General features: G+C 73.1%; 89 protein-coding genes, 1 tRNA gene and 2 pseudogenes. 57 read left to right on the top strand and 35 right to left on the bottom strand.

The window, feature by feature from the left end:
• Positions 1 to 434 precede the first annotated feature (434 nt).
• Positions 435 to 1,358, top strand: a complete 924-nt coding sequence (locus tag AB0469_RS04700) for a Yip1 family protein (protein ID WP_366449857.1) — start codon at positions 435 to 437, stop codon at positions 1,356 to 1,358.
• A gap of 96 nt (positions 1,359 to 1,454) precedes the next feature.
• On the opposite strand, the gene AB0469_RS04705 is transcribed toward AB0469_RS04700, so the two are convergent.
• On the bottom strand, positions 1,455 to 1,952 hold the full coding sequence (locus AB0469_RS04705) for a phosphoribosyltransferase (RefSeq protein WP_362144003.1): 498 nt from the start codon (positions 1,950 to 1,952) through the stop codon (positions 1,455 to 1,457).
• Positions 1,949 to 2,536, bottom strand: coding sequence for a dCTP deaminase (gene dcd / locus AB0469_RS04710; RefSeq protein ID WP_007265045.1), 588 nt, complete (start codon positions 2,534 to 2,536; stop codon positions 1,949 to 1,951). Before dcd ends, AB0469_RS04705 begins: the two co-directional genes overlap by 4 nt.
• Before the next feature lie 470 nt (positions 2,537 to 3,006).
• Between dcd and AB0469_RS04715 the strand changes: the two genes are divergently transcribed.
• Positions 3,007 to 3,080, top strand: a tRNA-Gly gene (locus tag AB0469_RS04715).
• 125 nt (positions 3,081 to 3,205) lie between these two features.
• Here the strand turns inward: AB0469_RS04715 and AB0469_RS04720 are convergent.
• The 3 genes from AB0469_RS04720 to AB0469_RS04730 form a co-directional block, all read right to left on the bottom strand.
• Positions 3,206 to 4,414, bottom strand: a complete 1,209-nt coding sequence (locus AB0469_RS04720; protein WP_366449859.1) for a site-specific integrase — start codon at positions 4,412 to 4,414, stop codon at positions 3,206 to 3,208.
• Positions 4,415 to 4,633 carry an excisionase family DNA-binding protein gene (locus tag AB0469_RS04725; protein WP_366449946.1) on the bottom strand — a complete coding sequence of 73 codons (219 nt, stop codon included), beginning with the start codon at positions 4,631 to 4,633 and terminating at the stop codon, positions 4,415 to 4,417.
• Positions 4,634 to 4,849: 216 nt separating this feature from the next.
• Positions 4,850 to 5,134, bottom strand: coding sequence for a helix-turn-helix transcriptional regulator (locus AB0469_RS04730; RefSeq protein ID WP_366449861.1), 285 nt, complete (start codon positions 5,132 to 5,134; stop codon positions 4,850 to 4,852).
• A gap of 276 nt (positions 5,135 to 5,410) precedes the next feature.
• Between AB0469_RS04730 and AB0469_RS04735 the strand changes: the two genes are divergently transcribed.
• Positions 5,411 to 6,673, top strand: coding sequence for a DUF3631 domain-containing protein (locus AB0469_RS04735; RefSeq protein WP_366449862.1), 1,263 nt, complete (start codon positions 5,411 to 5,413; stop codon positions 6,671 to 6,673).
• Positions 6,674 to 7,070: 397 nt separating this feature from the next.
• Positions 7,071 to 7,799, top strand: a complete 729-nt coding sequence (locus AB0469_RS04740) for a DUF2637 domain-containing protein (protein ID WP_366449947.1) — start codon at positions 7,071 to 7,073, stop codon at positions 7,797 to 7,799.
• 452 nt (positions 7,800 to 8,251) lie between these two features.
• Here the strand turns inward: AB0469_RS04740 and AB0469_RS04745 are convergent, their stop codons facing one another.
• The 3 genes from AB0469_RS04745 to AB0469_RS04755 all read right to left on the bottom strand — a co-directional run bounded on the left by AB0469_RS04745 (position 8,252) and on the right by AB0469_RS04755 (position 11,169).
• Positions 8,252 to 8,665 (bottom strand): NUDIX hydrolase, encoded by a 414-nt coding sequence (locus AB0469_RS04745; RefSeq protein WP_366449863.1) that lies wholly within the window; start codon positions 8,663 to 8,665, stop codon positions 8,252 to 8,254.
• A gap of 441 nt (positions 8,666 to 9,106) precedes the next feature.
• On the bottom strand, positions 9,107 to 9,727 hold the full coding sequence (locus AB0469_RS04750; protein ID WP_366449864.1) for a GNAT family protein: 621 nt from the start codon (positions 9,725 to 9,727) through the stop codon (positions 9,107 to 9,109).
• Positions 9,728 to 9,750: 23 nt separating this feature from the next.
• The gene (locus AB0469_RS04755) at positions 9,751 to 11,169 is read right to left on the bottom strand and encodes a hypothetical protein (protein WP_366449865.1); all 1,419 of its coding nucleotides are present in this window, start codon (positions 11,167 to 11,169) and stop codon (positions 9,751 to 9,753) included.
• Between the two features lie 352 nt (positions 11,170 to 11,521).
• On the opposite strand from AB0469_RS04755, the gene AB0469_RS04760 reads away from it, so the two are divergent.
• From AB0469_RS04760 to alaS, 6 genes are all read left to right on the top strand, one after another.
• Positions 11,522 to 12,352 carry an aspartyl/asparaginyl beta-hydroxylase domain-containing protein gene (locus AB0469_RS04760; RefSeq protein ID WP_366449867.1) on the top strand — a complete coding sequence of 277 codons (831 nt, stop codon included), beginning with the start codon at positions 11,522 to 11,524 and terminating at the stop codon, positions 12,350 to 12,352.
• A 44-nt stretch (positions 12,353 to 12,396) separates the two neighbouring features.
• On the top strand, positions 12,397 to 13,269 hold the full coding sequence (locus tag AB0469_RS04765; RefSeq protein ID WP_366449868.1) for a hypothetical protein: 873 nt from the start codon (positions 12,397 to 12,399) through the stop codon (positions 13,267 to 13,269).
• Entirely contained in the window at positions 13,266 to 13,865 is a 600-nt protein-coding gene (locus AB0469_RS04770) for an LOG family protein (RefSeq protein WP_366449869.1), read from the top strand. Before AB0469_RS04765 ends, AB0469_RS04770 begins: the two co-directional genes overlap by 4 nt.
• Complete coding sequence (locus AB0469_RS04775) at positions 13,862 to 14,413, top strand: phosphoribosyltransferase family protein (protein ID WP_366449870.1); 552 nt, start codon at positions 13,862 to 13,864, stop codon at positions 14,411 to 14,413. The genes AB0469_RS04770 and AB0469_RS04775 overlap by 4 nt, the downstream gene beginning before the upstream one ends.
• On the top strand, positions 14,410 to 15,081 hold the full coding sequence (locus tag AB0469_RS04780) for an HAD family hydrolase (protein ID WP_366449871.1): 672 nt from the start codon (positions 14,410 to 14,412) through the stop codon (positions 15,079 to 15,081). The genes AB0469_RS04775 and AB0469_RS04780 overlap by 4 nt, the downstream gene beginning before the upstream one ends.
• A gap of 230 nt (positions 15,082 to 15,311) precedes the next feature.
• On the top strand, positions 15,312 to 17,966 hold the full coding sequence (gene alaS, locus AB0469_RS04785; protein WP_366449872.1) for an alanine--tRNA ligase: 2,655 nt from the start codon (positions 15,312 to 15,314) through the stop codon (positions 17,964 to 17,966).
• Between the two features lie 63 nt (positions 17,967 to 18,029).
• On the opposite strand, the gene AB0469_RS04790 is transcribed toward alaS, so the two are convergent.
• Positions 18,030 to 18,563, bottom strand: a complete 534-nt coding sequence (locus AB0469_RS04790) for a GNAT family N-acetyltransferase (protein ID WP_366449873.1) — start codon at positions 18,561 to 18,563, stop codon at positions 18,030 to 18,032.
• A 381-nt stretch (positions 18,564 to 18,944) separates the two neighbouring features.
• Between AB0469_RS04790 and AB0469_RS04795 the strand changes: the two genes are divergently transcribed.
• The 3 genes from AB0469_RS04795 to AB0469_RS04805 all read left to right on the top strand — a co-directional run bounded on the left by AB0469_RS04795 (position 18,945) and on the right by AB0469_RS04805 (position 21,875).
• On the top strand, positions 18,945 to 20,654 hold the full coding sequence (locus AB0469_RS04795) for a hypothetical protein (protein ID WP_366449874.1): 1,710 nt from the start codon (positions 18,945 to 18,947) through the stop codon (positions 20,652 to 20,654).
• A 141-nt stretch (positions 20,655 to 20,795) separates the two neighbouring features.
• Positions 20,796 to 21,398, top strand: coding sequence for a hypothetical protein (locus AB0469_RS04800; protein ID WP_366449875.1), 603 nt, complete (start codon positions 20,796 to 20,798; stop codon positions 21,396 to 21,398).
• A gap of 123 nt (positions 21,399 to 21,521) precedes the next feature.
• Complete coding sequence (locus tag AB0469_RS04805) at positions 21,522 to 21,875, top strand: hypothetical protein (RefSeq protein WP_366449876.1); 354 nt, start codon at positions 21,522 to 21,524, stop codon at positions 21,873 to 21,875.
• A 31-nt stretch (positions 21,876 to 21,906) separates the two neighbouring features.
• On the opposite strand, the pseudogene AB0469_RS04810 reads toward AB0469_RS04805, so the two are convergent.
• A pseudogene (locus tag AB0469_RS04810) lies at positions 21,907 to 22,056 on the bottom strand (flavoprotein); the annotation flags it as partial.
• Between AB0469_RS04810 and AB0469_RS04815 the strand changes: the two are divergent.
• Both AB0469_RS04815 and AB0469_RS04820 read left to right on the top strand, forming a co-directional pair.
• Positions 22,055 to 22,144, top strand: a pseudogene (locus AB0469_RS04815) (N-acetyltransferase); the annotation flags it as partial. The pseudogenes AB0469_RS04810 and AB0469_RS04815 overlap by 2 nt on opposite strands.
• A 672-nt stretch (positions 22,145 to 22,816) precedes the next feature.
• Positions 22,817 to 23,020 carry a cold-shock protein gene (locus AB0469_RS04820; RefSeq protein ID WP_030747648.1) on the top strand — a complete coding sequence of 68 codons (204 nt, stop codon included), beginning with the start codon at positions 22,817 to 22,819 and terminating at the stop codon, positions 23,018 to 23,020.
• Between the two features lie 273 nt (positions 23,021 to 23,293).
• Here AB0469_RS04820 and AB0469_RS04825 read toward each other — a convergent pair whose 3' ends face one another.
• Positions 23,294 to 23,653: a hypothetical protein gene (locus tag AB0469_RS04825; RefSeq protein WP_366449877.1), complete on the bottom strand. Its 360-nt coding sequence runs from the start codon at positions 23,651 to 23,653 to the stop codon at positions 23,294 to 23,296.
• Positions 23,654 to 23,847: 194 nt separating this feature from the next.
• Between AB0469_RS04825 and AB0469_RS04830 the strand changes: the two genes are divergently transcribed.
• A complete protein-coding gene (locus tag AB0469_RS04830) occupies positions 23,848 to 24,186 on the top strand; it encodes a MerR family transcriptional regulator (RefSeq protein ID WP_366449878.1) in 339 nt (112 codons plus the stop codon).
• A 115-nt stretch (positions 24,187 to 24,301) separates the two neighbouring features.
• On the opposite strand, the gene AB0469_RS04835 is transcribed toward AB0469_RS04830, so the two are convergent.
• Positions 24,302 to 25,273, bottom strand: a complete 972-nt coding sequence (locus tag AB0469_RS04835; protein ID WP_366449879.1) for a helix-turn-helix transcriptional regulator — start codon at positions 25,271 to 25,273, stop codon at positions 24,302 to 24,304.
• Positions 25,274 to 25,421: 148 nt separating this feature from the next.
• Here AB0469_RS04835 and AB0469_RS04840 point away from each other — a divergent pair, with 148 nt between their 5' ends.
• From AB0469_RS04840 to AB0469_RS04910, 15 genes are all read left to right on the top strand, one after another.
• Complete coding sequence (locus AB0469_RS04840) at positions 25,422 to 25,784, top strand: hypothetical protein (RefSeq protein WP_366449880.1); 363 nt, start codon at positions 25,422 to 25,424, stop codon at positions 25,782 to 25,784.
• A 135-nt stretch (positions 25,785 to 25,919) separates the two neighbouring features.
• Positions 25,920 to 26,111, top strand: coding sequence for a hypothetical protein (locus AB0469_RS04845; RefSeq protein WP_366449881.1), 192 nt, complete (start codon positions 25,920 to 25,922; stop codon positions 26,109 to 26,111).
• Between the two features lie 248 nt (positions 26,112 to 26,359).
• Positions 26,360 to 26,503 carry a hypothetical protein gene (locus AB0469_RS04850; protein ID WP_366449882.1) on the top strand — a complete coding sequence of 48 codons (144 nt, stop codon included), beginning with the start codon at positions 26,360 to 26,362 and terminating at the stop codon, positions 26,501 to 26,503.
• 42 nt (positions 26,504 to 26,545) lie between these two features.
• Complete coding sequence (locus tag AB0469_RS04855; RefSeq protein ID WP_366449883.1) at positions 26,546 to 26,692, top strand: hypothetical protein; 147 nt, start codon at positions 26,546 to 26,548, stop codon at positions 26,690 to 26,692.
• Between the two features lie 48 nt (positions 26,693 to 26,740).
• Positions 26,741 to 26,872 carry a thiocillin family RiPP gene (locus AB0469_RS04860; RefSeq protein ID WP_366449884.1) on the top strand — a complete coding sequence of 44 codons (132 nt, stop codon included), beginning with the start codon at positions 26,741 to 26,743 and terminating at the stop codon, positions 26,870 to 26,872.
• Entirely contained in the window at positions 26,872 to 27,006 is a 135-nt protein-coding gene (locus tag AB0469_RS04865; RefSeq protein WP_366449885.1) for a hypothetical protein, read from the top strand. Before AB0469_RS04860 ends, AB0469_RS04865 begins: the two co-directional genes overlap by 1 nt.
• Before the next feature lie 3 nt (positions 27,007 to 27,009).
• The gene (locus AB0469_RS04870; protein WP_366449886.1) at positions 27,010 to 27,150 is read left to right on the top strand and encodes a hypothetical protein; all 141 of its coding nucleotides are present in this window, start codon (positions 27,010 to 27,012) and stop codon (positions 27,148 to 27,150) included.
• 80 nt (positions 27,151 to 27,230) lie between these two features.
• Positions 27,231 to 27,362, top strand: a complete 132-nt coding sequence (locus AB0469_RS04875) for a hypothetical protein (RefSeq protein WP_366449887.1) — start codon at positions 27,231 to 27,233, stop codon at positions 27,360 to 27,362.
• A 189-nt stretch (positions 27,363 to 27,551) separates the two neighbouring features.
• Positions 27,552 to 27,683, top strand: coding sequence for a hypothetical protein (locus AB0469_RS04880; RefSeq protein WP_366449888.1), 132 nt, complete (start codon positions 27,552 to 27,554; stop codon positions 27,681 to 27,683).
• A 356-nt stretch (positions 27,684 to 28,039) separates the two neighbouring features.
• Positions 28,040 to 30,289 carry a TOMM precursor leader peptide-binding protein gene (locus AB0469_RS04885; protein ID WP_366449889.1) on the top strand — a complete coding sequence of 750 codons (2,250 nt, stop codon included), beginning with the start codon at positions 28,040 to 28,042 and terminating at the stop codon, positions 30,287 to 30,289.
• 17 nt (positions 30,290 to 30,306) lie between these two features.
• On the top strand, positions 30,307 to 31,839 hold the full coding sequence (locus tag AB0469_RS04890; protein WP_366449890.1) for a SagB family peptide dehydrogenase: 1,533 nt from the start codon (positions 30,307 to 30,309) through the stop codon (positions 31,837 to 31,839).
• Entirely contained in the window at positions 31,836 to 34,448 is a 2,613-nt protein-coding gene (locus tag AB0469_RS04895) for a lantibiotic dehydratase (protein ID WP_366449891.1), read from the top strand. Before AB0469_RS04890 ends, AB0469_RS04895 begins: the two co-directional genes overlap by 4 nt.
• On the top strand, positions 34,445 to 35,320 hold the full coding sequence (locus AB0469_RS04900; RefSeq protein WP_366449892.1) for a thiopeptide-type bacteriocin biosynthesis protein: 876 nt from the start codon (positions 34,445 to 34,447) through the stop codon (positions 35,318 to 35,320). The genes AB0469_RS04895 and AB0469_RS04900 overlap by 4 nt, the downstream gene beginning before the upstream one ends.
• 23 nt (positions 35,321 to 35,343) lie before the next feature.
• A complete protein-coding gene (locus tag AB0469_RS04905; protein ID WP_366449893.1) occupies positions 35,344 to 36,654 on the top strand; it encodes a pitrilysin family protein in 1,311 nt (436 codons plus the stop codon).
• Positions 36,651 to 38,078, top strand: a complete 1,428-nt coding sequence (locus tag AB0469_RS04910; RefSeq protein WP_366449894.1) for a pitrilysin family protein — start codon at positions 36,651 to 36,653, stop codon at positions 38,076 to 38,078. The genes AB0469_RS04905 and AB0469_RS04910 overlap by 4 nt, the downstream gene beginning before the upstream one ends.
• Before the next feature lie 178 nt (positions 38,079 to 38,256).
• On the opposite strand, the gene AB0469_RS04915 is transcribed toward AB0469_RS04910, so the two are convergent.
• The 12 genes from AB0469_RS04915 to AB0469_RS04970 form a co-directional block, all read right to left on the bottom strand.
• Positions 38,257 to 38,445, bottom strand: a complete 189-nt coding sequence (locus AB0469_RS04915; RefSeq protein WP_366449895.1) for a hypothetical protein — start codon at positions 38,443 to 38,445, stop codon at positions 38,257 to 38,259.
• Between the two features lie 89 nt (positions 38,446 to 38,534).
• Positions 38,535 to 39,749, bottom strand: coding sequence for a cupin domain-containing protein (locus AB0469_RS04920; RefSeq protein WP_366449896.1), 1,215 nt, complete (start codon positions 39,747 to 39,749; stop codon positions 38,535 to 38,537).
• Positions 39,746 to 40,729, bottom strand: coding sequence for a thiopeptide-type bacteriocin biosynthesis protein (locus tag AB0469_RS04925; protein ID WP_366449897.1), 984 nt, complete (start codon positions 40,727 to 40,729; stop codon positions 39,746 to 39,748). The genes AB0469_RS04920 and AB0469_RS04925 overlap by 4 nt, the downstream gene beginning before the upstream one ends.
• Position 40,730: 1 nt before the next feature.
• Positions 40,731 to 42,206, bottom strand: coding sequence for a hypothetical protein (locus AB0469_RS04930; protein WP_366449898.1), 1,476 nt, complete (start codon positions 42,204 to 42,206; stop codon positions 40,731 to 40,733).
• A 13-nt stretch (positions 42,207 to 42,219) separates the two neighbouring features.
• Positions 42,220 to 44,193: a TOMM precursor leader peptide-binding protein gene (locus AB0469_RS04935; protein ID WP_366449899.1), complete on the bottom strand. Its 1,974-nt coding sequence runs from the start codon at positions 44,191 to 44,193 to the stop codon at positions 42,220 to 42,222.
• The gene (locus AB0469_RS04940; protein WP_366449900.1) at positions 44,190 to 45,911 is read right to left on the bottom strand and encodes a hypothetical protein; all 1,722 of its coding nucleotides are present in this window, start codon (positions 45,909 to 45,911) and stop codon (positions 44,190 to 44,192) included. The genes AB0469_RS04935 and AB0469_RS04940 overlap by 4 nt, the downstream gene beginning before the upstream one ends.
• On the bottom strand, positions 45,902 to 48,592 hold the full coding sequence (locus AB0469_RS04945) for a hypothetical protein (protein ID WP_366449901.1): 2,691 nt from the start codon (positions 48,590 to 48,592) through the stop codon (positions 45,902 to 45,904). Before AB0469_RS04945 ends, AB0469_RS04940 begins: the two co-directional genes overlap by 10 nt.
• Entirely contained in the window at positions 48,589 to 49,497 is a 909-nt protein-coding gene (locus AB0469_RS04950; RefSeq protein WP_366449902.1) for an ABC transporter permease, read from the bottom strand. The genes AB0469_RS04945 and AB0469_RS04950 overlap by 4 nt, the downstream gene beginning before the upstream one ends.
• Entirely contained in the window at positions 49,494 to 50,435 is a 942-nt protein-coding gene (locus AB0469_RS04955) for an ABC transporter ATP-binding protein (protein ID WP_366449903.1), read from the bottom strand. Before AB0469_RS04955 ends, AB0469_RS04950 begins: the two co-directional genes overlap by 4 nt.
• Complete coding sequence (locus AB0469_RS04960; protein WP_366449905.1) at positions 50,432 to 51,451, bottom strand: hypothetical protein; 1,020 nt, start codon at positions 51,449 to 51,451, stop codon at positions 50,432 to 50,434. Before AB0469_RS04960 ends, AB0469_RS04955 begins: the two co-directional genes overlap by 4 nt.
• A 141-nt stretch (positions 51,452 to 51,592) precedes the next feature.
• Positions 51,593 to 51,745 (bottom strand): thiazolylpeptide-type bacteriocin, encoded by a 153-nt coding sequence (locus tag AB0469_RS04965; protein WP_362054226.1) that lies wholly within the window; start codon positions 51,743 to 51,745, stop codon positions 51,593 to 51,595.
• Between the two features lie 118 nt (positions 51,746 to 51,863).
• Positions 51,864 to 52,019 (bottom strand): thiazolylpeptide-type bacteriocin, encoded by a 156-nt coding sequence (locus tag AB0469_RS04970; RefSeq protein WP_358891363.1) that lies wholly within the window; start codon positions 52,017 to 52,019, stop codon positions 51,864 to 51,866.
• Between the two features lie 314 nt (positions 52,020 to 52,333).
• Between AB0469_RS04970 and AB0469_RS04975 the strand changes: the two genes are divergently transcribed.
• The 4 genes from AB0469_RS04975 (at position 52,334) to AB0469_RS04990 (ending at position 57,509) form a co-directional block, all read left to right on the top strand.
• Positions 52,334 to 53,881 carry an AMP-binding protein gene (locus tag AB0469_RS04975; protein ID WP_366449906.1) on the top strand — a complete coding sequence of 516 codons (1,548 nt, stop codon included), beginning with the start codon at positions 52,334 to 52,336 and terminating at the stop codon, positions 53,879 to 53,881.
• A gap of 69 nt (positions 53,882 to 53,950) precedes the next feature.
• The gene (hemA, locus tag AB0469_RS04980; protein WP_366449948.1) at positions 53,951 to 55,159 is read left to right on the top strand and encodes a 5-aminolevulinate synthase; all 1,209 of its coding nucleotides are present in this window, start codon (positions 53,951 to 53,953) and stop codon (positions 55,157 to 55,159) included.
• Entirely contained in the window at positions 55,156 to 56,823 is a 1,668-nt protein-coding gene (locus AB0469_RS04985; protein ID WP_366449907.1) for an AMP-binding protein, read from the top strand. The genes hemA and AB0469_RS04985 overlap by 4 nt, the downstream gene beginning before the upstream one ends.
• An 83-nt stretch (positions 56,824 to 56,906) precedes the next feature.
• Positions 56,907 to 57,509, top strand: coding sequence for a hypothetical protein (locus AB0469_RS04990; RefSeq protein WP_366449908.1), 603 nt, complete (start codon positions 56,907 to 56,909; stop codon positions 57,507 to 57,509).
• A gap of 88 nt (positions 57,510 to 57,597) precedes the next feature.
• On the opposite strand, the gene AB0469_RS04995 is transcribed toward AB0469_RS04990, so the two are convergent.
• Together AB0469_RS04995 and AB0469_RS05000 are read right to left on the bottom strand one after the other, a co-directional pair.
• Positions 57,598 to 58,224, bottom strand: a complete 627-nt coding sequence (locus AB0469_RS04995) for a response regulator transcription factor (protein WP_366449909.1) — start codon at positions 58,222 to 58,224, stop codon at positions 57,598 to 57,600.
• 319 nt (positions 58,225 to 58,543) lie between these two features.
• The gene (locus AB0469_RS05000) at positions 58,544 to 58,762 is read right to left on the bottom strand and encodes a hypothetical protein (protein WP_366449910.1); all 219 of its coding nucleotides are present in this window, start codon (positions 58,760 to 58,762) and stop codon (positions 58,544 to 58,546) included.
• A gap of 268 nt (positions 58,763 to 59,030) precedes the next feature.
• On the opposite strand from AB0469_RS05000, the gene AB0469_RS05005 reads away from it, so the two are divergent.
• Positions 59,031 to 60,011 carry a LuxR C-terminal-related transcriptional regulator gene (locus tag AB0469_RS05005; RefSeq protein ID WP_366449911.1) on the top strand — a complete coding sequence of 327 codons (981 nt, stop codon included), beginning with the start codon at positions 59,031 to 59,033 and terminating at the stop codon, positions 60,009 to 60,011.
• 115 nt (positions 60,012 to 60,126) lie between these two features.
• Here AB0469_RS05005 and AB0469_RS05010 read toward each other — a convergent pair whose 3' ends face one another.
• Positions 60,127 to 60,543, bottom strand: a complete 417-nt coding sequence (locus AB0469_RS05010) for an ATP-binding protein (protein WP_366449912.1) — start codon at positions 60,541 to 60,543, stop codon at positions 60,127 to 60,129.
• Positions 60,544 to 60,972: 429 nt separating this feature from the next.
• Here AB0469_RS05010 and AB0469_RS05015 point away from each other — a divergent pair, with 429 nt between their 5' ends.
• Both AB0469_RS05015 and pucL read left to right on the top strand, forming a co-directional pair.
• Positions 60,973 to 62,328: an aspartate aminotransferase family protein gene (locus tag AB0469_RS05015; RefSeq protein ID WP_366449913.1), complete on the top strand. Its 1,356-nt coding sequence runs from the start codon at positions 60,973 to 60,975 to the stop codon at positions 62,326 to 62,328.
• Positions 62,329 to 62,623: 295 nt separating this feature from the next.
• Entirely contained in the window at positions 62,624 to 63,541 is a 918-nt protein-coding gene (gene pucL, locus AB0469_RS05020) for a factor-independent urate hydroxylase (RefSeq protein WP_366449914.1), read from the top strand.
• A 54-nt stretch (positions 63,542 to 63,595) separates the two neighbouring features.
• Here the strand turns inward: pucL and AB0469_RS05025 are convergent, their stop codons facing one another.
• Positions 63,596 to 64,057: a histidine phosphatase family protein gene (locus tag AB0469_RS05025; RefSeq protein ID WP_366449915.1), complete on the bottom strand. Its 462-nt coding sequence runs from the start codon at positions 64,055 to 64,057 to the stop codon at positions 63,596 to 63,598.
• 241 nt (positions 64,058 to 64,298) lie between these two features.
• Here AB0469_RS05025 and AB0469_RS05030 point away from each other — a divergent pair, with 241 nt between their 5' ends.
• The 7 genes from AB0469_RS05030 to AB0469_RS05060 all read left to right on the top strand — a co-directional run bounded on the left by AB0469_RS05030 (position 64,299) and on the right by AB0469_RS05060 (position 68,296).
• On the top strand, positions 64,299 to 64,514 hold the full coding sequence (locus AB0469_RS05030) for a CbtB-domain containing protein (protein ID WP_045945631.1): 216 nt from the start codon (positions 64,299 to 64,301) through the stop codon (positions 64,512 to 64,514).
• 41 nt (positions 64,515 to 64,555) lie between these two features.
• A complete protein-coding gene (locus AB0469_RS05035; protein ID WP_366449916.1) occupies positions 64,556 to 65,308 on the top strand; it encodes a CbtA family protein in 753 nt (250 codons plus the stop codon).
• A gap of 52 nt (positions 65,309 to 65,360) precedes the next feature.
• Entirely contained in the window at positions 65,361 to 65,606 is a 246-nt protein-coding gene (locus tag AB0469_RS05040; RefSeq protein ID WP_366449917.1) for a hypothetical protein, read from the top strand.
• Between the two features lie 171 nt (positions 65,607 to 65,777).
• A complete protein-coding gene (locus AB0469_RS05045; RefSeq protein ID WP_366449949.1) occupies positions 65,778 to 66,785 on the top strand; it encodes a helix-turn-helix domain-containing protein in 1,008 nt (335 codons plus the stop codon).
• Between the two features lie 219 nt (positions 66,786 to 67,004).
• The gene (locus AB0469_RS05050) at positions 67,005 to 67,592 is read left to right on the top strand and encodes a class F sortase (RefSeq protein ID WP_366449918.1); all 588 of its coding nucleotides are present in this window, start codon (positions 67,005 to 67,007) and stop codon (positions 67,590 to 67,592) included.
• Positions 67,593 to 67,705: 113 nt separating this feature from the next.
• Entirely contained in the window at positions 67,706 to 68,062 is a 357-nt protein-coding gene (locus AB0469_RS05055; protein ID WP_366449919.1) for a hypothetical protein, read from the top strand.
• Between the two features lie 57 nt (positions 68,063 to 68,119).
• Entirely contained in the window at positions 68,120 to 68,296 is a 177-nt protein-coding gene (locus tag AB0469_RS05060) for a hypothetical protein (RefSeq protein ID WP_366449920.1), read from the top strand.
• 87 nt (positions 68,297 to 68,383) lie between these two features.
• On the opposite strand, the gene AB0469_RS05065 is transcribed toward AB0469_RS05060, so the two are convergent.
• Complete coding sequence (locus AB0469_RS05065) at positions 68,384 to 68,791, bottom strand: hypothetical protein (protein WP_366449921.1); 408 nt, start codon at positions 68,789 to 68,791, stop codon at positions 68,384 to 68,386.
• Between the two features lie 149 nt (positions 68,792 to 68,940).
• On the opposite strand from AB0469_RS05065, the gene AB0469_RS05070 reads away from it, so the two are divergent.
• The 5 genes from AB0469_RS05070 (at position 68,941) to AB0469_RS05090 (ending at position 76,096) form a co-directional block, all read left to right on the top strand.
• Positions 68,941 to 69,768 carry a hypothetical protein gene (locus AB0469_RS05070; RefSeq protein WP_366449922.1) on the top strand — a complete coding sequence of 276 codons (828 nt, stop codon included), beginning with the start codon at positions 68,941 to 68,943 and terminating at the stop codon, positions 69,766 to 69,768.
• 71 nt (positions 69,769 to 69,839) lie between these two features.
• Positions 69,840 to 71,837, top strand: coding sequence for an FUSC family protein (locus AB0469_RS05075; protein WP_366449923.1), 1,998 nt, complete (start codon positions 69,840 to 69,842; stop codon positions 71,835 to 71,837).
• A gap of 38 nt (positions 71,838 to 71,875) precedes the next feature.
• On the top strand, positions 71,876 to 72,604 hold the full coding sequence (locus AB0469_RS05080; protein WP_366449924.1) for a hypothetical protein: 729 nt from the start codon (positions 71,876 to 71,878) through the stop codon (positions 72,602 to 72,604).
• Complete coding sequence (locus AB0469_RS05085) at positions 72,592 to 73,851, top strand: HAMP domain-containing sensor histidine kinase (RefSeq protein ID WP_366449925.1); 1,260 nt, start codon at positions 72,592 to 72,594, stop codon at positions 73,849 to 73,851. Before AB0469_RS05080 ends, AB0469_RS05085 begins: the two co-directional genes overlap by 13 nt.
• Before the next feature lie 439 nt (positions 73,852 to 74,290).
• Entirely contained in the window at positions 74,291 to 76,096 is a 1,806-nt protein-coding gene (locus AB0469_RS05090; protein ID WP_366449926.1) for a VWA domain-containing protein, read from the top strand.
• Positions 76,097 to 76,181: 85 nt separating this feature from the next.
• Here the strand turns inward: AB0469_RS05090 and aspS are convergent, their stop codons facing one another.
• Positions 76,182 to 77,999, bottom strand: coding sequence for an aspartate--tRNA ligase (gene aspS, locus AB0469_RS05095; protein WP_366449927.1), 1,818 nt, complete (start codon positions 77,997 to 77,999; stop codon positions 76,182 to 76,184).
• Positions 78,000 to 78,147: 148 nt separating this feature from the next.
• Between aspS and AB0469_RS05100 the strand changes: the two genes are divergently transcribed.
• Together AB0469_RS05100 and AB0469_RS05105 are read left to right on the top strand one after the other, a co-directional pair.
• Positions 78,148 to 80,385, top strand: coding sequence for a SpoIIE family protein phosphatase (locus tag AB0469_RS05100; RefSeq protein ID WP_366449928.1), 2,238 nt, complete (start codon positions 78,148 to 78,150; stop codon positions 80,383 to 80,385).
• Positions 80,386 to 80,436: 51 nt separating this feature from the next.
• Positions 80,437 to 81,507, top strand: a complete 1,071-nt coding sequence (locus AB0469_RS05105) for an AI-2E family transporter (RefSeq protein ID WP_366449929.1) — start codon at positions 80,437 to 80,439, stop codon at positions 81,505 to 81,507.
• A 37-nt stretch (positions 81,508 to 81,544) separates the two neighbouring features.
• Here AB0469_RS05105 and AB0469_RS05110 read toward each other — a convergent pair whose 3' ends face one another.
• Positions 81,545 to 82,552 (bottom strand): pirin family protein, encoded by a 1,008-nt coding sequence (locus tag AB0469_RS05110; RefSeq protein WP_366449930.1) that lies wholly within the window; start codon positions 82,550 to 82,552, stop codon positions 81,545 to 81,547.
• Positions 82,553 to 82,672: 120 nt separating this feature from the next.
• Positions 82,673 to 83,134, bottom strand: a complete 462-nt coding sequence (locus tag AB0469_RS05115) for an SseB family protein (protein ID WP_042815576.1) — start codon at positions 83,132 to 83,134, stop codon at positions 82,673 to 82,675.
• Between the two features lie 176 nt (positions 83,135 to 83,310).
• Between AB0469_RS05115 and AB0469_RS05120 the strand changes: the two genes are divergently transcribed.
• The 3 genes from AB0469_RS05120 (at position 83,311) to AB0469_RS05130 (ending at position 87,413) form a co-directional block, all read left to right on the top strand.
• Complete coding sequence (locus AB0469_RS05120; protein ID WP_366449950.1) at positions 83,311 to 85,137, top strand: acyl-CoA dehydrogenase; 1,827 nt, start codon at positions 83,311 to 83,313, stop codon at positions 85,135 to 85,137.
• Between the two features lie 142 nt (positions 85,138 to 85,279).
• Positions 85,280 to 86,017 (top strand): hypothetical protein, encoded by a 738-nt coding sequence (locus tag AB0469_RS05125; RefSeq protein WP_366449931.1) that lies wholly within the window; start codon positions 85,280 to 85,282, stop codon positions 86,015 to 86,017.
• Positions 86,018 to 86,120: 103 nt separating this feature from the next.
• A complete protein-coding gene (locus AB0469_RS05130) occupies positions 86,121 to 87,413 on the top strand; it encodes a M18 family aminopeptidase (RefSeq protein ID WP_366449932.1) in 1,293 nt (430 codons plus the stop codon).
• Between the two features lie 35 nt (positions 87,414 to 87,448).
• Here the strand turns inward: AB0469_RS05130 and AB0469_RS05135 are convergent, their stop codons facing one another.
• Entirely contained in the window at positions 87,449 to 89,284 is a 1,836-nt protein-coding gene (locus AB0469_RS05135; protein ID WP_366449933.1) for an NHL domain-containing thioredoxin family protein, read from the bottom strand.
• A 59-nt stretch (positions 89,285 to 89,343) separates the two neighbouring features.
• A complete protein-coding gene (locus AB0469_RS05140; RefSeq protein ID WP_366449934.1) occupies positions 89,344 to 90,153 on the bottom strand; it encodes a hypothetical protein in 810 nt (269 codons plus the stop codon).
• A gap of 31 nt (positions 90,154 to 90,184) precedes the next feature.
• On the opposite strand from AB0469_RS05140, the gene AB0469_RS05145 reads away from it, so the two are divergent.
• Entirely contained in the window at positions 90,185 to 90,697 is a 513-nt protein-coding gene (locus AB0469_RS05145) for an LURP-one-related family protein (RefSeq protein WP_366449935.1), read from the top strand.
• Positions 90,698 to 90,756: 59 nt separating this feature from the next.
• Here AB0469_RS05145 and AB0469_RS05150 read toward each other — a convergent pair whose 3' ends face one another.
• Positions 90,757 to 91,554 carry a carbon-nitrogen family hydrolase gene (locus AB0469_RS05150; protein WP_366449936.1) on the bottom strand — a complete coding sequence of 266 codons (798 nt, stop codon included), beginning with the start codon at positions 91,552 to 91,554 and terminating at the stop codon, positions 90,757 to 90,759.
• A 139-nt stretch (positions 91,555 to 91,693) separates the two neighbouring features.
• On the opposite strand from AB0469_RS05150, the gene AB0469_RS05155 reads away from it, so the two are divergent.
• Positions 91,694 to 92,521 (top strand): maleylpyruvate isomerase family mycothiol-dependent enzyme, encoded by an 828-nt coding sequence (locus AB0469_RS05155; RefSeq protein WP_366449937.1) that lies wholly within the window; start codon positions 91,694 to 91,696, stop codon positions 92,519 to 92,521.
• Positions 92,522 to 92,613 lie beyond the last annotated feature (92 nt).

Here is a 92,613-nt window from a genome sequence, read left to right on the forward strand (position 1 = left end):
GCGGACGCGAAGGCCGACGCCGAGGCCGACGCCGAGACGGAGGCTGCTCCGGAGGCCGGGGCGAAGGCCGAAGCCAAGGCCGACACCGGCACCGACGCCAAGGCCGACAGCGAGGCGGACGCCGACGGGGCTTCCGCCGAGGCGGAGTCCGAGGTGAAGTCCGAGGGCGCCAAGTAGCGCCACAGCGCGACCGACAGGAACGGCCGGTCCCCGTGGAGGGGGACCGGCCGTTCCTGCATGCCGGGACGGGTCCGCCGCCCGAGCCGGTCCCGTCGGCATTCCGCCGGCAAGGCAACGTATGACGACAAACCGCCATACACCCTGGCGAAACCCCCACCCCCACGCCCCCTAGGGGATGTCACAGCTCAGCCGCAAAGGCCCCGTTTCCACCGGCCCGGCCACCACCGCCCGCCGGAGCAGGTACTTTCGATCACGTGGCTGGATTCAGGATCGGACGGGGCCGGGACGACAACCGCCCCCCGCAACAACCCCCGCACGCCCCGCGGCAGCAGCCGTACGGTCAGCAGCAGGCGCCCCAGGCGCAGGCGCAGGCGCCGTACGGCCATCAGCCGTACCCGCCCGCCGGCGGCCCGCCGCCCCAGCAGCACTGGCCCCAGCCGGGTGGCGGCGGCCACGGGGAGCCCGAGTACTTCGACCCGTACGGCAGCGGCCACCACCAGCAGCCGCACCACGCGGCCCCGCACGAGCCCGCGTACGCGGACAACCCGGGCCACACCCAGGCCTTCTCCCTCGGCGAGGACCCGTACGGCCAGGCCGCGACCTACCACGCCGGGGCGGCCGCGGCCGCCCCGGCCGGGCCGCGCCTGCACTGGAAGGACCTGCTGCGCGGCATCGTGCTGAGGCCCGGGCCGACGTTCCTCCAGATGCGCGACTACGCCGTCTGGGGTCCGGCGCTCACCGTGACCTTCATCTACGGCATGCTCGCCGTCTTCGGGTTCGACAAGGCCCGCGAGGACGCGATCAAGGCGACCCTCACCCAGGCGATCCCGATCGTCCTGAGCACCGGCGCGGCCTTCGTCGTCTGCGGCCTCATCCTGGGCGCGGTCACCCACACCCTGGCCCGCCAGCTGGGCGGCGACGGGGCCTGGCAGCCGACCGTCGGCCTGTCGATGCTGGTCATGTCCGTCACGGACGCCCCGCGCCTGCTGGTGGCGGTGTTCCTGAGCGGCGACAACATGGTCGTGCAGGTCCTGGGTTGGGCGACCTGGCTGGCGGCCGCGGCGCTGTTCACCTCGATGGTCAGCAAGTCGCACGACCTGCCCTGGCAGAAGGCGCTGGGCGCGTCCGCGATCCAGCTGGTCGCCCTGCTGTCGATGATCAAGCTGGGCATGCTCTGAGCCCTGACCTCATGGCCGGACAGCCGGCCCCCGGGACACGGGAAGGGGCCCGTCGCGCAGTGTGCGCGACGGGCCCCTTCCCGTGGGTCCCGGGCGTCAGGCGTCGAGGATCTGGCCCTCGCGCTTGACCACCGGCGGCTCCGTGGACCACGGGAACTCGATCCAGTCGTCCGTCTTCTTCCACACGTACTCGCACTTCACGAGCGAGTGCGACTTCTCGTAGATCACGGCCGAGCGCACCTCGGCGACGTGGCCGAGGCAGAAGTCGTGGACGAGCTTGAGCGTCTTCCCGGTGTCGGCCACGTCATCGGCGATGAGGACCTTCTTGTCGGTGAAGTCGATCGCCTCGGGCACCGGTGCCAGCATGACCGGCATCTCCAGGGTGGTGCCCACGCCGGTGTAGAACTCCACGTTCACGAGGTGGATGTTCTTGCAGTCCAGCGCGTAGGCCAGACCGCCGGCGACGAACACCCCGCCCCGGGCGATGCTGAGGATGATGTCCGGCTCGTAACCGTCGGCGGCGATGGTCTGCGCCAGCTCTCGGACGGCGCTGCCGAACGCCTCGTAGGTCAGCGTCTCGCGTACTTCGCTCATGCCTCGTGCCTCACCTGGGTGCGGTGGAAGTTCTGGAAGGAGCGCGAGGCGGTCGGCCCGCGCTGCCCCTGGTACCTGGACCCGTACCGCTCGCTGCCGTACGGGAACTCCGCGGGCGAGCTGAGGCGGAACATGCACAGCTGCCCGATCTTCATGCCCGGCCAGAGCTTGATCGGCAGGGTGGCGAGGTTCGACAGCTCCAGGGTCACGTGGCCCGAGAACCCGGGGTCGATGAAGCCGGCCGTCGAATGCGTCACCAGGCCCAGGCGGCCCAGGCTGGACTTCCCCTCCAGTCTGGAGGCGATGTCCTCGGGGAGCGAGATGACCTCGTACGTCGAGGCGAGGACGAACTCGCCCGGATGCAGGATGAAGGCCTCGTCCCCCTCCGGCTCGACCATGCGCGTCAGATCGGGCTGCTCGATCGCGGGGTCGATGTGCGCGTAGCGGTGGTTCTCGAAGACCCGGAAGAACCGGTCGAGGCGCACGTCGATGCTGGAGGGCTGCACCATCGACTCGTCGAAGGGGTCAATGCGAACCCGTCCGCTGTCGATCTCGGCCCGGATGTCTTTGTCGGAGAGAAGCACGTCCCGAGGATACGCAGAGCGCGCGGGCCGCCCCCAATCGAGAGCGGGCCCGCGCGCCTCCGGAACCCGGTGCGACGTCCCTACCGCTTGACGCCGCCCACGGGCACCGCGTGCCTCAGCCGCGCGCACCGCGGACACCGCAGCAGCCGCCCCGGTCCGATCCGGCCGGCACCGAGGTGCTGCAGCGGGAAGGAGGCGGTGCTGAAAACGTGCCCTTCGGCACAACGGACGACTGTGCGCTCCATCGAGTCCCTTTCCCCAACGAGCCGTACTGCGATGAATCGCCACATTAGGGGATGATCGGGACCCACTCCAGCCGCCGCTCCGCACCCCAAAGGTACGCCCCAACTCCCGCACCCGTGACGCCTGGTGCCCCGTCCGGACGACCTCGACCCGACGGGTGGATTCACCGGGGGTCGATCATGGGGTACAGTGTGCAACGGTAGGGATCCAGGCAACTGGACCACTCTGCGGATGTAGTTTAATGGTAGAACATGAGCTTCCCAAGCTTATAGCGCGGGTTCGATTCCCGTCATCCGCTCCATGACAAAGCCCCAGGTCAGCGACCTGGGGCTTGTTTGTTGTCTAGACCTATCGGGGCCCGCGTGCCATTCGCGTGCCATAACTGCCCTAACGGGGCATCAGGTTGATGTGTGCCCCGCGTGAGGATCACCTCGCCCGAGCGGCCCGACCGGACGCCGGCGCCGAGGGCACGAACATTCGCCCGGTCCCAGTCGGGCTGGGCCGCCCGCCGTCAGCAGGCACCCGCTGGAGCCGGACAGTGGCGTCGATGTCGGCGGCGAGCCTGCGCTGGTGCTCCTTGGTGGAGTGCTGATAGATCAGCTGGGCCCGCTCCGAGGACTGGCCCGCACGGACCATGAGGTCCTTCAGCTTGGCGCCGGTGTCGGCGGCGAGGGTGTTTCCGGTGTGGCGCAGGTCGTAGAAGCGGAACTCCTTCGGCATGCCGACCGCATCGCGGGCCTTGCGCCACTTCCGGCCGAAGGACGTACCGCGTAGGGGTGCGCCCTTCTCCCCCACGAAGACGAGACCCTCGGGCCCGTCCTGCGCGAACCACTCCAGATGCCGGCGGACGTCCAGGAGGACGAAGCTGGGCAGCATGATCTCCCGCTTGCCCGCACGGGACTTGGGATCCCCGACCACCCTGCGGCCCGTGTTCAACTCCGGGGCGGCCCTGCGTACGCGGACCGAGCCCGCGTCGAGATCGACGTCGGCACGTCGCAGCTCGGCCAGTTCCTCCGGCCGCATGGAGGCGAAGGCCCCCAGCAGGACCATCAGCCGCCAGCGGATCCCGATGGCGTCGGCGAGCGCGAAGACCTGCTCGACGGTGGCAACGGGCCGTTCGTCGGCGTCCTCGCGCCCCGCACCTCGGATCGAGCACGGGTTGCGCCGGATCAGCTCGTCCTCGACCGCCGTCTGCATGATCGCCTTCAGCAGCCGGTAGGACTTGGCCGTCGTGGTCTTGCCGGTCGCCTTCAGCCGTTCCGCGCGCCAGGTCCTGACCTTGGCGGAGCTGATGGCGTTCACGTACTCCTCCCCGAAGGACGGCTCCAGGTGGAGACGTAGGAGCCGCCGGTACAGCTCGTCGGTGGTGGCCGCGATGCCCCGCTCCTCGATCCAACGCAGGGCGTACTCGGCGAACAGCACCTCGCCGGCGGTCGGGTCGATCCAGTCGCCACGGGCCTGGTCGGCCTGAATCTGGGCGAGGAACAGCTCCGCTTCCCGCTTGCTCTCGTACGTCTGCGGAGCGGGTCGCAGCACGCCGTCCGTGCCGGGGTAGCGGGCTTGGTAGCGGCCCGAGGGGAGAGTACGGATCGCGCCGAAGCTGCGGCGAGGGGCCCTTCTGCGGGAGCGCGCCACTCAGACCACCAGCCCATAGCCGGCGCGGCGCCCGCGGACGGGCTCGACGGTCCGCTCGGCGATATAGGCGGCCAGCACGCTGTCGGCGATGCGGACGTGCTTGCCGAGCTTGACGTAGCGGATACGCCGCTCGGCGATGAGGCGGCGGATAAAACGCACGCCGGTACCGAGGCGCTCTGCGGCTTCTTCGACCGTGAGCAGACGGTCGTTTGCCGTCACCTCCTTCACGGCACTGGATTCCTCGGCAATTGATGTCCGACTCTTCCCGCCCGCTCCATCGGCGGCGAGGATTTTTCGGGCAGGGGTTATCGGCGATCGACGCAAGAGTGTCCTCTCGTGAAATGGGCAGGGGTACGACAAGAGGCGGGACGGCGGGCGTACCGGCAGCACCAATGGTCTGGAGAATCCCCGGTTTCGGAAACCGGGGATCGTCGTCTATATTTCGCCCACTCCAGCCGCCTGGGGACGCTCCGGCTCGTTCATGAGGAAGGTCTGGGGCGGCGTTCCGAGGGCGGCGGCGATGGCGACGAGGTCGTCGACATCGCAGCGGCGGACAGTGCGCTCTATGCGGGAGAGCGCGGTGAAGGTCATGGGTCGACCGAGGGCGCGGATGCGGGCGGCGAGCTGGCGCTGGGAGTATCCACGGGCGACACGGGTGCGCTCGATGGCGCGGGCAGCGGATCGGCCGGCGGGTCCGATTTCAAGAGATCGTGGCGGCATTGGTGTGTTGTAGCTTCCGCCGCGGCCCTATGGGAACCCATTTCCTGTCTGCCGTCAGCGATGCACTCACTGGTGGGCGGCAGCGATTTCGGTGACCGGGATTCAGGGCCTACGGTTCTGGGGCTGGAAACCCTTCAGGAGTTTTAGAGCCAGCTCTGGACTTCTGGACCTGGTGTGTGGCTGTGTTGTCCACGCACCCCGGCCACGCCGGATTTCCCTTCCCAATTACCGAGAGGTGACCGCTAGCGCGGCACCGGCAAAGGAGCCGCCCCCTTGATGCCCAATACCCCTGACCCCACCACCGCCCCGCCCAAGGCGGTCTGGCCGCCGGTGGCCGTACCCGGGCAGCCCGATGCCCACCGGACCGTCCAGGAGGACTCGGCCGCGGAACCGAAGGCTTCACTGCCACAACCCGTCTCCGCTCCGATCGGTCCCCGCACGCAGGGCGACCAGGTGCTGGCCGATCTGGCCGCGCAGATCGAGCGGTACGTGGTTCTGCCGAGCCCCGAGGCGCTCACAGCGGTGACGCTGTGGGTGGCGGCCACGCACCTGCAGTCGGTCTGGCAGCACGCGCCGCGCCTGGCAGTGGTGGGTCCGGCGAAGCGGTGCGGCAAGTCGCGCCTCCTCGACGTGATCACCGAGACCGTCCACGACCCACTGATCACGGTGAACGCCTCGGCGGCGGCGATCTTCCGGTCGATCGGCGAGTCGGATCCGCCGACCCTGTTGGTGGACGAGGTCGACACGATCTTCGGCTCGGCGAAGGTCGCGGAGAAGAACGAGGAGCTTCGGGGCCTGCTCAACGCGGGCTTCCAGAAGAGCCGTTACACGCTGCGCGTCGCCGGACCGAACCACGAGGTGGTCCGCTTCCACACCTTCGCGATGGCCGCCCTCGCCGGCATCGGCGATCTGCCCGACACGATCATGGATCGGTCCGTGGTGATGCGGATGCGTCGCCGCCGGAACGGCGAGACCGTCTCGGAGTTCCGCGCCTTCCGCGACACCCCTGCCCTGCACGCGGTACGCGACCGCCTCGCCGCGTGGCTGCGCCCGCGAGGCAAGGAAGCGATCGGGCTGATGCCCGTCTCCATGCCGGTGGAGGACAGGGCCGCGGACACCTGGGAGCCGCTGGTCATCATTGCCGACCTCGCCGGAGGCGACTGGCCCGAGCGTGCCCGAACCGCGTGCCGAGGGATGACCGCGCATGAGGCCGCCCTCGACCAGGACAACTCGCTGCACACCCGCCTCTTGGTCGACATCCGCCGCGCCTTCGCAGCCTGTGGCGACCCGGCTGCCCTGCCCACCAGGACGATCCTCACCATGCTCAACCGTGACGAGGAGGCCCCCTGGGCCAACGACGGCGCCCAGGGCCTGATCCCGCGCCGCCTGCAGATCCTGCTGGATCCCTTCGCCATCAGATCGTCTACGCGCCGCTTCCCCGAGGGGACCCAGGCCAAGGGCTTCACCCGCGCCCAGTTCATGGACGCCTGGGACCGGTACTGCCCGTCCGAAACCCCGTCGGAGCCCTCCGGGACGTGACCGTCCCGACCCGTCCCACTCGTATCAGCGCAGGTCAGCGCGGGGACGAGTCGCAAGGGCGGGACGGGTGGACCCGTACCACTCGCCACGTCCAAGAGCCGTCGGCCAGCTCCGCGCCACCCGCCTCTTTCGCACTCGTCCCCCAGGCAGGTCAGCGCAGGGACGGCTCACCGCGCTGGGACGGGTCCAACCCGTACCGCTCTGCGACCCGTACCACCTCTGACCAGGCATGGGACGAGTGGGACGAGTCTTCATCCGCCACGGCCGTCACCGCTGGCAGCCGCCTCCACCACCTCTGGGAGCCCCACGCTTGCCCTCGCACAACCCCGCCTCCACCTCCTCTGCCCAGCCCTTCCGGGTATCCCTGGCCGAGGCGATCCGCACCGGAGTAGCCCTGATGGCCATGGCCGCGTTCGCGCTCTCCTACGACGCGCTGCGCCAGATGGCCGCCGCCAGCCACATCCACCCCGCTCTCACATATGCCTTCCCTCTGGTCATCGACGGGTTCATCGCCATCGGCATCGGAGCCCTGCTCGTGCTGCGGACCGTCCACTTGCGAGCCCGCCTGTACGTGGCCAGCCTGGTGAGCCTGGCCACCGCCACCAGCATCTGGGCGAACGTGCTCCACGCCGTCCGCCTCAACCAGCAGACCGGCCACGCGGGGCTCCTGCTGGACGACGTCACCGTCGGCGTCATCTCCGCCATCGCCCCGCTCGCCTTGGCCGGAGCTGTCCACCTGTACCTCATCGTCCAGCGCCACCCGGCACACCTGGAGCCACAGATCCCGGCCCCGACGATTAACAGGCCCATGCGCCCCCGGCCCGGACGGGGCACCGCTGCTGCGCCCGAACCGCAGCCCGCTGAAAAGGTGGCTCAGCCACAACTCGAGCAAGTGGCTGAGGCCGGGAAGCCCCCCGTCGAACGCTTCGGCCAGACCGTCGCCACCTTCGAGCAGGTGGTCGAGATCGGGCGCGCGGCCCCGCGGGGCCGCGGCGGCAGGGTCTCGCGCCGCCGCATCGAGGAGGCCGTTCGCGCCAAGGGCCTGGGCGCGGGCAAGGACCTCCTCGAAAGGGCCAAGAAGGATCTCCAGGCAGAACTCGATGCCGCCCAGGCAGACGCTGCCTGACTCCCACCACCGCTGCCCGCTGCACGGAACACGCGAAGGGGCGGGGCGCTCGCCCCGTTCCCCCGTCGTCTCCCCATCGCACCGCCGGCATCCGAAGCCCCCGACGATGCACGAGCAGCACACCCTCATCGCCAACGACCGGCGGCAGCCCGAACCGCTCGACCTCGTTCCAGCTGGAGCAAGTTATCGGCTAAGACACTCTTCCCCGTCGGGGAAGCGCGTCTTAGCCGATCCCGCCCCTGGGGTGGCGGGAGCGGACCGGAGCCAGGGGGCACCGGTCCACCAAGCAGCGACCGAGGGCGGATCGCAGCCGAAGTCCGAACCCCCGGCGCAAGCGCTCCCGAGGCGGACGGGAGCCCGAAGGCCGCCGCCATCACTGGCAGCGGCCATGTTCCTCAGGGAGCACAGCAGGTGTCCCCGGAAGCCCGCCCAAGCCGTTCATTGACCAGGCATCAGCGATCGAGAGCCGCGTCGAGGTGTTCTTGTACCGGCGCGAACAGACCGTACGGGACGTACTGCGGGATCTCGGCGTGGGCTACCCAGGCGACTTCGGCCAGTTCGTCGGTATCCGCGACATGCGCGTTTCCACCGAGCACCTTGCAGGCCGTGTAGGACATCAGCCGACCAGTGTCCGGGTGGACCCGCTCACCCAGTAGCCGTACCGACTTCACTATCAGACCTGTCTCCTCCTGGGTCTCGCGCACGGCTGCATCCTCCCGGCTTTCGCCAGGCTCGACCTTGCCTGCGGGGAATTGCCAGGAGAGCCTGCCCTCGCTAACGCGACGCCGCACCATGAGCACGCGGCCCTTGTGCACCACGATGGCCGCGGCGACACCCGGGCGCTCCCCGGCATTCTGCTGCGTCACGTCTACTCCTCCAGGACGGCCAGGATGGATGGGAAGGACATATGGACGGGGATGATCCGGGTGGCTGTCTAGGCAGACGGTGCGCCGCTGCGTCGGTGGCGTCCCCGCCCCCTGACAGCGGTTCTGGCCTCCCGTCCGCACTCGGGTCGGTCGGTGGGACGAGCGGGCTCATCGTGGCGACGGATGGAGCACCAGACACGTTCCTGGAGCTCTGCGATGCAGGGGCCGCAGGCGTACATGGGCGCCTGGGCTCCGGCCACACTGACCGGGCCGATCCACAGGACGCGGGTCCATCGCTGTCCGCAGTACAGCCAGCACACCCCTTCGACCCACTCGTTGCCGTCGTTGGTGGTCGGCGGCTCGGGCAAGCCACCGCGAGCGAACTCGGCGATGCCGGGGACTGCCAGGTGGTGCGGTAAGCCTTGCTCGGTCAGCACCGGCTCACCTGTCCTGTCCGCCGTCAGTCGCAGACACGGGCATACCCACCGGGGCTCCTTCGTCAGCGCTGAGGTCGAAGCTGCCGGTCGGTGCCCACTCGTGCTCCAGGATCGAGTAGGTGATCGAGTCCCGCCAGGCTCCGTGGACGAAGACGTGGTCGCGGATCCGCCCGTCCTCGGTCATGCCCGCCCGCAGGAGGGTACGCGCCGACGCCTCGTTGAGCGGCGAACGTGCGGCCCATATGCGGTGCAGGCCCAGGGCCTTGAAGCCGAGCGCGCAGAGCACGTGGACGATTTCCATGCCGAGGCCCTTGCCCCACTCAGCGGGGTTCAGGGCGAACCCGATGGTGGCCGCCTGCTGGGGTTCGGTCGCGAGGCGCGCGTAGCCGATCAGCCGGTGTTCACCGCGCGGGGTGATGGCCAGGCAGTACTCGGTCCGGGGCGTGTCCTTCGCGGAGCCGATGGACCGGTCGACGATCGCTTGGACCTGGTCGGGGGTGCGGGGCTCGAAGCTGAGGTGCCGGGTGGCCTCGGGGTCGCCGTAGATGGCCAGGAGGTCGGCGGTGTCCTCGGGTTCGACTTCGCGCAGTGCCAGGCGGGGGCCGGCCAGGTGGACTGGGGTCATGGCTGCGGAGCCTACCTGCGGGGTCACCGGACGAGGACGGACGTCGGGGTGGCCGTGAAGGCTTCGATCTCCTCGCGGAGGCCGGCCGCCGCCGCGCCTCGGTTGCGCCTGCCGTCGGCCTGGAGCGCGGCGTGGACCCGCTGGGCGCTGCTGGTGATGCCGAAGTTGCGCTGCTCGACGGGGAGGTCGAGTACCGGCTGGACGGCTTCGATGGCGCCTTCGATCTCGCCGCGGGCGATGCGCGCGAGGGCGAGGTCGGTCTGCGCGCCGGCCTCGTCGCCGAAGGCCCATTCTTCTTCCGTGGCGGTGCGGTACGCGGCGACGGCGGCCTCGGACTGGCTCTCGCCGAGAGCGGGGTCCTCGCCGAGGTGCACGGTGGCCTCGGCGACGTAGTACAGCTGCCGGGGCACCGAGAAGGTCATGATGCCGCCGAAGGCATCGAGGTCGTCGGGTTCGGCGGCCGTACGGGCTTCCTCGGCCTGCTGGATAGCGGTACGGGTGGCTTCGCCGTCGCCGAGGAGGGCGTGGGCGCGGGCGGAGAGGCAGGCCAGCCAGACGCTGGTGGTGCCGCGAACGTTGCCCGCCGCACCGAGCCCGAGGGTGGCGTAGTCGGCGGCCTCGGACGGGCGCCCGGCCCAGTAGGAGATGAGCGACTGCAGGGAACGGACCCAGGCGCGCATCGCGTGGTGGTCGGCGTTGTCGGCGCAGACGAAGGCGGTGCGGGCCTGCATCATCGCGGCACTGGGGTTGCCCAGGTCGTGGCTCGCTTTGGCGAGCATGCCGGAGGTGATGCCGGCGAGCAGATAGAGATCGCGGGCCTGCAGGGGCTTGACCCGGCCGTGCTCGAGGAGCCGGAAGGTGAGGTCCTGTACCTCGACCAGGTCGCCGAGCAAGGTCGGCAACGCGAGCCTCGGGTAGGCGACGGTGAGCCGTCGCACTTCGTCATGGATCTGGCCCAGGGTCTCCGGGCCAATGCTGCTGCCCTCCGCCAGGGCGGTGAACCTGAGCGCACGACGAGCCGCCATCGCGACCTGCCTTTCCAATTCCGTGGTGCCCGCGTCGAGGCGGGACTCGCTGCTGAACGGGCCACCAGCAGGCAGTGCCGCTGCCCGCTCGGAGGGGAGAAGGACAGGAACTGGCCGTGGCGGTGGGACGACGATCGGGGTATCGACCGCAGGCGCGGGAACAAGAAGACGATCGACGCTGACGCCGAACATCGCCTCCAGCACTCGGCACTGGTCCGGGTAGGGGCGGGTCTTGACCGCACCGCCGTACCAGCGCTCGAACTGCCGCTTGGAGACCGACAAGCCCTGAAGCCGGCGGTCGTTCTGCTCCTCCGCGACCGTGTTCGCGGTCGCTTCGAACCGGAGGCGGAATGTCTCGTAGACCTGCCAGTGCCGCTGCAGCGTCAAGACCCGTAAGAGCGTGGGAGTTTCAGCCACCGCAGATCCTCTCCGTCCCCGTTCGCCTGGTCTGACGATAGCCATGGCCGATCAGCGGGAAACCCGTTCGGCCGCTCTGCGGCTCAGATGACGGCAGCCATGACGGCAGTCATGACGCATGACGTCATCATCCGTCGCACCAGGCCTCGACGAGGGCGGCTCCATGACGGCGGCGACGTCGTATCCATGCCTCGGCGCCCGCCCCATGCTGAACGCACTTCGCTTTACGTGTCGCTCTGACCGCAATGCGTGAGATCGACGGCTGTTCGTCAGCAGTCCGGCTCGATCACCCCATCCAGCACCACGCGCACACCTGTCCGCTGCTCGGCGGGCCGGGAACGGGAGGGAACCGATGGAAACTCCGACCGCTCTGGCAGGGCAGATCGCCCAGCTGGACGCCGTGGACTCCGCCCAGCTGGAGCGGATGCGCCACGAGGCCCTGACGGCCCAGGCGCCCTGGAAGGCGGAGTACGGCGCCTACCAGTCGGGCGGCTGGTGGACGACCTCGCTGATGAATGCCTCCGGTAACGCCGCCGACGTGACAATCGGCGACTGCGCGGCCAGGCCGACGGACCTTCTGGCGCAGATGCCGGACACCGCCGCGTTGCTGGCCGAGCTGGGTCTGAACTACATGTGGGTGCGGCTCGCCCGCCTGGAGCCCAACGCCTTCCTGTGGGAGCACCGCGACTACGACGAGCTCGACCAGGTGGAGCGGCACCGGCTGCACATCCCGCTCCACACCAACTCCTCGGCGTACCTGGTCACCGGCGGCACCAAGGTCCACATGACCGGCGGGCGGATCTGGCGGCTGACGCCGACGTACGCCCACGGGGTCTGCAACCTGCTCGGCCCGGACCGGATCCACCTGATCGCCGACGTGTACGCCGACGACGCCTACCGGCGCCTGGCCCGGCACCCCTCGCTCCACCCGGCCGCTGCCGAGCCGCTCCCCGCGATCAACGAGACGATCACCGCCGAGCGGCTGCAGGCCGCCCGCGCCATGGCCGACCTGGGCTACACGGAGGCGGCCGAGCGCATGCTGCTGCGGCTCTTCTACGCCTACGCCCTGCCGGAAGGCGCGGTCTACGACCTGATCGCCGAGCTCCACACCTCGCTCGGCGACGAAGAGGCCGCGACGCGCTGGGCTACGGCCAAGCGCCGCCTCCTCGCCCTCACCGCCTGACCACCCGCAAGTCCAACCCGCCGGAATCCGAACGGAGGACGCGCATGCCCACCCTGTACCTGGCCGAACTCACCCACGCCAACCGGCCGGCCCAGCTACCGCTCCTGTCGAGCCTCGCCGACATCCTGGCCACCTCGCAGGCCGTCACGCACCTGATGGTTCGCGGCTCGCTGGCCCACGGCACCGCCGACCGCCTCTCCGACGTCGACTTCGTCGTCGGCATCCACGACGCCCAGCTGCCCGCGTTCGTGAAGGCCCTGGACGACCTGATGACCATCGAGGCCGGCGCCCTGCTGCCCGGCTGGCGCGACACGATCGTCGCCGACCTCGGCGGCGTCGGGATGGTCTTCCTCGTCCCGGACGACGGCAGGCTGCACCAGATCGACCTCTACCTCGTGCCCGCCACCCACATCCCGCGCCTGCGGGCAGCGGTCGCCACCGCCTCGATCCTCGACCGGGAGCCGACACCCGCCGGCCCTGAGGCGGTCCTGACGGCCGAGCGCTTCGCCGCCGAGTTCCTCGCCCGGCCGCGCACGTGCACCGAGCTGCTGATCGAACACCTGGTGCTGGCCGTACTGCTGCACAAGCGCATCAAGCGGGGCCAGCGATTCGTCGCGTACTCGGAGTGGCATCGGCTCCACACCGCGACGAAGGACCTCATCAAGGCCGCCCTGGCCCCGGCGTCCCGGTTCTGGGGCTGGTACCAGCTGCGCGAGGAGATCGCCGTCACCCCGATCGGCCGGGCCTGCCTGGGCGACCTGGATGCGGCGATCGGCGGGCCGGCCGTCCCGCTCGCCGAGGACGTGGACGCGGCCATCGCGCGGATGCTCGCGCTGGTCGAGCGGGCCTGCCCCGAGGCCCTCGACGGGCTGGGCGACTCGATCGCCGCCTACCGCACCTACCAGGAGTTGGTGTGAACGCACTCCACCTCGCGGGCCCGGCCACCAGCTGGGCCCGCGAGGGCCTGACCGCCGTGTTCTTCGGTGGCGTCGTCCCCGCCTCAGCTGAGGAGGAGCGGCTGGCCGAGGAGATCGGCCAGGCCGTGGCCCGGGCCGGATACTCGCTCCTGCACGGCGGCTACAACGGGCTGATGGAGGCCGCCGCCCGCGGAGCGAGCTCCGAAGGAGCCCCGGTCACCGCGGTCACCCTGACCGGAAAACACGACGAGTGGGGATCCTTCAACCCGCACGTCACCAACTCGATCCACCTCCACGACCTCGGCGCGCGGATCAACCACTACCTGAGGTACGCCGATCTGATCGTCGCGATGGGCGGCGGCGTCGGCACCCTGCACGAGCTGACCGCCGCCCTGTACTACGCGACCACCATCCGGCCCGTACCGATCTTCCTGGCCGGGCCGGCTGCCCTCCGACTGCTCGCGTTCCTGCGGCAGGAGAAGTGGCTGTACGAGACCCCGACACGACCACTCGGCTTCCTCACCACCGTCGAATCCGCCGACGCCTTCCGCACCTGCCTCGCCACGCTGGACACAGCCCCGATCGGAGAAGCATGACCGCCAGCACGACGCCGGCCGGCCTCACCGCCCGGCTCGCCGAAACCGCCTGCGTCACCGCCCCGTTCCAGCTCGCCGACGGCGCCCGGCTGGATGCCTACTTCGACGAGTACCGTCTGGCCGCCGACCCCGCACTCCTGCGCGACACCGCCGCCGCCCTGGCCGGCCTCGTGCCTGCCGACGCCCAACTGCTGGCCGGGATCGAGCTCGGCGGCGTCCCCCTCGTCGTCGCCCTGTCCGCCGCCACCGGCCTGCCCGCCGTCTTCCTGCGTCGCCGGCCCAAGGGCTACGGATCCCGGCGACAGATCGAGGGCGCCGCCCACGCCGGCCGCCGCACCGTCCTCGTAGACGACGTGGTCCGCTCCGGCGGCCAGCTGCTGAAGATGGCCCGCACCCTGCGGATCGCCGGCGCTCCGGTCACCGACGCGCTGTGCGTACTGGAGCGCCCGCTCGGAGGGCGCATGCTGCTGGCCGAGCACCGCGTCACCCTGCACTCCCTGCTCACCGAGGCCGACCTGCCGCCCTCTCAAGGTGGTGCTGCCGCGTGAAGCGGGCCGTGCTCTTCGACCTCGACGGGGTCCTCCTCGACAGCCATGCCGCCCAACTCGCCACCCTGGCCGGGTTCGCGACTTCCGCGCTCGACCGCCGCGTCACCGTCGCCGACCTCCCCGCCGACGCGGCGACCGTGCCGCGCCAGCAGGTCCTGGCGGAACTCGGACTGAGTGGAGCGATCAACGACGACGGCTGGGACGCGGCCACCGCGACGGCGAGCCTCCAAACCGAGGTCTTCCCGTTCGTGGGCGAGACCCTCACCGCCCTCCGGGCCGCAGGTGTCACCACGGGCATCGTGACCCTCCGAAGCCGCCGCAGGGTCGGCTGGCTGCTGCCGCCGGACATCCTCGACTTGATCGACACCGTGGTCTGCTTCGAGGACGCGGCCCCCAAGCCCGCGCCCGACGGGCTGCTCCTCGCCCTGCGGCAGCTCGACGTCGCACCGGAGGGCGCCGTGTTCGTCGGTGACACGGAGCTCGACGTCCACGCCGCCCGGGCGGCAGGCGTACGAGTCGTCGGGGCGGGATGGGGCTTCGCCGGTCCCGAGGCCCTCAGCCGGGCCGGCGCCGACCTCGTCCTGCCGCACGCGGCAGCGCTCGCCGACGTACTGCTCCTCCTTCTGGCGGGAGCCGCGCCTTCCCACCAAATCATCAAGCGATCTTGATGCCTGACCCGCTACTCTGGGTGGTGCAGCGCGCACAGGATGACTGCATCCATGTGGGCTGCTGCACCACCTGTGAGCAACGGATCAGGAGTCATGGTCTACACCGTGGGGGCGCGAGCTATCTGCGTCGAGCTGGAGAACTGAGAACCCTCAGTCCCTGTTCTCGGCCCGGCTCGGCGTGTGATCAACCCCCACCTCTCCACGACTCTTTCCGTGAGGGCCACACCACCATGCGCTCGACGCAGATCCGCTCCACCTTCCTGGACTTCTTCACCTCGCGCGGCCACCGCCAGGTCCCGTCCAGCCCGCTCATCCCCTCCGACCCGACCCTGCTGCTCGCCAACGCCGGCATGAACCAGTTCAAGCCCTACTTCCTGGGCGAGGTCACCCCGCAGTACCCCCGCGCCACCACCATCCAGAAGTGCGCCCGCACCTCCGACATCGACAACGTCGGCCGCACCAACCGGCACGCCACGTTCTTCGAGATGATGGGCAACTTCTCCTTCGGCAACTACTTCAAGGCCGACGCCATCGCCTACGCCTGGGAACTCCTCACCCAGGGCTACAACCTGGAGAAGGACCGCCTCTGGATCACCGTCTACGAGGACGACGACGAGGCCGAGCAGCTGTGGCGGAAGATCGGCGTCCCCGCCGAGCGCATCCAGCGCCTGGGCATGGAGGACAACTACTGGTCCATGGGCGTCCCCGGACCGTGCGGCCCCTGCTCGGAGGTCAACTACGACCGAGGGCCGGCCTTCGGCCGCGAGGGCGGACCCGCCGTCGACGGCGAACGCTACGTGGAAATCTGGAACCTCGTCTTCATGCAGTACCAGCGCGGCGAGGGCGACAAGAAGGGCAACTTCCCGATCCTCGGCGAGCTCGCCCAGCAGAGCATCGACACCGGCCTCGGCCTCGACCGCCTCGCCGCCATCCTCCAGGACGTCGAGAACGTCTGCACCACCGACCTGCTCATGCCCACCATGAACACCGTCCGGGAGCTCGCCGGCCGCGACTACCCCGGCAACGGCGAGGAGAAGGTCTCCTTCCAGGTCGTCACCGAGCACGCCCGCTCCATCGCCTACCTCATCGCCGATGGCGTCCTGCCCTCCAAGGACGGCCGCGGATACGTCCTGCGCCGCCTCATGCGCCGGGCCATCCGCCACGCCCGCCTGCTGGGCATCGACCAGCCCGTTCTCGCCCCCGCCACTGCCAGCGTGATCGCCAACCTCGGCGACGTCTGGCCGGAGCTCACCGACCAGGCCAACCTCATCGAGCAGGTCGTCACCGCCGAGGAAGATTCCTTCACCCGCACCCTCACGCAGGGCACCCGGCTGCTGAACGCCGCGATCACCCGCACCCGGGAGAGCCACTCCGGCTCGCTGCGGGGCGAGACCGCCTTCGAGCTCGCCGATACCTACGGCTTCCCCCTGGAGCTGACCGTCGAGGCCGCCCACGAGGCCGGCCTGACCGTCGACGAAGACCGCTTCGCCACGCTGCTGGACGAGCAGAGGAAGCGCGCCAAGACCGGCGGCAAGGCCAAGACCGCCGAGGCCCTGCGCCGCCAGGACACCTACCGGGAGCTGTCCGCCCACCTGCCGCGCACCGACTTCCTCGGCTATGAGCACCTCACCTCCGAGGTCACCGTGCTCGGCCTGATCTCCGGCGGGGCCGTCACCACCAGCGCCCCCGAGGGCTCCGACATCGAGTTCGTCCTCGACCGCTCGCCCTTCTACGCCGAAGCCGGCGGCCAGGTCGGCGACACCGGCACCCTGCGCACCGAAGACGGCGCCCTGCTGCGGATCACGGACAGCCAGTACGGCCTGGAGGGCTTCCGCGTCCACAGCGCCCGCGTCCTCGAAGGCGAGCTCCGCACCGGGGCGAGGGGCGAAGCCACTGTCGACGCCGACCGCCGCAAGGGCCTCATGCGCTCCCACTCGGCCACCCACATCCTGCACGCCGTCGTGCGCACCACCCTCGGCGACCACGCCCGCCAGCAGGGCTCCCTCGTCGAGTCCGACCGCCTGCGCTTTGACTTCGCCCACTTCTCCGCCGTCACCCCCGACCAGCTCGCCCGCATCGAGGCCGCCGTCAACGGACACGTCCTCGACGACCCGACCGTCCGCGCCTGGCACGCCGACCGCGCCGAAGCCGAGAACGCCGGCGCCATCGCCCTGTTCGGCGAGAAGTACGGCGACACCGTCCGCATCGTCGACATCGGCGACTTCTCCCGCGAACTGTGCGGCGGCACCCACGTCGCCCACGGCTCCCAGGTCGGCGCCTTCCGCCTGCTCAGCGAAGGCTCGATCGGCTCCAACCTCCGCCGCATCGAAGCCCTGACCGGCCACGGCGCCCTCCACCACCAGGACACCGAGCGCCGCCTCCTCGACGAGGTCTCCTCCCTCCTCAGCACTCGCCGCAAGGACGCCCCCGATACCCTCCGCAAGCGGCTTGACGCTCTCAGCGCCGCTCAGCAAGACCTCGCCCGCCTCCGCGAGACCGAGCTGCGGAGCCGAGCCCAGCAGCTCGCCGCTTCAGCCCGCCAGGTCGCCGGCGGCCGGATCGTCACCCAGAAAGTGACGGACCTCGGCCCCGACGAGCTCCGCGCTCTGGCCGCCCACACCGCCGATCTCCTCAACGGCGACCACGCTGTCGTCGTCTTCGCCACCGGGCACACCGGCAAGGCCCATCTCGCCGCCGCCGTCACCCGCAGCCTCCACGACACCGGCATCCAGGCCAGCGAGATCCTCACTGCCGCCGCCCGTACCGTCGGCGGAGGAGCCGGAGGCAAGGGCACCGTCGCCAGCGCCGGCGGGCGCCGCACGGAGGCCCTCGACCAAGCGCTGGCCATCGCCACCGAGGATGCCGCCCGCGTCCTCGGCCGGTAGCACCGGAGAGCCCCAGCCACCGTTGTCGGCGTCTCCCCTCGCGGGAGGCGCCAACAACCCTCGTCACCGCCCGCGTCCGCCCGCCGACAGATCCTTTCGCAGGACCACGCTGTCGTAGTTCGTCACATCCCACCGCCACGTCCCGACCCGCACGTAGCCGCGGCGGCCATACCAGCCGACCAGCTCGGCAGCATCGGCAGACGTGTCGATGACCACGGCATCCGAGCCCAGCGCAGCGATGCGTTCCTCCGCCAAGGACAGCAGCCGCTGCCCAAGACCCGATCCCCGGAGCACGGGGTCCACGGCCAACTGCCAGAAGGACCCCGAGCCGTCCCCGGCCGGATACCCCTCCGGGACCTCGTGTGGAGCCGCCACCGTCACGGTGCCCACCAGCTCGCTCCCTTGCAGCGCCACCCAGCACTCACCCCGGCCCAGCCTGTAGGCCGTGTCCCGCACCGATTGGTACGAAGCGAAGAAGACCCGGCCATCAGCGGCATGGTCGGCGTAGGCGCGGTGAAGCAGACGGGTCAGTGCCGCAACGGAGTCGCCTTGGGCGAACGGTCTCACCACGACCGTCTGCCGACCGCTGAGCCGCATCGACGCACCTATAGATGGCCTGTCCACACGATCAAGTATCGGTCGTGGAGCGACATGGCGCCCGCTGAGCTGCGAGGACGCCCCTCCACGACGGGTAGGCCGCCGCGCGGCCGATGATGCTCTTGGGACGCGCTTCCCAGCATCGTCACAGGTCCGACCCCGCCTCCTGCGTGGCGCTGATCCGCCGGCACTCCCCCAAGGAGCACCAGCGCAGGCTTGGCGCCACGTCCGCATCCGCCCCGGGTCGGGGGCGGGAACTTAGCTGCTGACCTGAGTCTCCAGGCTGCTCATACGTCCATTCACCCAAGGCGCGCACACCCCTTCGTCCGTTGCAGTGAAGACAAGAACACCTGTTGCCACACGTCCGTCATGATGCGCTGCATGGTGGAGAGTGAACTCGGTTCCGGACTCATCAGCTTGGCTGCCCGCGTCCGCGACACCGCCAGGCGCGAGCGGGACGCGGGGCCAGCAGAAAAAGCAAACCGTGTCCGGGCTGCAGCCAGTACACGCCACGAAGCCGTCCAGTTCCTGGCCCAGGCGTGCGGCACCCTCAGAGAATGGCCTTCGCCTCACCGTGTCGGGGCCGAGGCGGCCGATGCCGCCTTGGCCATCTACAAGGTCGCTCGCGCGGAGGGCATGCGCATGCTGCTGCCCTTCTTGGAAGGCTCAGCAAAGAAGAACCTGATCTCCGCCGTCTTCGTGGCCGAAGCGACCGACGCCCTCTGCGAAGCCGAACAACGCCCACAGGTGTACGGGACCATCCCCAAGTACCCGGTGGCAGATTCGGCCCGCCTAGACAGGCTCCGTGCGCAAGTTGGGCTGCCCACCTTCGGCCCCACCGTGAGGCGGGCCAGCGTGCCCACGCCCTCCCCCGCCCCCTCGCTCAAACAGTTCCCCAACGGATTCGACGTCCTCCAAGGGCTGCTCACCGACCTGCCGGCCGTCCCTTCCCTACCGCGGGTGGTGCGGCCTACCGTCGCCAGCAGCGAGCCCTGGGGCTGCGCCTACTGTTGCGGCAAGGCGGATCCTGGTTCTACCGAGCTGGATATCCGGGGCCGTGTCTGGAGGATCTGCAATCTGTGCGAAGGCGTAGAAGACACGCCGCAGGCACGCCTGCTGGACGTCCTTCTCGCGGCGGGCAACGTCGGCGAAGCCACGGCTCGAGCCACAGCCGCGACAGCTCGTGATCAAGGGTGGCGGGTGCCCCTGCGCTACGAAGACGCCAAGGCCCGTCCCAACCACCGCCCTCAGCCTCGCTGGGCAAACGTGCCTGTTGCGATCGTCGCCAAACTCGTTGCCTACGCCGAGCAGTGGCGCCTTGATCGGCCAGGGGTACCTGCGTCAGATCAGGTGGATCAGTCGAAGACCGCCGGACAGCCGGCGCAACACCCCCTGCCGACTCCACCCGAAGACACCACCCTCTCCCACTCCACTGAGAGTTGCACCTCATCGGACACGATCTGGGATGGGCAGTCCTGGCGCTCACCACTGCTGCGGAGCAAGCGGGCGATCGAAATGTTGTCCTGGCCCCCGCACACACCACTGACACGGCTCCAGGTCTCGCGGGCCCTGCAGACAGGTGAGGGCAACCTTGACCGCAACGGCCTGCAGGTCAGCACCGTCGCAGAACTGCGGAGGGTATTCGCCGATCCGCCGCAGTGGCTGTGCGACTTCCACACTCAGCGTGAACAGGAACGAGCGGCCAATTTCGCCTGGCAGACGGGGACAGCCCCCCGCGCCGCCACGGCGCCATCGCACATCCCCACCCCTCCGAAGGCCGATCCCGGAACCAGCACCACCGACGTCCCGGGGCCCCGAGACGCGGGAGTACCGCATCTGGCACCGCACCCCGACATGCTGATTTCACCGAAAGCAGCCCAGGCGTTGTCCCAACCGCCCAGCACGCCGTTGAAGCCAGGGCGCGCAGCGAAGCTCCTGCAAACTGCCTTCGCCACGATGCAGAAGAACCACCTCGACGTGCCAACCGTCGGTGCACTCGCCACCGTGGTCAATTCGCCGCCACCCTGGCTGCTCACCTTCCATCGCAAGCTCGCAGCGGAGCGTCGGCTGAATCTCGTACGCCAGTCATGACCAGCGGCTTGTGCCACCCAGCACCTTGAGCCACATCAGAAGCTGCGGGCCAGCCGCGCCAGTACGAAAGAGGTCCGACCAATGGGCCGAGCGAAGTTCAACAAGCCCCGTCGTCCCAGACTCCCAAGGCAGGAACGAATCATGGCTGTTCCCACCGCCGGATTGTCCTACGACAAGCCCACCGGGTACGTCATGCCGATGATCCGCGCAGGAATGATCGAGACACCGCGCGAAGGGCGGCCCCGCGGCGAGGCTCCCGAGATCGCCGTCCTGGGCGATTGCTTCCAGCAGTTCCAGCACGAAGGTCTACAACGCCTGGTCATGGATCTGGCTTGCACTGCGGCCGAGGCCACGATCATGTTCTCCGAGCACAGCCCGCTCAGCCCTCTCGAGCTCCTCCAGCACTTCTCCGCCCAGCACGCCGTCGACATGGCCACTGACCGAACCCTGAAGGATGGAGACGTCGTCTGGGGATACGTCCCCTCCATGGTGCGTCCGATCTTCGAGCCGGACACCCGGCCTGGAATGGCCGAGGTGCTCTTCGAGATCGACAGGAAGTACGGCTTCCACACGTCGATGGACTTCCTCGTCGCCTTGGCCTACTACTCGGGTGCGGTGGCCCGGCGGCTGGCCGAAGCAACGGGCCGCAGCGCTGACGAGGTCCTGCAGGAGCTGGAGAGGCGTGCCCAACCGATCTGGGCAGGACTCGACGCGTTCGACACGCGCGACTACATGACCACATGACGCGCAGCAGGCAGTGGTCCCATCCAGGGTGGCTCGCACTTTGCGGAGCCCAGACCACTCGCCCTCACCTCACTCTCTGTCGATCCCGCGGTGTGTGTCAGAGGCGCGGTCTACGCTCGCTGGATGGACCAGAACGAGGTCGTAAAGAAGGTCGTGGCCATCCTGACGGAGGCGTACGAGGATTTCCGCGAGCCCGGACCCGCCGCGGCGTCCGATACAGAGGAACGGGACTTGATAGGCCAGTTCCTCACCGAGGCCATGCCCAAGATCGAACTCTCAGGCGACGACTCCCTGGAGGAGATCGCCGAACGGGTCGGGCGCGAAATGGGCATGGCGGTCACACAGCTGGCCGCAGCGTTCGCCTCGGCCTACATACAACTCGCCCTGGTTCACGATGACGGCGATCCGGCCGTCCCATCCGCCCAAGTGCTGAGGGACATGGCCATACGGGCCGAGACGTCAGAGGGTGGCGCCTGAAGCCCTCTGACGCCGGCACAAGAACGAACGTTCAGCAGCCGCCCGTAGGGACAGGGGCAGGGGCATCGACACCAACCTGCAGAGTGGCTGACGCCGGCGCGGCACAGCAGCCACCGCCGTCTTCGGCCGCCTCCGGCTCGTCGAAGAGACCGGCTCCACCGCAGACACCGGTTTCCGGGAGGGCCGGGTTCCGGACCATCGGCACCCGGGAACGGATCGGCCGTCACCACGGCGTCTGGCGCGACGTGATCCTGTTGGAGCGCCGTAGTTCCGTGGCCGCCCGGAAGAGGGTCTCGGCAAGAACAGGTACGGCGGCGTCGATGGACACAGGGCCGCGGGCAGCAGCCCGCCAATACGCAGGCATCAGGACCGCCCGAGTACACGACGCCAGTCCTGCGGGAAGCCGTGCCACAACGTGCCAGTAGAGGCGGCTAACAGCGGTCAACAGAGGGCCCTGCGAAACACCCGGTAAGGCGCCACCAGCACCCATTTCCCCAGGTCAGACACCACGAGCAAGCCCAAGTACCGGGTGATTCCCAAGCTTATAGCGCGGGTTCGATTCCCGTCATCCGCTCTTCCAAGAAGGCCCAGGTCGGCGACCTGGGCCTTCTTCGTTGTCCAGACCCGTTCGGGCACGGCCTCCACACTGCATTGTGAATATGCGGATATCTGCGCCGGCGGACAGAGATTTTGACCAGCGCCCCGGGGAAGGTTTTTGTCGGCGGCACACGGGATCGAAAAAGCGGACGCACTCGGGCCGCAACGGCGTGCTACTGTCGGATCAGTTGCAGTTTTGGTACCCGCATATTCCAGGCGCCCCGTCGGCCCCATGCCAGAGGGAAGCGTTTTGCATTCCGGTCATTTTCCGGGCAGGGGATCATCGCGGCGACACGGTGTCCGCACAGTGCGGATTCCGCTGCACTGCCCCAAGGAGATATGACATGGCCGCTGGCACCGTGAAGTGGTTCAACGCGGAAAAGGGTTTCGGCTTCATCGAGCAGGAGGGTGGCGGCCCTGACGTGTTCGCCCACTACTCGAACATCGCCGCCCAGGGCTTCCGCGAGCTCCAGGAGGGGCAGAAGGTCTCCTTCGACATCGCACAGGGCCAGAAGGGCCCGACGGCCGAGAACATCGTTCCCGCCTGACCCTGACGCGTCATGCGCAGCCGGGGCCCGCATCCTTCGGGGTGCGGGCCCCCGCTGTGTTCATTTCCCAGGGCTTCCGCATCTCCGGCTGGTTCCAGAAATTCGGGAATTCACCCTGCCCGGGGCGACCACCCCGGCGTCGCCCCCTTGTCGGGGATTTCGCCGGGCTCGGACCGCCGGGACGTCACGGCCCGTGAAGTCGTCCGCGCCGTGACCGGAATAATCGGCTTCACCTGTCGCATTCTCCCGCAGGCACCGCGTAGCGGGGCGGGGTCAGTGATCGGAGTAGCTGACGTCGCCCATGGTCCAGGCGCTGATGTCCGCGATCGAGACGCGGTACATCCCGCCCGTCTCCGGGATCCCCACCGTGCCCTGGAGGATCCGCGCCAGGTGGAAGTGCAGGTGCGTGGGCGGCCCGTCCTTCGCCGTCGCGCCGGCGAACACGGCGGAGAACTCGGCCAGCCGGTCGGAGTCGGCCAAGACCTCCGAGACCCGCTGCCGCCACACCGCCTCGGGGGCCAGCCGACCTGTGATCACGGCGCCCCCGGCCACGACGGTCAGGGACATCTGGTTGCTCCGCCCGGACTCCACCAGCCTGGCGACGTCAACGAGCAGCTCGTCAATCTTCGACATGGAACCCGATCCTAGGGGGCACCCCGCCCCGTCCACAGGCCGTCCTGCCGGGTGGAGGCGGTCTTCGGTCAAGCAGCTGCGATCCCCGCAGAAGACCGGCGCTTCATCAGGCCGGCAGGTGGTGTAGTAGTTCCCTCAGGGCCCTGGTGCCAGCACTGGCACCAGGGCCCCTGCGCGTTTCCCGGAGAGGTGCAATGACAGCAGACGACTCGTACGACCGTCTCGACGACGACGACTACCCCGCCTACACCATGGGCCGGGCCGCCGATCTGACCGGCACCACCCAGGGCTTCCTCCGCGCCATCGGCGAGGCCCGCCTGATCACCCCGCTGCGTTCCGGGGGCGGCCACCGCCGCTACTCGCGCTACCAGCTCCGCATCGCCGCCCGTGCCCGCGAACTCGTCGACCAGGGCACCCCGATCGAGGCCGCCTGCCGCATCATCATCCTCGAGGACCAGCTCGAGGAGGCCCAGCGCATCAACGCCGAGTACCGCCGCGCCGCCGGGTCCGACACGCCCCCGGAGCAGGCCTAAGGCACCACGGGCCCCCAAGGCCCGGGTCGGCGATCCGGGCCTCGTCGTGCTCCGGAGGCGGCCGTCAGTCCGGTGCGGGCCTCCGCGCGTCCGCGGCCCCGGGGCCCCGGCGGGGTCAGCGGGTGGCGGGGAGCCAGCCGTCCTGGACGGCGTGGACTCCGGCCTCGAAGCGGCTGCGGCCGTCCAGGCGTTCCATCAGCTCGGCGGCGATGCGCCGGGCCGTCCGGGGTGAGACGCCCAGCCGCTTGGCGATGGACTCGTCGGTCAGCCCCTCCGCCAGCAGTTGGACGACCTCCTTCTCCTGCCGGGTGCGCCCGGCGGCGTCCCGCACCGGGACGGCCCCCAGGGGGACGGCGGAGGCCCACACCGACTCGAACAGCGCGCACAGCGCGGTGACGGTCCCGGTGCCGTGCAGGACGATCGCGCCGACATGGGCGTCGGCGGTGTTCACGGGGAGGACGGCGAGGCGCCGGTCCATGATGATCATGCGGACCGGGAGCGACGCTGCCGTCCTGACCAGGCCGCCGCGGCGGCTCAGCCAGTCGACGTGCTCCTGGGTCGCCGCGTCGTTGCGCACGCTGTCCAGGTAGATGGTGCGCATGCGCACGCCCCGGTCGAGCATCTCCTCGTTCGGGCCGCGGCTGGCCCGCAGGTCGGCCTCCGGATGGGCGCCGCCGGGGGCGAACGTCAGGACCTCGCTGGTGACTTCGTCGCTGAGCTGCGCCAGCCGGTTGCGGATGGCCTCGATCCCGGACAGGGACTCGCTCTCGCTGGGGGACTGCGGCTGGGACGAGGCGCAGTCGGCGATCAGCTGGGCCGCCGCCGCCTGGGACAGGGCGAGACGTTCCTGCTGGCGGGCCAGAAGGAGGTTCATGGCCGCTTCCGCCCCCAGGGGGGCGAAGCCGCTCGGCGCGTGGTCGGCCGAGCGGATGAGCGCCATGGCGCTGAGCCGGTCCAGGGCCCCGCGGAGGTCCGACTCCTGCATTCCGAGGCTCTGCGCCAGCTCCGCCACGCCGTCCTGGGGGCGGGTCAGCATCCCCCGGTAGACCTGCTCGGCCATGGGATCCAGGCCCAATGTCTGCAGCATCAGTCGCTCGTTCTCCCCGAGTGCGCGGGGGCCTACCTTGCCGCCCGCTGTGTTGTCACGCCTTGCTCGTGGCCGTTTCATGCAAATGCATAAAACGCCCCGGCTATCCCCTGGCGAGGCAATATAGCGCAGGCGCACGATCTGATCCATGTACCTAATCCACCTCAAACTCGGCCTGCCCGCATACCGGTTGGTTCCCCCGGAACTCGGGGACCTCATCCGCGCGGCCGCCCGCCCGGGCGAGGGCCTGGAGCACGTCACCGTGCACCCGGACACCCCCGGCGGCCCCGTACTGGGGATGTTCCTGACCGCCGAACGGCCGGACCAGGCACAGGTGATGGCCGGCCTGCTGTGCCGCCGGGCCCTCGCCACCTCGGCGCAGCTGCGGGACCTCACGCTCCTGCGCTGGAAGGCGGAGCCCGTGCCGTCGTACCGCGACGGCGCCGCGGACCGTGGACAACTTATGCCAGCGGGAAATCCGTCCACGGGAAACCTCTTCCATCCGTTCTGACCGGCGGACAGAGTTGGGGACATCAGCCGGGGGGCGACAAACCCACCGGCACCGAGTCGAAGAAGCGCGGACGGGAAATCGACCGCGTACGTTGCCCCAAGTTTTCAAAGTTTTCGAGAAGAAGAGGTACCACTCGTGACTCGCACCCGTTTCCTCATGGCCGTCGCGACGCTGTCCACGGTGGTGGCGGCGACGCTCACCGCCGGCCACGCCAGCGCCGACACCCTGCCGGCCATCGTCGCGGGTACGACCTTCACGGACTCTTCGGGCCCTTCGACCCGGCTCGAGGACCCCATCGTCAGCGACGACGTGACCTGGGGTCACTGAGCCACCGGGACCGGGACCGGGAACGACCCCGGTCCCGCCCCGCACCGCCCGCCGTCCGAACCGAATCTGTGGAAGGAATCCGGACGTGAACAGTATTGAGGGATGGTCAGCCCCGCGATTTCACGATGATTCCGACCCGCTCACCGAGGACCTTCCCCTGGGTTCCGGTCAATGGCCGGCGGGTCCCGACGAATCCGAATGGGTCCTGGTCTGAACCGGACCGGGCCCGCAACCGACAGGAGACGGACATGTCCGAGAACATCGAGAACGCCGAGCAGAACCCCGTGGACCTGGCCCAGGACCTCGCCATCGAGGAGCTGAACGGCGAGCAGGGCACCACCGCCGTGAGCACCTTCGGCACCTTCGGCTGCTCCAGCACCAACGCTTCCTGACCTTTCGCCAACCCCCGTACCGCACACCAGAAGGAGAGAACGATGACCACTCCCGAGACCGTCTCCAACGGCGCCGAGGACCGCGACTCCGACGTCCAGGTCGAGGACCTGAAGGCCACCAGCCAGGCGGCCACCGCCACCGTCTTCACCATCGGCTGCTCCGGCAGCTTCTCCAACACCGAGGCCTGAGCACCGCGCGTCCGCGCCCCCTCTCTCTCCCTGAAGGAAGGCACCACCATGAGCGACAAGACCGCCGACAAGCTGACCGTGCGGGCCGACGAGGCCGAGGTCGAGGTCGAGGACCTGGAAGCGTCCGCCGCGCTCGGCTGCGCGAGCACCATCGGCACCATCAGCTCGCTGAACAGCTGATGGACGGCCTCCGCAACGCCGACACCGTCGACCGCCCCGAGCCGGGGATCGAGGTCGAGGTCGAGGACCTGGCCGAGTCCTGCGGCGCCGCCTGTGCCGGGACCATCGGCACCCGATTCTGCTTCGAGAGCTGAGCCGTGAACCACTTCGCACCCGACCCCGTCACCCTCCACGCCGAGGGCTCCGAGATCGAGATCGAGATCGAGGAGCTCGACGGGGGCTCCACGGCCGCCGCCGGCTACACGGTCGGCTCCGGTCTGCCCTGCTGGGCCGCCTGAGCAGTCCCCGCCCGGCGCGTCCGGCGGGCCGTCACCGGCCCCGGACCGCCGCGCACCGCACCCACACACGAAGGAGCGCCATGAGCGACCAGACCGACCCCACGCACGTCCGGGCCGAGGAGAACACCGAGGTCGAGGTCGAGGACCTCAAGGGGGCCGAAGCCGCCTACTGCATCGGCACCGCTGGCTGCTTCACCTGCCCCGTCAGCTGAACCACCCACACCCGACGGAGGACCTTCCATGAGCGACACCACCCCCGACCCCACCGCCGTGGAGGCGGAGGAGGTCGACGTCGAAGAGCTCGAACAGGGCGCAGCATTCCCCACCTGGCTTTCGCTGGGCTGTTACTCGTCCTGAACCACCGCGCACCGAGCGACCGCACCCACACACGAAGGAGCACCATGAGCGACAGGACCGACCCCACGGACGTCCGGGCCGAGGAGAACACCGAGGTCGAGGTCGAGGACCTCAAGGGGGCCGAAGCCGCCTACTGCATCGGCACCGCGGGCTGCTTCACCTGCCCCGTCAGCTGAAGCACCCCGCACACCGCACCACGCAGTACCCCCGCACTCCCGCGGGGAAGTCCGCGGACCCGGCACCGCCGTCCGCGTGATCACCGGGCCCCATGCCATCGGGTAGGGCGCCCAACCGCCCGTCGGACGGCGCACGTCGTGCCCGCCGACCGATCGCCCGACACCCCGCAGGGCCGCTGAGCGGCCCCATGATCGGGGGCGGCGACCCGAGGCCCTGGAACGGCCGGGCCGCACTCCTCACCCCGTACGGCCCGGCCGTCCCCCTCCCCTGCCCGGAACCCCCTCCCCGGGAGGTCCCGGAACCCACAGCGCCGCCCCGGCGCGCCTTCCCGTCCCCCTTCCCGAGGAGTCGACACATGTCCCGCACCCTGCGGTTCAAGAGGTCAGCCACTGCCCAAGTCGTTGCCGGAGAAGGGGTGTTCCTGCTCTCCGAACAGCGCCAGTCCGTCCTGCGGGGCGCTCTCGCCGAGCAGCTCGCCCCGCTCCTGGACGGACAGCACACCCGAGAAGCCGTCGTCGGGGCCCTCGCGCCCTCCTTCGGCGAGGACCGGGTCATCCGCAACATCGACAAGCTCGTCGCGTCGGGCCTGGTCGTCGAGGCCGAGGCCGGCTCCGACCCGCGGACCGGCGGGTTCTGGGAACTGGCCGGCGTGGACGCCGACGCGGCCCGCCACCAGGTCGCCGGAGGTCCGGTGGAGATCGTCGCCCTGGGCGGCACGGATCCCGCCTGGTTCGCCACCGCCGCCGAGGCCATGGGCCTCGCGCCCGATTCCGGCGCACCCGAGCTGACCGTCGTCCTCACCGACGACTACCTCCACCCCGACCTCGCCGACGTCAACAAGAAGGCCCTCGCGACCGGACGCCCCTGGCTCCTGGTCCGCCCGGTCGGGACCGAGGTGTGGGTCGGCCCGCTGTTCCAGCCCGGCGACACCGGCTGCTGGGACTGCCTGGCCCACCGGCTGGGCGGCAACCAGCTGATCACCTCCTTCGTCCAGCGGAGCACCGCCGCCGACCGCGCCCCCGTGACCGCCCTCGCCGGCCTCCCGGGCACCGTCGCCGCCGCCGCGCACCTGGCCGCCGTACAGGCCGCGAAGTGGTTCGCGGGCCTGCGCGGCGAGGCCCTGGCCGAGGTGTTCGGCCTGCACACCCTCACCCTGGAGGGCCGCCGGCACAAGCTGTCCCGCCGCCCCCAGTGCCCCTCCTGCGGCGACCCGGGCATCCAGGCCCGCCAGGCGCACGAGCCGGTCGTCCCGCAGAGCCGGCGCAAGGCCGCCGCGGTCTACGACGGCGGGCACCGCACCAAGGACCCGGCCGCTCTGCTGGCCGCGTACGACCACCTGATCAGCCCGGTCACCGGCGTCATCTCGCAGCTCGTCAAGCACGACACCGGCACCGACCTCCTGCACTGCTACCTCGCCGGGACCAACTTCGCGGTCGGCTCCGGCGGCCTGGGCGCCCTGCGGGCCGGGCTGCGCAGCCAGAGCGCCGGCAAGGGCATGAGCGACCTCCAGGCCAGGGCCAGCGCGGTCGCCGAGTCCATCGAGCGGTACTCGGGCGTGTTCCAGGGCGACGAGGCCCGGATCACCGCCTCCTACCGCGAACTGGGCGACCGGGCCGTCCACCCGGACAGCACCCAGCTGTACAGCGAGCGCCAGCAGCGCGAGCGCGCCGAGTGGAACGCCCGCGACTCCCACTTCCACCGCGTCACCGACCCGTTCGACGAGGACGCCCGGATCGAGTGGACCCCCGTCTGGTCCCTGACCGAGCAGCGGCACAAGTACCTGCCGACCGGCCAGCTCTACTACCACTACAAGGGCGGTCCCGGTCCGGCGTACGTCGCCGCGGACTCCAACGGGAACGCCGCCGGGTCCAGCCTGGAGGACGCCGCCGTCCAGGGCTTCATGGAGCTCGTCGAACGCGACAGCGTCGCCCTGTGGTGGTACAACCGCGTCCAGCGCCCCGAGCTGGACCTCGACAGCTTCGGCGAGCCGTACTTCGGCCGCTGGAAGCAGGCCTACCGGGACCTCCACCGGGAGACCTGGGTCCTCGACCTCACCTCCGACCTGGGCATCCCGGTCGCCGCCGCGGTCTCCCGGCGCACCGACAAGCCCGTCGAGGACATCCTCATCGCGTTCGGCGCCCACTTCGACATGAAGATCGCGGTCTCCCGGGCGCTGACGGAGATGAACCAGTTCATCGGCGCCGTCCTGCCGATGCAGAGCGACGGGTCCGGCGAGTACGCCTTCGACGACCCCGACCAGAAGCGCTGGTGGAGCACCGCCACCATCGAGAACCAGCCCTACCTGCTCCCGCTCCCCGGCCGCGTCCACACGTACGCGGACCACCCCTACGAGCAGGGCGACGACCTGCTGGACGACCTGGAGCGGGCCCGCCGCACCGTCGAGGCCCAGGGCCTGGAGATGCTCCTGCTGAACCAGACCCGCCCGGACGTCGGCCTGCCCGTCGTCAAGGTCATCGTGCCCGGTCTGCGGCACTTCTGGCCCCGCTACGCCCCGGGCCGGCTGTTCGACGCCCCCGTCCGCCTCGGCTGGCTCGACGCCCCCACCCCCGAAGAAGACCTCAACCCCATCGGCATGTTCCTGTAGCCCGTCCGGAGGCAGCAATGAAAACGGCCACCCGCCGCACCCTCACCCGCCTCGCGTTCGTGGCCGGGGTCCGCGTCCGCGACCGCGAGGGCCACCTCGACGTCACCCGCGACGGCCGCACCCAGTTCCGCATCCGCGGCGCGTCCCGCGAGGTCGTCACCGCCCTGGAGGGCATGACGGGTTCCCTCGCGGCGCCCGGGCCGGTGCCCTCTCCGCCGGAGGAGCAGCTGGAGGCGGTCCTCAACCGCGTCATCCGGCTGCTGGAGCACCACATCGTGCTCGGCGACACCGTGGCCCTGCGGCTGGAGCCCCTGGTCCCGGGTCTCGGCCACTGCCCGGCCGACGTCGGCGCCGACACCCCCGTGCGCCTCAACCGGTTCGCCTTCCTGCGCGTCCACGAGGGCGACCTCGTCCTGGAGTCGCCGCTCTCCCCGCGCCGCGCCCGCCTCCAGGCGGATCCGGTGCGGGAGCTGGCCGCGGCCCTCGGCGCGGGCACCACGGCGCGCGAGCAGGCCCGAGCCCTGGACCTGCCCGTCACGGTCGTCCAGGAGCTGCTGGGCCACCTGGCCGGGGCCTCGCTGGTGGACACCGCCGACGCGGACGGCTCCTTCGCCGCCGACCGGGACGACGTGCTGCGCCAGTGGGACTTCCACGACCTGCTGTTCCACAGCCGCAGCCGCATGGGCCGCCACGACTACCCCTTCGGCGGGGTCTTCCCGTACACGGGGACCATCGAGCCCCGCCCCGCGGTCCGGCCCCTGCCCGCCGGCCCGCTGGTCGCCCTGCCCCGCCCCCGGCTGGAGGACATCGCGGCGAACGACCCCTCGTTGACCGCCGTCCTGGAGGGCCGCCGGTCGGTCCGCACGCACGCGCAGACCCCGCTGGACCTCGACCGGCTGGGCGAGTTCCTCTACCGCTGCGCCCGCGTCCGCGCGGTCACGGCGGCCCGCCCCGAGGAGGGGATGCCCTATCCCGCGTCCTCGCGGCCCTACCCGACCGGCGGGGCCTCGTACGACCTGGAGCTGTACCTGTCGGTGCACCGCGTCGCGGGCCTGGAGCCGGGCATGTACTTCTACGACGCCGGCGGGCACCGGCTGGTCCTGGTCAACGCCGACGAGGACGACCGCAACGCCATGATCGGCATCGCCCGGGTCTCGGCGGGCGGCATCGACGCCCCGGACGTGCTGATCACCGTCACCTCCCGGTTCCAGCGCCTGTCGTGGAAGTACCGCAGCCTCGCCTACGCCGCCACCCTCAAGAACGTCGGCGTGCTCTACCAGACCATGTACCTGGTCGCCACGGGCATGGGGCTGGCGCCGTGCGCCCTGGGCGGCGGCGACTCGGACCTCGCGGCCAGGACCCTGGGCCTGGACTACCTCCAGGAGTCCTCCGTCGGCGAGTTCCTCCTCGGCTCGCGTCCCGCTCCCGCGGAGCTCCCGCCGGCCGGGCACCTGTCCTGGACGCCCGTGAACGACGCCGACTGGCACCTGCGCTGCGAGCGCGAGCTCCACCCCGCCGCCGCCCCGGCCCGCCCCGGAAACCCGTCGTGACCACGGCCGCCGCCCCGGCCCCGCCCGTCGCGCCCGCCCCGGTACCGGCCCCGGCCCGCGCCGCCGCCCCCGCGGCGGCGCGCCGCCCGGCGACCGTGTTCCCGCTGCTGTCCACCCGGGTGACGGCCCTCGGCCCCGCCGACCTGGAGCCCCTGGCCGGGCCCGCCCTGGCCGGGGCCCTGGCCTCCCTGCGGGCGGGCAGGGAGGAGGCCGCCGAGGCCGGGCGGGCCCTGTCCGACGTGCTGTACGCCCTCGTCCCCACCCTCGACGACGCCCCGGCCGTCCGCCGCGCCGCCCTGCGGCTGCGCCGCGACACCAGGGGAGCCCGCGGCGGCCGGCACACCGCCGACGCCGCGGCCGCCGTCCGCCCCGCCCTGGACGAGGCCGGGCGGGCCGCCCTCACCGCCTGGACCGGTGCGGCCGAGCGGTTCGCCGCGGCCGCCGACCGCGCCGAGCGCCTCGTGCAGGAGGAGGCCCGTACCGCCGGCGCGTGGATGCTCACCCTGCTGCGGCGCCCCGACCTCGCGGCCGGACTGGCCCTGGCCAGCCCGGCGTTCACCCGGGAGCTGCTGCGCGCCGACCCGGCCCGGCCGCCCGCACCGGGGAGCCGCCTGGCCCGCACGGCGCTGTCGTACCTGGCCCGTACCGCCGTCAAGACCAGCCCGTTCGGCAGCCTGGTCACCCTCGGCACGGCCTCCCTCGGACCGGTCCCGGCGGGGGTCGCGGCGGCCGCCGCGGCCGCCGCGACCCCAGCGGCCGACACCGTCTCGCCCCGGCACCTGGCCGTCGAACTGCTGCGGGCCTTCGCCGCCGACCCCGACCTGTCGGAGACGGTGGACCTGCGGGTCAACCCGAGCCTGCACCGGCTCGCGGACACCTGGCAGGTCCTGCTGCCGCAGTACCTCAACCAGTCCCTCCCCCACCACGCGGACCTCCTCGCCACCGCCGACCTGTACGCCCCGTTCCTCGCCCCGGCGACCGGCCGGCACGCCCCGCCGGCCGCCCGGAGCGGCTCCGCCGCCCCCGCCGAACGCGCCCGGACCCGGCGCTGGGCCGCGATGGGCCTGCTGCTCCCCGACGTCCCCTGGCAGCCCCACGACCGCACCTGCCTGGCGGCCCTCGCCGAGCGCACCGGGACCCCGCCCGGCCCGCAGGGCCCCCGTATCGCGGAGGCGCTCGCCGTCCTCGCCGACACCGAGCGCGCCCTGCCCGCCGCCGACGCCGCGACCCGGCTGCGCCTGGACGGCCGGGCCCGCGCCGCGGCCGCCGGCGTCTTCACCGCCCTCGGGGCCCCGCAGCCCCACTGGCTCGCCTCGGCGCCGCTCTTCCACCAGAACGTGCCCGCGACCGACACCCCCGTACCGGCGCTGCCCGCCGAGGAGATCGGCCACGACCTGCGCGCCCTGGGCCGCCGCGTCCGGGCGCGGACCTTCCGCAGCGCCCTCTACGACGTGCTGACCGCCCATTTCACGGCCCGCTACGGCACCGGCGGCACCTGCCGCGACCTCTACGACTTCCTGTACGGCTTCTGCCGGCGCGAGGACCACCACCGCCTGGTCCGCAGGGCCGCGGAAGCCGACCGCGCGGGCACCGGCACCCCGTGCGTGCCCGCTCCGCACGGCACCGTCGGCGCCGCCGCCGTGACGGTCTTCCACCAGCTGGCCGCCGCGGACGCCGCCGCACTGGCCCGGGGCGAGTACCTCATGGCCGTCAACCGGGTCAGTCCCGGACCGGGCGGGCTCCTCGCCCGCTGGGGGGCGGTGCCCGGCACCGGCGGCGCGGCGATCCGCGAGCCCCTGCGCCGCTGGATCGGCGACCTGTACCCCGGGTGCGCGGTCCGGCAGCTGTCCGCAGGGGGCGACTACTCCACCCTCCAGGCCCCCGCCGGCCCCCTCTTCCCGTACCTGCGCTGGCCGTCCGACCTGCGCGGGCCGGACGCGGCGGCGCCCGGCGGGCCCCACCCCGGGCTCGACCTCGCCGACCTGGTCCTGTCCCACGACCCCGCCTCCGACACCCTCCAGCTGTACGACCGGGACGGCGCGAACGTCGCGCTGCCCTACCTCGGCGTGATGCCGCTCCAGATGCTGCACGGCCCGGTACGCGTCCTGGCGACCCTGTCCCAGCCCTGGAGCACCCGCTACCTCACCGACGGCGAGCGCCTGCCCCACGACCCGACCCGGCCGCCGCCGGACGGCGTCACCGCGACCCCCCGCACCCGTGAGGGCCGCCTGGTGACCGCCCGCGCCTCCTGGCGGCTGCCGGCCTCCGCCCTGCCGCGGCCCGGCAGCGGCGAGGGCACCGCCGCCTTCCTCGACCGGCTCGACGGCTGGCGGCGGGAGCACGGCATGCCCCGGCAGTGCTTCGTCCGCGCCGAGGCCGCCCCCGGGGTCCTCCCGGAGAAGCCGTTCTGGACCCACCTCGGCTCCCCGCACGCCGTCGCGTCCCTGCTCAAGAGCGTGGGCGCCGACGGCGGGGCGCTGGAGTTCACCGAACTGCTGCCCGGCCCCGGTGCGCACTGGCTCGCCGACGCCGACGGCCGCCCCCGGGCCGTCGAACTCGCCGCCCTGCTGCGCCTGGACCACCCCGACCCCCAGGAGACCCCGAGGTGACCCCGCCGCCCCCCGCCCCCGCCCGCCCGGGCCCCGAGGCCGTGGAGCACGACTGGCTCTACTACCGGATCTTCGTCCGGGACCGGCGCGACCTCACCCCGCTCGTCCACCACACCGTGCGCCGCATCGTCGCGGCCGCGCACGTGATCGACCCGCGGGGAGGCTGGTTCTTCCTCCGGTTCGTCGACGAGTGCGGCATGCAGGTCCGGCTGCGCGTGCACGGCCGGCTGGACGCGGTCGCCGCCGTCGAGGCCGCGGCCGACCGGATCCTCGCCGACACCGCGGCGATGCCGCCGGAGCTGGCCCGCGCCTACCGGGGGCACGCCAAGAGCCTGTACGAGCCCGAGTACGCCAAGTTCGGCGGCGCCGCCGGGGTCCGCCTCGCCGAACGGGCCTCCCAGGCCGCGAGCGAGGCGGCCCTGGAGCTCATCGGCCCCGACTTCCCCCGGCTGCGGCTGGGCCATGCGCTGGCCGCCACGCTCTCGGCCCTGGAGCTGCTGCCCGCCGGCCAACGCCTGTCCTTCGTCTACCACATGACCTGGTACTGGACCGGGCAGAACGGCGACCGCTCCGGGCCCCTGCGCGCCCGGGTGGACGCCGCCGCCCGGCGCCTCGCGCCGGACCTGCGCCGGCTGCTCGCCCAGGTCCGCGGCGGCCCGTACCGGGGCGTCCACGACGCGTACGGGCTGGGCCTGCGGGACCTGCTCGCACGGCACCGGGCCGCGGGGATCCCCCGGACCGGCCCCCACCTCCTGTTCCACCTCATCCACCTCACCAACAACCGGCTCGGCGTGACACCCGCGGAGGAGGCCGTCCTCGCCCGCTGGATCCGCGCCGAGTACGGAGCCGGCGCGTCGCACGACGCCCTCTGACCCGACGGAAGGACGCCGCACCCATGGAGACGTTCAGCGTGAAGGAGCACCGGCTCGACAACGGGCTGCGCATCGTCCTGGCCCCCGACCACCTGAATCCGGTGGCGGCCGTCTGCGTCTGGTACGGGGTCGGCTCCCGGCACGAGGAGCCCGGCCGCACCGGCATGGCCCACCTCTTCGAACACCTGATGTTCCAGGGGTCCCGCAACGTCCCCGGCAACGGCCACTTCGCCCTGCTCCACGAGGCGGGCAGCCGGCCCAACGGCACCACGAACTTCGAGCGGACCAACTTCACCGAGACCGTCCCCTCCCACCACCTCGAACTGGCCCTGTGGCTGGAGGCGGACCGGATGGGCGGGCTGCTCGACGCCCTCACCCAGGAGTCCCTGGACAACCAGCGCGACGTGGTGAAGAACGAACGCCGCCAGCGGTACGACAACCTGCCCTACGGCACCGCCTGGGAGCGCCTGGTCGCCATGGCCTATCCGCCCGGCCACCCCTACCACCACCTGCCGATCGGCTCCATGGCCGACCTCGACGCCGCCTCGCTCCAGGACGTCCGGGCCTTCTTCGTCCGGCACTACACGCCGGACAACGCCGTCCTGGCCGTCGTGGGCGACTTCGACCCCGGGCAGGCCCTGGGCTGGATCCGGCGCTACTTCGGCGGGATCGCCGGCCCCTCGTACACCGCGGCGCCGCCCGCGGCCGCGCTCCCCGAGCCGATGGGCACCGGGAGCCGCACCGTGGTCCGCGCCGACGTGCCGTCCGGGGCGGTGCTGCACGCGTACCGCATGCCGCGGGACGGCACCCGCGAGGCGGAGGCGGCGGCCGTCGCCCTCGCGGTCCTCGGCTCGGGCCGCAACAGCCGCCTCAAGCTGCGGCTGGTCCGCCGGGACCGCAGCGCCTCCAGCCTCTCCAGCGGCCTGATCCGGCTCACCGGGGCGCCGTCCCTGGGCTGGCTCGACATCAAGGCGTCGGCCTCCACCACCACGGCCGACCTGGAGGCGAGCCTCGACGAGGAGCTCGGCCGCTTCGCCGTCACCGGGCCCACCGAGGAGGAACTCGTGCGGGCCCGGGCCCACTTGGAACGCCAGCTGCTGACGCGGCTGGAGAGCGTGGGCGGCCGGGCCGACGAACTCTGCCGCCAGGCCACCTTCTTCGGGCGCGTCGAGCGCGGCCGGATCGCCTCGGCGGCCCTCGCGCAGCTCGAAGCCGTCACCGCCGACGAGGTGCACGCCTTCGCGGCCACCCGGCTGCACCCGTCCAACCGGGCGGTCCTGGTCTTCGAGCCGGGCTTCGCCGCCACCGTCCCCGGAGAGGATGCCTCCCGATGACCATCGCCCCCCTCGCGCCCGCCCCGGCCGCCGTGCCCGCCGCCGTGCCCGCCGCCGTGCCCGCGGCGCCCCCGGTCAGCGTGCTCGTCGCGGACCGCCCCGCCGCGGCCCCCGCCCGCCCGTGGAGTTTCCCCGCCCCCGCGGAGATCCGGCTGGCCAACGGCCTGCGCGTCGGGCACATCGCCCGGCCCGGCCACCGGCTCGCCGCCGTCGGGCTGTTCCTCGACACCCCGCTGGACGCCGAGCCGCAGGGCCTGGACGGCATCGCCGAACTCACCTCCCGCGCCTTGCAGGAGGGCTCGGCCGCCCTGCACGGGGCCCCGTTCGCCGAGGAGATCGAGCGCTGCGGGGCGAGCTTCGACAGCATCGCCGGGCCGCACGGCATCGCCATCGCCCTCCAGGTCCCCCAGTCCCGGCTCGAGACGGTGCTGGCCCTGCTCGCCGACACCCTGTGCGACCCCGCCTTCCCGGACCGCGAGGTCGCCCGGCTGCGCGCCCAGCGGCTCGACGAGATCGGCCACGAGAGCGCCGCCCCGCACGTGCGGGGGTTCCTGGGCATGCAGTCCGCGCTGTTCGGCACCGGACAGCGGGCGGGCCGGGCCGGCGCGGGCACCCGTGAGAGCGTCGCCCGGATCGACCACACCGCCGTCCGCGCCTTCTTCGACGCCCACGCCCGTCCCGCCACCGCCTCGGCCGCCGTCGCCGCCGACCTCCCGGAGGCGGAGCTGACCCGCGTCCTGGAGCGCACCCTGGGCCGTTGGAGCGCACCCGCCGCGGCCCTCACCCCCGTGCCCGCCGTCACCGCCGACGACCGCACGCGCGTGGTCCTCGTCGACCGGCCGGGGGCGGTGCAGACCACCCTGATGATCGGCCGGCACGGGCTCGACCGGCACGCCCCGGCCTGGGCCGCGCAGTCCATCGGGATCCAGTGCCTGGGCGGCGGCCTGACCTCGCGGCTGGACCAGGTCCTGCGCGAACGCCGCGGCTACACGTACGGCGTCTCCGCGATCGCCCAGCCCCTGCGCTCCGGCGCCCTGCTGTCCATCGGCGGGGCCGTCGCCACGGCGGTCACCGGCCCGGCGGTGGCCGAGGTCTTCGGGGTGCTGCGCTCCCTGGAGGGCGGCCTCACGCGCGCGGAGCAGAACGCCGCCGCCCGCAACCTGGTGGGCGTGGCCCCCCTCCAGTACCAGAGCGCCGCATCGACGGTGAAGGCCGTGGTCCGCGCCGCCGCGGAGCGCCTGCCCGCCGACTACCTGGGCACCATCCACGACCGCCTGGCCGCGGTCACCGCCGAGGAGGCCACCCGGGCCCTCCTCGACGCCTTCCCGGTGGACCGGCTGGTCGTGGTGGCGGTGGGGGACGCCGCCGCCGTCCGCCCGTCCCTGGAGTCGCTGGCCCTGGGCCCGGTCACCCTCGCCCCCTGAACCGGGCGGGCGTCAGGCGGCGGAGCGCTCCAGGGCGTCGGCCCCGTCCGGTTGGTCGATCCGGGGCCGTGGCCCGTGGCCGCGGTGATCCCCTGGTGGGCCGGCGCGGACCCGACTCGGCCTCCGCCGTGCTGCGCCACCACCTGGACCGGATCTTCACGGTCCCGGCCGACCCGGCCTAACGGGAGGCCTTCGGGGCTCCGCCACGGGGCCGGCGGAGGGTGTGGACCACGGTGGAGATGCCGATCGCCAGGGCCAGGATGCGGGGCATCGGCTGCACGTCGTGGGGCAGCGCGCCGATCGCGACGACCACCCCCAGGGTGAGGGCGACGACCAGGGCGACGGTGATCAAGGGACGGGACTGCATGACGGTTCTCCTTCGGAGCGGGGCGTACGGCGGGATGTACGGGCGGGGCGCCCCGTGCGCCGGGGGAGGGCGCACGGGGCGGGGTCGGGTCAGGCGCGGGTGAGGAGGCCCTCGTGCCACAGCCGGCGGACGACGTCCTGCGAAACGGGCAGGTCGGCCAGGGTGAAGCGGGGGCGGTCCAGCAGGTCTGCCAGGACCGGGGCGGCCGCCCCGGGGAAGGTCAGGACCCGGTCCGCCAGGTGCAGGAGCAGGTGCCCGCCGTCCACGACGGCGCTCAGCACCGTCTCGCGGTGGACCTCGAACACGGTGTCCGGGGTGATCGCCTCGTCGGCCAGCACCGCCGAGACCTGGCGCAGCGGGGCCGGGAACTCCCGGACGGCGGCCTTGGCCAGGATCGCCGCCAGCTCCTCGTCGGAGGTCTGCGCGAACCAGTCGGCCAGGCCCCGGCGCAGGCCGGCCACCGCCTCGGCGGCCGTGGCCGGGTCGCGCACGAAGTCCGCGGGGAACGTCGTACGGCCGGGCACCTCGACGACGCGCGAGAGGAGCTCGCCCACCGCCCAGTGCTCGGTCCACGCCGTGAGGCTCAGCGTGAGGTGCAGGGAGGAGACTCCCTCGCTGCGCGCCGAGTGCACCCAGCCGCGCGGCAGCCACAGCACGTCACCGGGTTCGAGGGTGAGGACCTTCCACGGCTCGATCCCCTCCAGCCGCTCCGTCGTCCACTCGGGGCGCTCGCGCAGGCGGTCCCAGGACTCGTGGGCGAGCGGGGCGGGCAGGACCGGCTCGCGCAGGGTCCACACCTTGGTGCCCTCGACCTGCACGATGAAGGAGTCGCGCGGGTCGAAGTGGGCCGCGAAGCCCTGGGACTTGGGCGGGGTGATGTACGCGTTGACGTGGACGGGCCGCGAGGTGTCGTGGGCCAGGGCGCGGGTGAAGCGGGCGAGGGGCTCGCTGTACTCCTGGAGGCCCTGCATCACCAGCGAGGCGCCCTCGGCGAGTTCACCCGCCGTCCTGCGCACGTCGGGTGCGTCCGCGTACATCAGCGTGGGGCGGGTGTAGCGCTGGTCGGCGATCTGGGCGCCTCCGCTGATCACCCGGAAGTCGGGCAGGCGGCGGCCGGACGACGCGAGGGAGGCGTCGAGGGCCGCCCAGCCGAACAGGTCCGAGAAGTCCCCGGGGGCGCGGAACACCACGGGTTCGGCCGGGGTTTCGGCCCGGAAGGCCTCCGGATCGGCGGTCAGCCGGCCGAGCGCCGCGAAGGCCGGCCGGGACAGGGCGGAGGCGGAGGGGGTGCTGGTCGTCGTCATGCCGTCCTCGCTGCGGTCGTGAGGGGGGTGGTGGCCGAGGTCGCGGCTCCGGCCTGGCGGGCCAGGAGGAGGTAGCTGCGCAGCTCGTCGAGCGTGCCCAGGCCGAGCCGGTTGTGGAGCATGTGGACGTGCGAGAAGACGATCCGGGCCGTGTACGTGCCCGCCGCGCCGAGCTGCCCCGCGACGGCCTCCGACAGGGCCGCGCGCCAGGAGCGCAGCGGGCCCGGGGAGGTGGTGGCGCGCGCCATCAGGTCGTGGCCGTCGGCGGTGAGCCGGTCGGCCGCGATGACGCACTCCGCCTCCAGCGCGGTCAGCACCTCCTGCGGGTAGCCGGCGCGCAGCGCCCAGTCGCTCCAGGAGCCGGCGCCGAAGGCGGCGAAGAGGCCCGCGTCGAGCACGGAGGCGGCGGCCGCGGTGGCCCGCAGGGCGAGCGCCGTGCGCGCCCGGTCGGAGGGCCGGGTGCGCAGGAACGCCAGGCACAGCTCGCTGGAGGTGCCGAAGAGGTCCTCGGAGACGGCGATCAGGCCGGCGCCGCCGTAGCGGTCGTACTCCGGGACGTACACGCTCCCGTACACCCCCGGCGCCAGCAGCTCCCGCTCCTCGACCGGGACCCCGCCCTCCCCCGCGGCGGCCAGCCGCCGGGACTGCACGGCGAACCGGGCCGGGTCCAGGGGCTTCTCACCGGGCAGCAGGACGTTCGCGGCCGCGAGCCGCTCCTCCAGTACGCGGCCCAGCGCTGCGGCCGCCGGGTCCCGCAGGTCACGGGCGCGCAGGCGGACGTGCGGGCCGCCCTGCCAGTAGCGCATGAAGAACCAGCTGCCGGACGGCAGTTCGGCCATGGCGGGGCCGACCACGTCGGTGACGACGCGGTCGCCCAGGGACCGGTCGGAGGCCGCCAGGTGCAGGTGCCAGGAGGTCCAGGCCCTCTCCGGGGCGTCCGCCGCGGCCGGTGTCGTCGTCGTGTTCGCGTTTTCCTTCATGTCACAACCTCAGGTCCAGGGGGAGTCCGTTGAAGCGCGGGGTGCCGCTGATGACGGACAGCAGGACGGTCTCGTCGGGCGCGAGCCCCAGCGGCCGCTGGACGGCGAGCCCGTCGAAGGCGCGCGCCGGGCGTGCGTAGAGCCCGTGGGCGGCGGCGTTCAGGCACAGGCCCTGGGTGATCCAGCCCGCCACGTACTGGGCCAGGGTCCAGGCGCCCGGGCCGAGTTCGGCGACGAGCTCGTGCTGGCGGACCGAGCAGAACCAGACCGCGGAGGCGTGGCGGACGTCGCAGCCGTTGCCGGGGGCCAGGTTGTAGCCGTAGTCGCGCTCCAGCGCGGCCAGGACGCCGGGGCCGGGCCGGTGCGGCAGCAGCCGGCCGCCCGTGAGGCGGTGGACCCCGTCCTCGAAGCCGTCGGTGGCCTGGACGGCCACGGTGACCTCGACGTGCTCCGCGACCCGGCGCAGGAGCCCGCCCGGCGGCGGGACGGCGGCCCAGGCGGCGGCGCCGGCCAGGGATCCCTCCGGGACCCGGCGCAGACGGCCCGCCATGCCGGTGAGGCCGCGGGGCATCCGGCCGGAGCCGCGCTCCCAGAGGACCTCGGCCCAGGACAGGTCCCGGGCGGCGGCGCCGGAGGCGATGGCGGGGCCGAGGGGTACCGCGGCGGTGTCGCCGAGGGACGCCTGGGCCCGGTTGACGGCCAGCACCTCGTCGAGGGAGGGGTCGGCGGGCGCCGTCGCGCGGAGCCGCTCCCCGCCCGGCCCGCCTCCCGCCGTCGCGCCGGACCCTCCCGCGCCTGCCGGCGGCGCCACGGCCGGGGCCGGATCTCCGCCGGCCAGGTCGACGGTGAGGGGCCAGGACCACTCCCGGTCCGTGAGGCCCAGGCCGGCCAGGGCCTCGCCTGAGGCCGGGAGGCCGAGCCGGCCCTCCAGGCCGAACAGCTCCAGGCCCACCGCCAGCGAGCGGAGCGAGATGCCCATCTCCAGCTCGGTGAGCGTGCCGCGCAGCGGTCCGTAGAAGGCCGGGAGCCGGGTGTACCGGCCGGCCAGCAGGATCCGCCGGGCCCCGTCGCGGGCGGCGCCGGGGAGCTCCGCCAGCGCGTGCCGGTGCACGTCGAGGACCCGGGCGGGGCCCTCGCCGGTGAGGAAGGCGTGCACCGGGAAGAGGCTGCGTACGGACGGCAGCGCGCGGTGCTCGAAGTACGGGTTGGTCAGCTCGGCCCGCTGGAGGCCGAACGCCGCGAGCAGCGCCCGCTCCGGCAGCCGGTCCGCCCCGGCCACCCGGCCCGCGGGGAACGCGGCGCGCTCCAGCAGCTCGGTGGTCCCGTGGGGCAGCGGGGCGCAGTCCGCCCCGGCCGCCCCGTCGGGGAGCGGCCCGGAGGCCTCGGCGACCTGGGCCGGGGTGGGGAACTGCGAGCGGCCGGTGCCCTGCGCGTGGGCGTAGCGCAGCACGCGGCGGGACAGGGTGTCCGTCGTCATCGGGTGCCGCCTCTCAGGGGAAGGGATGGGGGTCGTAGGGGGCGCTGCGGTGCTCCTGCGGGGTGCCGCGCAGCGCGGCGGTGAGCCGGGGCAGTCCGGCGAGGCGCTGCTGGGCGTGGCCGAAGCACATCGGGAGGATCCCGGGGACGACCGCCTTGACCACGGCCAGGCCGAGGTCGGTGTGGTCGCGGGTGGACTGGTCGACCAGGACGACCCGGTCCAGGCCGGCGTCCGCGAACCGGGCCCGTACGAAGTCCAGCGCGCCCCGTACGGTGCCGCCGGCGGCCCGCACCAGGCGGTCCGGCCAGTCCGGGAAGGCCTCCTGGAGCGTGACCCGGGGGCCGCCGAGGACGGTCGTGAGCCGGGGCAGGGTCTCGGGCCGGTTGTAGAGGTCGACGTGGTCCTCCAGCAGGTCCACCTGCCAGGGGTCGGCGACCATGGCCGCACCCGCCTCGGGGTCGGCCGGGGGCCGGGTGCACATCTGCGTGAGCTCCCACAGCGCGGCGCGCACCGCGGACTGCGGGTCGGCGCCCGAGCCGGCGGCGGACCAGCTGGCCGGGTGGCCGCCGGTCCGGTTGACGGCCATGGCCCACACCACCGGGATGTCGATGTCCTGGGTGGCGACCAGCAGGTGGGCGTCGTAGCCGTGGATGTCGATGGTGTCGAGGAGCCGGCGCGAGAGCGGGTCGGTCAGGCTCGCCGGGTCGATGGCGGGCAGCGGCTGCGCCCGGTGGAAGGACAGCAGGAAGGCGTCCCGCTCGGCGAGTTCGAGGAGGGAGTGCAGGGCCGCCTCGGTGGGCCCGGAGCCGAGGGCGCAGCCGCTGGAGGAGTCCGGGAAGTGGCTGCGGCGGCGGTCGGCGTGCTGGTCGCGGCGGGCGCCGTGGCGGTCGTGGCGGTGCAGGTACTCGTAGCGGTAGAAGCCGACTTCGGCGGGGACGAGGACCGGCTCGCCCGTGTCGAGGTCGTGGCCCCACACCCAGTCCATGGGGGTGTCGGGGGTGCTCGGGATGACGCGGGACAGGGGGTGGGCGAGCTGCTCCTCGGTGTAGGTGCCGAGGGTGACCGGGTCGAGGGCGCGGTCGGCGACCTCCCGGTGGGAGAGGCCGGTGAGGACCTGCCCGTGGTGCGGGAAGCTGCCCATGCGCTCGTAGGCCTCCAGGACCGCGACGGACTCGGCGCGGTCGAAGGTCAGGGCCCGGCCGTAGCCGTACGCGGGCGACTCGGGCAGCACCGCGTTGCTCATCGCGTACGGGGCGTCGAGGTCGCGCATGACCTGGAGGACCGGGCCGAAGCGCGGGTCGACCAGGCGGCGGCGCAGCGCCCCCGGGGCCAGCAGCGCGTCGCCGCCGGTGCCGCGGACCGGGTCGCCGGGCGAGGCGGCCGGGTCGTCGAGCACCAGCCGGGGCGGCCGGGCCGCCGGGTCGGGCGCGCCGGCGGGCCCTGCGCAGACGGGGCAGTTGAAGGTGCGCACGATCCGGTGGCGGGAGACGCCGGAAGCGCCCACCGCGAGGAGCTCACCGGGGGCGAGGGGGTGCTCGGCGAGGGCGTCCAGGGCGGCGGCGAGCGCTTCCGCGAGGAAGGGCCGCGGCGGGCGGGCGCCGCGCACGGGCTGGTCGATCCGGTCGGCCAGCGGGTGGTCGACGGCGATCCGGGCCCGCGTCTCGGCGCAGCCGGGGCAGCCGGAGTCGGTGCCGGGCACCCGCAGGGGGCCGACCTGGGCCTCGTTGCCGGCGATCCGGACGGACAGGTAGGGCCGTCCGTCCTCGTCGGCCCGCCGGTACAGGTCGCGCTCGCGGTCGAGGTCCCAGCCGGAGTGCAGGGTGACGGAGCCCTCGGCCAGGCCGGCCGTACGGGCGTACCGGCCGAGGAGCCCGGCCAGATCGGGCAGCCCTGCCGGGCCGGCGGCGCCGGGGCCCGCCGGAACGGCCGGAGCCGGAACGGCCGGCACGGCCGCGGCCGTGGGGGCGGGGGCGGGGGCGGTCGTCATGCCAGGGCCTCCTTCGGCAGGGCCTCGGCGACGGAGTCCGCGGCCGGACGGCCCGTCACGGTGCCGAACCACAGCGGGGTCCCGCCCGCGACCGGGTCGGCGGCGCGTGCCCCGGCCGGGGTGATCCACAGCCGGGTCCGCTCGGCCAGCGCGGCCAGCGCCGCGTCGTCGACGTGCAGCAGCGCGGTGGTGTCGGGGCCGGCGGCGACGAGCTCGCGCCCGCGGATCCGGCGGGTCTGGACGCGGGTCAGCGCGGTGCTGAGGCCGGCGGTGACCGCGCCGGCGCGGTCGGGACCCCAGGCGGAGGCCACGTCCTCGCCGGTGGCGCGGTCGTGGACCACGGCCAGCGGCCACTCCACGCCCGGCACCGCGAGCAGGCTCAGCCCCACGGTCAGGAACTCGTGGTCCTCCAGGGTGCGCCAGAGCACCTGGGCGGCCTTGTCGAGGTCCTCGAACGCGGGGGCGTCACCGGTGGGTTCGGCCCGGTCGGCGAGCAGCCGCAGGGTGCCGTCGAGCAGCCAGCGGTCCTCGGTGGTGCCGGCGGCGGCGACGGCCTCCGGGCCGGGACGCTGCTGGGCGCGCAGGGCGGCCAGCGCGGCGGCCACCGACGAGGAGCGCTGGTCGGCGCCCCAGGCGGCGACGGAGCCGGCGGTGCCGTCCCGGTGCTCGGCCTCGGCGACGCCCAGCGGCAGCTGCGGCAGGTTCTCGGGGGTGACCAGCGCGAACGGGCCGGTCCACTGGGCGGCGACGGCCTGGACGCGGGCCACGGCCTCGTCCAGGTCGGCGGCCGGGCCGGCCGGGGGCAGCGGTGCCAGGTCGACGCGGGAGGCGTTCAGTTCGGCGCCGTGGACCACGTACGCGCTCTCGCCGGCGGCTCCGGCGGTACCGGTCAGCACCCGGTAGGCCAGCTGCCCGGCGAGGGCGCCGGCCAGCGCTCCGGCCGCCGCGCCCAGCGGGGCGGCGCCGGGGGCGTCGGCCCAGTGGCCGACGCGGGCGGCCACGGCCCGCGCCCGGCCGGGGTCGCCGGACTCCTGCGGGCCGACCAGGTGGAAGCGCTCGTCCTGGCGGACCGGGAGGACCGCGCAGTCCGCCGGAAGCAGCGCGGCCTGCGCGGCCACCGCCGCGTCGAGCAGCTCGCCCGGGGCGAAGACGACGGCCGCGTCCGCGGCCACCTCGACGCCGCCGGCCGTCAGCGGCAGCAGCTCGGCGCCCAGCCGCTCGGCCGTGTCGGCGACGGCGGCGGCGTCCGCGTCCGGTACGGCGAGCACGAGGCGGCCGGCGCCGGACCGTGCGAGCCCGCGGGCGGCGGGCAGCACGAAGGCGGCCGGGCCGCAGAGCAGCACGGTGGCGGCGCGCAGCCGCGCGAAGGCCGCGTACGGGTCGTCGTGCAGCGTCTCCAGGTCGGCGAGGACGTCGCGGTGGCGCTCACGGGTCGCGGCGTCGGGTTCCGGGACGCTGAGGGCGTCCAGGTCGAGGAGCAGGCCCTGGCGGCTGAAGGTGTTCAGCAGCATGGCCACCACGGGCCGGGCGGCCTCATTGCCGAGGGCGGCGACGAGGGAGTCCTCGGTGGCGCCGTCCTCCAGCAGCGGGACGCACACGTCGGCCACCTTGAACAGCGCCGCCGGCCCGCGCACGACGAACGACGTGCCCTCGGCTCCGAAGTAGACGCCGTCCCGCACCGGTGCGTAGTGCAGGGCCGGGCGCAGTCTCATCCGCATGATCGCTCTCCCTGGTCCTTGAAGTGCCGGTGCCGTTCGGGTGCCCGGTCGTCGGTGGGCCCGTCGCCGGGCCGGGTGTAGGTGAACCGTCCGCCGGACGGCCTGCTGATCTCGACCGCCCACTCGTAGGCGTGCGGAGACGCGCCCGCGGCGGGCAGGGCCTCTTCCACGAAGCCGCTGCCGTCGCGCTCGAGGAAGCGCGGCAGCACGCGGCCGAGCAGTGCGCTGGTGAGGTCGACGTACTGCGGTTTGCGCTGCTTGGCGGAGGACCCTCCGGAACCGGCTGCGGCGTTGCCGGCGGCGGCGGGCTTGAGGACGACCTCGGCCGGCACCCCGTGGCGGGCGCGCCAGCGCGTCAGCGCCAGCATCCGGTCGGCCTCGCCGGGCCCCTGCCGGACGGCCTGCTCGAAGTCCTCGCCCGGGTACCAGCGGCGGCGCTGGAGGACGACGGAGCCGGCGAGCAGCCGGGGCGTGGCCGGCTCGGTGGGCACTCCGCCGGGGCCGGGGCCGCCGAGGCCGCCGGGCATGCCCAGGTCGGGCAGCAGCCGGCCGCCCATGACCAGCCAGTTGGCGAGCCGCAGCGGGGGCGGCAGCAGCTCGGGGTGTCCCGTGCCGAGGGTGAGGACGTGCAGCGGGCGGCCGTCGGCGTCCTCGACGTACAGCCGTTCGCGGTCCGGGTCGTGGACGAGCCTCAGCCCGTACCAGTCGTCGGCGCGCAGCCGCCGGTCGAGGACGGGCGCGTGGGCGTTGACGCTGACCCCGTGCAGGCCGCGGTCCTCGGCGAGGACGGTGCCGTGCGCGCCGTGCCGCTCCTGGAGGCGCCGGCGCAGCCGCGGCAGGGCCTGCCCGCCGAGTTCGGCGTCGTGCCCGAGGAAGCGGCCGTAGAGCATGCCGTGGCCGGGGTAGGAGTCGTTGACCACCAGCCGCTCGCCGGCCGGCTGGACCAGGACGCTGTAGGCGACGGCGTCCCGGCGGAACCGGTCGGGCAGCGGCGCGGCCAGCTCCGCGAGCCACTCGGCGTCCCACACCACCTCGGTGTCGGCCCGGCGGCCCGCGAGGTCGGCGCGGAGTTCGCCGAGCAGCCGGGTGCGCAGGACGCGCAGCCCGGTCAGGCTCCCGCTGCCGGACACCACCCGCTCGTTGACCGCGCGCACCAGGTCGCGGGCGTGGTCGGTGAGGTTCACGGAGGCACCGCGGCCGTGGCGCTCGACGAACACGTCGGTGAGCACGGCGCGGATGTCGTGGAGCCGGTCGAAGGCGGACAGGAACTCCATGGCGTGCGCGAGGTCGTTCAGCTGCCGGTCCAGGCTGCCGGTGTCGACCTCGGCCGGGGCCAGGAGGTAGTTCTCGGAGACGGGCAGGACCGCCGGGCGGCGGGCCTGCGCGGTCAGCTCCGCGGTGAGCGCGTCGATGCCGCGCAGGGCGTCGGCGCGCTCGGCGTGGCCGGCGCCGGCGAGCCCGGACAGGGCGGCCCGCAGTCCTTCGTGGCGCGGGGACTCGGCGAGCGGGTCGGCGTCGCAGTCCTCCGGGCCGTCGGTCGTGCACAGCAGTCCGGCGTTCAGGGAGCCGAGGACGACGCCCAGGGCCTGCTCGGGGGTGGTGCCGAGGGCACGGGCGACATCGCCGGCGATCGCGCCGGCGGTACGGGGGCCCATGTCCGTGGCGTTGAGGAGCCGCCGCAGGGGTTCGGTGAGGGCGGTCGACAGCAGCCGGGTGGCGTCGTCGCCCGCCTTCACGAAGGAGATCCGGTCCGGGCCGGGGCCCGGGGAGAGGCTGGGGGACTGCCGGACCCAGGTGCCGGGGCCCGGCGGGGTGGCGGGGTCGGCGGTACGGGCGACGTAGCCGAGCATCGCCTGGTCGAGGTGCGGGAAGGAGCGGGCCCCGGTGAAGGACACCTCGTCGGGGCGGGCGGCGCCGGGCGAGGGGACCGCCAGCCCGACCGCCGTGAAGCGGGCGAGCGGGCTGGTGCGCATCATGGCGCGGGTCACGTACTGGAGCAGCCCGCGCTCGGACTTGGCGGCGCGGGACAGGGTGCCCTCGCGGTAGCCGACGGCCGCCCGGTGCACCTCGGGGGCCAGCAGCGCCAGCGAGCGCAGCAGGTCCTCGTCCCCGAGGAGGCCGGAGAGGGTGCCGCGCTCGCGGGCCAGGGCCCGGGGGTGTTCCTCGGCCGCCTCGGCGAGGAGGCCGTCGCGCAGGACGCGCAGCTCCAGCCAGGCCAGGAACTCGGCGGGGGCCGGGTCCGGCAGCCTGGCCGGGACCTTGTCGTTGTGCACGGCCCGGCGTACGGCGACCAGGGCGGCCCGCTCGTCGGCGGGGGCCGCGCCGATGCGCTCGTACAGGGCGTCGGTGCAGGCGGTGGCCCGCACGGCCAGCTCGGCCTCGACGCGGGCCAGTTCGTCGAGGACGCCGGCCAGGGCCGGGTCGGCGAGCCGGGTGCGGCGCAGGGGGTTGATCCGCAGCATCCAGACGGGCTCGGTCCGCTCCGCCGGGGGGCGCCCCGGGGTGTCGGCGGAGGCGCTCACCGGGGTGTCCTCCCCGGCGGTGGCCTGCGCGGCGGCCGGCTCTGCGGTCCCGTCCCACGGGGCGGTCGCGACGGCGCTCACCGGGGTGTCCTCCCCGGCGGTGGCCTGCGCGGCGGCGTCCCGCAGGACGGTCGGCGGGCGTTCTTCTGTGACGGTCACCGGAAGTCCTTCCGGATCCGGTGCGTGCGCGCCGCGACGCACAGCAGCAGTCCGCCGACGACCCAGGCGCCCAGCACGAGGGCGACCCGGCCGAGTTCCCAGCTGTGCGCGGGCTCCAGGGCGGCCATGTCGTCGGGCAGCAGCGCCGCCCGCATGCCCTGGGCCATCCACTTCAGCGGGAAGAGCGCGCCGATGCGCTGCACCGTGTCGGGCAGCCCGGAGAAGGAGTAGTAGACCCCGGAGACGAACTGGAGCAGGACGAACGGGAACTGGACGGCGGCGGTGATGGTGCGCCGGTCGGTGATCAGCGAGCCCACCGCGATGCCCAGCAGGGCGGTGGCGGCGGAGCCGAGGAGGAACACCCACGCCAGGGTGGCCCAGCGGCCGGCCGTGTCGGGCAGCCGGAAGTCGAACACGACCACGGCCAGGGCCAGTACGGCGACGGACTGGAGCAGCGCCAGGACGAGGACCAGCACGGTCTTGGCCAGGAAGTAGCCGCCCGTCGCGAACGGGGTGCCGCGCAGCCGCTTCAGCGAGCCGTCGCCGCTCTCCAGGGCGATGCCGGTGGCGAGGACGCCGAACGCGGCGGACATGACGCCGGAGGCGAGGACGCCCGCGACGACCACGTCGTGCATGGAGACGGTGTGGTCGCCGGCCTTCATCGTGAAGATCGAGCCGAAGAGCAGCATCAGGACCACGGGCAGCGCCATGTTCATGGCCACCGCGGTGCGGTTGCGGAAGAAGACCCGCAGTTCGGCGCGGGCGCGCAGGACGCCGGTGCGGAAGACGCCCGGCAGCGGACCGCGGGCGGCCACGGTGCCGATCGGCGCCTTCGCGGGGGCCTTCGCCGGGGCCTCGGCGGTGGCGGCGGCGCTCTCGGCGTCGAGGGTCGGGGTGGGCGTCATCGGGTCCTGCTCCTTTCGTGCGTGTCGTCGCCGCCGCGGTGGCGGCCGGCGTCCTCGATGAGCCGCAGGTAGCGGCTCTCCAGGGAGGGGCGGCGGATCTCCAGTCCGGGCACGTCGGTGCCCAGGCGGGCGCGCAGGTCCTCCAGGACGGGTCCGACCTCGGCGGTGGTGACGGTGCGGGTGCGGCCGTCCTCGCGCCAGGACACCTCGGTCCCGGCGTCGCCGCCGCCCAGTTCCGCGGGGGGCGCGACCTCCCGTACGCGGCCGCCGGCGAGGACCGCCACGCGGTCCGCGAGCCGTTCGGCCTCGTCGAGGTAGTGGGTGGTGAGGAGCACGGTGGTGCCCTCGTCGCGCAGCCGCTCGATCATGGCCCAGCAGTCGCGGCGGGCCTGCGGGTCGAGGCCGGTGGTCGGCTCGTCGAGGAACAGCAGCTCGGGGCGGCCCACGACCGCGAGGGCCAGGTCCAGCCGGCGGCGCTGGCCGCCGGAGAGGGAGCCGAGGAGGGCCTTGGGGCGGCCGGCGAGGTCCACGAGCTCCAGCGCGTCCCGGACGGGGAGCGGGTCGGAGTAGCACAGGCCGATCTGCTCGACGAGTTCACCGACCCGCCAGCCCTCGTGGTCGGTGCCGCTCTGCTGGACGATGCCGATGCGGTTGCGCCAGGCGCGCCCGGCCTGGCCGGGGTCCTCGCCGAGGACGCTGACGGAGCCGCCGGAGCGGCGCCGGAAGCCCTCCAGGATCTCGATGGTGGTCGTCTTGCCGGCGCCGTTGGGGCCGAGCACGCCGAACACCTCGCCGCGGCGGACCTCCAGGTCCACGGATTCGACGGCGACGTGGGCGCCGTACGCCTTGTGCAGGCCGGAGGTCCGGATGGCGAGGTCGCCGTCGTCCCCGGCGGTCCCCGTGGCCGGGCCGGCCGTGGGCAGGCTGAGCGTGCTCACGCCGCCTTCCTCTCCGCTGCGCGCCGCAGCCGCTCGCGCCAGTTCTCCCCGTACACCTCGTCGACCGTCTCGGCGATGGCGAAGCACAGGTAGTAGCGCTGGATGGGTGTCACGCCGAGCAGGGGGAGCCGGCTGTAGAACAGGTTGATGAGGAGCCGGTACGAGGCGAACCAGGACGGGGTCCGGTCCGCGACCCGGCTCTCGGCGACGGTCGCGTGGAATTCGCTGCGGCCCTCGCCGACGGGTCCGCGGTGTCCGGGCGGGGCCGTGGACCGGCGGTCCATGACGGGGGCCAGCCCGTCGAGCAGCTCGGCGCTGAGGTCGCCGCGGGCCGCCGCGGTGTCGAAGACCCCCATGCCGTACGCGAACGCCGCGCGGAACTCGGCGGCTTCGGCGCTCTCGGCGCCGTCGCGGGCCCGCTCGACGACCGCGCGCAGCATGGGCGCGTCGGCTTCGCGCCGGCGGGCGAAGGAGGGGCGCGGGTCCTTGACGGAGCCCGCCCAGTGCAGGAAGGCCTCGGCGTGCGAGCGCAGCGAGAACACCCCGTAGGCGGGGCCGCCGGGGTGGGCCGTGCACAGGGCGGTGAACGCCTCGGCGAGGGCCGTCACGGGAACGCCGGCGTCCCGGCCGGCGGCGAGGTCCATCAGCCGGGCCAGGGGGGTGAACATACGGGTGAGTGCCAGGTCGCGGGGGGCTTCCAGGGCGTCGGGCCAGGTGATGCCGGAGTTCCGCTCGAAGAACTCGACGGTGCCGCGCGGGTGCAGCGGGAGGTAGGGGGGCTCCACGCGTTCCAGGCGGCCCAGTTCACGGGCCTGGGCGAGGTACTGCTCCCCGGTCATCGTCTCGGGGAGCTCCTCCAGCCGCCAGTCGATGGAGCCGGCGACGTCCTGCCACGGAATTCCGTCCGGGCCGCGGGCGATGAGTTCGACGTGCGGGCCGTGCTTCCAGCCACGGGCCAGATAGGCCACGGTGGCGTTGTGCTCGATGCGCAGGGACCGCACCACCGGTACCATCACCTGCGAAATCCATGCGGGTCCGATCGGTGATTGCGCATGAAAGCGCAGGCCGATCGTGCGCTCGTTCGGGGCGCCTTCCACGAGTTTCACCTCTCGTTCACCGGAACACCGTGCGGGGGTGCTCCCGGTCCTGGATCCGCTTCAGCAGCAGGACGAGGCCGACGAAGACGAGCAGCACAGCCAGTCACCGCGGGATCCGCCCATCTCAGGGAGGGCCACACCGTCGACGACGTCGAGGACCTCGAGGTCCTCCAGTTCGAAGGAAGCGAAGTCCTCGGCACTCAGCTTGTCCATGCGAATTCCTTTCTCTGAATTTCACGGGTGGGGGCGGGGCAGGCGCCCGCCCGCCGTCTTTCGACGGAGGGCGGGGCGCCTTGCTCGGACGTGCTTGCGGCGTACTGCCGTCGTCAGCTCAGCAGCAGGACGAGGAGGACGACGAGGAGCAGCACAGCCAGTCACCGCTGGAGGCGCCGACCTCGGGGAGGGCCGCACCCTCGGCGACGTCGAGGACCTCGATCTCCTCGAGCTCGAAGGAAGCGAAGTCCTCGGTACCCAGGTTCTTGTCCATGTGAATTCCCTTTCAGGTTTTCCGTTTGCCTGGCCGGTCGGCCTGACGAGAAGAATCATTGCTCGCCCGAATCGACTTCCGGAAGACCTCAAGGGCTTCCCCTGACACAGGTCATGGCGCCCCGTTACATTCGTCACGGGGCGCCTTTACGGGTACGCGCGCGCGATTCCCTGATTGCTTTCCCGGCGTCCGGAATGACAAATGTCACGACCTCACGTGATCCATGTCAGTGCTTCTCCCGGAAACCTTGTCCGGGCGCCCCCACCCGGCCGAGCATGCGAGGGACTCGGCTTCAGAGGGAACGGAATGGCGGCGTGACCGGACGATCCACTGCGCAAGGGCACTACGTCTCCCGGATCCTCGGCGTACTCGCCCGGGACCCCCGGCGGGCGCGCATCCGGGGCGGGGCCGGCACCCTCGACGGGGCCGCGCTCGTCCGCTCCGTGCAGCGGGCCCACGAGGCGCTGCGCGCCGCGGGCGCCGGGCCGGGCGCCATGGTCGGGATCCTCACCGGCCCCAACCACCCGCTGACGTTCACCGCGCGGTACGCGGCCCACCTCCTGGGCGCCGGCGTGATGTACGTGCGGTCGGTGAACCCCGGCTCGGACCTGCCGCTGCCGGCCGCCGAACAGGCCGGGCTCCTCGCGGAATGCGGGGTCTCGGTCCTCGTGACGGACGCGGACCACGCCGCGCGCGGTGCCGAACTGGCCCGTCTGCTCCCGCGGCCGACGGCCGTCGCCGTGCTCGACGACCCCGGTGCCGGAGGGGGCGGCGAGGCCCCGGACGGGCCTGCCCCGCAGGCCCCCGACTGCGCGGTGGTCACCTACACCAGCGGCAGCAGCGGCCGCCCCAAGGGCGTGCGGCAGTCCTTCGCCGCCTGGAACCGGCTCGTTCTCGACGACGCCGGCTCCCTCGCGGGAGGGCCGCCGGAGCGGATGCTGATCGTCACCCCGACCAGCCACACCGTCGCCGTCATGGCCGACGTGGTCCTGGCCTCCGGCGGCTCCCTCGTCGTCCACGACGGCTTCGACGCCGCCGGGGTGCTGGGGGCCCTGGCCGCCGAGCGGATCACCCGCGTCTACCTGACCGTCCCGCAGCTGTACCGGCTGCTGGACCACCCGGACACCGCCGGCACGGACCTGTCCGCGCTGCGCCAGCTCATCTACAGCGGCTGCGTGGCCTCCCCGGCCCGGCTGGCCTCCGCCGTACGGGTCTTCGGGCCCCGCCTCGTACAGTGCTACGGCTCCACCGAGGCGGGCCGGATCACCCTGCTGGACCAGCTCGACCACTTCGAGCCGGAGCTGCTGCCCAGCGTGGGCCGGCCCTTCCCGGGCGTCGAGGTCCGCGTCTGCGACCCCGACACCGGCCGCGAGGTCCCGCAGGGCGACTGCGGCGAGCTCCAGGTGCGCTCCCCGTACGCGATGGCCGGCTACCAGGGCCTGCCCGCCGAGAGCGCCGCGGCCCTGCTGCCGGACGGCTGGCTGCGGACCGGGGACCTCGGGCGCCGCGACTCCTACGGCTGCTTCCACCTGGTCGACCGCATCGGGCGGGTGATCAAGGCGGGCGGGGTCAAGGTCCGGCCCGCCGAGGTGGAACGCGCCCTGCTCACCCACTCCGCCGTCGCCGACTGCGCGGTGTTCGGCAGGCCCGACGCCGTGACCGGCGAGGCCGTGCACGCCGCCGTGGTGCTGCGCGTCCCCTGCGAGCCGGACGAACTGCGCCGGCACGTCGCCCGGTCCCTCTCCCCCGCCCACGCCCCCGCACGGATCGTGCGGTGGCCCGAACTCCCCCTGACCGAATCCGGAAAGCCCGACCACAGGCGCCTCGCGGGCGCGGCGGTCTCCGGCGCGGCCTCGAACTGACGAAGAAAGCGAGCTGACATCGTGACGACTTCCACGACCCCGACCCTCCTGGCGTCCCCCCAGGCCCACCTGGCGTTCTTCACGGACCGCGCCGCCGCCGCGATCGCGGACGGCAAGCGGGAGTTCCTGGAGCTCGGCCGCCGGGCCGGCCGCTTCCCCAGCGCCTCCACCTCCACCGACCCGGCCGACGGCACGGCCGAGATCAGCGTCTGGTGCAGCAACGACTACCTCGGCATGGGCCAGCAGCCGCAGGTCATGGCGGCCATGCGGGACGCGCTGGAGCGCTTCGGCGCCGGCTCCGGCGGCTCCCGCAACATCGGCGGCACCAACCACGTCCACGTGCAGCTGGAGACCGAACTCGCCGCGCTGCACGGCAAGGAGGCGGCCCTGATCTTCACCTCCGGCTACACCGCCAACGACGGCGCCCTGACGGTGATCGCCGGAGCGGTCCCGGACTGCGTGGTCTTCTCCGACGAGCTGAACCACGCCTCGATCATCGACGGGCTGCGCCACAGCGGCGCCGCGAAGCGCATCTTCCGCCACAACGACGCGGCGCACCTGGAGGAGCTGATCGCGGCCGAGGCGCCGGAGCGGCCGAAGCTGATCGTGCTGGAGTCGGTGTACTCGATGTCCGGCGACGTCGCGCCGATCCGCGAGGTCACCGAGATCGCCCGCCGGTACGGGGCGACGATCTTCCTCGACGAGGTCCACGCGGTCGGCATGTACGGCCCGCGCGGCGCCGGCATAGCGGCCGGCGAGGGGCTGGCCGACGAGATCGACGTGGTCATGGGCACCCTCGGCAAGGGCTTCGGCACCGCCGGCGGCTACATCGCGGGCCCGGCCGCGCTGATCGACGCGGTGCGGACCCTGTCGCGGCCGTTCGTGTTCACCACCTCCCTCCCGCCGGCGGTGGCGGCGGGCGCGCTGGCCGCCGTGCGCCACCTGGCGGGCTCGGACACCGAGCGGACCGCGCTGCACCGCAACGCGAAGCTGCTGCACGGGCTGCTGCGGGAGCGGGGCATCCCGTTCCTGTCGGACGAGTCGCACATCGTGTCGGTGCTGATCGGTGAGGACGCCGCCTGCAAGAAGGCCTCGGCGCTGCTGCTGGAGCGCTACCGGATCTACGTGCAGTCCATCAACGCCCCGAGCGTGAAGACCGGCGAGGAGATCCTGCGCATCGCGCCGGGCGCGCTGCCCGAGCCGGCCGAGGTGGAGAAGTTCGTCGAGGCACTCGACTCGGTCTGGCTCGAACTCGGCCTGCCGCGGACCGGCGCATGAGCTCCCCGTCCTCGTCGGTGGCGTCCGTCCTGGCGGAGTCGGCCGCCCGCAGGCCCGCGCACCCCGCGCTGGTCTTCGGGGACCGCTCGTACTCCTACGCCGAGCTCTGGGACGGCGCCCTGCGGTACGCGGCCGCGCTGCGCGCCCGGGGCCTGGGCGCCGGGGACCGGGTCGCGCTGCTGCTGCCCAACAGCCCGGCGTTCCCGATGGCCTACTACGGAACCCTCGCGCTGGGCTGCACGGCCGTACCGGTCCACGAGCACTCCCGGGCGCCCGAGATCGCCCACGTGCTGCGGGACTCGGGCGCCGTGGCGCTGGTCTGCGCGGCCTCCCTGCTGCCCGGGGCGGCCCCCGTCGCCCGGGCGGCGGGGGTGGCGCTGCTCGGCGTGCACGACGGGGACGGCGACGCGGACGGGAACGGGCACGGGCACCGGCACGGGCACGAGGACGGAAACGGGAACGGGCACGAGGACGAGGACGGGGACGGGGACGGGCACGAGGACGGGCCGGGCGGCGGAGCCGTCGGCGCGGAGGGAGCGCCCTGGCTCGACCGGGAGGCGGACCGGGTGCGGCCGCTCGCCGGTCCGGTCCCCCGGACCCCCGAGGACATCGCCGTCGTCCTGTACACCTCCGGGACCACGGGCGCCCCCAAGGGGGTGATGCTCACGCACCACAGCGTGCTCATGAACATCACGACCACCGCCCGCACCCCCTTCGCCTTCGACGGGGACGACGTCCTCCTCGGCACGCTGCCGCTGTCCCACACCTTCGGCCAGATCTGCGGGATGGGGGTGTGCTTCCACACCGGCGCCACCCTGGTGCTGATGTCCCGCTTCTGCGGCACGCGCGCCCTGGAGCTCATGGCAGCCCACGGCTGCACGGTCGTCATGGGCGTGCCCACGATGTACCTGGCCCTGCTGGACGCCGCCGAGCGCGACCCGCGCCGGCCCCCGCTGGAGCGCGCCTACTCCGGCGGCTCCTCGCTCCCCCCGGCGGTGCTGCGGCGCGTCGAGGAGGTGCTGGGGGCTCCCGTCTACGAGGGGTACGGGCTCACCGAGACCTCCCCCAGCGTCAGCTACAACCAGCCGGGCCTGGAGCGCCGGCCCGGCACGGTGGGCCTGCCGATCCCCGGCGTCGAGGTCGGCATCGCCGACCCGGACGAGGCGCGGAGGATCCGGCTGCTGCCCGGGGGCGAGCGCGGGGAGATCGTCGTACGCGGGCACGGGCTGATGGCCGGCTACCTGAACCGCCCCGAGGCCACCGCCGAGGTGCTGGTCGACGGCTGGCTGCGCACCGGGGACATCGGGGTGCGGGAGGAGGACGGCTACCTGCGCGTCCTGGACCGCAAGAAGGACGTGGTCATCCGGGGCGGCTACAACGTCTATCCGCGCGAGGTGGAGGAAGTCCTCCTCGGCCACCCGGCGGTGGCGCAGGCCGCGGTGGTCGGCGTCCCGCACGAGCGGCTCGGCGAGGAGGTCTGCGCGGTGCTGCGGACCGTGCCCGGCGTCCGGGCGGACCCGGGCCTGGCGGAGGAGATCACCCTCTGGTGCGGGGAGCGGCTGGCCCGCTACAAATACCCGCGCCGGATCGCGTTCACCGAGGCCTACCCCGTCGGGCCCACGGGGAAGATCCTGAAGGCCGAACTGGCCGGATTCTTCCGGTAGACCGCCGCAACCGGTCGACGGGGAAGGGCCGGTTCACCCGCTGCGAGAAGATGTAAGACCCACGCACTCAGGAGGCAACACCCGTGGAAAAGACCGCCGCCCGTCCCGTCTTCCGGACCCGACGGGACCAGCTCCGCAACGGTGGCCGGGCATCGCTCATCGGCACCGGCTTCGGCGTGATGTGGTTCGCCCTGGGACAGGCCGTCGTCCACGGGGCCGCCCGCCCGTTCGTCCTCGCGGCCGGCGGGCTGCTGTTCGCCGCGAGCGCCGCGGCGGTCGTCCGCCTCTTCCTCCTGGCCCGGCGCACCCCCGCCGGCGAGAAGGGCACGCCGCCCGCCCCGGGCGGCGGCGGCCCGAAGTTCCTCACCGTCCTGCTGATCGAGGTCGCCGTCCTCGGCGCCGGCAACAACTACATACGCACCGGTCTGGACCGTCCCGAGATGATGCTGAGCTGGTCGGCCCTGGTGGTCGGCGCGCACTTCTTCCCGATGGCCAAGAGCCTGCGCGCCCCGATGCTGCGCTGGGTGGGCGCTGCGATGCTGGCCACCGTCGCCGCCGCCGCCGTCGCCGTCCTGGTCCTGGGAGCGGACAAGGACGCCTGGCGCTACGTACCCGGCCTCGGCTGCGCGGCCGTGCTGTGGGGCGGTACCGCCTTCACCGGACTGAGGGCCGGCCGCAAGGCCTGACCCTGCCCGGGAGGGCGGACGCCGGAAGCGGCCGTGCGGCGGGGATCCCCGGGCGCACCCCCGCCGTGCTCCGGAGCCTGCGGACGCCTCAGATCCAGCCCTGCTCCACGGCGATGCGGGCCGCGTCGAAGCGGTTGCGGCCGCCGAGCTTCTTGATGGAGGCCGAGGTGACGTTGCGTACGGTTCCGGCCGCCAGGTAGAGCTCCGCCGCGATCTCCTTGACGGTGGCGCCGCCGGCCGTGAGCCGCAGCACCTGGGACTCCCGGGTGCTGAGCTTCGTCGCCGGCCCGGCCCCCTGCGCGCCCAGCCCCATGGCACTGGTGGCCAGGGACGGGGCCATCGTCACGCAACCCGCCGCCACGCCCTTGAGGGTGGCGATGAGCCGCGGCAGCCCCGTGTCGGTCGGAACGATGCCGTGCACCCCGGCGGCCATCGCCCGGCCCACCGCAGCGGGTCGATTTCCGGCCATCATGAGGACGATTCCGCAGGCGGGCACCCTGGCCCGCACCGCCGATGCGAGACGCAGGACGTCATCGCCCACCGGGGTGTCCTCCAGCAGAACGACATCGGGCGAATGGCGGTGGACAAGTGAAAGAACGTGCTGAGGATCGGTTTCCGCGGCGATGACCTCTATGCCGCCGGCCGATCGGAGTACCTCGACGAGCGCCTCGAGAAAGAGAACCCGGCTGCCGCCGACAATGACGCTGATAGCCATGGTGAATCCCCTGAATGAACCGTGGGGCCGTGTCCTACCGTTCGGTTTCCACGGTCCAGCCACTGAGCTGTTGGGTTATCTCCAGTGCCCGGCGGCAAATACTGTCGCCTGACGCCGGTGGTTCCAGCACGTCGGAAACGGTCTGGAAGAGGACGAGCTCGACGCGCCCGTCGCAGGGGCGGACCGCCACGTGTTCCAGGCCGTCCGAGGGTGTGGCCACGGACCTCAACAACGAGGCGAGGAGGAGCGGATCCGGTGGGCCGGCCGCCCCGGCGGCAGGTGCGCGCAGGGAAACCGCGGTCATAAGCATGCGAGTCGACTAGTCCCAGTTCTGGTTGTACGAGGTGATGGCGAGGGCCGGGGCCTCCAGCGGCGCGTCCGTACCCGGGGCGACGATGTCCCAGTTCTGGTTCCCGGCCTCGACGGCCACCCGGCTTTCCCCGCCCTGGCCGGTGGCGTGGGCCGTACCGAACAGGAACAGGCCGGCGGCGAGAGCGGCGACGGAAGCGGCACCGGCGACACGACGGAACTGCAGCATGGATTTCCCCCTGGAAAAGCGTTCGTAAAGCGGGAGCCAACCGGGCGTTCGGCGCCGGGCGGCTCCTTCCTTCTGCATCCAGCTTGCTTTACGGCGGACCTCGAGTGGAAGCGGATCCGCTGGCAGGAAGAACCCCGTGGCAGCTCGGTGCCAACCTCGCAACGGACCCGGCAGGGAAGTAGCCATCCACCTGCGACGTCTCATATGTTGACCACATCGGCGCGGCTCAAGTCAGAGTGAGCGGCGGGGGACCGAAGAGGAACTGACAATGCTGGAACTACTGGGACTGGACGCACAAACAGCGGATGTGTACGGACTCATGCTGGCGAACCACGCATGGGGCGTCACGGAGATCGCGCGCCGACTCCACCTCACACCCGCCGACGTGCGCGAGTCACTGGAGAAACTGACCGATCTGCGCCTTCTGCACCGATCGGCGGTCGGAGACGAACTCCAGCCGACCGACCCCGCGTTGGGGCTGCGGGAGCTGCTCAACCAGCGCAAGCGGGAACTGGAGAGCAGGCAGGAGGCGGTGGCGCGCTGCGAGGCCGACATGGCCCAGCTGGTCAGCACCTACAGCGAGCTCTACACCGGCCAGACCCAGCGCGTCGCCCAGCAGTTCCTCGGCGTCGAGTCGGTGCAGAACCGGATCCGCGAGCTCGCCACCGAGGCTACCTCCGAGTCGCTGACCTTCAACCCCGGCGGCGCGCAGTCTCGAGCGAGCCTCGAGGCCAGCAAGCCCCTCGACCGCGACACCCTCGCCCGTGGTGTCCGGATGCGCACGGTCTACCTGGACAGCGTCCGCAACGACGCGGTCACCACCGAGTACGCGGAGTGGCTGACCGACCTGGGCGGCGAGGTGCGCACGGTGCCCTCGCTGCCGCTGCGCATGCTCATCTTCGACCGCAGGACGGTCATCGTCCCGGCCGACCCGGAGAACACCCGCAAGGGCGCCGTCCAGTTGACCGAGCCGGGCGTGGTCGTCGGCCTGGCCGGGCTGTTCGACCAGATCTGGGAGACCGCGGTACCGCTGGGCACCCGCCAGGACCGCGACGACCGGGGCCTGACCCGCCAGGAGAAGGAGCTGCTGCGGCTGCTGGGCAGCGGGCTCACCGACGAGGCCGCCGGCCGCCAGCTGGGCCTGTCCCTGCGGACGGTCCGCCGGATGATGGCGGAGCTGATGAAACGCCTCGGCGCGGGCAGCCGCTTCGAGGCGGGCCTGCGTGCGGCCCAGCGCGAGTGGATCTGACCCGCAGACCGCCGCCCCTCCCCCCTGGGGACCGGCCTGGGCCGGGGGCTGTCCGCAGAGTCCCGCCCGCCCCGCGACGCCCTCCGGGCGGCCGGCGCTCCTGCGCGGACACTCCCTAGGGCTCCGGGACCGGGGTGGGGAGTTCCAGCCAGACCGTCTTGCCCGGGTGGGCGCCGGACAGCGGGGACGACCCCCAGGACTGCGCCAGGTGGTCCAGGAGGACCAGGCCGTGCCCCCCGGGGCGCGCCCGGTCCTGCTGCGGGCGGGGTCGCGGCGGCTCGGGACTGTCGTCCGTCAGCTCGACCCGCAGCCGCCCGCCGGGCCCGTAGCGCAGGACCAGCTCCCGCGGGCCCCCCGCGTGCAGGCAGGCGTTGGTGACCAGCTCCGAGACCAGCAGGAGGGCGTCCTCCTCGGCCTCGGTGCCGGGCGCCCAGCGCCAGTCGGCGAGTGCCTGCCGGGTGAAGTCGCGGCACCGCGTGACGACCCCGGCCGTGGCGCCGCCCAGGACGAGCCTCCGCGTCTGTTCCGCCACCGGCGCACTCCCGTCTCGGCCCACCGCTCCCTCGGCGCCGCACCTACCCCCGACCAGGATGGACAAATCCCACGGTTTCGGCCACCAGGCCACCACAGCCGTGCCACAGCGGCCCCACAGCCCCGCCAGAGCCCCGCCGGAGCCCCGCCGAAGCGCACCGGGCGCCGGTGCGAAGGGGCCCGGCGGGGGCCTCCCGGTACCTTCCGAGCGGGGTCCCGAAGGCCGGCACAAGGCCCCCGCCAGGGGTTTTCGGCCGTTCTCCCCCGTGGAGCGGCCGGTCCGGGCGAGGCTAGTCCGGCCGTTCCCGCACGGTCGAGGACCGCCGCGCCGATCCGTCAAGTCCTCCGGCGCCCCTCCCGGCCGGCGCCCCCGCCCACGCCGCGCCCGAGGCGACCCCCTGTCCACATCCTGGACAACTACCCTCGGTATATGAACGCAGATGCCGACGCCGAAGCCCTCCGCACCGTGAAGGACGCCGACCGGAAGCACGTCTTCCATTCCTGGTCGGCCCAGGAGCTCATCGACCCGCTCGCCGTCGCGGGGGCCGAGGGCTCGTACTTCTGGGACTACGAGGGCAACCGCTACCTCGACTTCTCCAGCGCGCTCGTCTACACCAACATCGGCTACCAGCACCCCAAGGTGGCCGCCGCCATCGCGGAGCAGGCGGGCAGGCTCTGTACCGTCGCGCCCGGATTCGCCGTGGACGTCCGCTCCGAGGCGGCCCGCCTGATCGCCGAGCGCACCCCCGGCGACCTCGACAAGGTCTTCTTCACCAATGCCGGCGCCGAGGCCGTGGAGAACGCCGTCCGCATGGCCCGGCTGCACACCGGCCGGCCCAAGGTGATGTCCGCCTACCGCTCGTACCACGGCGCCACCACCACCGCGATCAACCTCACGGGCGACGCCCGCCGCTTCGGCAACGACAGCGCGACCGCCGGCGTCGTGCACTTCTGGGGCCCCTTCCCCTACCGCTCTCCCTTCTACGCCGGCACCGAGGCCGAGGAGTGCGAGCGGGCGCTGCGCCACCTGGAGGACACGGTCGTCTTCGAGGGCCCGCAGTCCATCGCCGCGATCATCCTGGAGACCGTCGGCGGCGCCCCCGGCGTGCTCGTCCCCCCGGCCGGCTACCTGGCCGGCGTCCGCGAGATCTGCGACCGCCACGGCATCGTCTTCATCCTCGACGAGGTCATGGTCGGCTTCGGCCGCACCGGCCGCTGGTTCGCCGCCGAGCACTGGGGGGTCACCCCCGACCTCCTCTGCTTCGCCAAGGGCGTGACCAGCGGATACGTGCCGCTCGGCGGCGTCGCCATCTCGGCTGCCATCGCGGATACCTTCGCCCGCCGCCCCTACCCGGGCGGGCTGACCTACTCCGGGCACGTCCTGGCCTGCGCCGCCGCCGTCGCCACGATCAACGTGATGGAGGAGGAGGGGATCGTCGAGCAGTCCGCCCGCACCGGCGCCGAGCTGCTGGGCCCCGGCCTGCGCGCCCTCGCGGAGCGGCACCCCTCCGTCGGCGAGGTCCGGGGCCTGGGCACCTTCTGGGCCCTGGAGCTCGTACGGGACGCCCGCACGCGCGAGCCGCTCGTCCCGTACAACGCCTCCGGCCCGGAGAACGCCCCCATGGCGGCCTTCGGCGCGGCCCTGAAGAAGGGCGGCCTGTGGCCGCTGCTCGCCGGGAACCGGATCCACGTCGCCCCGCCCTGCACCGTCTCGGCCGAGGAGGTGGCCGAAGGCCTGGCGGTCCTGGACGGGGCCCTCGCCGTCACGGACGCACACATGGCCTGAGCCGCCCGCTCCCGCGGGCGCCCGCTTGTGGGGTCGGCCAATGCGCCGGTACCGCTGTTCGGAGGTTCCGTCCCGTGGTCAACCCGCCGTACACATGGTGCAATCCCGTCAGTACTCCAGTACTTCAGTACGACTCAGCACCTACGGACCGGGATGCACGTCAGTCCCGGGGCGGTCCTGCGGGGCCGAACGGCGGGGAGCGGGACGTCCCCCTCGGGGGACGGGCGCTGGACGCCGGGCGTACGGGATCCAGACCAACGGACTCCGTGTTCCCGAGTACCCGAAGGAAGACAGCATGAGCAAGCACGTCCTGGGCCAGAACCAGTACGGCAAGGCCGAGAACCGCATCGTCGTGGTGACCCGCAAGGGCAGCGACGGCTCCTGGGCCGAGATCCGCGACCTGAACGTCTCGGTCGCCCTGCGCGGCGAGTTCCGCGACGTCCACCTCACCGGCGACAACGCCAACTGCCTGCCGACCGACACCACCAAGAACACGGTGTACGCCTTCGGCAAGGAGCACGGCATCAGCTCGCCCGAGGCCTTCGGGATCCTGCTCGCCAAGCACTTCGTCTCCTCCCAGGCCCCGATCCGCGAGGCGCAGATCCGGATCGAGGAGTTCGCCTGGGAGCGGATCCCCGTCCCGACCCGCAAGGAGCAGCACTCCTTCGTCCGCAAGGGCCAGGAGGTGCGCACCGCTCAGGTGACCTACAGCGAGACCACCGGCCTCCAGGTCGTCTCGGGCCTGAAGGACCTGACCGTGATGAACTCGACCAACTCCGAGTTCCACGGCTTCATCAAGGACGGGTACACGACCCTCCAGGAGGCGTACGACCGCATCCTGGCCACCAAGGTCACCTCCCGCTGGGCGCACTCGGCGCTGGCCGCCGACGACGCGGGGTACGACTGGGACCGGTCGTACAAGAAGGTCCGCAAGCACATGCTGGAGGCCTTCGCGGAGACGTACTCCTACTCGCTCCAGCAGACCCTGAACCAGATGGCCGAGCGGGTCCTCGACAACTGCCCGAAGGTCAACGAGGTGCGCCTCAACCTGCCCAACAAGCACCACTTCCTCGTCGACCTGGAGCCCTTCGGCCTCAAGAACGACAACGAGGTCTACTTCGCGGCGGACCGGATGTACGGCCTGATCGAGGGCACCGTCCACCGTGACGGCGTCCAGCCGGTGATCGCCACCTCCGACTGGATCGTGGCGTAACGGCCCTCCCGCCCCCGTTCGGCCCGGACCGCGTCGCGGGGTCCGGGCCGTCCGTCATTCCCCGTCCCGGGGCGCTCCCACCAGCAGGTTCCAGCGGCCCGCCCGCCCGCTGAGGGCGGTCACGGTCTCCGGGCGCACGTCGAGCCGCCAGAAGGCCGCCGCCGGCAGCTCCAGGGCCGACACCACCGCCGCGCGCACGACCGCCTGCGCGACCACCGCGTGGTGCCGGCCGGGCTCCAGCCCGGCCAGGTGGTCCCCCGTACGGGTGATCAGCGCGGCCACCGACTCCCCGCCGCCGGGCGGGGCGAACTCCGGGTCCGTGAGCCAGCGGTGGACCGCCTCCGGGTCCTCGGCCGCCACCTCGTCCAGGGTCCGGCCCGCCCACGCGCCCATGTCCGGGCCGGCCAGGCCCTCGTGGCCCGGACAGGGCCGCGCGGACCCGAACCTGCCCCGGCGGGCGGCGTCGTCGAGCGGGGGCGTGGTCAGGTACAGGCGCACCGGCGGAGTCAGGGACATAAAAAGAGCGTAAAGCGCACGCCCGGGGCGTGAGACGGCGGCCACACGCCGTGGTGTTCAAGCCAGGAGCGCGCTACCGTCACGGACGACATGAAGAAGGTATGACGGAAGTACCGGTGAGAATCCGGCACGGTCGCGCCACTGTGAATCCTCCCGCGGCGACGGGGGAGGGAAGTCAGACCCGTCCGCCTTCGACGAGAGCACCACTGACCGGGACGCGTGTTCCCCTGGAGGTTCTGCCATGGCCCACTCCGCCGTGCCCGCTTCGGCCCCTGTCGCCGTAGCCCCCATCTCGCTCTCCGCGCTGGCCCCCTGGGCCGCCTTCGCCGCCGTCGTGACGCTCTTCCTGCTGTACCTCGTCGGCGTCGAGCAGGGTGCCGCCGCCCTCTTCCAGGGCGACACCGTCCACGAGTGGATGCACGACGGCCGCCACCTGCTCGGCTTCCCCTGCCACTGACCTCCTGCTGATCCCCCGCTGATCACGCAAGGAGCTCCCACGTGAACACCGTCTCCCCCCGGGCCCTCCTGGTCCGGGGCATGCTGGCCGGCCTGCTCGCCGGCGTCGCCGCCTTCCTCGTCGCGTACCTGCTCGGCGAGTCCAAGGTGGACGCGGCGATCGCCATCGAGGAGGCCGGCGAGGCCGCGCACGACCACGCCGAAGCCGCCCCGGTCAGCCGGGCCCTCCAGGCGACGGCCGGCCTCGGCACCGGCACCCTGCTCTACGGGATCGCGCTCGGCGGCATCGCCGCGCTCGTCTTCTGCTTCGCCCTCGGCCGCATCGGCCGCTTCGGCCCCCGTGCCACGGCGGCCCTGGTCAGCGGCGGGCTGTTCCTCAGCGTCGGGCTGGTCCCGTTCCTCAAGTACCCGGCCAATCCCCCCGCCGTCGGCGACCCCGACACGGTCGTCCGGCGGACCACCCTCTACCTGCTGATGATCGCCCTGAGCGTGCTGCTGGCCTCGGCCGCCCTGATCCTGGGCCGGCGGCTCGCGCCGCGCCTGGGCAACTGGAACGCCTCGGTCGTCGCCTCCCTGGCCTTCGTGGCGGCCCTCGCCGTCGCGTACGCGCTGCTGCCGGCGGTCAACGAGGTCCCGGAGGACTTCCCGGCAGCACTGATCTGGCAGTTCCGGCTCGCTTCGCTGGCCATCCAGGCGGCGGTGTGGACTACTTTCGGCCTGGTCTTCGGTTTTCTAGCCGAACGTGCTATTGCCCCGGCCGCCGCACCCAAGGAGGCTGTACAGCCGACGAGTTGAGGACGGCACTCCGGTTGCGGACGTGCCGGGTGACGAGGGTGGGAGCCGGGACATGCAGTCCGCGATCCGGGAATGGCGGGGCTGGACCGGCGCCGCACCGTTCTGGCTGAACTCGGTGCTGCTGAGCCTGGCCCCCTTCACCGCGGTCCCCCTCTTCGCCCAGATGGGCGTCATCACCGCCCTGGCCGCCCTCGGCGGACTGGCCCGCCAGCTCTGGTACGGCGACTACGGCCACCCCGCGATGCACCTCGCCGCCGCCCTCATGGGGGCGGCGGCGGTGGTTTTCGTGGTGTTCTGACCCGCCCGCCGCCCCGCTCCCGTGTCGCACCCACGCCTGCCCGCACCAGCGCCCCCACCGCCGAACGGCCCGTGCGGCGAGGAAGAATGGGGCTTTTCTAACGGAACGGGAGCTGGTGTGACGGCGGCAGGGCGGGACATACCCGAGGAGTACCTGACCGGGTACGTGCACATGCTCGCGGAGGTCTCGGCCACCGGCCGGCGCCCGGTGCGCGCGGAGCTCGACGCCCGCCGCGACCTCGGGGAGAGGGCCGCCGAAGCCGGCTACGGGCTGCGCGGCCTGGTCGGCGCCCACCTCGCCGCCACCCGCGCCGCGCTCGGCGGCCGCGTCGCCCCCGACCCCCTGATGGCGGCCGCGGAACAGGCCGTGGACGCCTTTGCCGAAGGATACGAGCGGGCCCAGCGGCTGGCGGTGCGCCAGGAGGAGGCGGCACGCCGCGAGTTCATCGACGACCTCCTCCTCGGCCGCGGCGACCCGGAAGGCCTCGGCGAGCGGGCCGGCCGCTTCGGACTCCGCCCGGCCGGATCGCACGCGGTGGCCGTGGCCCGCACGGCATCGCCCCACACGGACGGCGGCCCGGAGGTCAGACGGCTGGAGCGGGCGCTCACCGGACGGTTCGGGGACGGGGCGGCGCTGCTGGCCACCAAGGAGGGCCGGCTGGTCTGCGTGGCCTCGGGCGACGGGGACGAGGTCCTGGCCCACTTCGCGCAGCTGGCGCGCACGGCAGCCGGCGGACTGACCGCCGTCGGACGTCCGCACCCCGGCGTGGGCGGGGTGGCCTCCTCGTACGAGGAGGCCCTGCACGCCCTGGACCTCGCGGACCGGCTCGGCTTCGAGGGGCCGCTGCTGCGCGCCGCCGACCTGCTGGTCTTCCCCGTGCTGACCCGGGACCGGTCCGCCATGGCCGACCTGGTGCTGAGCGCCCTGGGGCCGCTGCGTGCCGGACGCGGCGGGGCCGTCCCGCTGCTGGACACGCTGACCGCCTACTTCGACTCGGGGTGCGTGGCGGCGGAGGCGGCCCGGCGGCTGGGCCTGAGCGTGCGGGCGCTGACCTACCGCCTGGAGCGCATCCACAGCCTGACGGGCCACGACCCCGGCGACCCGGCCCACCGCTACACCCTCCAGACGGCGGCCCTCGGAGCCCGCCTCCTGAACTGGCCGGCCGAACCGCTCGGCTGACGGGCCCGGTTCCCCACCCCCTCACCCGTTCGGCGGCACCGCTCCCCGCTTTCCGAAGCGCACCCGGCGCACCCGTCGTCAGCTGCGAAGACTCCCCCCGCGCACCCCGGCCGGGCCGTGACACACCGTCACCCCACGGCTTCCGCCGATGTGCCCGGCCCCCGGGAGTGGTCCACGCTCCCAGGGACCGGCCGCCCGAGCCGGCCCAGGAGGAATGCCATGTCCCGCGCCCCGTGGGCGGCCGCCGCGCTGACGGTCGCCCTGCTCTGCACCGGCATCGGACTGCTGCGCGGCGGAGAGGGTGCGGAGCCGGGGGCCTCGGGCGTCGCGGACGCGCTGCCCTCACGGGCCCTGGGGCTGTCCGGCCACCGCCGCCTCGTGCGCGAGCTGGAGCACTCCGGCGCCCACTCCCACACCCCGGCCCGCAGGAGCCGGACCGGAGCCGCCGGACCGCTGCGCGCCTCGCGGCCGCTGCGGCTGCGGATCCCCAGCCTCGGGGTGGACCTCCCGCTGGCCGAAGGCGCGCAGGACGGCCGGGACACCGCCGGCTGGGACACCGCCGGGCCGGCCCCGGGGTCGGCCGGGACCGCCGTGGTCACCGGCAACGGGCTCCCGCTCGGCGAGCTGCGGCGGGGCCGCACCATCGAGATCCCGCGCGCGGACCACCGTACGGCGGTGTTCACCGTCGAGCGGGTCTCCCCGTACGGGGTCATCGCGCCCGGCCGGGGCGGCCGGGCACGCCTGCGGCTGGTCAGTGGCGAGACGTCCGTCCTCGCGCGGCTGACCGGGCCGCTGCGCACCGGCTGAGCGCGGTGCGCCGGTCCGCCCCGTCAGCCGAGGGGGGTGTCTTCGTCCCCCGGTCGGGGGCTTCTCGGCGGTGTCGGGCGAGTCGCACGGAGCGGCTGGGCATGGAAGCCCCCATGAGCGGTGCGCGGTACGCGCGGTCGGTACTGGCGCGGGCCCTGACGGTGGCCTGCGTGGCGCTGCTGTGCCTGTTCGGCGCCGGTCCGGCGGCGGCCGCCACCGCGGGCGCCGATCCCCGCAGCGTCTCCTCCGCCCCGGCGGACCCCGCCGAGGGGCAGGCGGATCCGGCCGCGGATCCCGACGCCCGGGCGGACGTGCGGACGGTCGTGCGCGTGGCGCCGGCCCCGCGCGAGCTGCCGCCGGGGACGTTCCACGTGAAACATGCGGACGGGTCCACCCGTGTGGCCCCGGTCGGGCCGGCCGGGGCGGCCGTGTCACCGAGGGCGGTCCGGAGCGTGGTCCTGCGCTGCTGAGGGGGCCGAGCTGCAGAACACCCCCCGCACACCCCTGGACCACCGTGAGGTTCCGTCATGCCCGTCGACCCGTACGCCGCCCTGAACGCCATGATCCGCGCGGAGGCCGTCCGCTTCTCCCCGGCGTCCCGCAAGGACCGCCCCGCCCCGCAGGCCCCCACCGCGGAGACCGCCCCCGAGACCCCCGAGACCGGGCCCGGTGGCGAGCAGCGCACCCCCGAGCCGGCCGCGTAGCCGGCCCGGCCCTGCCCTGGCGCGGCGCCGGTTCCCGTCCCCCGTCGTGGGGGACGGGAACCGGCGCCGCGGCCGGTGCGCGGGGCTTCAGTCCTCCCGCGTGTAGTACCGGTAGAAGGCCGCGATCCCGACACCGATGCCGGTGAACAGGCCGACGACCGTGGAGCGGAGGATGGACTGGTTGGTGAGGCTGTGCATGTAGCCGACGGCGATCCCGGCGAACACCCCGTACGCCGCGGCGTGCAGCTCCCGCATGAGCAGCGGGCCGAACCGCGCGAGGCCGTACATGACGGCGGCGAAGAGCACGCCGCACAGGATCCCGTAGAAGACGTTGCCGACGGTGACCGGACCGGTGTCGCGCTTCATCATGGCGGTCCAGAGCCCGTAGGCGAGGCCGAGCAGCAGGGCGCGGATCAGGGCGCCCCTGTGGAGGTCGTGCTCCGCCGACGTCATCGGACGGTGCCACTGGATGGTGCGGGGGGCCGCGTGTGCCATGGCGGGCTCCTCTCTTCCGGACTCCAGGGCACACCCGCCGCCGCAGGGCGGCAAGTGGATCACCCGTCCGGGCGGGCCCCGGGCGCGGCCGCTCCCCGTACGCAGCAACCGGGGTGGCGCCCCGGACCGCGCCCGCCTTCCCTGGTGACGTGCGCACCTACCTGTCGGCGGCCCTCATCGTGCTCGTGGCCCTCCTCGTGCCCGCGAGCGCGGTCGCGTACTGGGCGGACCGCCGACTGGGTGACGCCGACAGCTACACCGCCGCCATGTCCCCGCTCGCCTCCAACCGCGCCGTCCAGGGCGTGGTCGTCACCCAGGTCACCCGCGCCCTCTCCGGACAGATCGACGCGGGACCCTTCCAGGGCGGGGTCGACGCCCTGATCGGCGAGGCCCTGCACTCCTTCGCCGGGACCCCCGCCTACCGGACGGCCTGGGACGCGGCCAACCGGGCCGCCCACACCGCCTTCCTCGACGCCCTCACCACCGGCCACGGGGACGCGGTCACCATCGACCTCGCGCCGGTGATCGCGCAGGTCAGGGGAGAGCTGGTGGCCGACGGAGTGCCGTTCGCCGACCGCATCCCCGAGACGCACCTGTCCGTCGAGGTCATGGAGTACGACAACCTCGGCGCGCTCCGGGAGGGGTTCCGCATGCTCCAGGTCGCCGGTGTCTGGCTGCCCGTGCTGACCCTGCTGCTCGCCGCGGCGGCCGTGGCCGTCGCCGTGCGCCGCCGCCGCGCCCTGCTGGCCACCGGCCTCGGGATCGCGACCGGGGCCGTCCTACTGGGGATCGCGGTCGCCGTGTGCCGCCGGCTGACCCTCGACGACCTCCCGGCCGACATCGACCGGGCGGCCGCCGGGGCGGTCTACGACGCGCTGACCGCGTTCCTGCGCACCACCGCCTGGGTGGTCCTCTTCCTCGGTCTGGCCACCGCGCTCACCGCATGGCTGATGGGCCGGCTGCGCCGCACCCCATAAGCTCGGAACATACCCATCCTCCGCAGAACGACCCAGAAGAACCGATTCGCGAGCGGTGACACGGAAGCGGAATGACCACCGAACGACGCACCGAGCACATACCGCCCCGGCCACCCCGGGCCCACCCGCTGGCTCCCCCCGCCTGGCTCGTCGCGGGACTGCGACCGAGCCGTACGCCCGTCCCCTGGGCCGCGGTCGCCCGCGCCGGGATCGCGATGTCCGTCCCGCTCGCCGTCGGCTTCGCCCTGGACGAGCCCGAGTACGGTGCGCTCGCCTCCATGGGCGCGCTGTCGGGGGTGATCGGCGACACCGCCGACGCCTACCGGATGCGGATCCTGAACATCGCGCTCCCGCAGCTCCTGGGCGCGGTCGGAGTGGCCCTGGGCACCCTCGTCTACGGCCACGGCTGGGTCGCGGTCGCCGTCCTCACGCTGATCGCCCTGGTGTCCGGGATGATCTCCTCGATCGGCTCGGTCGCCTCGGCGGCGGGGCTGGTGTTCCTGCTCAACGCGGTCGTCGGGGCCGGCCTGCCGCTGCCCGAGCCCTGGTGGACGGCCCCGCTGCTGCTCAGCGCGGGCGGCCTGTTCGTGCTGCTGCTCACCCTGCTGGGCTGGCCCCTGCGCGGCCGGCAGCCCGAGCGGGCCGCCGTCGCGGCCGCCTACCGGGCCGTCGCCGACGCCCTGGAGGCGGCGGGCGGACCGGCGGCCGCGTACGACGAGCGCCGCCAGCAGGTCACCCAGGCCCTCAACCAGGCCTACGACCTCGTCCTGGCCCGCCGCGCCCGGGTGCACGGGCGCAGCCCCTCGCTGGTGCGGGTGATCGCCCAGCTGAACGTGCTGATCCCGCTGGTCGAGTCCGCTCCCGCCGCCCACCTGCGCGGCCGCCCGCTGCCGCCCGAGGTCCCGGCGGCGGTACGGGACCTGGCCACCGCCGTCGAGGAGGGCCGCACCGGCACCCCGGTCCTCGACCTCCCGGCCCCGCACGGCCGGTCCGAGCGGGCCGTGGACGCCGCCCTGCGGTACGCGGCGGAGATCGTGCACCTGGAGGAGCCGGACCTCAGCCACGCCGACGACCGGCTCGGACGGCCCGCCGCCCTGCGCGTCCGGGCCGGGCGCGCGGTGCGCGACCTGATGCTGTCCGAGGCCTCCTGGCGCTACGGGCTCCGCCTGGCCCTGTGCATCGGCCTGGCCCAGTCACTGGTCTCCCTGATCGAGGTGGAGCGCTCGTACTGGGTGGCGCTGACGGTCACCTTCGTCCTCAAGCCGGACTTCGGCTCCGTGTTCTCCCGCGCGGTGCTGCGCGCCCTGGGAACGGCCGCCGGACTGGTCCTGGCGGCCGCCGTGCTGGCGGAGGTGCCGCGCGGCTGGTGGGACGTCCCGGTGATGGCGCTGCTGGCCGCGCTGATCCCGGCGTTCTCCGCGAAGGGGTACGTCTTCCAGACCGCGGCCATCACCCCGGTGATCCTCCTCCTGTCGGACCTCCTCAACCACCAGGGCTTCGACCTCATCCGGCCCCGGCTGCTGGACAGCCTGATCGGCTGCGCCATCACCCTGGTCTTCGGCTACCTGCTGTGGCCCGAGAGCTGGCACACCCGGGTCGGGGACCGGCTCGCCGCCGCCGTCGACGACGCCGCCCGCTACGTGGAGTGCGCCTTCGCCCCGGTCGCGGACGAGGCCGCGCTGCGGGCGGCCCGCCAGTCCCGCCTGCAGGCCCGGCGCCGGATCTACCGCGACCTCTCGGGCGTCCGCAGCGAGTTCCAGCGGGCCCTGACCGAACCCCCGCCGACCGGCAGCCGCGCCGCCGCGTGGTGGCCGCTGGTCGTGGCCGTGGAGCGGGTCGTGGACGCCACCACGGCGGCCCGCGTCCGTGTCAACCACGGTGCCGCCGCCCCGCCCCCCTCCGAGGTGTCCCGCATCGCCGGCCAGATCCGGGAACTGGCCGAGGGCATCCGCAGCAGCCGCACCCTCCGCCGGGTCGACGTGCCCCCCGACCCGGAGGAGCAGAGCGTGCTGACCCCGCTGCACCAGGAGGTGGTGGCGGCCCGCGCCATCGCCCAACCGGAGCACTGAGCGCGGCCCCGGCTCCCACCGCACGGCAGCATCGGAGCATGCGCCCCCGCCGCCCCCCGGCCGCCCCGGTCCTGGCCGCCGTCCTGGCCGTGACGGCGGCCGCGACCGCCGGGTGCGCCGACGTCGAGGGCCTGGAGAACCAGGGCGACCGCGGCACGGTCCACGCCCCCCTGACCCTGTGGAAGGGCTACCGCCCCGACCCGCCCGGCCCCGGGCAGCAGCCCGGGGCCGCCGCCGTGGTCCCGGGCCTGCCCAGGGTGCCGGGCCTGAGCATGCGCGGGGTGGACCCCCTGGCCGTCGTACGGGCCGACGTCGCCGCCGCCACCGCCGAGGACGGCGGCACCGGCCGCCTCGTGGACCCCCGGGCCGTCCAGCGGATCGGACTCTGCACACGGGCTGTGGACGGCGGCCCCTACTGCCCGGTGCGGCCCGGCGTCCTGCACGACCTCACCGGCAACGGCAGGGAGGAGCTGATCACCGCCCTCGACCTGGACGGCCGCCTCAGCGAACTGCGGGTCTACACCGTCCAGGACGACGGCAGGATCGCCCGCATCCTGTCCCGGCGCGGGGTCCTGGAGGGCGTCGAGGTCGCCTCCGAGCACCTCGCGGTCCGCGAACCGACCTCGAACCCGGCCTTCACCTCCGTCTCCGACTACGTCTGGGACCCGAACACCAAGAGCATGAGCCTGTCGCAGCTCACCCTCGACGACTGCCCCGCCCTCAGCGATTCCCCGTCGAACGGTGACCGCCAACGATGCGCGCGCTGAGCAGCCTCCGCTGGAAGATCGCCCTGACCACCACCCTGGTCTGCTGCACGGTGGCCGCCGCCCTGGGGATCGCCGTGCACAACGTGGTCGCCCGGCAGATCGTCGGAGAGGTCCGCAAGGAGGCCGACCGCGAACTGGAGCACGCCCTCGGCCACTACGAGTACGGCACCGCCCACGGCGACGTCCGCTCCGCCCTCGACCCGGCCGGCCTCCCCGGCCCGCTGCGCGACCTCGTCGCCCGCGGCCGGACCGGCAGCATGGCCGGGACCTACCAGGGCGAGCCCGTGATGTGGGCGGCCGGACCCGCCGACCGGCAGGCCCTCGCGGTCTGGATCCCGTACGAGAGCACCCGCGCCCGGCTGCGGGACCTGGACACCGCGATCCTCGTCTCCTCGGCGCTCGCGGCCGGGGTGGTGGCCCTGGCCGGCCTGTTCCTCGCCCACCGCATCAGCGGCCGCCTCACCACCACGGCCGCCGTAGCCCGCCGGATCAGCGCCGGGGACCTGGACGCCCGGGTCGGCTTCCCCGCCGGCGGGGAAGCCGGCGGCCCCGACCGCTCCCGCGACGAGGTACGGGACGTCGCCCAGGCCCTGGACACGATGGCCGCCTCGCTCCAGGGACGGCTGGAGGCGGAGAAGCGGTTCACGGCCGACGTCGCGCACGAGCTGCGCACCCCGCTGACGGGCTCGCTGGCCGCCGCCGGGCTGCTCCCGGAGGGCCGGCCCAAGGAGATGATCGAGGACCGGCTGCGCGCCCTGCACCTGCTCACGGAAGACCTGCTGGAGATCTCCCGGCTGGACTCCGGGGTGGAACGGGCCGACCTGGCCCGGGTGGAACTGGGGCGGGCCGTACGGCGGGCCGTCGCCGGGTCCCGGCTCGCCGCCGAGGTCCGGGTGGTCCGGGACGCGGTGGTGCTCACCGACCGGCGGCGGCTGGACCGGATCCTGGTCAACCTGCTGGTCAACGCCCACAAGCACGGCCGGCCACCGGTCGAGGTGACGGTGGAGGGGCCGGTGGTGGTGATCCGCGACCACGGCGGGGGCTATCCCGCCGAACTGATCGAGCAGGGCCCCCGGCGCTTCCGCACGGGAGACCCCGGCCGCGGGCGCGGCCACGGCCTGGGCCTGACGATCGCGGCGGGCCAGGCGGCCGTCCTGGACATCGCCCTCACCTTCGCGAACGCCCCCGACGGCGGGGCCCTGACCACGCTCCGGCTCCCGGTGGGGCGGCTGCCGGAGGGCAGTTGAGGGACCGGGCCGGATGTTTCACGTGGAACATCCGCACCGGCAACTGGACGCCCCTCTCGGCGAGATCGGCCACGATCCCCCCCCGAACCGGCCGGAAACGGACGCCCGTGCGTTGCCGACGGGTCATCCCGGGGGCCCGCACGGGCGGTCCGCCGTGGATGCGGCGGCTGCGGGCTGCGCCGATGCGGCGGCGCGGGGATGAACGGTGGATGAACCCGGCACGCCGGAGGGCCAGTTCGTGCGGGCGGCCGGGTTGGGTGGTAGGACGGGCACCACGAAGGGCGCCCCTGCCGTCGTTCCAGCCAAGGGGCCGATAACCTTACGTGTCCACTCTGGGCAGGGATCAACCGCGCAGCACGGACAAATGACGCACGCACTCATGCGAAAGGCCTGGCCCATGGGTATTCGGAGCTTGTTGCGCAAGGTGTTCGGAAGGACTGTGGAGCCGGTCCCCGAAACGTCGGACGCCCCAGCGGCGGCCCTCCCGAGCCAGGCCGAGCGCACGCCCCTGGACGCGGCGGCCGAACTGGTGGCGGCGTCCTTCGACAACCCGACGGTCCCGCCGCAGTCCGCGCCGCGCGACCGCGAGGCGGGCACCCTGCTCACCGCCCCCGCCACCACCACGGACCCCACGGTCCCGGAAGCCCGCCGCCCGTCCCCCGGCCCCACCCCGCCACCCGCCATCCCCTCGGCCCCGGCAACCCCCGAACCGCCCGCCGCCGAAGCCGAGCCCGCCCCGGCCGCCGCCGAAACGGAGGCCACCGAGCCGCAGGCCCAGCAGGCCCCCGAGCCCCCGGCCGACACGGACGCCGCCCAGCCGGAGTCCGAAGCCGAGCCGACCGCCATCGAGGCCGAAGCGACCACCCCCGAGCCGGTTGCCGAAGCCGAGCCCTCCGGGGCCGGGGCCACCGAGCCGCAGGACCAGCCGGCCGAGGCCGCCGCAGAGCCGCAGCCCCAGGCCGAACCGGCCACCGAACCCGAGGCCCGGCCCGAGGAGACCACCGCCCCCGAGCCGGTCGCCGCCGAAGCGGAGCCCGCCCCGGCCGAAGCCGCCGCCCAGCCGGAGGGCGCGCCCGAACCCGCGGCCGAGCCCGAGGCCCAGCCGGCACAGGCCGAGACCCCCGAGCCGACCGCCGCCGAAGCCCAGCCCGCCCCGGCCGAAGCCACCGAGCCCGAGGCCGTCGCGGACAGCGGGACCCCGGACGCGCCCGCCGAGACGGAAGCCCCCGCACCGCAGGCCCAGGAAACCCCGGAACCGGCCACCCGGCCCGAGGAGACCACCGCCCCCGAGCCGGTGGCCGCCGAAGCCGAGCCCGACCCGGCCGAACCGGACGCCGCCCAGCCGGAGGGCGCGCCCGAACCCGCGGCCGAGCCCGAGGCCCAGCCGGCACAGGCCGAGACCCCCGAGCCGACCGCCGCCGAAGCCCAGCCCGCCCCGGCCGAAGCCACCGAGCCCGAGGCCGTCGCGGCCCGGGAAACCCCGGAACCGGCCACCGAGCCCGAGACCCGGCCCGAGGAGACCACCGCCCCCGAGCCGGTCGCCGCCGAAGCCGAGGCCGGCGAGCCGGAGGCAGCGGCCGGGGCCGGACCTGCGGTCCCCGCGGCGGCGGTGCGGCGCAAGGCCGGGGCCGTCGGTGCGGCGTACAAGGCCGCCGGGCAGGTGCTGCGCGGCAAGGGCAGGACCGGGGCGCGCGCCAAGGTGTACCTCGTCCTCGACCGCTCCGGCTCCATGCGCGGGTTCTACAAGGACGGCAGCGCCCAGTACCTCGCCGACCACGCCCTCGCGCTCGCCGCGCACCTGGACGAGGAGGCCACCGTGCACACGGTGTTCTTCTCCACCGAACTCGACGGCACCGCCGACCTGACCCTCGACGGCCACGACGCGGCCTGGGTCGAGGCCCGCCACGCCGAGCTCGGCCGGATGGGCCGCACCAGCTACCACGTGGCCGTCGAGGCCGTCGTCGAGCGGTACCGCAAGGACGGCGGCGAGGGCCCGGCCCTGGTCGTCTTCCAGACGGACGGCGCGCCCGACAACGTCCGCCCCGCCCGCCAGGCGATCGCGGACGCCGCCGCCACCGCCCCCGGCGTCCACTGGCAGTTCGTCGCGTTCGGCGACCACGACGCCAAGGCCTTCGACTTCCTGCGCAAGCTGGACGCCGAGAACGCCGGCTTCTTCCACGCCGGCCCGGCCCCCGCGGAGCTGACCTCGGCCGCCCTCCTCAAGGGCGTCCTCGACCGGTTCTGACGGCAGACGGCAGACGGCAGACGCAACGCGAAGGGCCCGGGATCCGCGAGGATCCCGGGCCCTTCCCGCTACGTGAGCGGCAGCGTCAGCGCGCGGCGTCCGGGTGGACGGCCTCGGCGACCGGCTTGGCGTCGGCGGCCTTCGTCTCGACCGGCTTGCGCAGGGCGATGTTGAGCTCGCGCAGGCGGCTCTCCTCCAGCACCGTCGGCGCGCCCATCATCAGGTCCTGGGCGTTGCCGTTCAGCGGGAAGGCGATGGTCTCGCGGATGTTCGGCTCGTCGGCCAGCAGCATCACGATGCGGTCCACGCCCGGGGCGATGCCACCGTGCGGCGGGGCGCCGAGGCGGAACGCGCGCAGCATGCCCGCGAACTCGCGCTCGACCGTCTCGGCCTCGTAACCGGCGATCTCGAAGGCCTTCAGCATGACCTCGGGCTCGTGGTTGCGGATGGCGCCGGAGGACAGCTCGATGCCGTTGCAGACGATGTCGTACTGCCAGGCCAGGATGTCGAGCGGGTCCTTCTCCTCCAGGTCCTTCATGCCGCCCTGCGGCATGGAGAACGGGTTGTGGGAGAAGTCGATCCTGCCCGTCTCCTCGTCCTTCTCGTACATCGGGAAGTCGACGATCCAGCAGAAGCGGAAGACGTTCTCCTCGAAGTGGCCGGCGCGCTTGGCGGCCTCGACCCGGACCGGGCCCATGATCTTCGAGACCTCGTCGAAGTCGCCCGCGCCGAAGAACACGGCGTGCCCGGCGGCCAGGCCCAGACGCTCGGTGAGGACCTTGACGTTGTCCTCGGTGAGGAACTTGGCGATCGGGCCGGTCAGCGAGCCGTCCTCGCCCACGCGCACCCATGCCAGGCCCTTCGCGCCCAGCGAGACCGCGTAGTCGCCGAGGCCGTCGAAGAACTTGCGCGGCTGGTCGGCGGTGTCCGGCACGGCCAGCGCACGCACGTGCTTGCCGGCGAACGCCTTGAACTCCGAGCCCTCGAAGACGTCGGTGATGTCGACGAGCTCCAGCTTGGCGCGCAGGTCGGGCTTGTCGTTGCCGTACTTCAGCATCGACTCGCGGAACGGGATCCGCGGGAACGGCGAGGTGACCTCGCGGCCGCCTCCGAACTCGGTGAAGAGCTCGGTCATCAGCTTCTCGATCGGCTGGAAGACGTCCTCCTGCTCGACGAAGGACATCTCCACGTCGAGCTGGTAGAACTCGCCCGGCGAGCGGTCGGCGCGGGCGTCCTCGTCGCGGAAGCAGGGCGCGATCTGGAAGTACCGGTCGAAGCCGGAGATCATCAGCAGCTGCTTGAACTGCTGCGGCGCCTGCGGCAGCGCGTAGAACTTGCCCGGGTTCAGGCGGGACGGCACGACGAAGTCACGGGCGCCCTCGGGGGAGGTCGCGGTGAGGATCGGGGTCGCCATCTCGTTGAAGCCGAGGGCCACCATCTTCGAGCGGATCGAGGCGATCACGGCCGAGCGCAGCATGATGTTGCGGTGCATGCGCTCGCGGCGCAGGTCCAGGAAGCGGTACTCCAGGCGCCGCTCCTCGTTCACACCGTCGTCGGTGTTGATCGTGAAGGGCAGCGGGGCGGAGGCGCCGAGCACCTCGACCTCGGAGACCTCGATCTCGATCTCACCGGTGGCGAGCTCGGGGTTCACGTTGTCGGCGCCGCGGGAGACGACCTTGCCGTCGACGCGGACGACGGTCTCCTTGGTGACGCTGCTGAGGGCCTCGTTCGCCGCGGTGCCGGGACGGGCGACGAGCTGCGTGATGCCGTAGTGGTCACGCAGATCGATGAAGAGGATGCCGCCCAGGTCTCGACGATTGTGCACCCAGCCGCTCAGCCGGACGTCGGATGCGACGTCGGAAGCACGAAGCTCGCCGCACGTGTGGGACCTGTACCGATGCATCACTCATCCAGTTCTACGCGATTTCCAGGTGGACTCAACCGTCCCAAGGTTACCGTCCGGGGAGCCCCACTCACCGGGCGCGCCCGGAGCGCGGCGGCAGAGGGCGCCGGACGGGCGCCCCGGCCGGGTGACCTGTAAAGATGGCCGGGTGCGCACCGAGGACGTCCTGGCCGCCATCGCGACCGGCCTGTGGCGGTGGGACAACGCTTCCGGAACGGTCACCCTCGACGGCGAGGCCGCCCGGCTGCTCGGGCTGCCCGCCGAGCCCGTCGTCCTGCCGGAGGCCGCCGCCCGCGCGCGCTTCCACCCGGTCGACTGGAACGAGATCAACGGCATCGTCAACCTGGCCGTGGCCGAGGGCACCCTCGCCGAGGCCCGGCTGCGGATCATGGACGAGGACGGGCGCGTGCTGCGCACCGTCCGCAGCCGCTCCAAGCCGCTGGAGAACCACACCGCCGACGGCCGCGTCGACTACGAGCTGGTCGGCACCATCCAGGAGATCGCCGAGCCGCAGCCCGGGACCACGGCCGCGCACACGCCGATCACCGGCGACTGGCGGCGCTCCCGCGAGGCCTTCCTGCTGGACGCCGGCCGGGCGCTGGCCGAGGCGCGGTCGACCGCCGAGGTGCTGCGGGTGGCGGCCTCGCTGTCCATGCCGGGCTTCAGCCCCGACGGGCTGGCGGTCTTCGGCGCGGAGGGCGACCGGCTGTCGGTGATCGGCCACCACGGGCACGCCCCCGGCGACGAGGGCCCCTTCGCGGAGATGGCCCTCGACACGGACTACCCGGCCGCCGAGGCCGTCCGCACCGGGCGGGCGATCTACCTCCCGACGCCGGAGGAGTACCGGCGCCGCTTCCCGGTCACCTGGCCCCTCGCCCAGGGCTTCGGACGGGCCTCCTGGGCGTTCCTGCCGCTCATCGTGGCCGGGCGGACCCTGGGGGCCTGGATGGCCGCGTTCAAGCACCCCGTGTCCTTCTCGCCGGACGAGCGGTCCGTGCTGACGACGGTCGCCCGGATGCTCGCCCAGGCCCTCCAGCGGGCCGGGGTGGCCGAGTCGGAGCGGGAGCTCACCACCGGCCTCCAGCGGTCGATGATGCCCCAGCTCGGCCCCGAGATCCCGGGCATGGCCATCGCCGCCCGCTACGTCCCCACCGGCGGGGGGCTCCAGGTCGGCGGCGACTGGTACGACATGATCCCGCTGCCCTCGGGCCGCTTCGCCCTGGTCATCGGCGACGTCCAGGGGCACGACGTGCGGGCCGCCGGACTGATGGGCCAGCTGCGGATCGCCGTACGGGCCTACGCCTCCGAGGGGCACCGGCCGGACGCGGTGCTCTCGCGCGCCTCCCGCTTCCTGGCCGGGCTGTGCTCCGCGCCCGCCCCGGACGAGGACCCCGGCGCGGCGTCCGGCTCCGACGCCGACTTCGGCAGTCCGCGCTTCGCGACCTGCCTGTACGTGGAGTGCGACCCGCGGACCGGCACGCTGGAGGTCGCCCGGGCCGGGCACCCCGACCCGGTGGTGCGGATGGCCGACGGCACGGTGCTGATGCGGGCGACGGCGGGCGGGCTGCCGCTCGGCATCGTCCCCGACACCGACTACCCCACCACCCGGTTCGCGCTGGAGCCCGGCGAGACGATGATGCTGTGCACCGACGGGCTGATCGAGACCGGCGGGCACGACCTGGACACGGGCTGGGCGCGGCTGCGCGCCATCCTGGAGGGCGACGCGCACGACGCGCGGGCCCGGGCCGCGGCCGGTGAGGGCGGCGGCGCCGAGGACAGCCACCTCGAACGCCTCGCCGACCTGCTGGTCCAGGCCGTGCACGGGCCCTCCTCGCACCACACCACCGGCCCGCTGGCCGACCGCCGCGAGGACGACATAGCCGTGGTGCTGCTGTGCCGCGAGAGCCCGAGCTGCGGCTGCGGGACCACCGCGGCGCACCCCGTGCGGCCCGCCCGGCGCACGATGCTGACCGTGGCCCAGGCCGAGCCGGCCCGGATCTCGGGCGCCCGCCAGCAGGTCCGGGAGCTGCTGCACGACTGGGCGGACGCGGAGCAGGTGGACTCGGCGGTGCTGATGGTCTCCGAGATGGTGACGAACGTGCTGGTCCACACAGACGGCGACGCGCTGCTGGTCGCGGAGGCGACGGGGGAGCTGGGCGAACGGCGGCTGCGCGTGGAGGTGGCCGACGGGAGCGACGAGCTGCCGCACAAGCGCCACCCCGGCGAGATGGCCTCCAGCGGGCGCGGTGTGCTGCTGATGGAGATGCTGGCGGACGCCTGGGGCGTGGACCCGCGCGGCGCGGGCAAGTCGATCTGGTTCGAGCTGTACGAACGCTCCAAACCGGACGGCGACGAGGACCGGGAGTCGCCCCGGCCCACCATCTGACCGTCCGGCCCCGGGCATCCGGGGCCGCGCCACCGAAAGGCGGACCAGGTCATGCCGAACCCGACGACGCCCCTCCTCCCCGAACCGGTGCGGCGGCTGGCGGCCTGGTGCGCCGTGGTCCTGCTGGCGGCCGGCGTGGTCGGGGTCGGCGTCTGGCTCTGCGTGGTCTTCAGGACGGCCGTCACCCCGGTCCTGCTCGCCCTGCTCGGCACCGCCCTGCTCGGCCCGCTGCACCGGCGGCTGGTCGGGATGGGGATGCGGCGCTCCCTGGCCGCCGCACTGACCTGCCTGGCCGTGGTGGCCGTCGCCGGCGGGGCCGCGTACATCGTGGCGACCGCGCTGATCAGGACGGGCGACCAGATCCTCGACGCCCTCAAGCAGGCCGGCCAGGACCTCGCCGAGCACTTCGGGGCCGCCGGCGCCTCCCTGCGGGACCTGGCCGGGGGCGCCCGGGGGCTGCTCGCCGAGATCGGCGGTACGGCGGCCTCCGGCTTCCTCAGCGGCCTCGGCGCCGTCGGCGCGATGACCGCGACCGCGGTCCTCGCGCTCCTGCTGATGTTCTTCTTCCTGCGGGACTCCCACCGCGCCGCCGGCGCCCTGCGCTCCCTCGCCCCGCGCTCCACCGGGGACGTCGTCGAGGCCATGGCCCGCCGTGCCTACGCGGCCGTCGAGGGCTTCATGCGCGGCACGACCTTCATCGCCGCGATCGACGCCGTCTGCATCACCGTCGGACTGCTGGTGCTGCGCGTACCGGGCGCGGTCGGGCTGGGCGCGCTGGTGTTCGTCGGGGCGTACATCCCGTACCTGGGGGCCTTCGTCTCCGGCTCCGTCGCCGTGCTGGTGGCCTTCGCCGACCGGGGGTGGGCCGTCGCGCTCTGGACCCTGGGCGTGGTGCTGGCCGTGCAGGTGCTGGAGGGGCACGTCCTGCTGCCCGTGGTCCAGAGCCGGACGGTGCAGATGCACCCGGCCACCGTGATGGTGGCGATCACCGCGGGGGCGAGCGTCGCCGGGGTCCTCGGGATGCTGCTCGCCGTGCCGCTGACGGCCGCGGTGTCCGGTGTCCTGTCGGAGCTCCGGGCCCGCTACGCCGCCCCGGCCGCGGGGCCCGGGGGCCCCGCGTAAGGGTGCGCCGGGCCCGGTGCGCCGGGCCCGGGGCCGCTCAGGCCGTCTCCTCCGGCTCCGCCCGCCCCGCGCCGCGGTGGCCGAGGCCGGTCACGTCGGTGCTGGGGACGACGCCCAGGCGGCCCGCCTGGAAGTCGTCGAAGGCCTGCTGGAGCTCGGCGTGGCTGTTCATGACGAACGGCCCGTAGTGCGCCATCGGCTCGCGGATCGGCAGCCCGCCGAGGACGACCACCTCGAAGTTCTCGCTGCGGGAGTCCTGCGCGGCGTCCGCCCGGACGGTCAGGCCGTCGCCGTTGCCGAAGACCACCGTCTGGCCCATCCGGAACGGGCGGCGGTCGGCGCCCGCCGCGCCGCTGCCCGCGAGGCCGTACGCGAGGGCGTTGAAGTCGGACCGCCAGGGCAGGGTGACCTCGGCGCCGGGGCTGACCGTCAGGTGGATCATCGTGATCGGCGTGTGCGTGGCACCGGGACCGGCGTGGCCTGCGAGGTCGCCCGCGATCAGGCGGATCAGGGCGCCGCCGTCCTGCGAGGCGAGCAGCTTCACGGTGCCGCCGCGGATGTCCTGGTACCTGGGCGTGATCATCTTGTCCTTGGCGGGCAGGTTCACCCACAGCTGGAGGCCGTGGAAGAGCCCGCCGGACATGACCAGTTCCTCGGGCGGGGTCTCGATGTGCAGCAGGCCCGAGCCCGCCGTCATCCACTGCGTGTCGCCGTTGGTGATGACTCCGCCGCCGCCGTGGGAGTCCCGGTGGATGAAGGTGCCGTCGATGATGTACGTGACGGTCTCGAAGCCGCGGTGCGGGTGCCAGGGGGTCCCCTTGGGCTCGCCGGCCGCGTAGTCCACCTCGCCCATCTGGTCCATCATGATGAACGGGTCCAGGTACTCGTACTTGATCCCCGCGAAGGCGCGGCGCACCGGGAAGCCCTCGCCCTCGAATCCGGAGGGCGCGTCCACCACGCCCAGCACGGGGCGGGCCTGGGCACCTTCGGCGGGAGCGATGACGCGCGGCAGCGCGAGCGGGTTCTCAACAGTCACTGCGGGCATGGTCAGGACCTCCTTCTGGGACGAGAATAGTTGAATCTCGAACTTCCTGCCACCCGCACACAACACGGCACCCCCCGGGACCATTCCCGGGGGGTGCCGTGAGGTTGCGCCGGTGCGCCCCTAGCCGTACATACGGCGCATCGCGAAGTCGACCATCTGCTCGACCGCCTTGGCGTCGAAGACCATCCGGTGGTCGCCCTCCATGTCGAGGACGAAGCCGTACCCGGTCGGCAGCAGGTCGATGACCTCGGCGCCGGTGATCACGAAGTACTTGGACTCCTTGCCGGCGTACCGGCGGAGCTCCTTGAGCGTGGTGAACATCGGGATCACCGGCTGCTGCGTGTTGTGCAGCGCCAGGAACCCGGGGGTCTCGCCGCGCGGGCAGTAGACCTTCGAGGTCGCGAAGATCTGCTGGAAGTCCTCGGCGGACAGCGATCCCGTGGTGAAGGCCCGCACCGCGTCGGCGAGCGACGGCGGCGAGGGCTCGGGGTAGAGCGGCTGCTCGCCGTACCCGCCGGCCATCTGCTGCGGGGCGGCGTACTGCTGCTGCCCTGCGCTCACGTTCTGGTCGTAGCCGTACATGGACCGAAGCCTACCGAGCGGCCCCCGCCCCCAGGCACCCTCCAGCCGAACCCGCTTGACGCTGGTCACAGTCGGCGGAGAAGGGTTGCTTCTTATTACTGGTGGGTAGCATCATGAGGTTACCGATTGGTATGTACGAGGAACCTGTCTCCCCGAGCCTTAACGGAGCCGTCGCCATGGGGCACTACAAGTCGAATCTCCGCGACATCGAGTTCAACCTCTTCGAGGTGCTCGGCCGCGAAAAGCTGTACGGCACCGGCCCGTTCGGCGAGATGGACACCGAGACCGCCAAGAGCATCCTGTCCGAGCTGACCCGCCTCGCCGAGAACGAGCTGGCGGAGTCCTTCGCGGACGCCGACCGCAACCCCCCGGTCTTCGACCCGGCCACCAACACCGCCCCGGTCCCGGCCTCCTTCAAGAAGTCCTACGAGGCCTTCATGGACTCGGAGTACTGGCGCCTGGGCCTGCCCGAGGAGATCGGCGGCACCACCTCCCCGCGCTCCCTCATCTGGGCCTACGCGGAGCTGCTGCTCGGCTCGAACCCGGCCATCTGGATGTACTCCTCCGGCCCGGCGTTCGCCGGCATCCTGCACGCCGAGGGCAACGAGGCGCAGAAGAAGATCGCCCAGATCGCGGTCGAGAAGCGCTGGGGCTCCACCATGGTCCTCACCGAGCCCGACGCCGGCTCGGACGTCGGCGCCGGCCGCACCAAGGCCATCCAGCAGGAGGACGGCTCCTGGCACATCGAGGGCGTGAAGCGCTTCATCACGTCCGGTGAGCACGACATGGAGGAGAACATCCTCCACTACGTCCTCGCCCGCCCCGAGGGCCACGGCCCGGGCACCAAGGGCCTGTCCCTCTTCCTCGTCCCGAAGTTCCACTTCGACTGGGAGACCGGCGAGCTGGGCGAGCGCAACGGCGTCTACGCCACCAACGTCGAGCACAAGATGGGCCTCAAGGCCTCCAACACGTGCGAGATGACCTTCGGCGACCAGCACCCCGCCAAGGGCTGGCTGATCGGCGACAAGCACGACGGCATCCGCCAGATGTTCATGATCATCGAGTTCGCGCGCATGATGGTCGGCACGAAGGCCATCGCCACCCTCTCCACCGGCTACCTCAACGCGCTGGAGTACGCCAAGGAGCGCGTGCAGGGCCCGGACCTGGCGAACTTCATGGACAAGACCGCGCCCAAGGTCACCATCACGCACCACCCGGACGTGCGCCGCTCGCTCATGACGCAGAAGGCGTACGCCGAGGGCATGCGCGCCCTCGTGCTCTACACCGCCTCCGTCCAGGACGCGATCCAGCTCAAGGAGGCCGCCGGCGAGGACGCCTCCGCCGAGATCGGCCTGAACGACCTGCTCCTGCCGATCGTCAAGGGCTACGGCTCGGAGAAGTCGTACGCGCTGCTGTCCGAGTCCCTGCAGACCTTCGGCGGTTCCGGTTACCTGCAGGAGTACCCGATCGAGCAGTACATCCGGGACGCCAAGATCGACACCCTCTACGAGGGCACCACGGCCATCCAGGGCCAGGACTTCTTCTTCCGCAAGATCGTCCGCGACCAGGGCGCCTCGCTGAACGTCCTCTCCGAGACGATCAAGAAGTTCCTCGCCGAGGGCGTGGGCGGCGAGGAGCTGGCCCCGGCCCGCGACGCGCTGGCCAAGGCCGCCGTCGACCTGGAGGCCATCGTCGGCCAGATGATCGTCGACCTCACCGCCACCGGCGAGGACGTCAAGAACATCTACAAGGTCGGCCAGAACACCACCCGCCTGCTGATGGCCTCCGGCGACGTGGTCGTCGGATACCTGCTGCTCAAGGGCGCCGCCGTGGCCGCCGAGAAGCTCCCGGCCGCCTCCGCCAAGGACGTGCCCTTCTACACCGGCAAGATCGCCGCCGCGAAGTTCTTCGCCGCGCAGGTCCTGCCGGGCGTCTCGGTCCAGCGCGCGCTGGCCGAGGCCGTCGACAACTCCCTCATGGAGCTCGACGAGGCCGCCTTCTAATCCGGGCAGCCCCCTCCCCGTACGCGGTGCACGGACGCACCGGCGGCCGGACCCCTCCTGTCGAGGGTCCGGCCGCCGGTGCGTCCCGGTCCGGCCCGCCCGGGTTCCCCGGTTGTCGGCGGTTCGTGGGACGCTCGTAGGCATGAGTCCACAGGAGCAGCAGCACAGCGGCAGGGGGTACACCGTCCCCACCGGGCGCCCGTACGCCCTCAAGGAGCTCCAGGCCAACGTGGGCGCCCTCGGCGACCGCGTCAAGGACCTCTACGACGGGGCCCACCCCGCCGAGTACGACCCCGTGGCCGACGCCCTGTACGTGGCCTTCCAGACGGCCGCCGGCCTCGCCCCCGCCAAGAGCTACACCGGCTGCCCCGAGCACCCCAACGGCGCCCTCGACCCCGAGGCGCCCGAAGGCTGGGGCCGCTGCCTCATCTGCAACGACCGCCGCCGCCTCGGCCGGCGCCTGCGGGGCGGCCGCCCGGCCGCGCCCGCCGCCCCCGTGGAGCAGCGCCGCCTGGGCTACCCCGTACCGGAGCCCCCCTACACCCTCGACGTGCTGCGGAGCCACCTGCGCGGCATCGACGAACAGCGCTTCCACCTCACGCTCGGCTCCCCCGACCAGGACTTCGTCCGCCTCGCCGACGACCTCCACCGGGCGTTCATCGTGGCCCGCGAGCTGTCCCGGCCGCGCAACGCCTCGGGGTGCGCCGAACACCCCGGCGCGCCGATCGACCCCGATGCCCCGCCGGGCGAGGCCTGTATCTTCTGCGCCGGACGCAGAAGACGTGCTCAGCGCCCGCCGCAGACCCCCGAGATGCTCCCGCGCATCCGGCGGGGCGAGCGACGGCAGCTCCAGCGCCGATTCGAGCGTCCGCCGGGCTGAGAACGACCGGGCCGCGGGCCACGCACCCCGCGGCCCCGCGACCCCTTCGGCCATCCGCCGCAGTCCGGCCATGGCGAACACGACCGTCGTTAAGGTGAACCACATGAGCTCTCCCGCCCGCTTCGACCGCGGCCACACCGACGATCTGATGACCTTCCTGACGGCCAGTCCGTCGCCGTACCACGCCGTGGCCAACGCGGCCGAGCGGCTGGAAAAGGCAGGCTTCAGGCAGTTGTCGGAATCGGACGCCTGGGACTCGGGCACGGGGGGCCGGTTCGTCCTGCGCGGCGGTGCGCTCATCGCCTGGTACGTGCCCGAGGGCGCGGCCGCGCACACCCCCTTCCGGATCATCGGCGCGCACACCGACTCCCCCAACCTCCGGGTCAAGCCGGTGCCGGACACCGGCTCGCAGGGCTGGCGGCAGGTCGCCGTCGAGATCTACGGCGGCACGCTCCTCAATACCTGGCTCGACCGCGACCTGGGCCTGGCGGGCCGGCTCTCGCTGCGGGACGGCACCGACCGCCTGGTCAACATCGACCGCCCGCTGCTGCGCGTGCCCCAGCTCGCCGTGCACCTCGACCGCTCGGTCAACTCCGACGGCCTCAAGCTCGACAAGCAGCGCCACATGCAGCCCATCTGGGGCCTGGGCGAGGCCCGCGAAGGCGACCTGATCGCCTTCCTGGAGGAGGAAGAGGGCCTGCCCCAGGGCTCGGTGGCGGGCTGGGACCTGATGGTCCACTCGATCGAGCCGCCGGCCTACCTGGGCCGCGACCGCGAGCTCCTGGCCGGCCCGCGCATGGACAACCTCCTGTCCGTGCACGCGGGCGTCGCCGCACTCGCCGCGGTCTCCGCCTCCGACAAGCTGGAGCACATCCCGGTCCTGGCCGCCTTCGACCACGAGGAGAACGGCTCCCAGTCCGACACCGGCGCGGACGGCCCCCTCCTGGGCAACGTGCTGGAACGTTCAGTCTTCTCGCGCGGCGGCTCGTACGAGGACAAGGCCCGCGCCTTCGCCGGCACGATCTGCCTCTCCTCCGACACCGGGCACGCCGTCCACCCCAACTACGCCGAACGCCACGACCCTTCGCACCACCCGCGGGCCAACGGCGGCCCCATCCTGAAGGTCAACGTCAACCAGCGCTACGCCACCGACGGCAGCGGCCGCGCGGTCTTCGCCGCGGCCTGCGAGCGGGCCGGGGTGCCGTGGCAGACCTTCGTCTCCAACAACTCGATGCCGTGCGGCACGACGATCGGCCCGATCACCGCCGCCCGCCACGGCATCCAGACGGTCGACATCGGCGTGGCGATCCTGTCGATGCACTCGGCCCGCGAACTCTGCGGCTCCGACGACCCGTTCCTCCTGGCGAACGCCCTCCTGTCCTTCCTGGAGGGCTGAACCCCCCGGAAGGACAGGATCCTTCCGACGCCCCGTCAGCCGTCCAGACCTGCCAGCACCAGCGGCAGGCGGGCGGCGCCGGACTCCGTCACGGTGACCGGGACGCCCCAGTCCTGCTGGTGGACGTGGCAGGCCGGGTACTCGTTCGCCGGGTCGTCGTCGCAGGACGCGGCCATCGCCGAGACGTGCAGGACCCCCTCGGTGACGTCGGGGTTCAGCACCAGGTCCCGGAACAGGTCCGTCCCGGCGCCCTCGCCCTCCGCGAGCAGCTCCGGCGGGGTCGAGGAGACCAGCAGGCGGGTGGAGGGGCCGTAGCGGGTGTCCAGCTTCTGGCCCGCCGGGGCCTGGAAGACCACGTCGAGGCGGAGCGTGCCGGGGGCGACCTCGGTGGCGGCCCGCTGGGTGCGGTGGGCGACCGCGTCGACCCGTACGGCCTCCTCCGGCAGCCGCAGCCGGGTCAGCCGGTGGCGGGCGGACTCCACGACCACGATGTCCTCGCCGGCCAGCACGGCGTCGCTGGGCTCGCGCAGGTCGGTGGCGAGGGTGGTGACCTGGCCGGTGGCGGGGTCGTAGCGGCGCAGGGCGTGGTTGTACGTGTCGCAGACCGCGACCGAGCCGTCCGGCAGGGCCGTCACCCCGAGGGGGTGCTGGAGCAGCGCCTGGGCGGCGTCCCCGTCCCGGTGCCCGAAGTCGAACAGGCCGGTGCCGACGGCGGAGCGGATGACGTACCCGTCCTCGACGGCCTCCGCGTAGCGCAGCGCGCTGGTCTCGGAGTCGGCGATCCACAGCCGGTCGCCGGCGGCCGCGAGCCCGGAGGGCTGGGCGAACCAGGCCTCGGCGGCGGGCCCGTCGACCAGCCCCTCGTTGGTGGTCCCGGCGGCGACGGCGACGGTCCCCGCCTCCGGGTCCCAGGTCCACAGCTGGTGCACGCCGGCCATGGCGATCCACACCCGGCCCTGCCACCAGGCGACGTCCCACGGCGAGGACAGGTCCACCTCCAGGGCCGGCCCGGAGGTCGGGGACCCCTGCCACCACTGCCGCCCGGTCCCGGCGACGGTCTCGACCGCCCCCGTGGCGGGGTCGAACACCCGCAGCGCGTGGTTGACGGTGTCCGCGACCACCACCCGCCCGTCGGGCAGCAGCGCCAGCCCCTGCGGCTCGCTGAAGGCGTCCGGGCCCAGGCCGCGCTCCCCGCTGCCGATCCGCCGCACGACGGTCTCCCCGTCGGCGGCGAGCTCCACGAGCTGGTGCCGCGTCGAGTCGGACACGAGCAGGTTCCCGGAGGGCAGGACGACCGCCTTCCCGGGAAAGCGCAGGTCCGTGGCCACGGGCTCGGGCGCCACATAGGGCCCGTCCCCGCGCCGCAGCGTCCCCTTGGCCCCGTGCTCGGCCTCCAGCTCCTCGACGAGCCGCGCGATGGCGTGCGCGTGCCCCTCACCGGCGTGCTGGGCGACGACGTACCCCTCGGGGTCGATCACGACGAGCGTGGGCCAGGCCCGCACCGCGTACTGCTTCCAGGTGGCGAGCTCGGGGTCGTCGAGCACGGGGTGGTGCACCTCGTAGCGCTCGACGGCGTCGACGACGGCGGCGTGGTCGGCCTCGTGGACGAACTTGGGCGAGTGCACCCCGACGATCACCACGGTGTCACGGTGCTTCTCCTCCAGCTCCCGCAGCTCGTCGAGGACGTGCAGGCAGTTGATGCAGCAGAAGGTCCAGAAGTCCAGGATCGTGATCCGCCCTCGCAGGTCGGCGAGGGTGAGCTCCTTGCCTCCGGTGTTCAGCCAGCCCCCCTTGCCGATCAGCTCGGGGGCACGGACACGGGCACGGCGGGGCGCGGGCGCGGGGGTGGGCGCCGGGGCAGCATCGTTCATCCTTCAAGCTTGCCATTGGCCCGTGAACACCGGATCACGCCGGTACGACGGGCTCCTGCTCAGGTCGCGGTGGTGAGGAACGTCTTCAGGGAGGTGACCAGGGCTTCGACGAAGGAGTCCTGGACGGGGGCCGGGAGGAGCTCCAGGGAGAGGTACGGGTTGAGGTCCTCCAGCTCCACCAGCAGCAGCTCCCCCGACGGGGCCCGGCAGGCGTCGACGCGCTGGATGCCGTGCGCGAGGGTGTTCCAGTCGATGAAGCGGCGTGCGAAGGCCAGGTCCGCGGGGGTGGGCTCGTACGGGACCAGCTCCCAGCGGCGGGCCGGGTCCGGGGCGTACAGGGCGTACTGGAAGGCGTCGTCGACGAAGTAGAAGGAGACCTCGTGGGCGAAGTCGATCCGGGGCTGGATCAGGGACTCGCCGGGCCGGGTGGCGGGGGCCGGGGTGAAGGTCAGGCCGATGGAGTCGGCGCCCTGCCTGGGCTTGACGGCGTAGAGGTCCGTCGCGGGCAGGAGGTGGAGGTCCGCCGGGTCGTCGACGGTCGGGATGACGGGGTACCCGGCGGCCGTCAGGTCGAGGAGGTACTGCTTGCCGGCCATGTCGGCGCGGCCGGTGAGCGGGTTGTAGACGGGGGTCCCGGCGGCGAGCGCGGCCGCGCGGAAGGCGTCGTAGGCCTGCTGGTAGTGCAGGACGGGACCGCTGTTGCGGACGATCACCGCGTCGAAGCCGGGCATCAGGGCCCGCGCGTCCAGCGGGTGGCAGAGGGCGAGCGGGAAGTGCTCGCGCAGCCGGGAGGTGAGGAGGACGTCCTCGTCCCCGTAGCGGCGGCCGCGCGCCGGGTAGGCCAGGTCGGTCACGTAGAGAAGGGGCATGGCGGCAACCTATCCGGGAAACGATCTCCGTATGAAATACCTCGTTCGGGACAAAATGCTGGCCATCGGGGACGACTACTGGATCGAGGACGAGGAAGGCCGGCACGCCTTCCTCGTCGACGGGAAGGCGCTGCGGCTGCGCGACACCCTGGAGCTGGAGGATCCGGCCGGGCGGGTCCTGATCACCCTGCGGGAGCGGCTGTTCGGCTTCGGGTTCCGGGACGCGATGACCCTGGAGCGGGACGGGAAGCGGCTGGCGGTGATCCGGCGCAAGCGGATGACGCTGCTGCGCAACCACTTCCGGGTGACGATGTCCGAGGGCACGGAACTCGACGTCAGCGGGCGGATCCTGGACCGCGAGTTCAAGGTCGAGTATGAGGGGGAGCTGCTCGCGCTCGTCTCGCGGCAGTGGTACCGGATCCGGGAGACGTACGCGGTGGACGTGGTGCGGGAGGAGGCGGACGCCGCGCTGATGCTGGCGGTCGCGGTGTGCGTGATCCGCATGGCGGAGCGGGAGCGGGAGGAGGGCGGGGCGGCCGGCTGAGGCGTTCCGCCCGGCGCAGCGGCGGGTGGGGGCCGTCCCCCACCCGCGGTTCACGCGAGCTACGGGGCCGTCGGGGGCCGCAGGCCCAGGGTGCGGTCCTTCAGGGCCGGGAACTGGTCGCGGGTCTCCGCCACCTTCGCCGGGTCCAGTTCCACCGTCAGGACGGACTCGCCGGGGCCCGCCTCCGCCAGGACCTCGCCCCACGGGTCCACCACCAGGCTGTGCCCGGACTGCTCGACGCCCGCATGGGTGCCGGCCGTCGCGCAGGCCAGGACGTACGCCTGGTCCTCCACCGCCCGGGCGCGGTTGAGCAGGGTCCAGTGCTCGCGCCGCCGGGCCGGCCAGCCGGCCGAGACGACCATCGTCGTGGCGCCCGCGTCCACGAGGCCGCGGAACAGCTCGGGGAAGCGCAGGTCGTAGCAGGTGGCGAGGCCCAGGGTCTGCTCCGGCAGGGCCACCGTGGTCAGGGAGTCGCCGGCGGACATCAGCACCGCCTCGCCCTGGTCGAAACCGAAGCGGTGGATCTTGCGGTAGGTCGCGGCGAGCTCGCCGGCCGGGGAGAGGACGAGCGCGGTGTTGTAGAGCGAGCCGTCGCCCGCGCGCTCCACGACCGAGCCGGCGTGCAGCCAGACCCCGGCGTCGCGCGCGGCCTTGGACATGACCTCGTACGTGGGCCCGTCCAGCGGCTCGGCCTCCGTCTCGAACTGCTCGTAGGCGAAGGCGCCCACGGTCCACAGCTCGGGCAGCACGACGAGGTCGGAGCCGTTCTGCTCCCGGACGAGTTCGGCGGCCCGGGACCGCCGGGAGGCCACCGACTCCCCCTCGTTCACCGCGATTTGAATCAGCGAGGCGCGCACGCTACCACCGTCCTGGCATGTCAGCCGGTCAAGTCAAGGCCTACGATCGTCACACGAAAGCGCTGTCGGGGTGCTCATCGGCAGCGTAGTTTTGGGAATAGTCCACAACGCGCCACTGAACAGCCAGCGAGGGGTCCCGTTGACCGTCCATCCCAGTCTTGAGCCGTACGTCGACGCGTGGACACACTCGATCGAGGCGATAACCGAGCTGGTCCTCCCCCTGACGGAGGGCCAGTGGAACCAGCCGACGCCGTGTCCGGGCTGGTCCGTGCGGGACGTGGTCTCCCACGTCATCGGCATGGAGCTGGAGCAGCTCGGCGACCCGCGGCCGATCCACACGCTGCCGCGCGACCTGCGGCACGTGGTGGACGAGTTCACCCGCTACATGGAGGTTCCGGTGGACGTCCGCCGGCACCACACCGCGCTGGAGATCACCTCCGAGCTGGAGTACACCGTCATCCGCCGCCAGCGGCAGCTGCGCAACGAGAAGCGGGATCCGGCCACGACGATGGTGCGCGGACCGCAGGGCGACCAGATCCCCCTGGAGCTGTCGCTGCGGCTGCGGGCGTTCGACGTGTGGATCCACGAGCAGGACCTGCGGGCGGCGCTGGGCGTGCCGGGCAACTGGGACGCGCCGGGTGCGCACGTGGCGCGGGACATCCTGCTGTCGGGGCTGCCGAAGGCGGTCGCGAAGGGCGCGGGCGCGCCGCCGAACACGGCGGTGGTGCTGGACGTGCACGGTGCGCTGGAGTTCCTGCGGACGGTACGGGTGGACGCGTCGGGCCGGGCCACCCTCGACCCGACGCCCTCGCTGGGCCCGGCGGTGTCGCTGTCGCTGGACTGGGAGACGTACGTCCGCCTCGCGGCGGGGCGGGTGCGGCCGGGGAAGGTCGCGGACCGGGTGCGGGTGGACGGCGACGCGGAGCTGGCGGACGCGATCCTGGCGAACTTCGCCGTCACCCCCTAGGCCCTGTATTGAGTCGTGATCGGTTTGCGGGATCTGCCCTCGCTGCGAGGGCAGATCCGGTAGTCCGGTACTCATGACGCGTGCGCAACTGA

Source organism: Streptomyces sp. NPDC093801 (assembly GCF_040701585.1).
Classification (GTDB): domain Bacteria; phylum Actinomycetota; class Actinomycetes; order Streptomycetales; family Streptomycetaceae; genus Streptomyces.

Coding starts and splice junctions, on each gene's coding strand:
- AB0469_RS04705 (WP_362144003.1), bottom strand. CDS start 1,952: ATGAGCGAAGTACGCGAGACGCTGACCTACGAGGCGTTCGGCAGCGCC.
- AB0469_RS04730 (WP_366449861.1), bottom strand. CDS start 5,134: ATGCCGCCACGATCTCTTGAAATCGGACCCGCCGGCCGATCCGCTGCC.
- AB0469_RS04735 (WP_366449862.1), top strand. CDS start 5,411: ATGCCCAATACCCCTGACCCCACCACCGCCCCGCCCAAGGCGGTCTGG.
- AB0469_RS04740 (WP_366449947.1), top strand. CDS start 7,071: ATGGCCATGGCCGCGTTCGCGCTCTCCTACGACGCGCTGCGCCAGATG.
- AB0469_RS04750 (WP_366449864.1), bottom strand. CDS start 9,727: ATGACCCCAGTCCACCTGGCCGGCCCCCGCCTGGCACTGCGCGAAGTC.
- AB0469_RS04760 (WP_366449867.1), top strand. CDS start 11,522: ATGGAAACTCCGACCGCTCTGGCAGGGCAGATCGCCCAGCTGGACGCC.
- AB0469_RS04765 (WP_366449868.1), top strand. CDS start 12,397: ATGCCCACCCTGTACCTGGCCGAACTCACCCACGCCAACCGGCCGGCC.
- AB0469_RS04775 (WP_366449870.1), top strand. CDS start 13,862: ATGACCGCCAGCACGACGCCGGCCGGCCTCACCGCCCGGCTCGCCGAA.
- alaS (WP_366449872.1), top strand. CDS start 15,312: ATGCGCTCGACGCAGATCCGCTCCACCTTCCTGGACTTCTTCACCTCG.
- AB0469_RS04790 (WP_366449873.1), bottom strand. CDS start 18,563: ATGCGGCTCAGCGGTCGGCAGACGGTCGTGGTGAGACCGTTCGCCCAA.
- AB0469_RS04795 (WP_366449874.1), top strand. CDS start 18,945: ATGGTGGAGAGTGAACTCGGTTCCGGACTCATCAGCTTGGCTGCCCGC.
- AB0469_RS04800 (WP_366449875.1), top strand. CDS start 20,796: ATGGCTGTTCCCACCGCCGGATTGTCCTACGACAAGCCCACCGGGTAC.
- AB0469_RS04805 (WP_366449876.1), top strand. CDS start 21,522: ATGGACCAGAACGAGGTCGTAAAGAAGGTCGTGGCCATCCTGACGGAG.
- AB0469_RS04820 (WP_030747648.1), top strand. CDS start 22,817: ATGGCCGCTGGCACCGTGAAGTGGTTCAACGCGGAAAAGGGTTTCGGC.
- AB0469_RS04825 (WP_366449877.1), bottom strand. CDS start 23,653: ATGTCGAAGATTGACGAGCTGCTCGTTGACGTCGCCAGGCTGGTGGAG.
- AB0469_RS04830 (WP_366449878.1), top strand. CDS start 23,848: ATGACAGCAGACGACTCGTACGACCGTCTCGACGACGACGACTACCCC.
- AB0469_RS04835 (WP_366449879.1), bottom strand. CDS start 25,273: ATGCTGCAGACATTGGGCCTGGATCCCATGGCCGAGCAGGTCTACCGG.
- AB0469_RS04840 (WP_366449880.1), top strand. CDS start 25,422: ATGTACCTAATCCACCTCAAACTCGGCCTGCCCGCATACCGGTTGGTT.
- AB0469_RS04850 (WP_366449882.1), top strand. CDS start 26,360: ATGTCCGAGAACATCGAGAACGCCGAGCAGAACCCCGTGGACCTGGCC.
- AB0469_RS04855 (WP_366449883.1), top strand. CDS start 26,546: ATGACCACTCCCGAGACCGTCTCCAACGGCGCCGAGGACCGCGACTCC.
- AB0469_RS04860 (WP_366449884.1), top strand. CDS start 26,741: ATGAGCGACAAGACCGCCGACAAGCTGACCGTGCGGGCCGACGAGGCC.
- AB0469_RS04865 (WP_366449885.1), top strand. CDS start 26,872: ATGGACGGCCTCCGCAACGCCGACACCGTCGACCGCCCCGAGCCGGGG.
- AB0469_RS04875 (WP_366449887.1), top strand. CDS start 27,231: ATGAGCGACCAGACCGACCCCACGCACGTCCGGGCCGAGGAGAACACC.
- AB0469_RS04880 (WP_366449888.1), top strand. CDS start 27,552: ATGAGCGACAGGACCGACCCCACGGACGTCCGGGCCGAGGAGAACACC.
- AB0469_RS04885 (WP_366449889.1), top strand. CDS start 28,040: ATGTCCCGCACCCTGCGGTTCAAGAGGTCAGCCACTGCCCAAGTCGTT.
- AB0469_RS04890 (WP_366449890.1), top strand. CDS start 30,307: ATGAAAACGGCCACCCGCCGCACCCTCACCCGCCTCGCGTTCGTGGCC.
- AB0469_RS04905 (WP_366449893.1), top strand. CDS start 35,344: ATGGAGACGTTCAGCGTGAAGGAGCACCGGCTCGACAACGGGCTGCGC.
- AB0469_RS04910 (WP_366449894.1), top strand. CDS start 36,651: ATGACCATCGCCCCCCTCGCGCCCGCCCCGGCCGCCGTGCCCGCCGCC.
- AB0469_RS04915 (WP_366449895.1), bottom strand. CDS start 38,445: ATGCAGTCCCGTCCCTTGATCACCGTCGCCCTGGTCGTCGCCCTCACC.
- AB0469_RS04920 (WP_366449896.1), bottom strand. CDS start 39,749: ATGACGACGACCAGCACCCCCTCCGCCTCCGCCCTGTCCCGGCCGGCC.
- AB0469_RS04925 (WP_366449897.1), bottom strand. CDS start 40,729: ATGAAGGAAAACGCGAACACGACGACGACACCGGCCGCGGCGGACGCC.
- AB0469_RS04930 (WP_366449898.1), bottom strand. CDS start 42,206: ATGACGACGGACACCCTGTCCCGCCGCGTGCTGCGCTACGCCCACGCG.
- AB0469_RS04935 (WP_366449899.1), bottom strand. CDS start 44,193: ATGACGACCGCCCCCGCCCCCGCCCCCACGGCCGCGGCCGTGCCGGCC.
- AB0469_RS04940 (WP_366449900.1), bottom strand. CDS start 45,911: ATGCGGATGAGACTGCGCCCGGCCCTGCACTACGCACCGGTGCGGGAC.
- AB0469_RS04950 (WP_366449902.1), bottom strand. CDS start 49,497: ATGACGCCCACCCCGACCCTCGACGCCGAGAGCGCCGCCGCCACCGCC.
- AB0469_RS04965 (WP_362054226.1), bottom strand. CDS start 51,745: ATGGACAAGCTGAGTGCCGAGGACTTCGCTTCCTTCGAACTGGAGGAC.
- AB0469_RS04970 (WP_358891363.1), bottom strand. CDS start 52,019: ATGGACAAGAACCTGGGTACCGAGGACTTCGCTTCCTTCGAGCTCGAG.
- AB0469_RS04985 (WP_366449907.1), top strand. CDS start 55,156: ATGAGCTCCCCGTCCTCGTCGGTGGCGTCCGTCCTGGCGGAGTCGGCC.
- AB0469_RS04995 (WP_366449909.1), bottom strand. CDS start 58,224: ATGGCTATCAGCGTCATTGTCGGCGGCAGCCGGGTTCTCTTTCTCGAG.
- AB0469_RS05000 (WP_366449910.1), bottom strand. CDS start 58,762: ATGCTGCAGTTCCGTCGTGTCGCCGGTGCCGCTTCCGTCGCCGCTCTC.
- AB0469_RS05005 (WP_366449911.1), top strand. CDS start 59,031: ATGCTGGAACTACTGGGACTGGACGCACAAACAGCGGATGTGTACGGA.
- AB0469_RS05015 (WP_366449913.1), top strand. CDS start 60,973: ATGAACGCAGATGCCGACGCCGAAGCCCTCCGCACCGTGAAGGACGCC.
- pucL (WP_366449914.1), top strand. CDS start 62,624: ATGAGCAAGCACGTCCTGGGCCAGAACCAGTACGGCAAGGCCGAGAAC.
- AB0469_RS05025 (WP_366449915.1), bottom strand. CDS start 64,057: ATGTCCCTGACTCCGCCGGTGCGCCTGTACCTGACCACGCCCCCGCTC.
- AB0469_RS05030 (WP_045945631.1), top strand. CDS start 64,299: ATGGCCCACTCCGCCGTGCCCGCTTCGGCCCCTGTCGCCGTAGCCCCC.
- AB0469_RS05040 (WP_366449917.1), top strand. CDS start 65,361: ATGCAGTCCGCGATCCGGGAATGGCGGGGCTGGACCGGCGCCGCACCG.
- AB0469_RS05045 (WP_366449949.1), top strand. CDS start 65,778: ATGCTCGCGGAGGTCTCGGCCACCGGCCGGCGCCCGGTGCGCGCGGAG.
- AB0469_RS05050 (WP_366449918.1), top strand. CDS start 67,005: ATGTCCCGCGCCCCGTGGGCGGCCGCCGCGCTGACGGTCGCCCTGCTC.
- AB0469_RS05055 (WP_366449919.1), top strand. CDS start 67,706: ATGAGCGGTGCGCGGTACGCGCGGTCGGTACTGGCGCGGGCCCTGACG.
- AB0469_RS05060 (WP_366449920.1), top strand. CDS start 68,120: ATGCCCGTCGACCCGTACGCCGCCCTGAACGCCATGATCCGCGCGGAG.
- AB0469_RS05065 (WP_366449921.1), bottom strand. CDS start 68,791: ATGGCACACGCGGCCCCCCGCACCATCCAGTGGCACCGTCCGATGACG.
- AB0469_RS05075 (WP_366449923.1), top strand. CDS start 69,840: ATGACCACCGAACGACGCACCGAGCACATACCGCCCCGGCCACCCCGG.
- AB0469_RS05080 (WP_366449924.1), top strand. CDS start 71,876: ATGCGCCCCCGCCGCCCCCCGGCCGCCCCGGTCCTGGCCGCCGTCCTG.
- AB0469_RS05085 (WP_366449925.1), top strand. CDS start 72,592: ATGCGCGCGCTGAGCAGCCTCCGCTGGAAGATCGCCCTGACCACCACC.
- aspS (WP_366449927.1), bottom strand. CDS start 77,999: ATGCATCGGTACAGGTCCCACACGTGCGGCGAGCTTCGTGCTTCCGAC.
- AB0469_RS05105 (WP_366449929.1), top strand. CDS start 80,437: ATGCCGAACCCGACGACGCCCCTCCTCCCCGAACCGGTGCGGCGGCTG.
- AB0469_RS05110 (WP_366449930.1), bottom strand. CDS start 82,552: ATGCCCGCAGTGACTGTTGAGAACCCGCTCGCGCTGCCGCGCGTCATC.
- AB0469_RS05115 (WP_042815576.1), bottom strand. CDS start 83,134: ATGTACGGCTACGACCAGAACGTGAGCGCAGGGCAGCAGCAGTACGCC.
- AB0469_RS05120 (WP_366449950.1), top strand. CDS start 83,311: ATGGGGCACTACAAGTCGAATCTCCGCGACATCGAGTTCAACCTCTTC.
- AB0469_RS05125 (WP_366449931.1), top strand. CDS start 85,280: ATGAGTCCACAGGAGCAGCAGCACAGCGGCAGGGGGTACACCGTCCCC.
- AB0469_RS05130 (WP_366449932.1), top strand. CDS start 86,121: ATGAGCTCTCCCGCCCGCTTCGACCGCGGCCACACCGACGATCTGATG.
- AB0469_RS05135 (WP_366449933.1), bottom strand. CDS start 89,284: ATGAACGATGCTGCCCCGGCGCCCACCCCCGCGCCCGCGCCCCGCCGT.
- AB0469_RS05140 (WP_366449934.1), bottom strand. CDS start 90,153: ATGCCCCTTCTCTACGTGACCGACCTGGCCTACCCGGCGCGCGGCCGC.
- AB0469_RS05145 (WP_366449935.1), top strand. CDS start 90,185: ATGAAATACCTCGTTCGGGACAAAATGCTGGCCATCGGGGACGACTAC.